This window comes from Roseateles sp. SL47, from assembly GCF_026625885.1.
GTDB lineage: Bacteria > Pseudomonadota > Gammaproteobacteria > Burkholderiales > Burkholderiaceae_C > Roseateles.
Genome location: NZ_CP113068.1, coordinates 2,055,184 through 2,169,623 on the forward strand (window position 1 = coordinate 2,055,184; position 114,440 = coordinate 2,169,623).

General features: G+C 65.6%; 103 protein-coding genes, 1 tRNA gene and 1 pseudogene (2 of these 105 only partly in view). 48 read left to right on the forward strand and 57 right to left on the reverse strand.

The features are described 5' to 3' along the window. Both groL and groES read right to left on the reverse strand, forming a co-directional pair. Positions 1-830 carry the 5' portion of a chaperonin GroEL gene (gene groL / locus OU995_RS08840; RefSeq protein WP_058936612.1) on the reverse strand. It extends 808 nt beyond the left edge of the window, so the window shows 830 of its 1,638 coding nt (coding positions 1-830); its start codon is at positions 828-830; its stop codon lies beyond the left edge, outside the window. A gap of 181 nt (positions 831-1,011) precedes the next feature. Beyond that, on the reverse strand, positions 1,012-1,302 hold the full coding sequence (groES, locus tag OU995_RS08845; protein WP_091720640.1) for a co-chaperone GroES: 291 nt from the start codon (positions 1,300-1,302) through the stop codon (positions 1,012-1,014). Positions 1,303-1,809: 507 nt separating this feature from the next. Here groES and OU995_RS08850 point away from each other — a divergent pair. Next, positions 1,810-2,028, forward strand: coding sequence for a hypothetical protein (locus OU995_RS08850; protein WP_267835157.1), 219 nt, complete (start codon positions 1,810-1,812; stop codon positions 2,026-2,028). Between the two features lie 50 nt (positions 2,029-2,078). On the opposite strand, the gene OU995_RS08855 is transcribed toward OU995_RS08850, so the two are convergent. The 7 genes from OU995_RS08855 to OU995_RS08885 form a co-directional block, all read right to left on the reverse strand. Then, positions 2,079-4,811, reverse strand: coding sequence for a hypothetical protein (locus OU995_RS08855; protein ID WP_267835158.1), 2,733 nt, complete (start codon positions 4,809-4,811; stop codon positions 2,079-2,081). A gap of 391 nt (positions 4,812-5,202) precedes the next feature. Then, positions 5,203-5,523: a hypothetical protein gene (locus OU995_RS08860; protein ID WP_267835159.1), complete on the reverse strand. Its 321-nt coding sequence runs from the start codon at positions 5,521-5,523 to the stop codon at positions 5,203-5,205. Positions 5,524-5,593: 70 nt separating this feature from the next. Next, a complete protein-coding gene (locus tag OU995_RS08865; protein WP_324288730.1) occupies positions 5,594-5,851 on the reverse strand; it encodes a 4Fe-4S dicluster domain-containing protein in 258 nt (85 codons plus the stop codon). Between the two features lie 148 nt (positions 5,852-5,999). Then, entirely contained in the window at positions 6,000-6,368 is a 369-nt protein-coding gene (locus OU995_RS08870; RefSeq protein ID WP_267835161.1) for a hypothetical protein, read from the reverse strand. Between the two features lie 2 nt (positions 6,369-6,370). Then, complete coding sequence (locus OU995_RS08875) at positions 6,371-6,559, reverse strand: hypothetical protein (RefSeq protein ID WP_267835162.1); 189 nt, start codon at positions 6,557-6,559, stop codon at positions 6,371-6,373. A 225-nt stretch (positions 6,560-6,784) separates the two neighbouring features. Then, positions 6,785-9,451 (reverse strand): YbcC family protein, encoded by a 2,667-nt coding sequence (locus OU995_RS08880; protein WP_267835163.1) that lies wholly within the window; start codon positions 9,449-9,451, stop codon positions 6,785-6,787. A 20-nt stretch (positions 9,452-9,471) separates the two neighbouring features. Further along, complete coding sequence (locus OU995_RS08885; RefSeq protein ID WP_267835164.1) at positions 9,472-11,067, reverse strand: NADH-quinone oxidoreductase subunit L; 1,596 nt, start codon at positions 11,065-11,067, stop codon at positions 9,472-9,474. A gap of 97 nt (positions 11,068-11,164) precedes the next feature. Between OU995_RS08885 and OU995_RS08890 the strand changes: the two genes are divergently transcribed. The 3 genes from OU995_RS08890 to OU995_RS08900 all read left to right on the forward strand — a co-directional run bounded on the left by OU995_RS08890 (position 11,165) and on the right by OU995_RS08900 (position 15,885). Further along, entirely contained in the window at positions 11,165-12,130 is a 966-nt protein-coding gene (locus tag OU995_RS08890; protein WP_267836217.1) for a LysR family transcriptional regulator, read from the forward strand. A 157-nt stretch (positions 12,131-12,287) separates the two neighbouring features. Continuing rightward, the gene (locus tag OU995_RS08895) at positions 12,288-14,567 is read left to right on the forward strand and encodes a TonB-dependent receptor (RefSeq protein WP_267835165.1); all 2,280 of its coding nucleotides are present in this window, start codon (positions 12,288-12,290) and stop codon (positions 14,565-14,567) included. A 19-nt stretch (positions 14,568-14,586) separates the two neighbouring features. Next, entirely contained in the window at positions 14,587-15,885 is a 1,299-nt protein-coding gene (locus OU995_RS08900) for a PepSY-associated TM helix domain-containing protein (protein WP_267835166.1), read from the forward strand. A gap of 24 nt (positions 15,886-15,909) precedes the next feature. Here the strand turns inward: OU995_RS08900 and OU995_RS08905 are convergent, their stop codons facing one another. Beyond that, a complete protein-coding gene (locus OU995_RS08905; RefSeq protein WP_267835167.1) occupies positions 15,910-16,329 on the reverse strand; it encodes a hypothetical protein in 420 nt (139 codons plus the stop codon). On the opposite strand from OU995_RS08905, the gene OU995_RS08910 reads away from it, so the two are divergent. Both OU995_RS08910 and OU995_RS08915 read left to right on the forward strand, forming a co-directional pair. Then, positions 16,328-16,786 carry a DUF421 domain-containing protein gene (locus OU995_RS08910; RefSeq protein ID WP_267835168.1) on the forward strand — a complete coding sequence of 153 codons (459 nt, stop codon included), beginning with the start codon at positions 16,328-16,330 and terminating at the stop codon, positions 16,784-16,786. The genes OU995_RS08905 and OU995_RS08910 overlap by 2 nt on opposite strands. Positions 16,787-17,169: 383 nt before the next feature. Next, positions 17,170-17,965 (forward strand): annotated as a pseudogene (locus tag OU995_RS08915) (manganese catalase family protein). A gap of 244 nt (positions 17,966-18,209) precedes the next feature. Here OU995_RS08915 and OU995_RS08920 read toward each other — a convergent pair. Further along, positions 18,210-19,175, reverse strand: coding sequence for a YihY/virulence factor BrkB family protein (locus OU995_RS08920; protein WP_267835169.1), 966 nt, complete (start codon positions 19,173-19,175; stop codon positions 18,210-18,212). 264 nt (positions 19,176-19,439) lie between these two features. Between OU995_RS08920 and OU995_RS08925 the strand changes: the two genes are divergently transcribed. Then, on the forward strand, positions 19,440-20,858 hold the full coding sequence (locus OU995_RS08925) for a chloride channel protein (protein ID WP_267835170.1): 1,419 nt from the start codon (positions 19,440-19,442) through the stop codon (positions 20,856-20,858). Positions 20,859-20,917: 59 nt separating this feature from the next. On the opposite strand, the gene OU995_RS08930 is transcribed toward OU995_RS08925, so the two are convergent. Further along, the gene (locus OU995_RS08930; RefSeq protein WP_267835171.1) at positions 20,918-21,856 is read right to left on the reverse strand and encodes a LysR family transcriptional regulator; all 939 of its coding nucleotides are present in this window, start codon (positions 21,854-21,856) and stop codon (positions 20,918-20,920) included. Between the two features lie 100 nt (positions 21,857-21,956). On the opposite strand from OU995_RS08930, the gene OU995_RS08935 reads away from it, so the two are divergent. The 4 genes from OU995_RS08935 to OU995_RS08950 all read left to right on the forward strand — a co-directional run bounded on the left by OU995_RS08935 (position 21,957) and on the right by OU995_RS08950 (position 28,193). Beyond that, entirely contained in the window at positions 21,957-23,087 is a 1,131-nt protein-coding gene (locus OU995_RS08935; RefSeq protein WP_267835172.1) for an NAD-dependent epimerase/dehydratase family protein, read from the forward strand. Between the two features lie 100 nt (positions 23,088-23,187). Then, the gene (gene dbpA / locus OU995_RS08940) at positions 23,188-24,528 is read left to right on the forward strand and encodes an ATP-dependent RNA helicase DbpA (protein ID WP_267836218.1); all 1,341 of its coding nucleotides are present in this window, start codon (positions 23,188-23,190) and stop codon (positions 24,526-24,528) included. Next, on the forward strand, positions 24,525-25,961 hold the full coding sequence (locus OU995_RS08945) for a DEAD/DEAH box helicase (RefSeq protein WP_267835173.1): 1,437 nt from the start codon (positions 24,525-24,527) through the stop codon (positions 25,959-25,961). The genes dbpA and OU995_RS08945 overlap by 4 nt, the downstream gene beginning before the upstream one ends. Before the next feature lie 114 nt (positions 25,962-26,075). Beyond that, a complete protein-coding gene (locus OU995_RS08950; protein WP_267835174.1) occupies positions 26,076-28,193 on the forward strand; it encodes an ATP-binding protein in 2,118 nt (705 codons plus the stop codon). Between the two features lie 19 nt (positions 28,194-28,212). Here OU995_RS08950 and OU995_RS08955 read toward each other — a convergent pair whose 3' ends face one another. From OU995_RS08955 to OU995_RS08980, 6 genes are all read right to left on the reverse strand, one after another. Next, complete coding sequence (locus OU995_RS08955) at positions 28,213-28,350, reverse strand: hypothetical protein (RefSeq protein ID WP_267835175.1); 138 nt, start codon at positions 28,348-28,350, stop codon at positions 28,213-28,215. A 142-nt stretch (positions 28,351-28,492) separates the two neighbouring features. After that, on the reverse strand, positions 28,493-29,638 hold the full coding sequence (locus tag OU995_RS08960; protein WP_267835176.1) for an AAA family ATPase: 1,146 nt from the start codon (positions 29,636-29,638) through the stop codon (positions 28,493-28,495). Positions 29,639-29,662: 24 nt separating this feature from the next. Then, positions 29,663-30,571, reverse strand: coding sequence for an RNA ligase family protein (locus OU995_RS08965; RefSeq protein ID WP_267835177.1), 909 nt, complete (start codon positions 30,569-30,571; stop codon positions 29,663-29,665). Positions 30,572-30,915: 344 nt separating this feature from the next. Further along, positions 30,916-31,794 (reverse strand): ChbG/HpnK family deacetylase, encoded by an 879-nt coding sequence (locus tag OU995_RS08970; protein WP_267835178.1) that lies wholly within the window; start codon positions 31,792-31,794, stop codon positions 30,916-30,918. Continuing rightward, a complete protein-coding gene (locus OU995_RS08975; protein ID WP_267835179.1) occupies positions 31,791-33,338 on the reverse strand; it encodes an ArnT family glycosyltransferase in 1,548 nt (515 codons plus the stop codon). The genes OU995_RS08970 and OU995_RS08975 overlap by 4 nt, the downstream gene beginning before the upstream one ends. Continuing rightward, positions 33,338-34,366 (reverse strand): glycosyltransferase family 2 protein, encoded by a 1,029-nt coding sequence (locus OU995_RS08980; protein ID WP_267836219.1) that lies wholly within the window; start codon positions 34,364-34,366, stop codon positions 33,338-33,340. Before OU995_RS08980 ends, OU995_RS08975 begins: the two co-directional genes overlap by 1 nt. Positions 34,367-34,618: 252 nt before the next feature. Here OU995_RS08980 and OU995_RS08985 point away from each other — a divergent pair, with 252 nt between their 5' ends. Next, positions 34,619-35,563, forward strand: coding sequence for a metallophosphoesterase (locus OU995_RS08985; protein ID WP_267835180.1), 945 nt, complete (start codon positions 34,619-34,621; stop codon positions 35,561-35,563). An 82-nt stretch (positions 35,564-35,645) separates the two neighbouring features. Here the strand turns inward: OU995_RS08985 and OU995_RS08990 are convergent, their stop codons facing one another. The 10 genes from OU995_RS08990 to OU995_RS09035 all read right to left on the reverse strand — a co-directional run bounded on the left by OU995_RS08990 (position 35,646) and on the right by OU995_RS09035 (position 44,445). After that, complete coding sequence (locus tag OU995_RS08990) at positions 35,646-36,227, reverse strand: TetR/AcrR family transcriptional regulator (protein ID WP_267836220.1); 582 nt, start codon at positions 36,225-36,227, stop codon at positions 35,646-35,648. 191 nt (positions 36,228-36,418) lie between these two features. Continuing rightward, positions 36,419-36,976 carry a DUF805 domain-containing protein gene (locus tag OU995_RS08995; protein WP_267835181.1) on the reverse strand — a complete coding sequence of 186 codons (558 nt, stop codon included), beginning with the start codon at positions 36,974-36,976 and terminating at the stop codon, positions 36,419-36,421. Between the two features lie 92 nt (positions 36,977-37,068). Continuing rightward, positions 37,069-38,439: a DUF58 domain-containing protein gene (locus OU995_RS09000; RefSeq protein WP_267835182.1), complete on the reverse strand. Its 1,371-nt coding sequence runs from the start codon at positions 38,437-38,439 to the stop codon at positions 37,069-37,071. Next, positions 38,439-39,419, reverse strand: coding sequence for an AAA family ATPase (locus tag OU995_RS09005; RefSeq protein ID WP_267835183.1), 981 nt, complete (start codon positions 39,417-39,419; stop codon positions 38,439-38,441). The genes OU995_RS09000 and OU995_RS09005 overlap by 1 nt, the downstream gene beginning before the upstream one ends. Further along, a complete protein-coding gene (locus OU995_RS09010; RefSeq protein WP_267835184.1) occupies positions 39,416-40,738 on the reverse strand; it encodes a DUF4350 domain-containing protein in 1,323 nt (440 codons plus the stop codon). Before OU995_RS09010 ends, OU995_RS09005 begins: the two co-directional genes overlap by 4 nt. Beyond that, entirely contained in the window at positions 40,735-41,814 is a 1,080-nt protein-coding gene (locus tag OU995_RS09015; RefSeq protein ID WP_267835185.1) for a DUF4129 domain-containing protein, read from the reverse strand. The genes OU995_RS09010 and OU995_RS09015 overlap by 4 nt, the downstream gene beginning before the upstream one ends. Beyond that, positions 41,801-42,547 (reverse strand): hypothetical protein, encoded by a 747-nt coding sequence (locus tag OU995_RS09020; protein WP_267835186.1) that lies wholly within the window; start codon positions 42,545-42,547, stop codon positions 41,801-41,803. Before OU995_RS09020 ends, OU995_RS09015 begins: the two co-directional genes overlap by 14 nt. Then, positions 42,537-43,505 carry a stage II sporulation protein M gene (locus OU995_RS09025; RefSeq protein WP_267835187.1) on the reverse strand — a complete coding sequence of 323 codons (969 nt, stop codon included), beginning with the start codon at positions 43,503-43,505 and terminating at the stop codon, positions 42,537-42,539. Before OU995_RS09025 ends, OU995_RS09020 begins: the two co-directional genes overlap by 11 nt. Continuing rightward, entirely contained in the window at positions 43,502-44,224 is a 723-nt protein-coding gene (locus OU995_RS09030) for an RDD family protein (RefSeq protein WP_267835188.1), read from the reverse strand. Before OU995_RS09030 ends, OU995_RS09025 begins: the two co-directional genes overlap by 4 nt. Positions 44,225-44,226: 2 nt before the next feature. After that, entirely contained in the window at positions 44,227-44,445 is a 219-nt protein-coding gene (locus OU995_RS09035; protein WP_267835189.1) for a hypothetical protein, read from the reverse strand. A 228-nt stretch (positions 44,446-44,673) separates the two neighbouring features. Here OU995_RS09035 and OU995_RS09040 point away from each other — a divergent pair, with 228 nt between their 5' ends. Then, entirely contained in the window at positions 44,674-45,492 is an 819-nt protein-coding gene (locus OU995_RS09040; protein WP_267835190.1) for a class II aldolase/adducin family protein, read from the forward strand. A 123-nt stretch (positions 45,493-45,615) separates the two neighbouring features. After that, entirely contained in the window at positions 45,616-45,807 is a 192-nt protein-coding gene (locus tag OU995_RS09045) for a 4-oxalocrotonate tautomerase (protein ID WP_267835191.1), read from the forward strand. Positions 45,808-45,975: 168 nt separating this feature from the next. Here OU995_RS09045 and katG read toward each other — a convergent pair whose 3' ends face one another. Further along, positions 45,976-48,165, reverse strand: a complete 2,190-nt coding sequence (gene katG, locus OU995_RS09050) for a catalase/peroxidase HPI (RefSeq protein WP_267835192.1) — start codon at positions 48,163-48,165, stop codon at positions 45,976-45,978. A gap of 419 nt (positions 48,166-48,584) precedes the next feature. Next, positions 48,585-50,156 carry a cation:proton antiporter gene (locus OU995_RS09055; RefSeq protein WP_267835193.1) on the reverse strand — a complete coding sequence of 524 codons (1,572 nt, stop codon included), beginning with the start codon at positions 50,154-50,156 and terminating at the stop codon, positions 48,585-48,587. Between the two features lie 298 nt (positions 50,157-50,454). Here OU995_RS09055 and OU995_RS09060 point away from each other — a divergent pair, with 298 nt between their 5' ends. Genes OU995_RS09060 through OU995_RS09070 form a run of 3 tightly spaced genes read left to right on the forward strand, consistent with a single transcriptional unit; the run spans position 50,455 to position 53,463 of the window. Continuing rightward, positions 50,455-51,831 (forward strand): reverse transcriptase family protein, encoded by a 1,377-nt coding sequence (locus tag OU995_RS09060; protein WP_267835194.1) that lies wholly within the window; start codon positions 50,455-50,457, stop codon positions 51,829-51,831. Between the two features lie 9 nt (positions 51,832-51,840). Then, a complete protein-coding gene (locus OU995_RS09065; protein WP_267835195.1) occupies positions 51,841-52,521 on the forward strand; it encodes a glutathione S-transferase family protein in 681 nt (226 codons plus the stop codon). Between the two features lie 21 nt (positions 52,522-52,542). After that, on the forward strand, positions 52,543-53,463 hold the full coding sequence (locus OU995_RS09070; protein ID WP_267835196.1) for a class I SAM-dependent methyltransferase: 921 nt from the start codon (positions 52,543-52,545) through the stop codon (positions 53,461-53,463). Here OU995_RS09070 and truD read toward each other — a convergent pair. Next, a complete protein-coding gene (gene truD, locus OU995_RS09075) occupies positions 53,456-54,478 on the reverse strand; it encodes a tRNA pseudouridine(13) synthase TruD (protein ID WP_267835197.1) in 1,023 nt (340 codons plus the stop codon). The two genes, OU995_RS09070 and truD, sit on opposite strands and share 8 nt — an antisense overlap. A 365-nt stretch (positions 54,479-54,843) precedes the next feature. Between truD and OU995_RS09080 the strand changes: the two genes are divergently transcribed. Beyond that, the gene (locus OU995_RS09080; RefSeq protein WP_267835198.1) at positions 54,844-55,479 is read left to right on the forward strand and encodes a hypothetical protein; all 636 of its coding nucleotides are present in this window, start codon (positions 54,844-54,846) and stop codon (positions 55,477-55,479) included. 8 nt (positions 55,480-55,487) lie between these two features. Next, a complete protein-coding gene (locus tag OU995_RS09085) occupies positions 55,488-56,129 on the forward strand; it encodes a hypothetical protein (protein WP_267835199.1) in 642 nt (213 codons plus the stop codon). Positions 56,130-56,225: 96 nt separating this feature from the next. Here OU995_RS09085 and OU995_RS09090 read toward each other — a convergent pair whose 3' ends face one another. From OU995_RS09090 to OU995_RS09100, 3 genes are all read right to left on the reverse strand, one after another. Beyond that, on the reverse strand, positions 56,226-58,088 hold the full coding sequence (locus OU995_RS09090; RefSeq protein WP_267835200.1) for a PAS domain-containing sensor histidine kinase: 1,863 nt from the start codon (positions 58,086-58,088) through the stop codon (positions 56,226-56,228). Between the two features lie 307 nt (positions 58,089-58,395). After that, complete coding sequence (locus OU995_RS09095) at positions 58,396-59,382, reverse strand: CsgG/HfaB family protein (protein ID WP_267835201.1); 987 nt, start codon at positions 59,380-59,382, stop codon at positions 58,396-58,398. 97 nt (positions 59,383-59,479) lie between these two features. Then, positions 59,480-59,872 carry a hypothetical protein gene (locus OU995_RS09100; protein ID WP_267835202.1) on the reverse strand — a complete coding sequence of 131 codons (393 nt, stop codon included), beginning with the start codon at positions 59,870-59,872 and terminating at the stop codon, positions 59,480-59,482. Positions 59,873-60,349: 477 nt separating this feature from the next. Here OU995_RS09100 and OU995_RS09105 point away from each other — a divergent pair, with 477 nt between their 5' ends. The 11 genes from OU995_RS09105 (at position 60,350) to OU995_RS09155 (ending at position 67,866) form a co-directional block, all read left to right on the forward strand. After that, complete coding sequence (locus tag OU995_RS09105; protein ID WP_267835203.1) at positions 60,350-61,453, forward strand: NADH:flavin oxidoreductase/NADH oxidase; 1,104 nt, start codon at positions 60,350-60,352, stop codon at positions 61,451-61,453. 211 nt (positions 61,454-61,664) lie between these two features. After that, complete coding sequence (locus OU995_RS09110; protein WP_267835204.1) at positions 61,665-61,883, forward strand: CopG family transcriptional regulator; 219 nt, start codon at positions 61,665-61,667, stop codon at positions 61,881-61,883. Beyond that, positions 61,883-62,383, forward strand: coding sequence for a PIN domain-containing protein (locus tag OU995_RS09115; RefSeq protein ID WP_267835205.1), 501 nt, complete (start codon positions 61,883-61,885; stop codon positions 62,381-62,383). Before OU995_RS09110 ends, OU995_RS09115 begins: the two co-directional genes overlap by 1 nt. After that, a complete protein-coding gene (gene hisC / locus OU995_RS09120) occupies positions 62,380-63,483 on the forward strand; it encodes a histidinol-phosphate transaminase (protein ID WP_267835206.1) in 1,104 nt (367 codons plus the stop codon). Before OU995_RS09115 ends, hisC begins: the two co-directional genes overlap by 4 nt. 57 nt (positions 63,484-63,540) lie before the next feature. Further along, complete coding sequence (gene hisB, locus OU995_RS09125) at positions 63,541-64,137, forward strand: imidazoleglycerol-phosphate dehydratase HisB (RefSeq protein WP_267835207.1); 597 nt, start codon at positions 63,541-63,543, stop codon at positions 64,135-64,137. Beyond that, positions 64,137-64,790: an imidazole glycerol phosphate synthase subunit HisH gene (gene hisH, locus OU995_RS09130; RefSeq protein WP_267835208.1), complete on the forward strand. Its 654-nt coding sequence runs from the start codon at positions 64,137-64,139 to the stop codon at positions 64,788-64,790. Before hisB ends, hisH begins: the two co-directional genes overlap by 1 nt. Positions 64,791-64,877: 87 nt before the next feature. Then, entirely contained in the window at positions 64,878-65,621 is a 744-nt protein-coding gene (gene hisA, locus OU995_RS09135; protein ID WP_267835209.1) for a 1-(5-phosphoribosyl)-5-[(5-phosphoribosylamino)methylideneamino]imidazole-4-carboxamide isomerase, read from the forward strand. A gap of 4 nt (positions 65,622-65,625) precedes the next feature. Then, positions 65,626-66,387 carry an imidazole glycerol phosphate synthase subunit HisF gene (gene hisF / locus OU995_RS09140; protein WP_267835210.1) on the forward strand — a complete coding sequence of 254 codons (762 nt, stop codon included), beginning with the start codon at positions 65,626-65,628 and terminating at the stop codon, positions 66,385-66,387. Continuing rightward, positions 66,384-67,004, forward strand: coding sequence for a 16S rRNA (guanine(966)-N(2))-methyltransferase RsmD (gene rsmD, locus OU995_RS09145; protein ID WP_267835211.1), 621 nt, complete (start codon positions 66,384-66,386; stop codon positions 67,002-67,004). Before hisF ends, rsmD begins: the two co-directional genes overlap by 4 nt. 81 nt (positions 67,005-67,085) lie before the next feature. Beyond that, a complete protein-coding gene (gene coaD / locus OU995_RS09150) occupies positions 67,086-67,595 on the forward strand; it encodes a pantetheine-phosphate adenylyltransferase (protein WP_267835212.1) in 510 nt (169 codons plus the stop codon). Positions 67,596-67,614: 19 nt separating this feature from the next. Next, positions 67,615-67,866, forward strand: coding sequence for a YfhL family 4Fe-4S dicluster ferredoxin (locus OU995_RS09155; protein ID WP_267835213.1), 252 nt, complete (start codon positions 67,615-67,617; stop codon positions 67,864-67,866). A gap of 151 nt (positions 67,867-68,017) precedes the next feature. Here OU995_RS09155 and OU995_RS09160 read toward each other — a convergent pair whose 3' ends face one another. The 3 genes from OU995_RS09160 to OU995_RS09170 form a co-directional block, all read right to left on the reverse strand. Then, complete coding sequence (locus tag OU995_RS09160) at positions 68,018-68,560, reverse strand: histidine phosphatase family protein (RefSeq protein WP_267835214.1); 543 nt, start codon at positions 68,558-68,560, stop codon at positions 68,018-68,020. Continuing rightward, positions 68,560-69,345 carry an adenosylcobinamide-GDP ribazoletransferase gene (locus tag OU995_RS09165; RefSeq protein WP_267835215.1) on the reverse strand — a complete coding sequence of 262 codons (786 nt, stop codon included), beginning with the start codon at positions 69,343-69,345 and terminating at the stop codon, positions 68,560-68,562. Before OU995_RS09165 ends, OU995_RS09160 begins: the two co-directional genes overlap by 1 nt. A 77-nt stretch (positions 69,346-69,422) precedes the next feature. Next, positions 69,423-70,400: a DUF3369 domain-containing protein gene (locus tag OU995_RS09170; protein WP_267835216.1), complete on the reverse strand. Its 978-nt coding sequence runs from the start codon at positions 70,398-70,400 to the stop codon at positions 69,423-69,425. 228 nt (positions 70,401-70,628) lie between these two features. On the opposite strand from OU995_RS09170, the gene OU995_RS09175 reads away from it, so the two are divergent. Both OU995_RS09175 and garD read left to right on the forward strand, forming a co-directional pair. After that, positions 70,629-71,963 carry an MFS transporter gene (locus tag OU995_RS09175; RefSeq protein WP_267835217.1) on the forward strand — a complete coding sequence of 445 codons (1,335 nt, stop codon included), beginning with the start codon at positions 70,629-70,631 and terminating at the stop codon, positions 71,961-71,963. Positions 71,964-72,131: 168 nt separating this feature from the next. Next, positions 72,132-73,700: a galactarate dehydratase gene (gene garD / locus OU995_RS09180; protein WP_267835218.1), complete on the forward strand. Its 1,569-nt coding sequence runs from the start codon at positions 72,132-72,134 to the stop codon at positions 73,698-73,700. Here the strand turns inward: garD and OU995_RS09185 are convergent. The 4 genes from OU995_RS09185 to OU995_RS09200 all read right to left on the reverse strand — a co-directional run bounded on the left by OU995_RS09185 (position 73,678) and on the right by OU995_RS09200 (position 76,459). Further along, the gene (locus OU995_RS09185; RefSeq protein ID WP_267835219.1) at positions 73,678-74,262 is read right to left on the reverse strand and encodes a DNA-3-methyladenine glycosylase; all 585 of its coding nucleotides are present in this window, start codon (positions 74,260-74,262) and stop codon (positions 73,678-73,680) included. The genes garD and OU995_RS09185 overlap by 23 nt on opposite strands. A gap of 701 nt (positions 74,263-74,963) precedes the next feature. Further along, a complete protein-coding gene (locus tag OU995_RS09190; protein ID WP_267835220.1) occupies positions 74,964-75,425 on the reverse strand; it encodes a type II toxin-antitoxin system VapC family toxin in 462 nt (153 codons plus the stop codon). An 8-nt stretch (positions 75,426-75,433) separates the two neighbouring features. Next, positions 75,434-76,207, reverse strand: a complete 774-nt coding sequence (locus tag OU995_RS09195; RefSeq protein ID WP_267835221.1) for a hypothetical protein — start codon at positions 76,205-76,207, stop codon at positions 75,434-75,436. Between the two features lie 175 nt (positions 76,208-76,382). Further along, positions 76,383-76,459: transfer RNA gene (locus tag OU995_RS09200), tRNA-Met, on the reverse strand. A gap of 88 nt (positions 76,460-76,547) precedes the next feature. Between OU995_RS09200 and ftsY the strand changes: the two genes are divergently transcribed. Then, positions 76,548-77,762, forward strand: a complete 1,215-nt coding sequence (ftsY, locus tag OU995_RS09205) for a signal recognition particle-docking protein FtsY (protein ID WP_267835222.1) — start codon at positions 76,548-76,550, stop codon at positions 77,760-77,762. A 217-nt stretch (positions 77,763-77,979) separates the two neighbouring features. Here the strand turns inward: ftsY and ffh are convergent, their stop codons facing one another. Next, a complete protein-coding gene (gene ffh, locus OU995_RS09210) occupies positions 77,980-79,386 on the reverse strand; it encodes a signal recognition particle protein (protein WP_267835223.1) in 1,407 nt (468 codons plus the stop codon). An 83-nt stretch (positions 79,387-79,469) separates the two neighbouring features. On the opposite strand from ffh, the gene OU995_RS09215 reads away from it, so the two are divergent. From OU995_RS09215 to OU995_RS09250, 8 genes are all read left to right on the forward strand, one after another. Beyond that, positions 79,470-80,270: a cytochrome C assembly family protein gene (locus OU995_RS09215; protein WP_267835224.1), complete on the forward strand. Its 801-nt coding sequence runs from the start codon at positions 79,470-79,472 to the stop codon at positions 80,268-80,270. Between the two features lie 13 nt (positions 80,271-80,283). Continuing rightward, positions 80,284-80,553, forward strand: coding sequence for a PP0621 family protein (locus OU995_RS09220; RefSeq protein ID WP_267835225.1), 270 nt, complete (start codon positions 80,284-80,286; stop codon positions 80,551-80,553). A gap of 18 nt (positions 80,554-80,571) precedes the next feature. Then, complete coding sequence (locus tag OU995_RS09225) at positions 80,572-82,266, forward strand: sensor histidine kinase (RefSeq protein ID WP_267835226.1); 1,695 nt, start codon at positions 80,572-80,574, stop codon at positions 82,264-82,266. Beyond that, on the forward strand, positions 82,256-83,929 hold the full coding sequence (locus OU995_RS09230; protein ID WP_267835227.1) for a sigma-54-dependent transcriptional regulator: 1,674 nt from the start codon (positions 82,256-82,258) through the stop codon (positions 83,927-83,929). Before OU995_RS09225 ends, OU995_RS09230 begins: the two co-directional genes overlap by 11 nt. A 566-nt stretch (positions 83,930-84,495) precedes the next feature. Further along, complete coding sequence (locus OU995_RS09235) at positions 84,496-87,432, forward strand: ribonucleoside-diphosphate reductase subunit alpha (RefSeq protein WP_267835228.1); 2,937 nt, start codon at positions 84,496-84,498, stop codon at positions 87,430-87,432. Between the two features lie 338 nt (positions 87,433-87,770). Next, positions 87,771-88,958 carry a ribonucleotide-diphosphate reductase subunit beta gene (locus OU995_RS09240; RefSeq protein WP_267836221.1) on the forward strand — a complete coding sequence of 396 codons (1,188 nt, stop codon included), beginning with the start codon at positions 87,771-87,773 and terminating at the stop codon, positions 88,956-88,958. A gap of 70 nt (positions 88,959-89,028) precedes the next feature. After that, complete coding sequence (locus OU995_RS09245) at positions 89,029-89,187, forward strand: hypothetical protein (protein WP_267835229.1); 159 nt, start codon at positions 89,029-89,031, stop codon at positions 89,185-89,187. A 1-nt stretch (position 89,188) separates the two neighbouring features. Further along, positions 89,189-89,839 carry a histone gene (locus OU995_RS09250; protein ID WP_267835230.1) on the forward strand — a complete coding sequence of 217 codons (651 nt, stop codon included), beginning with the start codon at positions 89,189-89,191 and terminating at the stop codon, positions 89,837-89,839. A 417-nt stretch (positions 89,840-90,256) separates the two neighbouring features. On the opposite strand, the gene OU995_RS09255 is transcribed toward OU995_RS09250, so the two are convergent. The 11 genes from OU995_RS09255 to OU995_RS09305 form a co-directional block, all read right to left on the reverse strand. After that, the gene (locus OU995_RS09255) at positions 90,257-92,098 is read right to left on the reverse strand and encodes a zinc-ribbon and DUF3426 domain-containing protein (protein ID WP_267835231.1); all 1,842 of its coding nucleotides are present in this window, start codon (positions 92,096-92,098) and stop codon (positions 90,257-90,259) included. Positions 92,099-92,225: 127 nt separating this feature from the next. Further along, positions 92,226-93,140 carry a 50S ribosomal protein L11 methyltransferase gene (gene prmA, locus OU995_RS09260; protein WP_420714840.1) on the reverse strand — a complete coding sequence of 305 codons (915 nt, stop codon included), beginning with the start codon at positions 93,138-93,140 and terminating at the stop codon, positions 92,226-92,228. A 116-nt stretch (positions 93,141-93,256) separates the two neighbouring features. Continuing rightward, positions 93,257-94,606 (reverse strand): acetyl-CoA carboxylase biotin carboxylase subunit, encoded by a 1,350-nt coding sequence (gene accC / locus OU995_RS09265; RefSeq protein ID WP_267835232.1) that lies wholly within the window; start codon positions 94,604-94,606, stop codon positions 93,257-93,259. Between the two features lie 9 nt (positions 94,607-94,615). After that, the gene (gene accB / locus OU995_RS09270) at positions 94,616-95,080 is read right to left on the reverse strand and encodes an acetyl-CoA carboxylase biotin carboxyl carrier protein (protein WP_267835233.1); all 465 of its coding nucleotides are present in this window, start codon (positions 95,078-95,080) and stop codon (positions 94,616-94,618) included. A 64-nt stretch (positions 95,081-95,144) separates the two neighbouring features. Further along, on the reverse strand, positions 95,145-95,582 hold the full coding sequence (gene aroQ / locus OU995_RS09275; protein WP_267835234.1) for a type II 3-dehydroquinate dehydratase: 438 nt from the start codon (positions 95,580-95,582) through the stop codon (positions 95,145-95,147). Between the two features lie 188 nt (positions 95,583-95,770). Continuing rightward, on the reverse strand, positions 95,771-96,346 hold the full coding sequence (locus OU995_RS09280) for a TlpA family protein disulfide reductase (RefSeq protein WP_267835235.1): 576 nt from the start codon (positions 96,344-96,346) through the stop codon (positions 95,771-95,773). Further along, positions 96,346-96,939, reverse strand: coding sequence for a hypothetical protein (locus OU995_RS09285; RefSeq protein WP_267835236.1), 594 nt, complete (start codon positions 96,937-96,939; stop codon positions 96,346-96,348). Before OU995_RS09285 ends, OU995_RS09280 begins: the two co-directional genes overlap by 1 nt. Then, positions 96,936-97,682, reverse strand: a complete 747-nt coding sequence (gene mtgA / locus OU995_RS09290) for a monofunctional biosynthetic peptidoglycan transglycosylase (protein WP_267835237.1) — start codon at positions 97,680-97,682, stop codon at positions 96,936-96,938. Before mtgA ends, OU995_RS09285 begins: the two co-directional genes overlap by 4 nt. Then, on the reverse strand, positions 97,679-98,575 hold the full coding sequence (gene aroE / locus OU995_RS09295) for a shikimate dehydrogenase (protein ID WP_267835238.1): 897 nt from the start codon (positions 98,573-98,575) through the stop codon (positions 97,679-97,681). Before aroE ends, mtgA begins: the two co-directional genes overlap by 4 nt. A 45-nt stretch (positions 98,576-98,620) precedes the next feature. Continuing rightward, positions 98,621-99,481: a TonB family protein gene (locus tag OU995_RS09300; RefSeq protein ID WP_267835239.1), complete on the reverse strand. Its 861-nt coding sequence runs from the start codon at positions 99,479-99,481 to the stop codon at positions 98,621-98,623. A 9-nt stretch (positions 99,482-99,490) separates the two neighbouring features. Beyond that, positions 99,491-101,533, reverse strand: coding sequence for a ribonuclease catalytic domain-containing protein (locus tag OU995_RS09305; RefSeq protein ID WP_267835240.1), 2,043 nt, complete (start codon positions 101,531-101,533; stop codon positions 99,491-99,493). Positions 101,534-101,789: 256 nt separating this feature from the next. On the opposite strand from OU995_RS09305, the gene lplT reads away from it, so the two are divergent. Then, the gene (lplT, locus tag OU995_RS09310) at positions 101,790-103,055 is read left to right on the forward strand and encodes a lysophospholipid transporter LplT (RefSeq protein ID WP_267835241.1); all 1,266 of its coding nucleotides are present in this window, start codon (positions 101,790-101,792) and stop codon (positions 103,053-103,055) included. A 10-nt stretch (positions 103,056-103,065) separates the two neighbouring features. Here lplT and OU995_RS09315 read toward each other — a convergent pair whose 3' ends face one another. Next, on the reverse strand, positions 103,066-104,304 hold the full coding sequence (locus OU995_RS09315; RefSeq protein WP_267835242.1) for a glycosyltransferase family 4 protein: 1,239 nt from the start codon (positions 104,302-104,304) through the stop codon (positions 103,066-103,068). A gap of 106 nt (positions 104,305-104,410) precedes the next feature. Between OU995_RS09315 and OU995_RS09320 the strand changes: the two genes are divergently transcribed. Both OU995_RS09320 and OU995_RS09325 read left to right on the forward strand, forming a co-directional pair. Next, complete coding sequence (locus OU995_RS09320; protein WP_324288731.1) at positions 104,411-105,142, forward strand: hypothetical protein; 732 nt, start codon at positions 104,411-104,413, stop codon at positions 105,140-105,142. 88 nt (positions 105,143-105,230) lie between these two features. Beyond that, positions 105,231-106,220, forward strand: coding sequence for an alpha/beta fold hydrolase (locus OU995_RS09325; protein WP_267835243.1), 990 nt, complete (start codon positions 105,231-105,233; stop codon positions 106,218-106,220). A gap of 33 nt (positions 106,221-106,253) precedes the next feature. Here the strand turns inward: OU995_RS09325 and OU995_RS09330 are convergent, their stop codons facing one another. Further along, the gene (locus OU995_RS09330) at positions 106,254-107,912 is read right to left on the reverse strand and encodes an aminotransferase class III-fold pyridoxal phosphate-dependent enzyme (RefSeq protein ID WP_267835244.1); all 1,659 of its coding nucleotides are present in this window, start codon (positions 107,910-107,912) and stop codon (positions 106,254-106,256) included. 72 nt (positions 107,913-107,984) lie between these two features. Between OU995_RS09330 and asd the strand changes: the two genes are divergently transcribed. Continuing rightward, the gene (gene asd, locus OU995_RS09335) at positions 107,985-108,872 is read left to right on the forward strand and encodes an archaetidylserine decarboxylase (protein ID WP_267835245.1); all 888 of its coding nucleotides are present in this window, start codon (positions 107,985-107,987) and stop codon (positions 108,870-108,872) included. Next, complete coding sequence (locus OU995_RS09340; protein ID WP_267835246.1) at positions 108,865-109,959, forward strand: transporter; 1,095 nt, start codon at positions 108,865-108,867, stop codon at positions 109,957-109,959. The genes asd and OU995_RS09340 overlap by 8 nt, the downstream gene beginning before the upstream one ends. A 187-nt stretch (positions 109,960-110,146) precedes the next feature. Here OU995_RS09340 and OU995_RS09345 read toward each other — a convergent pair whose 3' ends face one another. After that, the gene (locus OU995_RS09345) at positions 110,147-111,037 is read right to left on the reverse strand and encodes a LysR substrate-binding domain-containing protein (RefSeq protein ID WP_267835247.1); all 891 of its coding nucleotides are present in this window, start codon (positions 111,035-111,037) and stop codon (positions 110,147-110,149) included. A gap of 104 nt (positions 111,038-111,141) precedes the next feature. Between OU995_RS09345 and OU995_RS09350 the strand changes: the two genes are divergently transcribed. Continuing rightward, positions 111,142-112,029 carry an alpha/beta fold hydrolase gene (locus tag OU995_RS09350; protein ID WP_267835248.1) on the forward strand — a complete coding sequence of 296 codons (888 nt, stop codon included), beginning with the start codon at positions 111,142-111,144 and terminating at the stop codon, positions 112,027-112,029. 345 nt (positions 112,030-112,374) lie between these two features. Here the strand turns inward: OU995_RS09350 and OU995_RS09355 are convergent, their stop codons facing one another. Next, a complete protein-coding gene (locus tag OU995_RS09355) occupies positions 112,375-112,974 on the reverse strand; it encodes a YqiA/YcfP family alpha/beta fold hydrolase (RefSeq protein ID WP_267835249.1) in 600 nt (199 codons plus the stop codon). Between the two features lie 355 nt (positions 112,975-113,329). Here OU995_RS09355 and OU995_RS09360 point away from each other — a divergent pair, with 355 nt between their 5' ends. After that, positions 113,330-114,440 carry the 5' portion of a zinc-dependent metalloprotease gene (locus tag OU995_RS09360; protein WP_267835250.1) on the forward strand. The gene runs 1,634 nt beyond the window's last position, so 1,111 of the gene's 2,745 nt are visible here — the first part of the coding sequence; the start codon lies at positions 113,330-113,332; its stop codon lies beyond the right edge, outside the window.

The window sequence follows — 114,440 nt, forward strand, 5'->3', positions numbered from 1 at the left end:
TTGACGGCCACGACCTTCAGGATGCCGCGGATGGTGTTGACCACCAGGGTGGCCAGGGCTTCGCCGTCCACTTCCTCAGCAATGATCAGCAGCGGGCGGCCGGCCTTGGCGACGGCTTCCAGCGTCGGCAGCAGGTCACGGATGTTGCTGATCTTCTTGTCGTACAGCAGGACAAACGGGTTGTCCAGCAGTGCGGCTTGCTTTTCCGGGTTGTTGATGAAGTAGGGCGACAGGTAGCCGCGGTCGAATTGCATGCCTTCGACGACGTCCAGTTCGCTTTCCAGCGACTTGCCGTCTTCGACGGTGATCACGCCTTCCTTGCCGACCTTGTCCATCGCTTCAGCGATGATGCGGCCGACTTCGGAATCGCTGTTGGCGGAGATGGTGCCGACCTGAGCGATTTCCTTGGAGGTGGTGGTGGCCTTGGAGGCGGCCTTCAGCTGGGTCACCAGGGCGGCAACCGCCTTGTCGATGCCGCGCTTCAGGTCCATCGGGTTCATGCCGGCGGCCACGTACTTCATGCCTTCGCGCACGATGGCCTGGGCCAGCACGGTCGCGGTGGTGGTGCCGTCACCGGCGTTGTCCGAGGTCTTGGAAGCGACTTCCTTGACCATCTGGGCGCCCATGTTCTGCAGCTTGTCCTTCAGCTCGATTTCCTTGGCGACCGACACACCGTCCTTGGTGACGGTGGGGGCGCCGAAGGAGCGCTCCAGCACCACGTTACGGCCCTTGGGGCCCAGCGTGACCTTGACCGCGTTGGCCAGGATGTTCACGCCTTCAACCATGCGAGCGCGGGCTTCGCCGCCGAAGACAACGTCTTTTGCTGCCATGTGAGATTCTCCGAATTCAGTAGTAAGAGGTCCGCCACGCGGGGCAACGGTCCTGGTGGAGCCGTGGGCCGCAGGGCGTGCGGCGTGCTGGAGGGGCGGGGACCACACAATCTACCGAGGCCGGGGCCGGGGAGACTGGAGGGCCCAGCGACGTCAGCGCGCCGCCGTGTGGCCTGTGGATTTACTTGGCGATGACAGCGAAGAGGTCTTCTTCGCGCATGACCAGCAGTTCTTCGCCATCGACCTTGACGGTCTGGCCGCTGTACTTGCCAAACAGGACGCGGTCGCCAACGGCCACGTTCAGGGCGATGAATTCACCCTTGTCGTTGCGCTTGCCCGGGCCGACGGCCAAGACCTCACCCTGGTCGGGCTTCTCAGCGGCGTTGTCGGGGATGACGATGCCGGAGGCCGTCTTGGTTTCGTTCTCGAGGCGCTTGACGATCACGCGATCGTGCAGAGGACGCAGTTTCATCTGATCTCCTTGACTGTGTCGGACTTGATGGCAGGGCCAGCTACGAGAGGCCGGCCCGTCACAAGAAAGCTGTTAGCACTCGGCTTCCATGAGTGCTAGCAACAGGATTATAGGGATGGGTTGTGACGTTTCAAGGGGGAGGGTGATGTCCGGCCCACTTCGGCCTTGGCCGACCGAAGCAGAGATTCATGAGGCGGCGTCAGCAAAACCGTGATCCGTACGAAGAACGAACTTCCGTGTTTGAAAATATGAGCTGAAATCTCCTGCCGTACGTTGTTGGACCCTGCTTGGCCACCCTCGCGATGCGCGAGACATCACCCATAGACATTCGACCGAGGTTGATCACAAGCACGGTGTTGAGAATGAGCGGACATCAGGTCCGACGGGCCGACCGCCGATGCGGCATCATTTCGTCCGTGCGACTGCCCACGAGCAGCCCAACTCTCGCATCCAGGAGCTGCTGCCGCACCAGTGGCAAGCACCAGGAATAATTCAAGGTGACACGGCGTGAACCACTTGGACGACTTGATTGAGGATGGTGGCGAGGTCATGCTCGGCCGCGAAGACGACTTCCCCTGCGTGGCCGTTGCGACCGCCGACGATGTCGTGGCCATGCTGGTGCGCCGTGAGGGCGAGACGCTGACCGCGCTACTGCGTCGACTCAATCGCGCTGTCGGAAAGTACTTCGAAACCGGTGAAGTCGCCGACGAGGTCTACGACCTGTGACCAACATCGCGTGGAGCCTCAAGGTGGTCCGCCTGGACGCTCCCAGCGGGTCACAACTGAATGACCTTCTTGCCGCCGTTCCAATCGCCCACCGTCCAGTCGAGCGTGTACGACGACGACCCGGCATGAGCGCCAATACCGACGATGCAGACACCATTCTTGGTCACAATGAAAAACACGGTGCAGCCGTCGGCCTTGCCGTTCTTGCCATGGGAAATGTGGAAGACGGTGTGACCCTCATATTTGAAGTTGGTGCCGCCGCCACTGGTTTTTCCATTGTGGGCAATGATGCCGCGCGCGACCTGCGCTGCATTGCTGGCCGACATGCCGTGGGCCTCATGGTCAAGGATCCACGCCGTTAGCAAGATTTCATTGATGTCGCCAGTCCAGACACCGTCCTCTCCACCGGTCCTCTGACCTTCTGCCCTGTTGTGGATGATCTGCGCGAGCTCACGGGTCACCAGCGCGGTGATGTACTCCTTGATCTTCTGGACGGACGCGTCGGCGGCGCCGTAGTTGTACAGATGACTCAGCGGCTCTTTGACCTTGCTCAGCAATCGCACCAGAGACTCGTAATCGTCGCCATATCGCCCGCTGAAGAGCATTCGCTGAATCATGTCGATGTAGTACTTGATCGTGCGAATGGCTCTCTCGGCATTTGCCTTGCGTTGCAGCTCTTCTTTCTGCCTGGCCAAGCGCTCAAGCCGCAGTTCCTCCCGGCGACGTTCCTCCCAAGACCCTTGGTTGGGAAGTGCAACCTGGACTTCTGGCGGCTGCTCCGTCTTCGGTTCTTGTTCCTTCTCTAGCTGCTCCTCTGGCTCCTTCTCTTGTTGCTCTCCAGGCTGCCCTTCAGACTGCAACTGAGACTGCAACTGAGACTGCTGTTCCGGCTGCGGAACGATCAGGTCCAGGGGCTCAGACGGCCCAATGGTCAGATCATGCGGGGCTGATCCCTCCTTGTCTCCCTGCGGCTCCACCGGCGACAACGAGGTCGACGACGGCGGGGACAGATGCAGCACCTGGGTGTTAGCCTGTCCGTGGACCGCCTCATCGTCGCTGTTGGCCTTGGTGTGGCTGGATGATGGATCGTCGCCGCCGAGGCCAAACAGGCGAGCGATGGAACGCGAATCCTTGGGGTGCTCCGTCTCGGTGAGCGTGGTGGAGCCACCATCCCGAGGTTGGGCGCCATTCCCGCCGCCGCGAGAGGTGTCATGACCGAAACGGCCCGGATCCCTCTCCTCGGTGCGTGACGGCTTGGGTAGGAGGTCCTTGAGTCCCCGGATGTTGGAGGGCGCTTTGGGTGTTTCGACTGACTCTTGATCCTGCGTTGACGTCGCCCAATTGCTGGGTGGAAATATCGTGTAGCCGTCCCTGCGGATGATGCCTCTGCCGTCATCCGTCGTGGATAGGCTGGGGGCTGTATTCAAATGCCGACCCGGTGGCACCACCACCTGATACCCGTCGCGTCGAATCAGGCCACTCGAGGACGTGTGCGACGTGGACGGCGGTTGCAATTCGCGGTTGTGCGGCACGAAAACGGTGTAGCCGTCACGTCGAACGACGGGACCTGTGGTGGATCCTGATGTCTGGCTGCCACCGTTCACAAGTGTTTTTCCGGGCGGGACGAAGACCTGATATCCCTGCGGGGAGCTCGTACTCCCCCCCGGCGGAAGATCCGAGAGCGTTCTGATTCTTGAGGTGCTTGGGTAGGAGGTGCGCGGGGAGCTCCGCTTGCTGGGGGGGACGTCTAATTTTTGCGGTGTCCTTTCTGCTTGTTCGCCCTGGTTCGATTCTTTCAAGGATCGTCCCTCGGCAAAGAACGCGAGGAACTGCTCCGGATCCTCGCCATCCTCGGTGATGATGCCTTCGGTGCTGGCGAAGGGTATGAATTCGTTGTTGACCGTATTGGGCGATACACGAGGGGCTCGCCCATTTCCAATGGTGGTGGCGCGCCAATGTGCCGGGCCTTCGCCCTGTTCCACCGGCTCGATGATCTGTATATCGATGCCCAGCGTGGAACTCAACGCCGACAGCTCCAACTGCCCACCCCACATCTCTTGGGAAAATTCGACGGCATTGATGTAAGCGTCGACCAGTTGTCCATACAGCTGCTCGGCCTCATGCTCATCCAGCGGTTCGGATGAATTGCCCGTCTTTGACAGGATGGCGGAAATGATCTGCGGTGGGGCCCCGATCGGCTCGTTCCCGTTTCGAAGGGCTGCCGCTATCCCTTGAATCGCGGTGACGATGCGGCGCCGGAATTCCTCCTGATTCAAGGTCTGGGCAATGATGCTGCGCAACTGTTGCAGGTCGACACGGTTGGGATCGATCACGCCGCCCAGGGCCTTCTGAGCGATCGCCCGCCGGACCACCGGCGACTTCAGGCAGGCGCTGTACATGCAGGCGCCGTCACCGATGATTTTGATCCGGCGGTAGTACTCTCTGGGGCCCATGGTCACGTCCGAAGATCGGGACGACGGCACCAGCAGGTCGAAGTGATCCTGGCCATTGAAGAACAGGGTCAATTGCCGCGCAGGCTCTTCACGCTTGTCCTGATCATCTTCATCCTTTGACGGCTCTTTTTCTCCGGATGTCTCTCGCTGGACGGTGCCGCTGTAGAGCGCCTGCAGGGTCAAGGCCTGCGACATCACGCGCGCAGAGCCATTGACGGCGTCTTCAAAGGTCGGGGCTGGTGTGGCGGCTCGCCGTGGCGTCCGGGCGGCTGGATCGGATGCGGCAGGCTCACGCGTGTGTGTCACCGACCGGGCATCGAAGTTTTTCATGGGGCTGGACCGCAGTGCGATGAGGCGAAGGTAGTGCCAGTCCTGGGCCGTCGCTATCGGCGGGATGCTGAATTCGGAGCTTCAAAGTGCTGAGACCTTGGCGGGACATCAAAAAGCCCCTGATGCCTTCGCAATCAGGGGCTTGGCGGCCGGAACAAGTTCAACAGACACTTCGACTCTCACCCTCGGGGCCAACCCTGCTCGGCGCCCCTGGAAGCAGGCGCCATTGCAACCGCCTGTTGCGGCGTGCCTCGGGATCCGCCATATCGCTTCGGGTGGTGACGGTCCGTCGAGTTCACCAGAGGAAGGGGGCATTCGCACCCGTCGGTCGCCCGATCAGAGCGACGGCCTCAGGCACGCTCAGTTCTCGTGAACCACCCGAAGATGCCGACTAGGGGCAATGGTCCCTGATTCGATCCACACACCGACGCCGCCGCCCTGGTTCATCCATCCGGCAGGCGAAGCCGACGAACCCCCTCGCATCGTCGGGAGCATCCGGCGCCAGGTCGCTGGTGATGTCCACTTCAATCGAACCATGGCCGAAATCGATGGGCAGCCATGCCATGACGTTGCGGTCGGACAGTCGCTCTCCGGTCGGGTCCTGATACGAGGACGACGGCACCCGAAGCGCGAAGGCCGGTGAGCCCCGATACGACTCCGCGCGCAGCGTGGCACCCGACAGCTTGAAATCGCTCTGCTTGTTCGGCGCCAAGGCCCCGGCTGGAAACAACACGCTGGCGGCGATGCCGGTGATTTAGGCGCTCATCTTCTCTTTCCTGGCATCAGCGGTCTGAATCAGTCGGCAGCGCCTTCAGCAGATGGCGTTTGATCGCAACCTTGGACCAGCTGGCGTGGTCCGGATGCGCGGCTTCTTTCTGTCTGACTGGCTTTGCGTCTGCGGCCTGGCTGCGCAAGGCATTGATCGAAGCGAACACCGACTGATCCGGAGACAATTCGTTCAAGTGGACGATGGCGTCCACCGGACACTCTGGCACGCACATGGCGCATTCGATGCAGCCATTCGGATCGATGACCAGCATCCCGCCCGCATCCAAAAAGCATTCCATGGGGCAGACAGCGACGCAGTCCGTATACCTGCAGTGAATGCAGGGCTCGGTGACGACGTAAGTCATGGGACTCCCGGGGCCGATCCATGGCGGACTTCAGCGCCCTGCAAACACGTGCCCATCACGGCTGCGGGGTGCCGTGCCGAGCGGTGGCTTCGCTGCCGCCTGGCTGTGGCGCAGAAACCCCCGCCTGCGCGGGTTGGGGGGGCGAAAGATCACGCCTGATCTTCTCCACGACACGGCCATCCATCGCATGCGCCAGGTCCGGGAAGAGGTGCGGGAAGAGGCCCGGCATGACGTTCATCTCCCGCGCTCGTCGCTGGGCAGCGCCTTCAACGCAGGGTGAGGGCGCCATCACGGGGCCACGGTCCCCGTGCAGGCGATGGATGATCTGGGTTGCGTGACCACGCGCCGGCGGCAGGGCGAAGCGGCCGGCCGTCGAGAAGACCGGTTGTGCCTGCATCCGCGCCTCCTGGGGGCTTCTCGTCATTCTCACTTGCAGGTGAAGCTCTTGCGGCTGACTTCTTTCACATTGCCGGCACCGCAAGTGGCGCTGGCCTGTTCGCTCATCTTGGTGATCTCGACGGTGTCTGCACCGGGTGTGGGGGCGAAGACGCAGGCGCTGCAGAGCACGGTGGTGAGCAGGGCCAGCACGGTGGCGGGCATGATGCGAGTGGTCATGTCAGGGGTGTTCAAAGGTTTGAAGATGCGTGACTGTAGGCGCCTGCGATCCTGGCCAAGGCATCCGGGTGACGAATGCGCTTTTGGCAAGGATCAACTGCACGTTCCGCAGACAGACTGTACAGGCGCAGGTCCGCTGCGTCGGTCCGATCGCTCCCGCAAGCGCCTTGGCCGTGCAGTCATTTCCCGGGCCACTGCCCGCACCGGCTGGGTCATGCGCACCGCTCAGTCAGCGATGAAGGTCCACGCCCCGCGCAGATAACGCTGGAAGCGGCCGTCTGGGGCAAATCGCCACAGATGCAGCCACTCGTTGTTCACGAGCTGGTGGACCACCTGATGCTGTTGCACCACCCGCTCGATGGCGGTGCTCGGAGCATCGATCACCACCGTCAGTCGCAAAGCTTGGTGCCGCCACTGAATGCCGTCATGCAGGGACTGCCGCGCCAGACCGATGCGCAGATCACCCCCATTGCCCTCAAACACCCCGATCCGCCCGCCGACCACGTTGTGCAGCAGCTTGTTGCCGCTGCCCAGTCGCTGCGGGTCGCACGTGGAGGCGTGGTATTGCCAGTTGATCCAATGGGTGACGAGCATCGGCGCCGTCATCAGCAGTTCCAGCACGCTGCCATCCGCATCCTGACGGGCGTCGTAGTCATGCAGGAAGACGCGCCCATCCAGTCGGGCGCCGAGGCTGCGGCTGCGTGGGGCGATGACAAACGCGGCGTTGCCGGTGAGGCCCCATTCCGGTCGGAGTTGTGCCACGTCATTCGCACGTCGCCGCATCCGGTCCAGCAGGGCCGGGGCGGGCAGTGTGGGGTTGATGTCCAGGCTTGCGGCGCGCTCGCGCCGCACCTGATCACCGGCCTGCGCCAGCACCGGCTGCAGGCGTCCCCAGCGTTCGCGAGCGCGGGGCGGCAGCAGGTCCAGGTCGAAGCCTTCGATCTCGTCCGTGGTGGTGTTGTGAAGGGCGGCGACAAATGCCACCTCAGCAGGCAGCGGGACGCCGCGAGCGCGCAGACCGGCCTGCACGTCCGGATCATTGAGCAGCCGGGCCAAAGCGCGGGCGTTCACGTCGCCCGACTGTCCGCAGCAGGCCCCGCAGTCCAGCGCGGCCGACTGCGCATTGTTGGCGCTCTGGCTGCCATGGCCCACCAGCAGCACCAGCGGGGCCACTGGCCCGGCAGGCGGTCCCAGCGACATGGCCCGCAACACCCGGTGGGCCAGGCTCAGCTTGGTGTCCAGATCCAATCCGGACAGCGCTGGACGGCAGACCGGGCGGTACCGGGCTGCCAGCCCTTCGCCATCCAGCGACTGGCGCGTCCTGGAGGAGGGACGAAGCAGCCGCACCAGCCGCGTCAGATACGCGGGGCCGATGGCCTCCACCGATGAGAATGCGGCCGTCGGCCAGCGGGTGCCTGCCTTCCATTGATGGGTCCAGGCGAGGCGGTGCTGCCGCTGGCGCATGGCCGCAGACTGCAGGGGGTGGCCCGTCGGGCCGAAATCGGCCTCGCTGAAAGCGATCCGCTCCGTGACGTCGAGGGCAGGGGCCAGCAGGCCGGGCAACTGCGGGCGTTGAAGGTCAGTCCCCAGGGGCGTGTAGCGGATGGGCAGCCCGAAGAAACCCGCAAAGCCCAGCGTCTGCACGGCAGGCCAGGCGGACTCGATGGCGCGGCGCAGCGGTTCGCTGCGGACGTCGATGCAGAAGGCGGCCTGCACTTCAATGTGTGGAGCGGCCGAAGCTTGATCGTCCACGCCGGCAGTGGCGGGCGCCACAGACCGCAGCCGCCGGGCCAGTTCCCGCTGGTAGCCCGTCTCCAAGGCGCTCTGCCACACTTCATCCACCAGCAGCCTCGATTCCGCCTCCTTCAGCAGGTCCTGCGACCGCTCCCAGGCGACCTGCACGGCGGCGAAGGCCTGCTGCGCCGCCTGATCGTCGCGACATTCCAGAAGAATGGCGCCCCACGCCAGCCGGATGGCCAGCAGGTCCCGCAGGTGCTGGTCCTCGCGGCCCTGCAGCCGCGCGTCCCAAGCCAGATAAGCGCACCAGGAGGCCCAGCCATTCACCGTCAGCAGCACGGATTCCAGATAGTCCGCCCAGGCTTCCTCTGGCAGCCCCAGGCGCTGGAGTGCCCAACGTTCCGCCTGCGCGCGCGTGCTCGGCAGCACCTCGATGCCGCGAGCAATGTCCGGCAGGCCCATGAGCACCCCGATGCCGTGGTCGTGCGCGATGGTGTCCCGCCAGAAGGCATACAGCCCGCCGTCCCGCTGCGGCTGCCAATCGGCTTGATGGTCATCGAAATAGGCCGCGCAGGTCTGGCTCAGCTGATGCGTAATGGCTTGGCGCCAGGACAGGCGGGAGCGCCCTTGCGGGTCGTCATCCAGCATGTCGATCAGCAGCGGCAGACGCGGCAAGCGTTGGGGTTGGGCGAGGGCGTTGACCCAATCGGCAGGCGAAATGTGCAGGGACTGGGCATCGGTGTTGTGTGCGAGGGCCTGCTGGAGGTCGATCTCGGTGATGCGTCCTTGCTGCCAGGCCCGAAGCAGGGACTCCCGCGAGGGGAACACCTGGATGTCGCCCAGCACCGCCATGCGTGCGGCCACCTGGCGTACGGTGCGTCCGATGCGCTCCCAGTGCGGGTTGACGGCGATGGCACGGTCCAGTGGCCAGGCCGGGGCTATGGTGCGGCACGCCTGGGCGCAGGCGGCTTCCACACGGGTGTCGACAGCGGCCCAGTGACTGGGGCCTCGCTCGATCGTCGGGCCAATCGTCTGGACAACCGCCCCACCAAGCGCCCCACCAAGCTCCCCTTCCTGCGCAGGGGCCGGCGTTCCGGGAGTCCCTTCATCCACTGGTGATTCGATCGATGGCCCGGCTTGGGGGGTGGTGTTCATTTGGAGCTCCTGGAGGCGAATCATGGGGAGGCGACGCGGGTCCAGCGCGTCGGCCACCATTGCAGCGTGGCGCGGGTGACGTATTCGTCGATGTAGAAGCCGGCATAACTTCGGCGTCGCCAGCGGGCGAGCGTCTCAGCCGGCGACTGCATCATCACGAGACAGGCATAGAACAGGGCCATGCCCAGCAGTGCGAGTCCACCGGCGGCGGCATTCGGGGCGTCGTGGACACCCAGCGGCACCAGATGCCCCATGAGCGCGGCGGCACAGAGTGTGAGCACCATCGCAGCGCCGCTCAGCCCACCTCGAATCAGAGCGGGCATCCACGTACCGTCCCCGCGCTGCCCCGGGCCTGGCAGCCACAGCAACGGCGCCCATGCCAGTGCGAGCACGGCACACCACCACCAGGGCCAGGCAGGCGTTTGAAGCAAGGCCGACACCAGCCCCACCACCGCCGCGATCAATGCGCCCGACAGCACCGGGGCCACGACCATGCTCCCCAGCGACGGTGCTGCAGCACGATGCATCTCGCCCCGACGCGTCTCTTCCACCACGCGGGAGGCCATCAGGAAGGCATGTGCCTTGTAGAGGGAATGGCCCAGCAGATGCAGCAACGCGAGGGTGTAGAGCCCCAGGCCGCACTCCATCACCATGAACCCCATCTGCGCCACGGTGGACCAGGCCAGTCGCACCTTGATGCTGATGCGTGTCAGCATCACCAGGCCCGCCAGCACGGCGGTGGCCAGCCCACCGATCACCAGCAGCCAGCGCGCCAGCGGCGCGGCTTCCAGCAAGGGCGCAAACCGGATCAGCACGAAGCCCCCCAGGTTGACCACGCCTGCATGCAAAAGCGCGGAGACCGGCGTTGGCGCTTCCATCACCTGGATCAGCCAGCCATGCATCGGCAACACCGCCGTGCGCAGCAACACTGCCAGCACCAGGCACACAGCGCTGGCCTGGAGCGCCGTGGAGGCCGGTGTGGATGCCAGGTGTGCCCTGAGCAGCGACAGCGATCCCGAGCCCAGTTCGATCCAGCTGATCGAAGCCGCCGCGATGAGCAGCACATCGGCCAGGCGGTCGGCCACCTGCTTCTTGTGCGCCGCCAGCAGGGCAAAGGGGCGATCACCGTAAAAGCACAGCAGACGCTGCAGCACCAGACCCACCGCCGCCCAGGCCCCGATCAACACCAGCCAATGGTCGGCCAGCAGCAGCAGGTGAACGGCGGCCAGCACACCGCACAGGGCTGCTGCATAACGCGCCTGCCCGGCTTCACCTTGCAAATAGCGGGAGGAGAACACACCGATGGCCAGCCCCAGAAGCTGCACCAGCAGGGTGATCCAGGCGCCCGGCAGACTGAAGGCCACCAGCGGCACATGGCGTGCGGCGGCGGCAGGCATGGAGAGCTGCATGATCAGGCTGAGGGCAGCGCAGCCGGTCGCCACCGACGCCAGCCAGCGGAATCGTCGCCACACCGTCGCCGCTGCACGCATGGCGGCCGCTGAATCTGACGAGGCTGCGTGGGACTTCGCGGCGCCCATCGGCCCGGTGATCGCGGCCGCCATGAGCACGGCAGGCAGCAGCGCGCTGATGGCAAGCAAAAGGCTGGGGAAGGTCATCGGATCGCATCCATGTCGGAATGGGCGGCATGGTGCATGCATGAACACGTTCTGTAAAATTCAATGATCAGAATCAAATGATCTGAAAAACAGAATGATCGGTATCGAGCAGCTCAACTTCCGGCATCTCTTCTACTTCTGGCAGGTGGCCAAGACCGGGCATCTGACGCAGGTGGCGAATCAGTTGCATGTGTCCCAGTCCGCGCTGTCCAGCCAGATCCGCCAACTGGAGGACCGCCTCGGTGAGCCCTTGTTCGAGCGCAGCGGGCGCCGCCTGCTGCTGACGGACCAGGGCCAACTGGTGCTGGCCTATGCCGAAAACATCTTCGGCCTGGGGCGTGAACTGCTGGGCCGCATGCAAGGCCATGGTGAAGGCATGGAGCGGCTGCGGGTGGGCAGTGTGGCGACGCTGTCGCGCAACTATCTGGAGAACTGGATCCGGCCTCTGCTGACCGACCCGACGGTCACGCTCTCGCTGGAATCGGGCCAGTTGGGAGAGTTGATGGCGCGCTTGCTGGAACACCATCTCGATGTGGTGCTGGCGAATGAAGCGGTACCGGCCAGCCCTGACCGGCCGCTGCATTGCCGTTTCCTTGGCAGTCAGGCCATTTCGCTGGTGGGCGCGGCCACCGAATGGAGGGGCCGCTCGCTGCGCATGCCGGAAGACCTGGGTGGCATGGAGTTGGCCCTGCCAGGAGCCCGGCACACAGTGCGGGGGCAGTTCGATGCCTTGTGTGTGGCTGCGGGCGTGGCACCGCGCCTGCGCGCGGAAGTGGACGATATGGCCATGCTGCGGCTGGTGGCGCGTGACAGCGGCTGGCTGACGGTCCTGCCCGAGGTGGTGGTCCAGGATGAATTGCGGACCGGGGTGCTGGTCACGGTGGCGCGCTCCACCCAACTGCGGGAGAACTTCTACGCCATCACCACGCTGCACCGGCACCGCATGGAGCGGCTGGAGCGCCTGCTGGCACATGCGCCCATGCTGTCGGAGGGCGTCACCGCAGCCCCCAAGACGTCAGCCCGCAAGGGGCGTCCCCGAGCCCCAGGCGCAGAGGCGGCCTGAGACGGGCCCCGCCTCGCCGGCTGCGCTGCGGCCGCCCCCCTTGCCGATCTGTCCGCCATGCGCCTCTCCCACTTGGGAGAGGCAGGTGATGGCGCCTCACAACACCCTCTCCCTTAGACTCAATTGCGAATAGTTCCTATTGGTGAATTGGGTGTTCATGTCTCAGATTCGTGATTCTTGGGGCGCCTCCGGGGCGCTGCGTCCGGTGGTGTTGGGCGTGTGGGCCGTGCTTGGGGCCGCTCCGGCCTGGGCCGAAGTCGTGGCCCCGGCATCGGCCGCATCCGCCGCATCCGCCCCGAGCCCCGCAGGGACGCCAGAGGCGCCCCGTCCCCTTGCGCGCGTGTTGATCCAGGCCAGTGCCGACGCTTCGAAGGGCGGCCTGACCCGGTCGTTTGCCGGGGGACAGGTGGCGCGTGGGGGGCGGGTGGGATTGCTGGGCAATCAGGACGTCATGAACACACCGTTCAACACCACGTCCTACACCAGTGAATTGATCCAGAACACCCAGGCCCATAGCGTGGGTGACGTGCTTCTGAATGATCCTGGGATTCGTGTGGCGCGAGGCTTCGGAAATTTCCAGGAAAGTTATTTCATCCGTGGATTCATCCTCAATTCCGATAGCGTCGCCTACAACGGCCTTTACGGACTGCTCCCACGTCAATACATCTCTGCCGAGCTGTTTGAGCGGGTGGAAGTGCTGCGGGGCGCGTCGGCCTTTCTCAACGGCGCTACCCCCAACAGCGACGCGATTGGCGGCTCCATCAATCTGCTGCCCAAGCGGGCACCCGTCCAGGCCATCCAGCAATTGACGGTGGGCACGGCCAGTGGCGGACAAACGGTGCTGGCGGTGGATGTCGCCCGGCGTTTTGGACCTGACCAGTCCACCGGTGTCCGCATCAATGTCGCTTCCCGCGCCGGTGACACGGCGGTGGATCGGGAGTCGGTCAACCTGGGCATGGGTTCGATCGGACTGGACTGGCGGGGCCGTGACCTGCGGCTGTCGGCCGACGTCGGTTATCAGGACCACAAGCTCAAACGTACGCGCACCAATGTCACGCTGGGCGCCACGGTCACGGCGGTGCCCAAGGCACCGGACAGTGCGGCGAATTGGGCGCAGCCCTGGAGCTACTCGAATGAACGCGACTGGTTCGGCACGCTGCGTGGCGAAATGGACCTGGATCGCTGGCTGGGCCAGGGCTGGACGGCCTGGTGGGCCGTTGGTGCCCGGTCCAGCGACGAAGCCAATTCCCTCGCCAATCTCACCCTGACCAATGGCGCCACAGGAGCGGGAACCACCTCCCGTTTTGACAACACACGGGAGGACCGTGTCCGGACGGGCGAGGTGGGTCTGCGAGGACTGATTCAGACGGGGCCGGTTCGTCACGAACTCACCGCTGCCCTGAATGTGTTGCGCATCGACAAGCGCGCCGCGTATGGCGTGTCCACCACCAGTGCCAACCCCCGGCTGATTGCCACCGGTCTGTATGACCAGGGGACGGCCCCGCTGCCCGTGCTGATTTCGGTGAACAACCGCCTGGAAGATCCGGCCACCACCGGCATGAGCCGCCTGCGCAGCACGGCGATCGCGGACACGCTGGTGATGCTGGACAAAAGGCTTCGCCTGACCGTGGGGGTCCGGCACCAGTTCCTGGACCTGCGCACCTACGCCTACAACACCGGCGCACCTGCCGCGCCCTACGACCGCAGCCGGACCAGCCCCATGGGAGGGGTGCTGTTCAAGTGGAGCCCATCGGTTTCGGCCTATGCGAACTACATCGAAGCCCTGACACAGGGCGAAACCGCGCCCAGCACCGCGACGGCGGCCATCGGCAAGATGCTGGACCCCTACGTGTCCCGGCAGAAGGAGCTTGGATTCAAGTTCGAGCGGGATCGGCTGGGAGGGGCCTTGGCCTTTTTCACGACCGACAAGCCGCGGGGCGTCGTGACGGACACCAAGGACTTCGTGGCCCAGGGGCAGGATCGCCATCAAGGCGTTGAACTGACCGCGTTTGGTGAGCCGGTGCCCCACCTGAAGCTGCTGGGCGGCCTCACCTGGCTGGACGCCAGGCAGGACAGCACCGGCAGCGCGACGACGGACGGCAAGCGCGTCATCGGCGTGCCGCGTCACATGTTGAACCTGGGAGCGGAATGGGAGATTCCCGGACTGCAGGGCGTCTCCATGGACGCGCGAATCATCGCAACCAGCGGCGTGTATGCGAATGCCACCAACACGCTGGCGGTACCGGGCTGGTCGCGTCTCGATCTTGGCGCCCGTTATCAGTTCGAGGCCGCAGGCCATCTGGTCACGCTACGCGCGCGGGTGGACAACGTAGCGGATCGACGTTATTGGGCCTCGTCGGGGGGCTACCCTGGCAGCGGCTATCTGGTGCTCGGCACCCCGCGATCGTTCAGCCTGAACGCCTCGCTGGACTATTGATCACCCGAGTCGATCGACCATGACCAGCGCCCTTGCCCATACCCGGGCCACGCCGCGTGCCCGCGCCTTCTGGACGGCCGTTCATCGCATGGCCGGCTTGATCACGGCCTTGTTCCTGTTCATGGCGGGCCTGACGGGCGCCATCATTTCCTGGGACCATGAACTGGACGAATGGCTCAACCCGGACCTGTACCGGGTGGCGAGCCGAGCACCTTATCGCCCAGCGGCGGAGATGGCCTCAGCCATCCAGCGCTGGGATTCCCGCGTGGTGCCCACCTACTGGTCGCTGAGCTATGAGGAAGGCCACTCCGCCGTGTTCTTCGTGCGGGCGCTCAAGGACCCCACCACCGGCCGCGTGCCCACTCTGGACTACAACCAGGTCTTTGTGGATCCGGTGACGGCGAAGGTGTTGGGCCGACGGGATTCCCGCGCGGTATCGCTGTCCACGCGCAACCTCATGCCCTTCCTGAGGAAGCTGCACTACACCCTGCATGTGCCACCGTTCCGGGGCAGTGACCGCTGGGGCTACTGGATCATGGGGGGTGTTGCACTGATCTGGCTGTTGGACAGCATGGTGGGGCTGTATCTCACCCTGCCGGCCAGGCCCCGCACGCAGACGTTGACGCCGGGAGTGCGGCGCTTCATGGCCCGGTGGGCACCGGCCTGGAGGATCAAGGCAGGGGCCACCCGTTATCGGCTTCACTTTGATCTGCACCGCGCGGTCGGGCTTTGGATCTGGATCGTTCTCATCGTCCTGGCCTTCACTTCGTTTTCACTGAATCTGAGGCAGGAGGTGTTCTTCCCGATGCTGTCGTTGGTGTCCAAGACAACGCCTCGCCTTGAAAGCCATCTGCCAAAGGCGCCGTTGGGAACAGTGCTTGAAGCGCGGCACGGATTCGAGGCCGTGATGGACACCGCCCGGCAGGAAGCCGCACGCCGGGGCTGGACCACCCCGATGAGCGGCATCTTCTACAACGCCCGCTACGGCTTCTACAACGTGTCCTTCTTCGACCGAAGCGTGGGCGGCGATGCCAGCAACATGAGCCTGTCCAACCTCTACATCGACGGACGGGATCTGCGCGTGCTCACGGCCAATGAGCCTTGGGTGGGAACGGCCGCCGATGTGTTTGCCCAACTGCAGCTGCCGCTGCACTCCGGGCGGATATTCGGGACGGTCGGGCGTGTGGTGATGAGCGTTGTGGGGCTGCTGGTGGCCGGTCTGTCCGTCACCGGCCTGCTGATCTGGTGGCGCAAGCGTGGTGCCCGTCGCGGGGCGTCGCGTCAAAGGACCTCGCGCTTGCGGGCGGCATCCACCTGATGGACGCCTGGACGCTGCGCCGGCTCACCTAGGCGATGCGCTGGCGTGCAAGCGCTCCAGCAATTGTGAAAGATCGCCGGCATCCTCGATCGCTGAGGCGGCCGGTGCGGTCGATGACGTCCCACCGGCCGGATCGTTCGCCGCATGCTCCGGCGCTCCGGCATGACCCAGACGGCCGGTCCGCAGGGCCACGTCGTCCGGCCATTGGTGTTCAATCGACTGCACCGGCGCGCGGGCCAGCGCTTCGAGGTCCCGCATGACCTGCAGTGCCTGGACGATGTGCCGTCGCCGTAACAGCCGCTCAGCGTTGCCCGCCGTTTGCATCACCTCGTCCGCGCCCAAGATCCCCGCCATGGAGCTGAGGACCGCTTCGACAGGCGAATCGTGGATTCGGACGTCAGGCGATTCAGTACGCCAGGCACGAGCGTTGCTGAATGCCGGCATGTTCAGTCTTCAAGTGGCTTGGTGGGAGTTGCTGGCCCGTGCGGCCCTGATTTACTTCGCCCTGTTTCTGATGGTCCGTCTGTCGGGCAAGCGGACGGTGGGCCAGTTCACACCGTTCGACCTGCTGGTGGTCATGCTGTTGAGCGAGGCTGTCAGCAACGGCTTGAGCGGTGGGGATGATTCGGTGGTGGGTGCGTGGATTCTGGCTGCGACGCTGATCCTGATGAACGGCCTGCTCGGTTTCATCAGTTCCCGCAGCAAGCGATTGGAGCGCTTGCTGGATGGGGCGCCGGTGTTGATTGGCCGGGGAGGCCGGTGGTTTCCGGATGTGCTCCGCCGCCACCGGCTGGGGGAAGCTGATATTCAGCAGGCCCTGCGCGAGGCGGACTGCTCCCTGCGGGATATGAAGCTGGCCATTCTGGAGACCGACGGCAGCATCAGCATCCTCAAGCGATGAACAGGCCCTCCGCACTTGCCTGGTCAAGTGTGTGAGCGGTGCCGTATGAATTCCCATATCTCGGAATGGGTGGGTCGCGGACTCGGCGCGTGGGCGAGCCAGTCGAACTTCCCGGTCCCTGTTCCAGAACCCTGTGCTGAAACGCAGTCCCGCTGTGGATTCGAGCGCCTCCCATTCGTATGCACGAGGCAGGCAGGCACTCATCGAAGCGGACTCGCCTCGCAAAGGCAGGGCTCGCGGCGAATGGGGTGACCCTTTCAGCCACTGTGGTTTACCGCTTGCTGACGAAGAGGCATGGTCGTGTGCATCGACCAACGGCCATCTCGCATTGAGACCCAGACCCCAGCCCAGCCACCCCGCCAGCGATCAGCAAGGAGATCCCCATGTTTGCCCACAACAAGCGACTTCAATACACGGTCCGCGTTCGAGAATGCAATCCGGCATTGGCCAATCTGATGCTCGAACAATTCGGAGGCCCTCAGGGCGAACTGGCGGCGGCATGCCGTTATTTCACCCAGGCCCTGGCCGAGGACGATGCGGGCCGCAAGGACATGCTGCTGGACATTGCCACGGAAGAACTCAGCCATCTGGAGGTGATTGGCACCATCGTGGCGATGCTCAACAAGGGCGCCAAGGGCCAGTTGGCGGAAGCCAATGACGCGGAAGCAGACCTCTTCCTGTCTTTGCAGGGTGCCGGCAACGACTCCCATGTCACCCAGGTGCTCTACGGTGGAGGGCCGGCGCTGACCAACTCTGGCGGGCAGCTATGGAATGCCGGCTACATCGACAGCATCGGTGATCCGACGGCCGATCTGCGGTCCAACATCGCCGCCGAAGCCCGCGCCAAGATCGTCTATGAACGACTCATGGCGGTGACGGACGACCCGGGTGTCAAGGAAGCGCTGGGGTTTCTGATGACGCGCGAGATTGCCCATCAGAAGTCCATGGAATGACGACGCCGTATTCAGCTATGTGTCCGACCGCGAGCAGCAGTGCGCCGTGGATGGCGGGGATGGGCAGAGCTCGGTGGAACTGACCGATGCCCAGGACAGCGACGTGAGCGCCATGCGGAGCCGAACGGCCTCTGATCCGTTCAGCCAGCCGGTGACCGGTGTGGAGCTGGGCAGTGGCGCCACGCCTGTGGATGCCGTGAATGCGGCCATGGACAAGCAACCCTGATTCCCATCCCGCTGTCCACCCGTGGGCCCTGTGTCCATGGCAGAGGCACCTCAGACCCAAAATGAAGGAACACCCCATGACAGCCACCAACCCGATCCAGAGCCCGGACGCTCCGACGCCGGTGTCGAGCTCGTCCACTGTGGCCGACCCACCGCGGAGTGACGAGGCCAAGCGCATGGCCAAGCAGGCCCGCGACGCGATCGATAACAACCGGGAGGGCTTTCACCACAAGCCGCTGGACCTTTCACCGGTGGGCAAAGAGACGTTTGACGAGACGGCAGAGGGCGGGACCGAGCCCACGCATGTGCCCTCCACCGGATCGGACCGGCGGCCGTGATGCCTGGGTCTGCCGCTCCTGCATCACCCCGTTGACCTCGGCCCCATAGATCAAGGTGGTGGCGCTGATGTAGAGAAACACCAGCGTGGCCACCACGCCCGCAAAGCTGCCGTAGAGCAGCGCGAGCTTTCCCGCACTGCGCAGCGTGTAGGAGAGCGTGGCCGCGGCCCCCACCCAAAGCGCCGCACCCACCACCGCACCCGGCAGCACGGTGCTGATGCGCTGACGAATGTCTGGCAGCCACCCATACAACAGGGCATACAAGCCCACCAGCACCGCAAACGCCGTACCGTAACGAACACTGTTGCGCAGCCAGAGAGTGTCACGGCCCATGCCGGTGCTCTCCTCCAGCACCTGCCACACATACGGCATCACGATGACGGAGCTGAAGGTGGCCAGAATGCCGCCCCCCACCACCACGGTGAACAGGGTCACCTTGAGCCGGGCGCGCCAGAAAGGCAGTCCTCGTTCGATGCCGTAGGAGCGGTTGAGTGCGGTGCGGACGGCCTGCATGCCGGACGAGGCGGTCCACAGCGTGACAAACAGTCCGATCGCCAGCAGGGCCTGACTGCGTTGCGCCAGCACCTGATTGATCACCGGTTGCATGGCGCTGCGCACCAGGGGCGGGGCGTAGTCCACCACCCGTGTGACCAGCGCCGCTGCATCGCCAGGGGCGCCGATGAAGGCCGCGCCTGCGGACAGCAGCAACAGCAACGGAAACATCGCCAGCACCGTTGAAAACGCCATGCTGCCCGCCTGATTCGCGCTCTGGTGCAGCACATAGTTCCGCACGGCCAGAAGCAGCACACCCAGCACCGGAGTACGGAATGCTGTGGCCGACAGATGACGCAGGACCGTGGCAGTGGACGACATATGGGGAACCCCGGAGTGGATCCGGCAGGAGCAACCCGCATGCCGACCCTGTTGAATGACCCAGAGCGCTTGACGACGGCCACCGCCCGCGTGCGGCAGGAGCCCGGCGCTGCGACGGACCGCGCGATACTTGGCGGCATGGATCCGACAGCGCCCACACCTTCCGCAGAGCCGCCTTCTCCGCCACCGACGTCTACGGCATCAAGTTCGGTCGCGTCGTCTACCTCCCCCTCGTCTGCTGCTGCATCGACTTCGCGGCCTGTCATGACGCCCCCTCTTGATACGGCCTCTCCCTCGTCCCGACATGCCGAGGCGGAGCCCGACATCCTCGCCTCGATGCGGGAAGACCTGACCGATTGGCGGCAGTGGATGGCTCGCGCCGTGGTGCTGCTGTACGCCGTGTTGGCCGGTCTGGCGGTGGTGTTGTTCACCTGGGTGAGTGATGGGGCCATTGATGGGTTCGATCATCTGCGCCGCTGGTCCCCGTGGGCCCCGCTGGTCTGGACGCCGTGCTGCACCGCCTTGCTGGTGTGGCTCACGCGACGATTCGCGCCTGGAGCCGCAGGGTCCGGCATTCCGCAGGTGATGGCCGCGCTGGCCCCGCAGGTGACACCGGAACACCGAGGCCTGTTTGTGTCCCTGCGCCTGAGTGCCGAGAAACTGCTGCTCGTCTCCGGCGGCTTGCTGGGCGGGCTGGCCATTGGCCGGGAGGGGCCGTCGGTGCAGATTGCCGCCGGTGTGATGCAACACGCTCAGCGATGGCTGCCCCAGCGTTCACCGCTGCATCACGACGGGCTGCTGGTGGCCGGTGGTGCCGCTGGCATCGCGGCCGCCTTCAATGCCCCCTTGGCGGGTGTGATGTTCGCCATCGAGGAAATGACGCGCAAGATCGAGCAGCGCACCAGTGGCCTGCTGATTGCGGCCATCGTCCTGGCGGGGCTGGTGGCGGTGTCGGTCTTCGGCAACGCCAGCTACTTCGGCCGCCTGCGCGTGGAGCCTCTGACCTGGGCGCATCTGTGGCCAGGCCTGCTCACGGCCGTGGCCTGTGGCTTGATGGGTGGGGTGTTTTCCCGCTTGCTGCAGCGCAGCCTGCTGGGCGGTCAGGACCGTTTCAGCCGCTGGCGCGCGCGTTATCCGGTGCGTTTTGCCTTTGCCTGCGGCCTGGTCATTGCCGTGATGGGCTGGGTGAGCCACGGTGCTACCGACGGCAGCGGCTACAGCTACACCCGTCGTCTCGTGGAGGGCGAGCTGGACCTGCCGGTGCTCTATGTCACCTTGCGCATCGTGGCCACCTGGCTGGCGGTGTGGTCCGGTGTGCCGGGGGGCATCTTTGCGCCGTCGCTGGCCATTGGTGCGGGCATCGGCAGCGACATCGCCCAGCTGGCGGGGCCGGATCAAGGCGCGGCGGTGATGATTGCCATCGGCATGACGGCCTTTCTCGCCGCCGTGACCCAGGCGCCCATCACCGCGTTCATCATCGTCATGGAAATGGTGGATGGCCACGCCATGGTGCTGAGCCTCATGGCAGCGGCCCTGCTGGCCAGCCTGATGTCGCGCTGGATCAGCGTGCCCATCTATCACCGGCTGGCGCAGGCGCAGTTGCGCAGGTTGCCGGATCAGCCGGCCCCAACTCCCGGTGCCGCCGCCACCTCAGCCAGCAGTTCGGCCACCAACGCCTCATAGGTGCGCAGCGGATGGCCGATGTTGGCTGGCCAGCCCGAAGGTGAAGGCATTTGTGGGCTTCATGGCGTCGCGCCCAAGGCCTCTAGAGCGCCACCTGTGGCCCCTTCGCCCGCATGCCGGGCCAGGCCTTCCACCAATGCCTCAAACACCACCCGGCAGCGTGGGCTGCTGCGCAGGTCTTCATGCATGGTGATCCAGGTGTCCAACGGGATGCTGATCTGGGTCTCCAACACGCGACGCAGGGCCGGGTCACGGCGGGCGAGTGTGACCTGGCACAGACCCAGGCCAGCCCCGGCGCGGATCAGGGCCAGTTGCGCCAGGTCGCTGTCCGCCCGCAGCGCAAAGCGTTCCCGTTCCAGCACCGGGAAGCGCCGCGCCAGTTCCCGGATGTAGGGCACCGACTGGTCATAACCGATGAGGGTGTGGCGGCCGTCCGCCAGGTCCTCCAGGGACTGTGGCGTTCCGACGGTCTCCAGATACCGTTCGTGGGCATGCAGGCCCACCTCGATGCAGCCCACCCGCCGCGCAATCAGCGCCTCCTGCCGGGGTTGTGTCATGCGGATGGCCACGTCCGCCTCCCGGCGCAGCAGATCCTGGACGCGGTTGCTGATGACCAGTTCCACCACCAGGGCCGGATGCTGAGCCCTCAACTGCGTCAGCAGTGGCGGCAGCACCTCCACCCCCACCATCTCGCTGGCCGTCACTCTCACCACACCCCGCACGCCGTCTCCATGGCTGCGGGCGGCCCGTTCCATGGCGGCGGCCGTGCTGTCCATGGCCTCGGCAAACGGGCGCAGGGCCTGCGCCGCTTCGGTGGGCGCCAGGCCGGCCGGCGTGCGAATGAACAGCGCATGCCCGGTCTGCGCTTCCAGGGCGGTGACATGCCGCCCCACGGTGGGCTGGGTCAAATCCAGCACCCGTGCGGCTTTTGAGAGCGATCCCTCCCGAAGGACGGCCAGGAAGGAGCGATACCACTCCCATGCAATGGTGGAGGTCATACGTAAATGTATAGCCGCCTGTCGAAGTTCGGTAATTTTCAATCAAGAGCTGGCTCCGCAGAATCCGTTGCATCCCACCCCGACATCCAGGAGCAGCGCCATGAACACCGCCTTCAGCACTTCTTACACCCCTTATTCCGCTGTCACGGGCTCTTCTGCCCCCGCCCGCACCGTGCTGGTCCTCGGCGCCACCGGCGGCATCGGCGGCGCCGTGGCCCGTTCACTGCGCGATGCCGGTTGGACGGTGAAGGCGCTGCGCCGCGGCCTGGAGGTTCCGCAAGTCGTGCGGGACGGTATGCAGTGGCTGAACGGCGATGCCATGCAGCGGGACGATGTGATGGCCGCCGCGCAGGGATGCTCGGTGATCGTGCATGCGGTGAATCCCCCCGGGTACCGCCGCTGGAGCGAGCTGGTGCTGCCCATGCTGGACAACACCCTGGCCGCCGCGACCGAACAGCGGGCCACGGTGGTGCTGCCCGGCACCGTCTACAACTTCGGCCCGGACAGCCTGCCGCGTCCGCATGAGTTGTCGCCGCAACAGCCCGTCACCCGCAAAGGCGCCATCCGTGTGGAGATGGAGCGTCGCCTGCGCCAGGGAGTGGGGCAGGGCGCCTTCCGCGTCATTGTGTTGCGGGCCGGGGACTTTTTCGGTCCTGGCGCTGCCAACAACTGGTTCTCCCAGGGGCTGGTGACCGCCGGGCAGCCGGTGCGCAAGGTCCAGCAACCCGGGCGCAGCGGGGTGGGCCATCAATGGGCCTACCTGCCCGACGTGGCGGAGACGATGAAGCGGCTGATCGAGCGCCGCCAGGAGTGGCCGGCTTTTGCGCCTTTCCACTTCGAAGGCCACTGGGATGCGGATGGCCGGCAGATGGTGGACGCCATCCGCCGCGTGGTGCTGCGCCGCACGGGCGAGACGCCACGCATCGTGGCGTTTCCCTGGTGGGCGGTCACGCTGGGCTCGCCCCTGGTGCCGCTGTTCCGCGAACTGGCCGAGATGCGCTACCTGTGGCGCGTGCCGCTGCACATGAACAGCCACAGGCTCACCCAGGCCCTGGGCGCGCAAGGGGTGCCTCACACCGACTGGGACCTCGCGGTGGAGCGCACCTTGGTGGGCATCGGCTGTCTCCCCTCCGCTGCCGATGGCGCCCCTGCCGCAAATATCACCGCGAACGGCATGTCGCCGCCGGCCACGGCCCGGAAAGCCGCGACAATTGCGCATGACCCGCATTGAATCCTCCGGCCCTGTGGCGCCGGCACCGTCGTCCGCCGCAGCCTCCGCCCCTGCGGCGGACGACGCCTCCTCGTTTGCCCGACTGCCTCTGCCGCCTGCCATGCAGGCCACTCTGCAGCAGCTCGGGTATCTGACGATGACCCCCATCCAGGCGGCCAGCCTGCCCCTCTCGCTGGCCGGCCGTGACCTGATTGCCCAGGCCAAGACCGGCAGCGGCAAGACAGCCGCCTTCACCCTGCCGCTGCTCGCCAATCTGAATCCGCGTCGTTTTGCCGTGCAGGCGCTGGTGCTGTGCCCCACGCGTGAGCTGGCCGATCAGGTCACACAGGAGATTCGTCGCCTGGCGCGCGCCGAAGACAACATCAAGACACTCACCTTGTGCGGGGGCACTCCCATCCGCAATCAGCTCGCCAGCCTTTCCCATGGCGCCCACATCGTGGTGGGCACACCGGGCCGCATCCTGGACCACCTGTCGCGCGACACCTTGTCGCTGGAGGCGCTGAACACCTTGGTGCTGGACGAAGCCGACCGCATGCTGGACATGGGCTTCGCCGAAGATATCGCCCAGGTGGTGCAGGCCTGCCCCAAGGCGCGCCAGACCCTGCTGTTTTCTGCCACGTATCCGGACGGTGTGGCCTCACTGGCGGCGCGCTTCATGCGCGAGCCGCAGGAGGTCAAGCTCACTGAGCGGCATGCCGCCAGCAAGATTCGTCAACGCTTCTACGAGGTGGAGGAGGCGCAACGCCTGCATGCGGTGGGCTTGCTGCTGAATCACTTCCGTCCGTCCAGCACGCTGGCCTTCTGCAACACCAAGCAGCAGTGCCGGGATCTGGTGTCGGTGCTGCAGGCGCAAGGCATGGCCGCGCTGGAACTGCATGGCGACCTGGACCAGCGCGAGCGAGACCAGGTGCTGGTGCAATTTGCCCATCGCAGTTGCAGCGTGCTGGTGGCCACCGACGTTGCGGCTCGTGGCCTGGACATTGCGCAACTGGAAGCCGTGATCAACGTCGACATCACGCCCGACCCCGAAGTGCATGTGCATCGTGTGGGACGAACGGGGCGTGCGGATGAAGACGGTTGGGCCTTCAGCCTGGCCAGCATGGACGAGATGGGCCGCGTCGGCCGCATTGAGCAATTGCAGGGCACACCCAGCGTGTGGCATCCGCTGTCGGAGCTGACCGACCAGGGCGGTGGCCTGCCGCTGCAACCACCGATGGTGACGCTGCAGATCCTGGGGGGACGCAAGGAAAAGATCCGTCCGGGGGATGTGCTGGGTGCGCTGACCAAGGATCTGGGCCTGGAGGGCCACCTGATCGGCAAGATCAATGTGAATGAGTTTTCCACCTACGTGGCGGTGGACCGCAGCGTGGCGGACCAGGCCCTGCGCGGCCTGAATGCCGGCAAGGTGAAGGGACGTTCGGTGAAGGTGCGTCGTCTGTGAGCACCTTTGCTTCCCTGGGCCTGTCGCCCCGATTGCAGCAAGCTGCGCAAGAGCTCGGCTTTGACGAGCCCACCCCCATTCAAGCCGCAGCGCTGGGGCCGGCACTGGCCGGGCAGGACCTGCAGGCGAGCGCCGAAACCGGGTCCGGCAAGACGGCCGCCTATGCCTTCCCCTTGATGCAGCAGATCGATGCGGGGCCCCGTCCGGCCCTGCGTCGCACACGCGCGCTGGTGCTGGTGCCCACGCGGGAGCTGGCGGTGCAGGTGGGCGAATTGCTGCGCCAGCTGTCGCCCTACCTGGCCGAACCCGTGAAGGTGGCGGTGCTGTTCGGCGGCGTGTCGATCAACCCGCAGTTGATGGCGCTGCGCGGCGGCGCCGAGGTGGTGGTGGCCACGCCAGGCCGCCTGCTTGATGTGGTGGACCACAACGGCCTGAAACTCTCCGAGCTGAGCACCCTGGTGCTGGATGAGGCCGACCGCTTGCTGGATGGTGCATTCGCGGACGAAGTGCAGCGGGTGTTGTCGCTGCTGCCGGGTCGCCGCCAGACGCTGCTGTTCTCGGCCACCTTTGCCGAGACGGTTCAGCAGTGGGCCGATCAACTGCTGCGTCAGCCGGTCCGCATCGAGATTGCCCAGGCCCCGGTGGCCGAGGCCCGGATCGAGGAGCGCGCGATTCAGGTCGATGAGGCGCGCCGGACGCCGCTGCTGCGTCATCTGATCGAACAGGGCCAATGGTCACGCGTGCTGGTGTTTGTCGCCACCCGATATGCCTGCGACCATGTGGCGGACAAACTGCGCCGGGCCGGCATCGAAGCCGCCGCCTTCCATGGCGACGCCAGCCAGGGCGCACGGATGCGGACCTTGTCCGAGTTCAAGTCCGGCCGGCTCAAGGTGCTGGTGGCCACCGATCTGGGCGGGCGTGGCATCGACATCGCCCGGCTGCCGGTGGTGGTCAATTACGACCTTCCTCGCTCGGCGGTGGACTACGTGCACCGCATCGGCCGGACCGGCCGCGCGGGCGAAACCGGCTTGGCGGTCAGTTTCCTCGGCGAAAGTGCGGAATCGCACTTCCGCCTGATCGAAAAGCGGCAAGGGCGCCGGGTGCCGCGGGAGCAGGTGCAGGGCTTTGAGCCGACACAGGCCCCGGTTGCGGTGGTGGCGGACCCCCACGGCGGTGTCAAAGGGCGACGCCCCAGCAAGAAGGACAAGCTGAGAGCCGCTGCGGCGGGCCATACGGCGGCCCCTATGGCGGCGCATTCGGTGGCCCATTCGGTGGCCCATCCGGCGGGCCATCCGGCGGCCACGGCCGCGACGAGTGCCGCGATGGATGCCGCTACAACTGCTTCCACCCCTGCCGTGACCACTGCGGCCATCACAGCCACGGCCACGGCAGCAAGAGCGACGAACAAAAAGGCCGATCCGGGCGCCCAGTGAACACGGGGCGGCTCGCGGCACCGAGCCTAGAGACTCTTCCCGTGGCGGGCTTCACGATCGGGCTGCGATACTGCATCGCAGCCCCTCCTTACCGTCCACTGCCCGCCCACCCCAATGACCGACGACGCACGCCTATCGCCCGCGCTGCCCCAGGCGCCGTCGTTTCCCGCAGGCAGCCCGCTGGCCCATGCGCTCCTGCGCCAGACGGACTGGGCGTCCACGCCGCTGGGCCCCCCGGGCCAATGGCCCCAGCCGCTCACCAGCGCCGTCGCGATGGTGATGGACTCGGTCCTGCCCATGTGGCTCGCCTGGGGGCCTGAGCTGACGATGGTCTACAACGAGGCCTATGTCGAGATGCTGGGGGGCAAGCATCCTGCTGCCATGGGGGCCCCGCTGGAGAAGGTCTGGTCCGAGGTGTGGCCGGAGGTGAGCGACCTGATCACAAGCGCCTTGAATGGGCGTGCGGTGTACTGCGAAGACCTCCCGCTGATGGCCAACCGCAAGGGGCAGGAGGAGCCGGCCTGGTTCACTTTCTCCTACACCCCGCTGCGCGACGAAGCGGGTGAGATCCAGGGCCTGATCTGCACCGTATGGGAGACCACCCAGAAGGTGCTTCAACTGCGGCGCCTGGACGACAGCGAGCGACAGTTCCAGACGCTGTTTGAGCGCATCGACGAAGGTTTCTGTGTCATCGAGTTCATCGATGGCCCCCACGGCCCGCTGAGCGACTATGTCCATGTGCTGGCCAATCCCGCTTATGCCGCCAATGCCGGTATTCCCAATGTGGTCGGCCAGAAGGTACGGGACATGGTGCCGGCCGAGGCCGAAGGCTGGGTGGAGATCTATCGCAATGTGCTGCTCACCGGCGTGCCGGTGCGGTTTGAACGTGAGCTGGAGCGCACCGGTCGTTATCTGGAACTGGCGGCCTTCAGGGTGGAACCGGTGGAGCGCAAGCAGGTGGCGGTGCTGTTCCAGGACGTGACCCAGCGCCACCGGTCCGAGCGGGCACTGCGCGAGTTGAACGACACGCTCGAGCGCCGCGTGCAGGAAGAACTGGAACATCGCATGCGGACCGAAGAGGCGCTGCGCCAGTCCCAGAAGATGGAAGCGGTCGGCCAATTGACCGGCGGCATTGCCCATGACTTCAACAACATGCTGGCCGTGGTGGTCAGCTCGCTGGACCTGCTGGCGCGCAAATACCTGAAGGACGACGCGCTGGCCATGCGCTATGTCGATTCCGCCCGCAACGCCACGCGGCGTGCGGCGCAGCTGACCCAGCGCCTGCTGGCGTTCTCGCGCCAGCAACCGCTACGGCCCGAGGCGCTGAATGCCAACCGGCTGGTGGCGGGCATGTCCGACCTGCTGCGCCATTCGATGGGCGGCGCCATCGAGCTGGAAACGGTCCTGGGTGGTGGGCTGTGGCGCACCCATGCCGACCCCAACCAGTTGGAAAACGCGATTCTCAACCTCTCGGTCAATGCGCGCGATGCAATGCCCGACGGTGGCCGTCTGACCATTGAAACGGCCAATGCCCATCTGGACGAACGGTATGCCTCGGAGCAGGTCGGCGTCTCCCCCGGTCAATACGTGATGGTGGCGGTGAGCGACACCGGCAGTGGCATGACCCAGGAAGTGATGAGCCGCGCCTTTGATCCTTTCTTCACCACCAAGGAGGTCGGGCGCGGCACGGGTCTGGGGCTGAGCCAGGTTTATGGTTTCGTCAAGCAGTCCGGGGGCCATGTGCGGATCTATTCCGAGCTGGCGCAAGGGACCACGGTGAAGATCTACCTGCCACGGCTGTTGAATGCGCCGGAGGACGACCCGGTGCCCACCGCCTCCATGCCGATGCCGCTGAGCGACGGCCAGGAAACGATTCTGGTGGTGGAGGATGAAGAGTCGGTGCGCCGCTCGTCGGTGGAGGCCTTGAGCGAACTGGGTTACCGCGTGCTGGAAGCCAATGGAGGCGAGTTGGCGCTGAAGCTGATTGATGCCCACCCGGACATCGCGCTGGTGTTTGCCGACGTGGTGATGCCGGGCATGAACGGCCGCAAGCTGGCGGATGAGGTGCGCAAGCGCCGACCGGCGCTGAAGGTGCTGTTCACGACGGGCTATACCCGCAACGCCGTGGTGCACAACGGCGTGCTGGACGCCGGTGTGGAACTGCTGGGCAAGCCCTTCACCCTGGACGAACTCGCGGCCCGCGTGCGGGCCGTGCTGGACAAGCCGGAATGACGGATCGGGCCGTCTAGGTTCAGTTGGACTCCTTGAGGCCCTGGGCCTGGTCGGCAGGGCCGGGGGCAGTCTTGCGCTGCGCCTTCTCCTGCTTTTTCTTCTGCTTGGCGAGCTCGCGCTGGCGTTTCTCGTACTGATAGTTGGGTTTGGTGGCCATCGCGGTGTCCTCCGTGAGTGTGGGGTGTGCGTGGGGTGCCACTGCTGACCCATAGTAGCCTACGACGCGGCTCCCACCTAGGGCGCGCCGCAAAACAGCAGCACCTTGCACAGGTGAAACGAGCGGGCGAGAGCCGTATCGGTCAAACTCCCACGAGATCGTGCAGCTGATGCGCCTCCGTGGGGGCAGGCACTTCCCATTTGCGCAGCATCCCCAGCAGCGTCTTGTTTGAGAGCGACGTGTCTCGACGATGGTTGCGGCTCAGCAGTTCCTCGCGGGGGCGCTCCAGGTAAACAATCTCCACTTCCGCCTGATAGGCATACAGCAGGTCCAGCGTCCGGTCGCGCATGGACTGGCTCAGGTGGGTGGCGTTCCAGACAAAGGGCGTGTGGGCCCGCAGCAAGGCTTTGGCCTTGTCCACCGCGGCATGGGCCACCATGCCCTCGTTCTGGCCATGGCGCAGGCCCAGTTCGGCCCGTGCATCATCAAAGGACACCACTGGCCAGCCGCGACGGTGCGCGGCCACCCAGGTGTCCTTGCCAGAGGCGGGCAGACCACACATCACCGTGACCTTCGCCCCCGGCTCCTGGAAGAGTGGGTAGTCCGGATGCACATCGGCGCCACGGAAATAGCTGACGCGGGTGTGTGCATCGGCAAATGCCCGGGGCTGACCATAGCAGCCATCCTCCCGCGCAAGTTCCCGGAACAACTCGATGTTGTCCAGCACCCGGGCCTGGTCCTCGCAGAGGCGGCCGCGCATGTCGGCCTCCGCCAGAGCGGCCAGCAAGGGAATGCTCAAGGCGCACGAGAGCCGCCGCACCACCCACTCCGGCGGACGTCCGCTGCGCAGGTCGGCCATCACGAAGAAGGGCAACTGGTGCGCCGCGATCATTCGGCACACGGCCTCCCGCTGGTCAAACGGCATGCCGCTCTCCCACAACAGGCCGCGTGCATCCACCGCACCCATGCGGGAATGGCCGGGCTGGCCGATGGCGCCCGTCACCGGGTCGATCACCGTGGTGGCGTGTTTGGAGACGTCGTGCAGCAAAGCGGCGAAAAAAAGTGTCTGCCTGTCCGTGAGCGAGGCGGTCTGGTAATCCGGCAGCGTCAGCAGGGCCTCCACCACCATCCGGGTATGGGTCCACACATCGCCTTCACCGTGATGGCGAGGGTCCTGCGGGGTGGTTTGTGCCAGCTTCAGCACCGGGAAGGCATCGAGGCAGGCCAGGTAGTCGGGCGATTGCCCGGCGGCGGGCACCAGGGCCTGCAGTTGTTTCCATGTCCACATGGGGTTCTCCTTGAAGCCCACCGCTCAGCTGCGATGGGCCTTGTTGGGGGGAAGACCCCGAACGGCTGACTTCAGCGCCTCCAGCGAGGTCAGCGTGACCAGACCGAGGTCGCGCCAGTTCAGCGTCGGCACTTCATGAAAGACATCGACACCGGCGGCCAGCTGATTCGGCAACAGGGGCCGCTGGGTGTGATGGTCTCCCGCCTCCAGGATCGTCTGGGTGAAAGACGGCCTCACCAGCTTGTAGCGGGCCCGCACCTGATGGGCGTCTTCCACCTTCAGATAAAGGCCCTCGGATTGATCCGCCTTGTCGGTCTGCTGCCAGGCCAGCGGCAGTGCCAGGCCTTCGCGCCGCACCGCGTCTTCAAAGGCAGGACGCCACTGTGCAGACTTCGCCAGCGACGGACGCACCAGCGACCACAGCCACTGCGGCTGCGTTGGCATCGGCCCCTCATACAACACCGGCACCGACAGGATCGGCGACCCGGCCAGCAGCGCATGCCGACGAGGCGTGGAGAGGAACACCCCCTCATGGCGGTCGTACACATCGAACTCATGCAACCAATGCGGCAGCCGGTCATACCAGATGCTGTGCTTGGCATAGAGCCATTCCCCATACATCACATAGCGGTCTTCCAGCCGTTCCAGCAGCCGCGCCTCATGGGCGGCTGCAAACACCTTGAAGAGATTGAACTGGCGTTCGCCCAACCCACCGGACAGATAGTGCCCGCGAGATTGCAGCAGCAGATCGCCGCCTTCTGAAAAGGAGAGACCGGCATTGGCGCCATCGAGTTTTTCCTCGATGACGACATGGCAGTCGGCCAGCGCGGCCAGCGGCGTCTGGTCGTGGGCCGAGTCATCGGCTTGCAGGCGACTGCCCGCGAGGTGCGCGGTGCGGGGATACCGCAACAGCGGCAAGGAGTGCAGATTCATCGTCGTTGCATGCCGCATTCTTGGCGCAGGCATGCCCATTCCGGAGAAAGGAACCGACGAACGTGAAACGGCGCGGACAGGTCACCACCGCAGGTGATGCACACCAGCGGTGAAGTCGCGGGAGAGGGAAGCGGGAGATTCGGGCTCCGTCGGCTTCATGGCAAGCGTCCGGAGAGCAGGAACCCGTGCCGCAGCCTTCATGGGCGCAGACGGCGCCGACACGATGGCTGCCAGAGAGGGCAGTCGTCGGCTGTTAGCGAGTGACGGACATGCGGGGCACGGTGGGCTCCAGATGAGACAGAGGTTGGAAAGGCCGCGATTCTTTCACTGCGCGGCGGGCGCCGTCAATGCCCCAGAAGCAAGGCCGGCGCTGTGTCCCACAAGGGTGGGGGCCGTTTCAGGGTCCGGCTCATGGGCGCCAGTTGCAACGTGTGGTGGGAGAGCCAGGCGTCCAACTCACCGGCCGACCAGACCAGGAATTCCTGGCAACGGGCTGCAGCAATGGCATCGCCGGGCACCAGGGCGGTGGCGGGATGGCACATCAGCAGATCACCGTCCCGGGCGGCGGCGAGCCAGCCTTGCAGATGCCTTTGGTAATCGGTGGTATTGCCCCGGAAGTCGTAGACGCCCAGCAGCCGTCGGTTGAACGCAAAGTCCAGGGCCGCCGCGTCGCGCTCCAGCCCGCGTCGGCCCAGGGTGTTGATGACCCAGGGCTTGAACCCCCGGCCCCCATGGCGGGTGGACCGCAACCAGGGGTGGTGGGCCGGATAACGGTCTGCCAGCACCGTGAGCAAGGCATCCCGCACACCAGGGAACTGATGCACATGCTGGTGGCCGTCCACAAAGGCCGGCATGCGGCCCAGGGTCTGTTCGAAGGCGTCGAGTTGCGCATGCACCTCACGATGCAGTGCCGGGACCCGACGGGGCCCGTGCAGCAGCCACCATCCCAGGCCCTTCGCCGGCACGGTCAGCGGATATTCGGTGAGGTCCAGGTGCAGCCCCACGTCGATGTCGGTGGCGTCCAGTCGGCTCAGGTCCGTGGCGCCCGCCTGCCAGGCCGGTGCGCCCACCATGGCGCTGGTGGCATGCAGGCGGCCTTGGGCCGCCAGTCGCAGCACGGCTTCGTTCACCGCCGGATGCAGGCCGAAATCGTCGGCACAGACACACAGGCGAGGCAGGACCCGTGTCACCAGCGCTTCGATCATGGTGGCGGCGGCGTTCATCCTGCGATGGGGCAGTGGAGCTGCGCCGGGGTGATGCGCCACAGGGACAGGCCGCGCCGGGTGGACACCGGCACGATGGGGGCCAGCCAGGGATGGGCCGGCACATCGCGGGTGGAGGCCACCACCCAGGACACCGGCGCCTTGCACAGGGCTTGTGTCACGGCGGCTTCGTCAATCAGATGCGGGGTGCGGCCACCCGCCGCAAAGTACCGGGTCTCGGCCAGTTCCTTGCGCCAGTTGTCTCGGTCCATGAGGTCGGATCGGTTCCAGTCGCTCTGCACCCAGACCGGCGATTCCAGGCCTGCATAAAGCGGCAGGTCGTAGTCGAACCGGTTGAGCATGTACACCGGTTCGCCGCTGTGGCGCAGCTGGCGCAGCTCCAGCGCCAGCGCGCGCGTGCTGCGCAGGGGCGATACGGTGAGGGTCACCACGGCCGCCACACTCACACCGGCCGACAGCAACAGGCTCGCCCAGGCCCACATCCGCATGCGACGCGGCGCCGGTTGCAGCCGGTGCCAGGCCAGTGCCACCAGCGCCGCCAACGGTGGCACGGCGGGCAGGATGTAGCCCACCAGCTTCGACTGCGGCAGCGAGAAGAACACCACCACCACCACCAGCCACACCACCATCAGTGCCGTGATGCCGTCCGGGTCGCTGCCTTCGCCCTGGCGGGTACCGAGATGGCCCAGGACCAGCCACGGAAGGGCCGGCAGAGAGGCCACCAGCAGCACCGCCGGGAAGAACCAGAACGGCATGGCATTGTTGAAGCCGCCGCCGGAGAAGCGTTCGAAGTGCTGCACCACAAAAAAGAAGTGCAGGAACTCCGGGAAGCGCATCTGCATGACGAGGTACCAGGGGGCGGCGACCGCAGCCATCAGCAGCAGGCCCGGGGGCCAGAACAGGATGGGCAGATCACGCCAACGACGCCGCCAGCCCAGCCAGATCACCACGATCAAGCCCGGCAGCACCAAGCCGATCAGCCCTTTGGCCAGCATGCCCACCCCGGCCATGCCATGGGCGGCCAGCAACAGGCCCCGCCAGGGCTGGCCCTGTGCGCGGCGCAGCAGCGCATCGGCCGCCAGGCAGACCGTGGCGGTGACACAGCCCGCCACCAGCATGTCCAGATTGGCGTACTGGCTCCCGAGAAAGGTCAGCGGCATGACCAGCAGCACCAGCCAGGCGACCTTCGCCACGCCCGGCGCCGCCCAGTGGCGCAGCAGCATCCACAACGACATCGCCGCCAGCCAACCGCCAGACAGTGCTGCGGCGCGGGCGGCCAGCGCGGTCGGACCCAGCAGGCGCATCGCCGCTTCGGTGATCCAGTAGAAGAGCGGGGGCTTGTGGAAGAAGGGCTCGCCGTTGAGCGTGGGCACCAGCCAGTGACCGCTGCGCAGCGCTTCCCAGGCCACACCGGCATAGCGGCCCTCGTCGGGCAGCTCCAGCGGCCGCAGCCCGGCGCTCCAGGCCAGCCAGATCCCGGCCAACAGGGCCACCCGGACCCATTCCCGGCGGGTGAGCGCCGGCATGTTGATCGCTGCGCGCATCAATGCCCCTGTGCCGCGACGGCGGGCTGCACCTGCGACGAACCGACGGTGGCCGAGAGCCCGTGCCCCCACTGGTCCTTCACCAGGTAAAGCGGACGGCCCTTCACTTCTTCAAAGATGCGCCCCACGTATTCACCGACGATGCCCAGTGACACCAGTTGCAGCCCGCAGAACAGCATCAGGCTGACCACGATGGTGGTCCAGCCGCTGACCTTGTGACCGTACAGCAGGTACATGGCCGTCAGGTAGGCCCCATACAGCAGGGCGGGCAGGGCCAGCAGCATCCCGCAGGCGCTGACCGCGCGCAGGGGCCAGTTGGTGAACGCAGTGAGCCCATCGAGCGCGAGCTGTGCCAGGCGCAACGGACGGAACTTGCTCTGCCCATGGGCGCGAGCGGCCGGTTGATAGGGGAGCGCCAGGGTGTTGAAACCGACCCAGGCATACAGGCCCTTCATGAAGCGATTGCGCTCCGGCAGGGCCAACAGCGCATCCACCACGCGGCGGTCCATCAAGCGGAAGTCGCCGGCATCGGCGGGCACTTCAAAACGAGCGCCGCGGTTGAGCAGGCCGTAGAACAGCCGGCTGCCCCAGCGTTTGAAGCCCGGTTCGTCCTGGCGGGACGTGCGGACCGCATAGACCATGTCGGCCCCATGGCGCCATGCATCCAGGAATTGGGGAATCAGGGCGGGGTCGTGCTGCAGATCCGCGTCCATCATCATCACCACATCGCCGCGGGCCTGGACCAGCCCGGCGCTGAGCGCGGCCTCCTTGCCGAAATTGCGGGACAGCTGCAACACCTTCAGCCCGCTCAGGCGCGGCAGCGCGGCCAGCTGGCGCAAGACGGCGGCGCTGTCGTCGCGGCTGCCGTCGTCCACCACCAGGATCTCCCAGGCGCTCGCCTGCATGCGCAGCACGTCGCTCAGACGCGGCAGCAGCTCACGCAGGCTCTCCGCTTCATTGAAGCTGGGCACGATGCAGGAGACGGTCGGCAGGCACTCGCGCCCCGGCGCGTGCATCACCGGGGCCATTGCAGCCGCCCCTGCAACCGAAGACAGGAAGGAGCCGCTGAGCGCATCGGACGGACGGAAGTGGCCCGGGGGCAGAAAGGTGTCCATGCCGCGATGGTGGCCACCGAAGCTGAAACGGCACTGAAGAAAGCTGTCGCGGAGCTGTCACGTGGCTTGCAGGGCCCTGCGGTGCCCGAGCGAGGGAAGGGCGCGCTGCAGAGGGATGAAGCAGGGGTGATAACCTGCCAGCAGCGCCATACAGGTGGGTCCGTTTTGTCTTCCTTGCAGTCCTCTTCTCCCGTTCTTGCCAAGCTCTGGCGTTGGCTGCGTCGGCTACTGAAGCTGATGCTCACCCTGGTGCTGACCCTCGTCGTCTTGGTCGCTCTGCTGGCGGTCTGGTCGGTGCTGGTCGAACCCCGATGGGTCGCGAAACGCACCTTTGACGTGCCCGTGCCCGGGTGGCAGGGACCGGCGGGGCTGAAGGTGGTGGTGGCGTCGGACTGGCACATCGCCCAGCAGGCGAGGCATGTGATGACCGTGCAGCGCGCCGCCGCCATCGTGCGGGACATCAATGCCACCGAGCCGGATGTCGTGTTGTTGCCGGGAGACTTCATTTTTGGCCGCGGGGAGGACGGCACCACCGCCGGGCAGATTGCCTCGGTGCTGGGCCAGCTCAAGGCCCGCCATGGCGTTTATGCGGTGCTGGGCAACCACGACTGGTGGACCAACGGCCCGAAGTTGACGGAGGCGCTGCAAGCGGCGGGGGTGCGGGTGCTGCACAACGAGTCGGTCCGGTTGCCAGGCACGTCGGTGTGGGTGGTGGGCATCGGGGACCGGACGACCGGCCATAGTGACCCGGCCGGGGCCCTTCGCGGCCTGCCCGCGAATGCACAGACCCTCACCTTCATGCATGACCCTGCCAGTGCCCGGCTGTTGCCCAGAGGCAGGGGCTTGACGGTGGCTGCTCACACCCATGGGGGCCAGGTCTGGTTGCCGGGCTATGGTTCCATCGTGGCACCGCACGGATGGCCACGCCGGCAGACGCATGGCTGGGTGCGCATCGGCCGTCGTGAGGTCTACATCACCAGCGGGCTGGGCGTGAGCATTTATCCGGTGCGCTTCAACATGCGGCCGGAGTGGGTGATGTTCACCCTCAAGCCGGCTGTGCGACCGGAGCAGACGGCCGGGTCCGGGGCGGCTGGCGCGGGCGGCGGCTGAAGACCTGGTGCCCCTCGCCGGTCACCGCTCGCCATTCGCCATTCGCCATTCGCCGGTCACCGGCTCAGGCTCAGGCTCAGGCTCAGGCGCCAGTCATGCTCTTGTCACCCAGCCACTTCAGATGGCGCAGGGCCGCATCACCGGACTCCGCGAATTGGGCCTGGACGATGGCGCCATCCACCGCCAGGGCCAATGCCGCAGCTTGGCGCTTGCGCTGGGGGCCGGCCGGAAAGAGGCGGGCAATCGCCTCCGCCATGTCGGCCTTGTGCTGGCGGGTGATCTCCAGCGCTTCGGGCAGGGCGGCGCCGATTTCGCTCACGCCATTGAGGAACGCACAGCCACGAAACCCCTCCGAGCTGAACCACTCCCGCAAGGACTCCACCAGTGCGATCATCCCCTGCCCACCGTGGCGGGCGAGGGCGTCGGTGAACCACGCCATCCAGCGCTCATGCCGCAGCGTCAGGTAGTGAACGATCAGTTCGTTCTTGCTGGGAAAGTGCCGGTAGAAGGTGACCTTGGTGACGCGCGCTTCGGCAATCACGCGGTCGATCCCGGTGGCGCGAATGCCGTCCCGATAAAACAGATCGTGGGCCGTGTGCAGGATGCGGTCCCGGGCGGGCAAGGTCTCCAGCACGGCAGGGTCCGCCGCCAGGCCGGACAGCATCACCAAGGGGGCCACAGGCACGGATGTGGGAGAAGCAGAGGTCATGGTCTGCATTGTAGACAAGTCTGTCCACAAGCGGTGCCTTCATGGACATGCCCTGGCCCTGACCCCGGTCACCCAGGACTCTGCCGTGCAGCGGGTGCGGGCGCTGTCAGCCCCGAGCCAAGGCCCGGGGCGGCCCTGAAAGTGACTTAAAGCTGGCTGGACGACTGCGTCGCGCCCGCACGCATCTTCGCAGCCTGATAGGCCGGCAGCGCGATCGCAGCCACGATGCCAATGATGAAGATGAAGGGCAGGATCAGGCCCAGGACCTTCACGCCCAGCGTGTTGGGCGGCGGCGGGGGGCCGAAGTTGTTGCTGCCCTTGGTGCCGGGTACGAGGAAGAAGGCGAAGTTGGCGAGCGGGATGAACATGCCAAGGCTCCACCATCCGCTCAGGTTGGCGTCATGGCAGCGCTTGATGGCGCAGATGAATGCAAACCAGATGATGAATGGATAGGCCACGATCGAGACCAGGGTGCCGAGCAACCCCAGAGCGCCGCCGCCCAGGGCGCCCAGCAGCCCCATGACCAGACCCAGCACGAACATGATGATCAGCGAAGAGCCGGTGGAATAAGCCAGGTAACGCAGCCGGCCGATACGGCCCTTGGTCGAGAAATACTTCAGCTCGGAGTAACCGGCGCTCTCTGGCGAGACGTCTGAAACTGCCGCCGTGGGCGGCGCGTATTGATTCAATGTGGGTTCGATCATGAAAGTTCCCTCCTCCGACAATTAAATGCCGTCTCCAGTCTGAGCAGAGACGGCGCTCCAAAAACTCTGCAAGGCCGAAGCCTCCGTCCGGCTTACAGCAAGCCCGACCGCTTGACCTGGTGATAGCGGTTCACCAGTGTGGCCGCCAACGCCTGGGGTTCAACATCCACCGACAGTCGATCCCGGTCCACCACCCGCGCGAAAGCATCCTGGCGGGCCTGTGACAGCAGATGCGCGCTGGCCACCGCCACGGCATCGTCCGTCGAATGAATCGGCTGCTCCGCAATCGTGCTCAGGGCCGTCTCGCGCAGGCTGGCCAGCAGCACCAGATGGCGCCGCCGCAGCAGCCGCAGCGCGGGCTGCAATTCAGGCGAATCTTCATCCCGGAAATTGGTCAGCACAATGATCAGCGAGCGCCGCCGCAGCCGACGCGCCATGTCCTCGGCCGCCGCCAGGTAGTCCGAATGGTGGCCCCCCGGCTGCAGGTCGTGCATCTGGTTCATCAGCGCATTGAGTGTGCCCATGCCCTTGCGGGGCGCGCAGTCACGGCGCTCCTGGGGGGCGCAACCGAAGGTCATGGCACCCACTTCATCACCTTCGCTCAGCGCCACATAGGCCAGCAGCATCATCGCGTCCAGGGCGTCATCGAAATGGCTGCTGCCGCGAAGGCCCTGCGATTGATCGTCGGCCCGCATGCGCCGGCCACAGTCCAGCAGGAACATGACGCATTGGTCACGCTCGTCCTGATACTCCCGCACCACCGGCTTGCGGTGCCGCAGGGAGGCTTTCACATCCAGGTGCCGCAGTGGGTCTCCACGCCGGTATTCCGCCAGTTGACGGAAGTCGGTGCCTTGACCGCGCTGTACGAAATTCTTGATCCCGATCTGGGCCAGACGCCGGTCACCCGACAGCCAGGCATAACGGGCCAGCGCGGCGAAGTTGGGATAGACGCGCAGGCTGCGCGCTTCGCCCACCGTCTGGCGGACCTCAAAAACGCCAGCCCGGGTGCGCCACAGCAGTTGGCTGCGGCCCAATGTCACCATGCCCCGCTGCCGCGCCTTCACCCGGAATCGCAATGGCGTGCGGGTGTGGGCCGCCAGGCTCAGCGACATCGGCATGCCCTCAAAATCGAACAGCGGGTCGAGGTCATCAAAGATCTGGAGCTGCCAGGCCAGCGGCCCATCATTCACCAGATCCAGGCGCAGTTCGGTCGATGCGCCGATGGCAAAGGCAGCCGGCAGCGCTCGCTGCACGGAGACACCCGCCGTGCGCCACAGACGCAGACTGCGCCACAGGTCCACAGCGGCCACCACGGTCAGCACCACCAGCAGGCCCATGCCCACGGGCGCCACGACGGCCAGGGGCGCGCCCGCGGCCAGCGCTGCGGTGAAGGCCAACGCCAGGCCGATCAGCACCCGGAGTGTGGCCCGGGTGGGCAGGACGATGCGGCGCACGGTGCTCATCAGAGGCGAGGTGCCTCCACGCTGTCCAGCGCGGCCTGCAGCAGGTCATCCAGGTCACGCCCCTCGATCTGGGCATCCGGCGACATCGTCACGCGATGGCGCAGCACGGCCAGGGCCTGTCGGGCCACATCGTCCGGGGTGATGAAGTCACGTCCATTGATCAGGGCGACGGCACGTGCGGCACGGATCAGCGCCACGCTGGCCCGTGGGCCGGCGCCGAATTCAATGCCGGGCCACTGGCGGGTGACGCGCACCACACGCACCGCGTAGTCGATGACCTTGGCATCGGCGTGCACCAACCCGGCCAGGCGTTGCAGTTCCTGCACCTGGACGTCGTCCAGCACCGGTTGCACGGCTTCCAGCGGCAGTTCGTGGCCGGCCCGGCCGGTGGTCACCAGTTGCACCACGGCGGCTTCTTCCTCATGCGTCGGATACCCGATCAGGATCTTGAGCAGGAAGCGGTCCAGCTGCGCCTCCGGCAGCGGATAGGTGCCTTCGGTGTCCACCGGGTTCTGGGTGGCCATCACCATGAAGGGGCGAGGCAGCGCCAGGGTCTGGCCTTCCAGCGTGGCCTGGAATTCCTGCATCACTTCCAGCAGCGCACTTTGCGTCTTGGCGGGCGCACGGTTGATTTCGTCGGCCAGCAGCAGGTTGGTGAACACCGGGCCTTTGCGCACCCGCAGACGCCCGAGACCGGCGCCGGTGTCGTCCAGCACGCTATGGCCGATGACGTCGGCGGGCATCAGGTCCGGCGTGAACTGCAGACGCGAATATTGCAGCCGCACCGCCTGGGCCAAGGCGCGCGCCAGCAGCGTCTTGCCCAGACCGGGCACACCTTCCACCAGCACATGGCCGGATGCGACCACCGCCACCAGCAGTTGCTCCACGACCGGCGTCTGGCCCACCACGGCCTTGCTGATTTCCTGACGCAGGCCATGCAGCCATTGAGTGGCGAGCTTGAGCTCTTCGGGCTTGATCATTGGGGATGTCTTTCGTCTTGGGTTTTCTGGAGACGGCGCCGTGCGGTTTCGAGCACGTGCAGCCGGGACGGCAGTTCAGCGCGGGTGCAGAAGCGGGCAGACAGCGCCGAGGCCAGATCGGCCTCCGCCACACCGGTGGCTTCGGCAATGCGGCGCACCCGTTCCGGCACCGGCAACCGGGCGTAATGAGCCAGGCGCCTGGCAGCGGTGTCTTCCAGTGCGCGCTGCTGCGCGACCATCAAGGCTTCACTGCCGTGGCGATGGAGGTAGTGGCCCAGGCCGCGCACCTGCTCGCCAATCGAGCGGCGCAGGCGGGGCGAGACGGCCAGGGCCGGGCCGAAGCGCACGGCCTTGCGCCACAAGGCTGCCATCAGGGCCAGCGCCGCCAGCACCACCGCGATCCAGCCGCGATGCCACAGCCAGGGCGCCAGGGACTCGCGCTTTTCGTTCAGATAGAACCAGACGGTGGTGCCGGGGGCTGCTTGCAGGCTGGCCACCAGCAGCACCGAGTTGTCGCATTCCAACGGGGTCTCACGCATCAAGGCACTGTTGCTGACGTTGAGGGCGGTGACCGTGCCCTGGCCCACCGCGACGCGGAGGGCTTGCGCACCGTTGCCCTGCATCACCCGCCAGATCGGCCTGGCGTCCGGGCGCTGCTTGAGCCGCAGATTGGCGCTGAACAGGTGGCAGTCCTTCAGTCCGACCGCACTGGGCTGCCAGGGCTGGTCTTCCTGGGCTGCGCCGGAAGCGGCTGGCGCGACGGGGGGGACGGGCGACGCGGGGGCTTCCATGGCGTCGCTGTCCTCGTCCTCTTCGTCGTCCCCATCTTCTTCGCTCGGGGCCTCGCCCTGGTCCTGAGTGCCGCGACGTGACGGCTGCGACGCAGCGGGGGCCTGTGGCGTGGGTGCCGCTGCGGCCGGCCGGAAGCTCTTCTCGTTGACGAAGTGCGTGTCGATCGGCACCCAGTCGTCCAGATCGGTGTCGTGCCAGGAGGTGCCAGTCAGCAGCACCAGATGCCCGCCTTGCTTCACCCATGCATGCAGTTGCTCCGCACGTTCGGGCATCAGGTTCCAGTCGTCCGACATCAACACCAATCGGGCCTGCGGCGGCGGCAGGGCCTCGAGGGTGTCGCGGTGCTCCGCCTGCACGCCCAGCTTGCGCAGCAACTGCTCCATGGCATAGACGGGATTGGTCCGGGCCTCGCCTTGTGGCGGTTTGTAGATCGGGCGCTCATCCCAGACCGTGTTGGCAGAGATCCACCAGGCGCCCAGGCCCAGCAACACCAGGCCCAGCGCCCACAACCAGCGGCCGCGTGTCATGGCGTGGCTCCTTGGGTCAGGCGCTCGTCAAAATGGACACACAGCGCCTCAAAATCGTCGCTGGCGACTTCGCGCTGGGCATAAGCCACGATCTGCCAGCCGCTGATGAGTTGCGACAGGTAGCGATGGGAGGCAGGCGACAGGCGCGGTTGGGCCAGGGCCAGGCAGTCGCTTTCCGTGCTGGCGGCACGGATGGGCACACCATGCACATGCACCAGGCGGGAGAGCGCCCCGCGATACAGCAGCGATAACGCCGCGCGCGGCTGGCCTTGTTGCCACAGCGCGCGTGCCGCTGCGCCGATGTCCTCCGGCAGGCTCTCGGGGCGGATGTCGAGGCTGCCGACATGGGTGGGGGCCACAGCCGCCACGAGGGTGCCGGTGCGTTGCAGTTGCACCCAGTCGCGCAGGCGCAGGAAGATCCAGATCAGCATTCCGGCGCCAAGCAGCCAGATGGCAATGCGCAAGCCGGTGGAGAGGCCTTTGATCAGCTCGATCCACCACCCGGCCATCGACGTGTCGGTTTTCTTGTCCTCTTTTTTGTCGGTGTCCTTGAAGCGCAGGTAGCGCACCTTGTCCGTGCCACCGAGCAGCGGGTCTGCGGCCACCGCCGAGGCCGCCGCGTGTACGGCGGTGATGTCCAAGGCGGGTGCGGAGGCAGCAGCGGGTGTCTGGCCGTCGCTGTCCGGCGCGGCGCGGTCCGTGATGTTCAGCGCCTCATGGCGAGGCAAGCGGCACGTAGCCCCATCCGCGGGGATGGTCTTTGAGGAGGAGGTGGTGGTGGTCGTCGACGTTTCGTTGTGGGATGCGGCAGGCTCCGGTGCGGCGATGTCCGGTGTGGCACCGTCCGCTTCGGCCGCCAGCGCTGGCACCGGTCCGCTCAGCAGGGCCAGCCCCACCATCAGCCCCACCATCAGCGCGCCCATCAACGCGCCCATCAACGCGCCCACCGACGCGCTTGCCAACGCCTTCACCGACACCTTCACCGAAGCACTCTGCGGCCCCAAGGCCGCCGACCTGATCCCGCTGCGCCCCCCGCTCATCACGCAGGGGCTCAGCCGCTCTTCACGCAAACGCACGGCGGAACTCCTGCTCAATATCCCAGGCTTCCAGCACCACGCGCCGGTTCAGGTACATGGCGAAACCTGCCGCCACATAAAAGGGCTCCAGGAACAGCACCACCAGCATGTAGGCGCTCGACATCAGCAGATCCAGGCCGATGCCGCCGCCTTGCGGCGAAGCGTTGCTCATGAGCCATTGGAAGACGTCGGATCGGCGCTCTTCGGGCGCCAGCCACCAGACCAGGCCCAGCAAGGAGTACATGAACACGGCTTCTGCATGCACAAACGCGGTCTGCATCGCAGTGGCAGCGCCTCGGTTGTCGTTCAACAGCAGGGTCGCGCGCTTGCGCCGATGGGCCCCGGTCTGCCCTTCGAGTTGTTCAATCGGCTGGGTGTAGGCGCGCCACGGCGAGAACCGGCGCCACAGGAGCGTGCGCAGGAACTGGCCGCCCCACACCTGTCGACGCGCACGCCAGACGTCACTCCACCGGGTGGCTTCGCCAAAGACCGCGCGCGACATCACGAACAGCAAGGTGCGGTCCAGCCAGGGTTTGAGCCAGAACACGAGCAGCATCGGCAGCCAGGAGGCCACTTCCACCATGCACAGCGACAGGACCGCCACCGCCAGGAAGACCGGTGTGTAGCAGCGCCAGATCGACCGGGCTTGCCCGCGCACCAGCGCCAGCCCCAGGTCGCAGGCTTCACTCATGCTGCGGGGCCGCAGCATCAGGGCCAGGCCTTCAACCCGCATGGCGCTTCTCCCGGCCCATCAGGCCCAGCCACAGCAGCACCAGCAGCCAGCACAGGCCGGCCACCACGAATTTCACCCAGGGCTCCACCCAGGCCGCCGACGACCAGAAGGCTTCAAACCCCGCCGCCACCAGCAGCAGGAAAAAGGCCGCATAAATCACCGGCACGGATTCCCGGGCGGCGGCCTTGAGGGCCTCCAGTCGGGTGCGGCGCCCGGGCGCCAGCCAGCCCAGCCCCATGCGCAGGCCGGCGGCGCCGGAGAGCACGATGCCGGTCAGCTCAAAGGCCGAATGGGTGGCCACAAAGGGCCAGAAGTTGTGACCCAGGCCCGCGCGCTGCAGATGGCCCGCCACCACGCCGATCTGCAGGCCATTGAAGACCAGCACAAAGGCGCTGCCCACTCCGGCCAGGATGCCGGCGCCAAAGCAGCGCAGGCCGATGCCGATGTTGTTGAAGATGTAGTAGCCGAACATCTGCCAGTCGTCACCGGCCTCACGCACACGGCCGATGGAGGCGCGGCCGTCCCCATACATGTTCTCGTAGGTGCGCAACTGGGCGGCATCCTGCACACGCAGGGCGAAATCCGGCGTCAGCCAGGACAAGAGGAAGCAGGCCACCAGCGGCACGGTGAACAGGGCGAAGGCGATCAGCAGATACCGCCGCTGGTGACGCACCGCCTGCGGCAGCGTCACCCGCAGCAGCCGGCCCAGCGCGTTCAGGCCGAAGTCCTGGCGGCGGTAGATGAGCTGATGGGCATCCTGTGCCAGGGTTTCCAGCCGCGCCACCACATGGACCGGATACGCGCGGGACTGCGCCAGCGCCAGGTGCTCGCACACGCGGCGGTAGCGGGCGGCCAGCAGCGCACCGTCCACCGGTTTGCCGGCCTGGGCGACGGTCAACTGCTCGGCAAATGCGGTCCACATGCCGCTGTATTCCGCCTCGAAACGGATCGGAGTCATGAACGTTTTCCCATCAGCCACTGTGCCACGCCCAGCAGGCGCTCGGACGGGCTGCGGCGCGGCTCTTCCGGCGCCTGCGGCGGCAGCACCTGCGTCGCCAGCATCGCCAGTTCGTCGAACCGCTGCGGGGTCAGCCGTCTGGCACGGCCGGCCCAGGACCGGATGGCTGCCTGCTCCTGCTGGTTGAGGGGGCGGACCGGCGCCAGGCTGGGGGCTTCGGGCGGCTGGTCATGCAGGACCACCGGCTTGGCATACACCACCAGCGTGCCGGCGGCGAGATCGCCCAGGCGCTTGCATTCGCGGTTCAGCAGCAGGGTGATGATGCCGAAGGTGTAGCCCAGCGGCAGGAAGTCCGCCGCGCGCAGCAGATTGCGGGTGACCGACGCAGCCGGTGTGACGGGCAGGCCGGTGTCCATCACCACGCGCAGGCCCAGCGCCCGTTTGCCAGGCGTGGCACCGGAGCGGGTCAGCTCAAAGGCGATGGGGTAGATCCACTCAACGGCAAACATGCCGATCAGGAACAGGCCCGAGCCCATGCGGCCCATCATCGACAGGAGCAATGCGAGCCCCGCGTTGATCAGGATCCGGAACAGCAGGTCGAGCAGGAAGGCCATGGTCCGCGACACCAGGCCCGCTGGCCGCAGTGACAGGACAATTCCTTCAGGCGTTTCGACTTGCGCCAGCGTGTCAATGCGCTCGGCGGGAATGGCAGACGACACGCTCAGAGCTTGATGACCTTGGTGTCGGCGATGCTGTCATGCAGACACTGGCGCGAAGCACGAAAGATCAGCAGCCACACCAGCCCGTAGGCGATCAGCCCATCGATCACGGCGGCGCCCAGGCGAATCAGCCGGCCCGCCAATTGGACGGTGTCGACAGGTGCAATATCTTGCACATGCGCTTCTGGCGGCGCGAAGCGTTGGTCCACGGTTCCCGACATGGAGACTCCCTCAATTCTTGTTCAGGCCATTCTGTCAGCGAAATCAGTGGCCGGCCATGGGGGACGCCCCCCAAATGGCTCACCACTCCGGGGGATTGAGTGGCGCCAGTTGCCGCGCTTTGACTTCGGTTCGTGATGAATGTCACAAATGGGCGTGGTCCCGAGGGCCGACACCGGGGTGCTTGGCGCTCTTGCACAATAGCGGCTCCTTGATGTCGAGCTGGTCTCATGTCGTTGTTGCCCCCCTCTGGGACGTCCCCCGGTGCATCCCCGTCCCACGTCGCGCACACGTCCCCCGCCTCGCCCGCCCCACGCGCGCGCACCGAGGCCGAGGTCCGTGTGGACCTGGCGGCGGCCTACCGGCTGGCCGCCCTGGCCGGCTGGGATGACACGGTCTACACCCATCTCTCGGCCGCCGTGCCGGGTGAGCCCGGCCTCTACCTCATCAATGAATTCGGTCTGGGCTTTGACGAGGTCTGTGCCTCCAACCTGGTGAAGGTGGACCTGCACGGGCGCGTGGTGGACGGCACGGGCCGTCGGGTGAATCCCAGTGGGTTCGCCATCCATGGCGCCGTGCATGCCGCCCGATCCGATGTGGAATGCGTCATCCATCTGCATGCACCCTGGGGCGTGGCCTTGTCGATGCTGCCCGGGGGCCTGCAGCCCACGTCGCAGTGGGCCATGCGGCTTCACCAGCGGCTGGGCCGTCATGCCTATGAAGGGCTGGCGCTGGGCGCGGCGGAACAGCAGCGGCTGGTGGACAACCTCGGCACCCTGGACGGGCTGATTCTGGAGAATCACGGCACCCTGACCGTCGGGCGATCGGTTGCGGAGGCCTACCTGCTGATGCACATCCTGGAGCGTGCCGCGCAGGCGCAATTGCGCGCGATGGCCGCATCGGGCGGGCGTCTGCTGTCAGCCACCCACGCACTGGCCAGCCTCACCCACCGTCAATGGGTGGGGGATGGGTCGGAATGGGAGGGTGATGTGGAATGGCCGGCGCTGCTCCGGCGGGTGGACCGTCGTTCACCGGGCTTCCGGGATTGATGGCACACGCCACCGGCGTACATCGACCGAGTCCAGCCCGCCCTCATCGACCGACTTCAAGCGTTCTCAATCTTTCTTTCTCAACCCGTCTCAACCCTTCTCTTCAACTCAAAAGGATTCCCCATGCCCACCCTGCGCGTCGAACTCTTTGAAGGTCGCACCCCGGAACAAAAGGCCGAACTGGCCAAGGAACTGACCGCCGCCTGCGTGCGTGTGCTGGGCGGCAGCCCGGACGGGGTGGATGTGGTGTTCTTTGATGTGGCCCGTCAGAACTGGGCCACCGGCGGGGTGCTCTGGAGCGAGAAGCAGAAGTAAAAAAGGGTGGGCTCCATCGAGTCCACCCTGGTGTGTCTCCGCCGGGCTCGGCGGCCGTGGCGACGATCTGGCCACGGTGACGATCTGGCCTTGGCGGGGTGCACACCTTGGTGACCTTCCCACGTCAGTAAAGATCACCCCTCGGTGGAGATCACCCTCCGGTGAAGATCAGCTCCGGCTCTTGAGGTCGAAGCGGTCCAGGTTCATCACCTTGGTCCACGCCGCCACGAAGTCGCTGACGAACTGCGCTTCACCGTCGCTGGAGGCATAGACCTCCGACAAGGCCCGCAATTGGGCATTGGACCCGAACACCAGGTCCGCCAGTGTTGCGGTCCAGCGCAGTTCCTGCGTCTTGCGGTCGCGACCTTCAAACACACCGGGCTGCGTGTCCGACTTCTGCCATGCGGTGCGCATGTCCAGCAGATGGATGAAGAAGTCCGGCGTCAACTGGCCCGGCCGCTTGGTGAAAACACCCAGTGGCGATTGGGCGTAGTTGGCCCCCAGCACCCGCAGCCCGCCCACCAGCACCGTCATCTCCGGTGCCGTCAGCGTCAGCAACGCGGCGCGGTCGATCAGCGCGGTGGCCGCACTGGGTTCCGGACCGACGCGGAAGTAATTGCGGAAGCCATCGGCGGCTGGCTCCAGCACCTTGAAGGAGTGGACGTCCGTCTGCTCCAGCAGCGCATCCATGCGGCCCGGTGTGAACGGCACGGTGACCCGGTGGCCGGCGCGCTGTGCCGCGTCTTCCACAGCGGCGGAGCCGCCCAGCACGATCAGGTCGGCCAGCGAGATCTTCTTGCCGCCGGACTGCGCCGCATTGAACTGATGCTGGATCTCGGTGAGCCTGGCCAGCACCTTCGCCACCTCGGCGGGTTCATTCACGTCCCAGTCCTTCTGAGGCGCGAAGCGGATGCGCGCGCCATTGGCGCCGCCGCGCAGGTCGGTGCCCCGGAAGGTGGAGGCGGAGGCCCAGGCTGTCTTGATAAGCTGCTGCGGCGTCAGGCCGGAGGCCAGCACGGTGGTCTTCAGGGCGGCAATGTCGGCCTCATTCACCAGCGGATGGTCCACCGGAGGGATCGGGTCCTGCCACAGCAGGTCTTCCTTCGGCACCATCGACCCGAGGTAGCGCAGCTTCGGGCCCATGTCGCGGTGGGTCAGCTTGAACCAGGCGCGGGCAAAGGCATCCGCAAACAGGGCGGGATCGGCCATGAAGCGCCGAGAGATCTTTTCATAGACCGGGTCCACCCGCAGGGCCATGTCGGCCGTCGTCATCATGGGCGCATGGCGCTTGCCGGGAATGTGCGCATCCGGCACCGCATCGGCGGCCGCGCCGTTCTTGGGCCGCCATTGATGCGCACCGGCCGGGCTCCTGGTCAGTTCCCATTCATGACCGAACAGCGTCTCGAAGTAGCTGTTGTCCCACTTCGTCGGGGTCGGCGTCCAGGCGCCTTCTATGCCGCTGGTGATGGTGTGCGCGCCAATGCCGCTTTCATACTTGCTCTTCCAGCCCAGGCCCAGCTCTTCGATGTTGGCGCCTTCGGGTTCGGCGCCGACATGGTGAGCCTCGCCCGCGCCGTGGGCCTTGCCAAAGGTGTGCCCTCCCGCCGTGAGTGCCACAGTCTCTTCATCATCCATCGCCATGCGGGCGAAGGTCTCGCGGATGTCGCGGGCAGAGCCGGCGGGGTCCGGTGTGCCGTTGGGGCCTTCCGGATTCACATAGATCAGGCCCATCTGCACGGCAGCCAATGGGTTGGCCAGTTCGCGGTCGCCGCTGTAGCGCTCGTCGCCGAGCCAGGTGGATTCCGGCCCCCAGTCGATCGGCTGCGGTTCCCAGATGTCTTCACGGCCGCCGCCAAAACCGAAGGTCTTGAAGCCCATGGACTCGAGGGCCACATTGCCCGCCAGGATCATCAGATCGGCCCAGGAGAGCTTGCGGCCATATTTTTGCTTGATCGGCCACAGCAGGCGACGGGCCTTGTCCAGGTTGCCGTTGTCCGGCCAGCTGTTCAGCGGTGCAAAACGCTGCTCGCCGGAGCGCGCGCCCCCGCGACCATCAAAGATGCGGTAGGTGCCGGCCGAATGCCAGGCCATGCGGATGAAGAAGGGGCCATAGTGCCCGTAGTCGGCGGGCCACCAGTCCTGTGAATCCGTCATCAACGCATGAAGGTCCTGGACCACGGCCTGCAAATCCAGGCTCAGGAACTCCTTGCGGTAGTCGAAATCTTCCACCATGGGGTCGGACAGCTCCGAATGCTGGTGCAGCAGCGCCAGGTTGAGCTGGTCGGGCCACCAGTTGGCGTTGGTGCTGGCCTGTTTGGGCTTTTGATGGGCAACGGGACACTTGGTTTCAGCAGTCATCTGGCTTCTCCTCGGTAGGGGGCGGGATGGAGGTTCAGGGGGCGATCCGGGTGATCGCCGCCAGCTTCCCGCGCGTCGGTGACACATCAGTGATGCAGGGCGCCACAAAGGTTATTACGGCCTTCGACCCTTTTGGAAACAACAGATTTAATGACGCTGATAGTCTGCGTCTGGGGCCGAAAACCCGACGTTTAAACAGGGTGAGACCATGGAACAGAATGGCCGTCTCCAGAGGCCCTGGCCTCTGGACAGGCCTTGAACGGCAGGCCTTGAACGGCGGCCCTTGAACGGCAGACCTTGAAGGCTTGACCTTGAATCGCGGCCCTCGAATGGCGGCCGTTGAGTGGCAGCTCTTGAGTAGCCCTTGAATGGCAGCCCTTGAATGGCAGCCCTTCAATGCCTGACCTTGAATGGCTGACTCAGGGGGACCTGTCTTCCACGCCGCCGCCAGCGGACAGCTCGGCCCAGTCCAGCTCTTGCACCAGCACCCGATAGGCGTGGTCGCCGATGATGTCCTGCTCCCGCAGTTCAACGGCCTTGGTACGCGCCACCGCAATCGCCTGGCGCCGCAGCGGCCCGCCGGGCACTTCTTCCAGCGGCTCGGTGACATTGTGGTTGGCATTCATGTCCACCACCGCCTGATATTCCTTGCGCAGCAGGGCCGCCGGGAAGGAGTGGTCTTGCTCGATCGACGCCAGCAGCGCCTGATAAATCTGGATGCGGCCGTTGCGCACCTCCTGACCCACCGGGTCGTTGTCTTCCATGCGCAGCCAGCGGATCAGGGGCTTGAGCGTGAAGCCCTGCAACACCAGGGTCCCGAACACCACCGCGAAGGCACTCAGCAGGATCAGGTCGCGGTAGGGGAAGGGCTGGCCGTTGGGCAGGTGCTCGGGCACGGCAAAGGCTGCGGCCAGGGTCACGATGCCCCGCATGCCCGCCCAGGACAGCACAATGCCCCCGGCCCAGGCCGGATGTGTGCGGGCCGTTTCGGCCAGGCCGCTGTGGCGGGCGGTGAAGGCACTGTAGGTCATCACCCAGGCAAATCGGGCCACCACGGTCACGGCCAGCACCACCGTCGCAAAGATGACGGCCTCCTGATGCGTGCCGGAGGCGCCCAGCCGTTGCCAGATCGGTCGCAGTTGCAGGCCGATCAGCACGAAGGCGAAGGCATTGAGCACAAACACCACGGTGTCCCACACTGCAAAGATCGGTACGCGCAGCCGGGCCGGAATCTGTGAACCGCCGCCGCGCGCACTGGTCATGGCAAAGGCCACCACCGTGAGAATGCCGGACAGCCCCAGCTTCTCGGCCACCACCCACACGCCAAAGGTGCTGCAGAACTGGATGATCAGGGCCGTGGGCGCATGTTCGCTGTGTCGGGTGAGCGGCCTCAGCACATAGGCAATGAAAATGCCCGCCGCCACGCTCCCGAACAGGGTCAGCAGGAGGATGGGGGCGAGTTTGTCCGGCCCCAACGGGCCGGTCATCATCACCATCAGCGCCAACCGGTAGATCAGCAGGGCACTGGCGTCATTCAGAAGGCCTTCACCTTCCAGGATGTTGAGCACCTTGTGGGGCAGGGGCATCTGACGCATGACGGCGGTGGCAGCGGCGGCGTCGGGCGGCGCCACGATGGCCCCCAGGGCCACGGCCACCGCCCAGGGCATGTCCGGGATCAGCCAGCGGCTGACCATCGCCACACCCACCACGGTGGTGCCCACGGCGGCCAGTACCAGCCCGGCGACGGGGCGCCAATTGGCCTTGAGGTCGCGTTGTGATGCGTCGTAGGCGGTGTCCATCAGCACGGGGGCGACAAACAGCGTGAGGGCCAGCGCCGGGTCCAGGGTCCAGGTGGGGCTTCCCGGCCAGAACGCCAGCGCCATGCCCCCCAGCGCCAGCAAGGCCGGATAGGGCGCACCGATCCGCCGCGCCAGCATGGCCAGCAGCGCGGCGCCCAGCAACAGCGCAATGATCCATTCGAAGGTGTGCATGCCCGAGGTGTGTCGCGGCCTGGGAGGCCGGGAGGTCATGGCGGCCGTGTTGGGGCGGACAGGGCAAGCCGAGTGCCGGGGCTCACGAAAGTTTGGCCATAATCGCCGCGACTCCCGCCCGCCAAGCATGTCGGAGGCCCAGGCTTCCGGGCCCCGGGGCATCCCCGGGGCATCTGTCACAGCAATACACACGGCGCGTCTTCCCAACTGCGCTGCCGCGCAGGGCGGACAACGCGGGACCGGCCGGTTGGTGGGATGGGAGTCTCCTTCAACCTCGCTTGTGGAGCACGCTCGGCCCATGTCGTCTGCGGTACCGCTGACCTACTCCCGCTGGATCGCCCTGGCGCTGGCCCGCGCGCTGCAAGCCGACGACCACACCCCCAATGGCCGTGAAACCCATGCGCTGCTGGGCCGGGGATGCGCCTGCCTCGGGCCGGAACATCGGCCTTGGCTGCAAGGCTTGTGCGGGGTGCTGGCGAAGATGCCGGAGCCGGTCTGGCGGCATCTGACGCCTCAGGCCCTGGCGAGTCATCTCCAGACGCTGCCCGAGTTCTGGGCCGGGTTCGATCGCTCCCGGCCGCCGGTGCAGGTGCGCCAGCTGCTGCTGAGGCCGTCCCGGATGACAGCGCGCCCCTTTGCGCTGGAGGCCGCGCCGCTGCCGGAGTGGCACACCCTGGCGGATGCAGCCGAGGGGCTGGGCGTGGATCTGCCCATGCTGGACGTGCTGGCGGGGCCGGCGCAGCGCTACCGCGAGGCCACCGCCACGCCGCAGCGGCCGCATGTGCGGGCCACGCATCATTACCGTTCGCTGCTGGTGGGCAAGCGCCGGGGCGGGCTGCGCTTGATCGAGGCGCCGATGCCGGCGTTGAAGGCCGTGCAGCGGCGTCTGCTGGACGTGTTGCTGTCCAAGGTGCCGGTGCATGAAGCGGCCCACGGCTTTGTGCCAGGGCGCAACGTGGCCAGCCATGCGCGTGAGCACGCCGGGCGGCACTGGGTGTTCCGCTTTGACATGCAGGACTTCTTTCCCAGCATCGGACGCGCCCGCATCCAGGCTGTGTTCCGAACCTTGGGATATGCGGACAGCGTGGCGGACCATCTCGCGACCCTCTGCACCGTGCGCACGCCGCGCGCGGTGCGGGAACGTTTGGCGGAGGCGGGTGAACTCAGCTTCATGAGCGCCAAGCGCCTGGCGTCGCCCCACCTGCCCCAGGGCGCACCCACATCGCCCCATCTGGCCAATCTCTGCGTGTTCAGCCTGGACCTGCGCCTGGAGGGCCTGGCCTGGCGCTTTGGTGCGCGTTATTCGCGTTATGCCGACGATCTCGTGTTTTCCGGCACCCGGGCGCAGCCCCTGGACCCTGGGGTGTTCCATGCGTGGGTGCGAGAGATTGTCGAAGATGAGGGCTTCCGTTTACGTGTGGATAAAACCCGCCTGATGCGCACAGGCGGACGCCAGACCGTCACGGGTGTCGTCGTGAATGAGACACCCAATCTGTCCCGTCCGGACTACGATCGCCTGCGCGCCGAACTGCATCGCCTCGGTCGCCAGGACCGCGTGGACCCGCGTCTGCGTGACGTGCTGCTGGGCCGTCTGGCCTGGGCGCAGCAGTTTGTCGTGCCCAGCCGAATGGCCAAGCTGCAACGCCTGTTCAATGCCATTCCTTTCGTTCAATAGACTGCGCGCATGATCACTGTTCACCACCTCAATAATTCCCGATCCCAACGGGTGCTGTGGCTGCTTGAAGAACTGGGCCTGCCCTATGAGATCAAGCATTACCAGCGCGACCCGCAGACCATGCTGGCGCCACCCGAATTGCGCCAGGTGCATCCGCTGGGCAAGTCCCCCGTGATCACGGATGGAGACCTGGTGATTGCCGAATCCGGCGCCATTCTGGAATATTTGGTGGACCGTTATGGCGAAGGCCGCTTCAAGCCGGCGCCGGGCACACCGGACGCACTGCGCTACCGCTACTGGATGCATTACGCCGAAGGCTCGGCCATGCCGCCGCTGCTGCTGAAGCTGGTGTTCGACCGCATCGAATCGGGCCCGGTCCCGTTCTTCATCAAACCGATTGCCAAGGCGATTGCTGGCAAGGCGAAGACGTCGTTTGTGCTGCCGCAAATCACCAGCCACATGAACTATCTTGAGGCGGAGCTGGGCAAGAGCCCGTGGTTTGCCGGCCAGGACTTCACCGCCGCCGATGTGCAGATGAGCTTCCCTCTGGAGGCAGCCGCCGCACGCGGCGGTGCAGTGGCCCGGCAACCTCGCATCACGGATTTTCTGCAGCGGATCCACGCCCGGCCCGCCTACCAGCGGGCGCTGAAGAAGGGCGGCCCGTACGCGCTGCTGGGCGCGTCCGAGTGAGGGCTGGGTCTCGTCTCCGTCATGCAAGCCCTGCTCGATCACATCGCCTCCCTGCGCCAACCGACCGAGGCGGCGCGCCTGTTTCACGGCCGCGGTGGCCGCTTCCCCGGGCACGAGCAGTGGGCGCTGGATGCGTTCCCACCGGTCTTGTTGCTGACGAGTTTTGCGCCCGTGTCGGAGGAGGCGCTTGTGACCGTCGGCCAGGCGCTGGAGAAGCGCTGGGCGGAGATTGCGCCCGGTGAGCCGTTGAACTGGGTGTTCCAGCAGCGCGACGAATTCCGTCCCTCCAACCGCCTGATGGCGGGCAGCGTGCCGGACACGCATGTGGTGCAGGAGGACGGCCTGCAGTTCGGCGTGCATCTGCTGCAAGGGCAGAACCACGGCTTCTTTCTGGACATGGCCGAAGGCCGGCGCTGGGTGCGCCGTTGGGCGCAGGCGCATCCGGGCGGCAAGGTGCTGAATCTGTTTGCCTACACCTGCGCGTTTTCGGTGGTGGCCCTGCAGGCAGGCGCCAGCGAGGTGGTGAATGTGGACATGGCCTCCGGCGCGTTGTCCATCGGGCGGCGCAATCACCAGCTCAATGGCGTCCAGGCCGGCGCGCAGTTCCTGGCTCATGACATCTTCAATTCCTGGGCCAAGATTCGACGTGCGGGCCCTTACGAGCTGGTGATCATGGACCCGCCGAGCTTCCAGAAGGGAAGTTTTGTGGCGACCAAGGATTACGCCCGGCTGGCCCGGCGCCTGCCGGAACTGGTGGCGCCGGGGGGGCATGCGCTGGTGTGCCTGAACACGCCGAAGCTGGACACCGCGTTCCTGCGTGAGGTGGTGAGCGCCGAGGCGCCGGGATTCGAGACGGTGGAGCGGCTGCCGAATCCGGCGTCGTTTGAAGACGCGGATCCGGAGCGGGCGTTGAAGGTGCTGGTGGTGAGGCGCATCAGCTGACGCTGGTGCCGGGCTCCTGCTCTTGCTCGGCCTGTCGGTCCGGCTCGGTGGTGCGAAGAATCTCGTTCAGCACCGATGTGGCGTAGTTCCCGGCGGGCAAGGCGAAGCTGACCACCAACTGATCGGCTTGGGGCCATTCCCAGGTCAGGTCCGCCGGGCTCGCCACCAGGGCGCGACGTTCCTGATCCAGACCGGCGTGTTCCATGCCATCGCACAAGGCGGCGTGTTGCGCCGCCACGCCGTTCTCCAGCGCCTGCGCTTCTTCGGTGGTGCTCACGCGGCCCCGTCCCCAGAGCGGCCCGGTGGGCCGGCCGGCCTCGTCCAGGACGTCGCCGGGCAAGGTCTTGCCCCAAAGCCCCTGTTGAATGCGCAAGGCCACCACTTCATTGAAGACAAACGAGCGCACCGCCGACAGATAGATGCCCTTCTTCTTGGGGTTGCGGACGCGGATCTCGCGGGCCAGCATGGCGCGGCCCTGCTCGACATTGCCGCCGTCGTGGCCAAAACGCTGGGCCCCGAAGTAGTTGGGAACGCCATGGGCCGCGATGGCCTTTAGATTGGCCTCCATGGCTGGGCGGTCACCGGTCACGTCGCGCAGCACGATGCGGAATCGATTGCCCTGCAGGTCACCCGGGCGCAGCTTCTTGACGTGGCGGCTTTGGCTCAGCACCTTGAACTCCGGATGCTGAAGCTGGGTCAGGTCGGGCGTGTCGCCCTTGGGCAGATAGATGCTGAACCACTGGCGGGTGATGGCATACCGATCCTTGAGGCCGGCATAGCCGACATCCCGTTCTTGCACCCCAGCGGCTTCGGCCAGTTGCTGGGCGACGAAGGCGGTGTTGGCACCGTTCTTTTCGACGTCCAGCCAGAGGTGTTCGCCCTCACCGGACGGCAACTGCAAGGGCAGTTCCGTCACGACGAAATCCTCGTTGAGGTGTTTCAGGGTGGCGCTGGCGCCAGTGACCGGGTAGGCGTTGGGCCACTGCGGCAAGGTCGTGTATTGAAGGTCAGTCATGAGTGGTCTGAAGTCACCCCCTGTGGTGGAAGACAGGCGGGCTGACCGATCAGAGGTGTAGTCCAGAGAGGGCGAAAAAGGGGGGGGCGCAAAAAGTGAGCGCAAACAGTGAGCGCAAAAAAGTGAGCGCAAACAGTGAGCGCAAACAGTGAGCGCAAACAGTGAGCGCAAACAGTGAGCATCAGCGAGGGGCGTCCACAAGTGGCTCCCGGGGGCATTGTCCCCCCATGCGCAGGGCCCTGGCCGTGCGAGGCATGCTCAAATCCCGGAAAGGTCTGCCCGGCCCGCAGGACCGCATGACTTTGGTGAATGGATTTTGCCCCCGGCTCGTGTACAACGGGCGGATTCCCTGATGAGAGCAGTCCATGGCTGACAACGACATCCATCCCAACGCACCCGCTGGCGGGGGCGGGCCGGGCGCCTTCAAGACCGCGGCCCCCGCCGGTATGAACGGCAGCGCGGAAAAATGGGCCCGTCCGGGCCCCCTCGGTGTGGAGGCCGCACCGGCCGAGACCTTGAAGATCAACGGCCTGATCGCTGCCGGTGGGCCTCTTTCCGCCCAGACCATCAGCGCCGTGAACAAGGCCGCCGACAAGACGCCGGCCCAATGGAAGCGCTTTGTGGCCTATGCGGACGTGGTCAAGGTGGGCGGCTCGCTGGCCTGGCGTGCCAACAATCCCGGCAACCTGCGCGATGCCGGCACCAAGATCGCCACCGTGACCGGCGCCATCGGCAAGTTCGCCGTGTTTGCCACCCTGGCCGACGGCCATGCGGCCCAGCGCGCCCTCTACCTGAACAAGTATGGCGACATGCTGGTCAAGGACGCCATCAACAAGCTGACACCGCCCAATGAGAACAACACCACGAAATATCTGGAAGAGTTGACCAAGGATGGTGTGGACATCAACAAGGACGTGAAATCGCAGATCGACACCCTGATGAAGGCTGTGGAGGCCAACGAGGGCCTGATTGCTGGCATTGAAGTGAAGAGGGTTCCGTGAAACAGTGGATGTTGCTGTCTCTTCTGCCGATGGCCCTGGCCGCCCACGCAGCGCAGGATGTCGAGATCGGTTGCCAGCGCCTGCGGATTGCACTGGCGCCTGCGCTGGATGCGCAGGTGGTGGAGCGGGACTGGGGCAGTGGCGAGCCGCATCAGGGGCCCAATGCCACACTGGAACTGGTGGGGTGCAATGGCAAGGTCTTGTCGCAGCTCCCGCTGGCAGCGCCGCTGGCCCGGCTGGATCCCCAACCCGTGCGCGGCGCACCGCGCCCCACGTATCTCGTTTCTGCCGACCTCACCGCCGAGGCCGGCAGTTACAACGGCCCCCTGACGTCTGCCGTCGAGGTCGTGTCCGACCATCTTCAGGTGGCCGAGGCCAAGCCCGCGAAGGGCAAACCCGTGCCGATTCAGCTGGGGCTGACCGGCAAGTCTGCCTGGCAGCGGGTGCAGGGCCGGTCGGGCGAGAGTTTGCTGGCGGTTCGCAGCCAACGCGAGGCGGGGGAGTTCAAGACGACCTACGCCCGTTATCACGTCGTGGGCAAAGCCTGGGTCGTGAGCTCACGCACCCGGCCCGGCCTCTGGGAGTCCGACGGAGACTTCCCCGCCGAGACCGAGTTCCCCGGACCGAGGGCGGGCCGGAACGGTCGGTAGGCCCGGCATCCAGGGGCGCCGAACCTCCTCCCCAGGCCTATGAGCGCCCGGGCCGGCGCGATGCGGTCCTTCGCCCTCAGCACGCGGTTGGTGGCCTCACAACATCGCCAGTCCGGTATCGCCAAATCGGCTTTCCGGAAATCCCTGCGCCGCCAGCGCCGTCAGCTCCGCCAGTTCCTCATAAGACCGGGCCTTCTGCAGCACTGCCATCCGCCCCAGCGTCGCCGCTGCGGCTTCCAGTTCTTCCGAGACAAACCCGGTGGTCACCACGATCGGCAGTTCCGGGCTGATGGCCCGCACCGCCACCGCCAACTCGGCGCCGTTCATGTTGGGCATGTTGAAATCGGTGACCAGCACCTGGAACCTGTGGGGCGAGGCCTGCAGCAGCGCCAGGAATTCCTCCGGCGACGCAAAAGCGGACACCACAAAACCAGCCTTCAGCAGCAGTTGCTCCACCATCATCAGCACGATGGGGTCGTCATCCACATAGGCCACGGTTTCCCCGTGCCCGGGGCGCATGGCCTGATGCAGGGCTTCCACCTTCACCGGCCCCTGGGATTCCACCACCGGCAGATAGACCATGAAGCAGGTGCCCACGCCTTCAGTCGAGCGCACGTCGATGGCCCCACTATGGACATTCACGATGCCGTGCAGCATGTGCAGCCCCAGCCCGGTCCCCTGGCCTCGCGGCTTGGTGGTGAAGAAGGGTTCGAACAGCCGCGCCTTGACGGTTTCGGACATGCCGGCGCCATCGTCCTCCACGCACAGTTCCGCATATTGCGTCGGCGCCAGCTGCCCGATGGTGCACACCCGTGGCGTATGCACCGTGACGCAGCGCAAACGAATCAGAATGGTGCCTTGACTGCCGTCCATGGCCTGCCAGGCGTTGGTGCACAGGTTCATCACCAGTTGCTGCATCTCCGACGGGCTGACCGTGGCCACGCAGGATTCATCGCCCAGATCCAGCTTCAGCCGCACCGACGGGGGCAGGGTGGCCTTGAGCAGGTCCACGGCTTCCCGCACCAGCGGTTGCAGTGGCTGGCGGCTGAACTCCTCACCGCCCCCGCGGGCAAATGCCAGGATGCGCTCCACCAGCTCCCGTGCCCGTGAGCCGGCCCGGCGGATCTGGTCCATGTGCCCGCGCAGGGCCGAGCCGGTGGGGGCATCGTCGGCGACCATGCCCGCATGGCCCAGGATGGCCGCCAGGATGTTGTTGAAGTCATGCGCGATGCCGCCGGCCAGCGTGCCCAGGCTCTCCATGCGCTGTGCGCGCAGCAGCTTGTCTTCCAACTGCTGGCGGGCGGCTTCATCGGCCTTGCGGGTGGTGATGTCGATCAGCAGGACGATGGAGCCTTCGAGGCAGGGGAAGGAACGGAACTCGAACCATTTGTCCAGGCGCTCGATGTAGTCCTCAAACGCATAGGGTTTGCCGGCCAGCAGGGCCGGCCGGGCTTCGGTGTCCAGGCGCAGCAGGGAGCTGGCCGGGAAACACTCCTGATAGGGGCGCCCCAGCAGCGCATGGCGGGAACGCTGGGTGGCCAGCTCAAAGGCCGTATTGACGAACTCCACCATGCCGTCCTGGCGCAGCAGAATGAGCGCATCCGTCAGATGTTCCAGCGCTGCGAGCAGCTTGTCGCTGAGCGGTTGCTCATGCGTCAGCACTTGGCTGGAGACCGTCGCGGCCAGGTAGGCCTTCACCGTCTGGGTGGCGGTGTGGAAGGCCCTCATCTCATCCCGGGAGAGCAAGCGTGCCCGCACATCCATCACCCGCAGTTGCGCTGCTGCATGGTCCCATCGCACGTCGAGTGCAGCCAGCACTTCACTGGCCCTGCCTTGTCCTCGGGCCACCACCTGTCCGTCCCACACCAACTCGCAGGCCAGCGCGCCGCAAGCCTGAGCCACGCTGTCCAGCAGCGCCGTGAGAACGCGTGGGTCGCCTGGAACGACGCGCGCAAGCATGTGGCCCCTTTCGCGGAGGTCGATGAGTGGACGATGTGTCACCGATGTACGCTGTAGAGCAAGAGGCGGGCCTGCATGCGTGAATCGGGGACAGGGGTTGCCCGCAGGCGAGTGGCCCAGGACATGGATATTGTCGCCATCGCGCTTTGGAAGCGAAGGTCAGACTCGTAAGCGAGCGTGACGGCGGCGCGCCTTTCAGGCACCCCCGGCGCGGTGTCCGGGGGGGAGGACGAGCGACGTCGGTCGGCTTGTCCTCAGCGCTCAGCGCCGGACTTCGGGTGCCGGCGTCTTGGGCTCTCAGGCGACCTTACTTGGTCGTGGCCGGCGGCGTGGTGGTGGTGGTGGTGTTGTTGGTCTTGGTGCCACTCGTGCTCGGCTTGGCCGCAGCTTTCTTCGCGGCCGGCTTGGTGGCCGCTGCCGGTTTGGCCGCCGTCGCCGCTGCTGCATCCACCTCCTTGGACGCGGCGGTGGAGCCGCCCTGCACGCCCAGGCGTCCGCCGGTGCCCAGGCCGCCCTTGACCTGCTGGGCCTTGTAGTTGCGCAGCGCTTTGACCATCTGATTGAAGGAGTCCGCAAAGGCCGCCGTCACCACCTTGCCAGCTGGTGTCTTGGCATAGGCCCCACCGCCCACGGCGGTATTGCTGAACAGGCCACCGCCCAGCACGCCGAAGTCGAAGTTCTTGGCCGTGCCTTCGGCAGCGGAAATCTGCACGCCGGAGCGGTTGTCCACCAGCAGCAGGGTGGTGGAGGCTTCGTTCTGGTTCACGCTGCCCGCCACGGCGGTGATCAGGCCGATCGCGCCGGTCCCGATGCCGGCACCGCCGCCGCCGGTCTTGCCGGAGAACTGCACTTCCGGCGTCAGGGTGTAGTCGGCCGCCACGATCTGACCCTGGCCGAAGTTGCTGCCGGCACGGGTTTCGCCGGACTGCATCAGCGCGCGCTCACGCTCCATGTTGGCAAAGGCCTTGCCGCGTTCCACCACCACAAAGCAATTGCTCTGCTGCACCATCAGGCGGATGACCGGCAGCGTCGAGCCCAGCTGGCGCTCACGCATCTGCGACCACCACGGCGCGGCCGGGTCTTCATACAGGGCCAGCGTGCCCAGGGATTCGTCGCAGTGCTCCAGCTGGGAGTTCTGGTTTTCAGCGGTCGAGCCGCCAGCGGCACCCGACACCGTGCCCTTGTTCTCGCCCATGGTGGGGGCGGTCGCGAGGCAGCCGGCCAGCAGCAGCGGAGACAACAACAACGCGGGCTTCAGCACCGACCGGGCCAGGGGGGCAAGGACTGCGGACATGGGATTCCTCCAGAAGGGTTCTCAGGGATCAGGCGAGAGGCGGCGCAGCCGGGCCAGAGCCCGCTACGCCAGGGTGAACAATGGGGTGAGGGGGGGCTCAGGGGGCCGGCGTTGCAGGGGCAATGCCGTAATAGCCGCCCACCGGCTGGCCATGCGGATTGCCGATCCAGATGCTGGTGCCGAAGATGTCGGCGCAGCCACCCCAGGCGACTTCCGTGCCCTTGGGCTCCTTGTTGCCCGTCTGGGCATAGAGCGTGACCGTGCTGTCGGACGGCCCGATCGTGTAGCAGACACGGGCCCACACCGGACGCGGCGCCTCGGACAACACGGAGGCCGCCGATTCAGTGATTCCGTCCGACGCCTTGACCACCCATTTCGTGCCGCGGCTGGGGCCCGGGTTGTAGGTGAAGACATAAGGCACCTGCGCCAGAACGCCGCAGGACACGACCGTCAACACGGTCGCCATCCATCCACGAAGGGTGATCCACATGCTGTTCTTGCCCGAATTGCTTTTAGTTGCAAAGAAGTTTAGGTAGGCATGACAGAAAAGAATTAGGACGAAGGTCATACTGCCGGCGCGTCGAGCCCTGGGTTGTGGTGCCGCCACGACGGCCTCACGCCGCACTTGTGTGATTCACACCGTACGGTAGGCTCATGTTGTACGGGTCCATCAGCGGGGACGGCATGGCCCAGCCGGGGTGAGCAGGCGTCGCCGTGGCCAGCCGTCGCCAGCCGTGGCCAGGCGAGCCCAGCAGCTCCGAGCATTTCCCAGTATTTCCCAGCAGTTCCCAGCAGTTCCCAGCAGTTGGCTCAGAGGGGGCAAAGCCGGCGGGCCTCGGGGTGTGTCCGCCATCCGCCATCCGCCATCCGCCCGGTGCCGAGATGTTTGACTTGCAAGCGCCGGCAGCGACCCCAGATGCCGCTTCTGGCCTGTTGACCACATCACCACCCCGATCCTGGGAGTTCCATGTCTAGCCTGTTTTCCCCTTTCACCCTGAAGAGCGTCACCCTGCGCAACCGCATCGCGGTGCCGCCGATGTGCCAATACAGCGCCGAAGACGGCCTGATCAACGACTGGCATCGCGCCCACTACGCCGGGCTGGCGCGCGGCGGCTCGGGCCTGGTCATCGTCGAAGCCACCGGCGTGCTGCCGGAAGGGCGCATCACCCCGGGCTGCCTGGGCATCTGGAGCGATGAGCATGCCCGCGGGCTGGCCGAGATTGCGGCGTCCATCAAGTCGGCTGGTGCCGTGGCGGGTCTCCAGATTGCACATGCCGGCCGCAAGGCCAGCGCCAACCGGCCCTGGGAGGGCGACGACCACATTCCCGCCGGAGACCCGCGCGCCTGGACGCCGCTGGCGCCGTCGGCGGTGGCCTATGGCAAGCATCTGCCGCGTGTGCCGCAGGAAATGACGGTGGACGACATCGTCCGCGTCCGCGACGCCTTTGTGGCGGCGGCCCGCCGTGCCCGCGACGCGGGCTTCCAATGGCTGGAGCTGCACTTTGCGCACGGCTACCTGGCGCAGAGCTTCTTCTCGGTACATGCCAATCAGCGCACCGATGCCTACGGCGGCAGTGCCGCCAATCGGGGCCGTTTCCTGCTGGAGACGCTCAAGGCGGTGCGCCAGGTCTGGCCGGAATCCCTGCCGCTGACGGCTCGTTTTGGTGTGATCGAATTCGACGGTCGGGATGAGGAGACGCTGGCGGAAGCCATCGGCCTGACCCGTCAGATGCGTGACGAGGGCCTGGACCTCTTGAATGTGAGCGTCGGTTTTTCCACGCCGGACGCGCAGATCCCCTGGGGGCCCGCGTTCCTGGGACCGATTGCGGAACGAGTGCGGCGCGAGGCCGGGATTCCGGTCGCGTCGTCCTGGGGCATCGACACCCCGGAGCTGGCCGAGCATGCCGTGGCCTCCGGGCAGATGGATCTGGTGATGGTGGGCCGTGCGCAACTGGCCAATCCGCACTGGCCGTATCACGTGGCGCAGAAACTGCATCAGCAGCGTCCGTCGTGGGTCCTGCCCGCGCCGTATGCACACTGGCTGGAGCGTTATCAGACGGCTTCCAGCTGAGCCCACCATCACTCGCAACAAAGCCGCCCTCGGGCGGCTTTGTGCTTTGTCAGTGCACCAACGAGGCCAATGGCGCCAAGGTCTGCGGGCGGCGGCGGCGCCATGCCGCAGGCCACCAGAGATCGTCCATCCGCCGCTGTCACCAGCATCCCTGCTGGCTTTGTGGTCACACGAAGTTCGTGTTCCACGAAGTTCGTGTAGTATTTGACCCATGAAGAATGTGACCGTGACCATGGAAGACAGCGTCGCCGAATGGGCGAGGCTGGAAGCCGCACGGCGCAACACCAGCGTTTCCCGTCTGGTGGGCGAGTTGCTGGCGGAGAAGATGCGGTCGGACGACGCCTATGAGCGCGCCCTGCAGGACTGGCTGCACCGCGAACGCACCTGGGCTTCCGAAGGCGGGGACTATCCCGGCCGGGAGCTGCCGTGATGACCACACTGAAGACCGATCTGCCGGTGATCGAACTGGTGAGCCCGGTGTTTGTGGACACCTCGGTGCTGATCCAGAGCGAAGACGGCGCCTTCCCCGAACGCCGGGAACGGGTCATGCGCTGGCTGCGGGTGCTCTGGCAGCAGCGGCTGGGCCGGGTGTCCAGCCAGGTGCTCAACGAGTTCTACCGCACCATCACCAGCCGCATCCAGCCGCCCATGCCCAATGGCGACGCCCGCGCCGAGGTGCGGCGTTACCAGCGCTGGTCCCCGTGGGCCATCGACCATGCCACGGTGGAATCCGCCTGGTCCCTGGAAAGCCGCTTCAACCTGCCTTATGCCGATGCGCTGATCGTTGCAGCGGCCAAGGTGCAAGGCTGTGAGCTGCTGCTGAGCCTGACGCTGCCGCATCAGCAATTGCTGGACAGCGTCACCATCCTCAACCCGCTGCTGGCCGTCCCCAAGGACACCGCCGCCTCCTCTTCCGAGCGTTCTGCATGAGTGCCTTCCTGCCCCGAGCCCTTGAGCAACTGCGTGACGACGTACGCGCCCTGCATGCCTATCAGGTGCACAGCGCGGCGGGTCTGCTCAAGCTGGATGCGATGGAGAACCCCTACCGCCTGCCGGAATCGCTTCAGCAGGCGCTGGGCGAGCGCCTGGGGCGGGTGGCCATCAACCGTTACCCCGGCGAACGTACCGCCGATCTGGCCCAGGCACTGGCGGCTCATGCCGGCATGCCGGCCGGCAAGGGCCTGATGCTGGGCAACGGGTCGGATGAGCTGATTTCGTTGTTGTCCCTGGCGGTGGCCCGTCCTGGCGCCACGGTGATGGCCCCGGTGCCTGGGTTTGTCATGTATGAACTGTCGGCCCGCTACCTGGGCCTGAAGTTTGTCGGCGTGCCGCTCACCGAGCAGTTCGAGCTGGATGAGGCCGCCATGCTGGCGGCCATGCAGGAGCATCAGCCGGCCCTGCTGTACCTGGCCTACCCCAACAACCCCACCGCCAATCTCTGGGATGCAGAGGTCATCGAGCGCCTGGCCCAGGCCGCGCCGGGCTTGGTGATCCTCGACGAGGCCTATCAGCCCTTTGCCTCGCGAGATGCCATGCATCTGCTGGAGAAGTACGACCACGTGATGGTCATGCGCACCATGAGCAAGTTCGGCCTGGCCGGCGTGCGCATCGGTTATTTGATGGGGCACGCCGAGTTGGTGCATCACGTCGACAAGCTGCGCCCCCCCTACAACATCAGTGTGCTGAATGCCGAAGCCGGTCTGTTCGCGCTGGAGCATGCGGCGGTGTATGAACAACAGGCCGCCGACCTGCGGGCCGAGCGGGACCGGCTGCTGGCCGAGCTTCAGGGCCTGCCCGGGGTCCAGGTCTTCCCCAGTGAGGGGAACATGATCCTGGTCCGAGTGCCGGATGCCCTTGCCGTCCATGCGGGCCTGAAGGCACGGGGTGTGCTGATCAAGAATGTCTCCGGCATGCATCCGCTGCTGGCCCGTTGTGTCCGGCTGACCGTGGGAACACCGCAGGAGAACCACACCCTGCTTGCTGCCTTGCGCAGCACGCTGGCGGACCTGCCCGTTTCTGTGGCACCCTGAGCACTTCCACTGCTCCTTCTTCACTGTTTCTCTGCACGACCTCGCCCTGGAAGCAACATGAGCGCCGAACGCATCGCTGAAGTCCGCCGCGACACCAAGGAAACCCAGATTCGCGTCCGCGTGAACCTGGATGGAACGGGCCAGGCCCACCTGTCCACCGGCATTGGTTTCTTCGACCACATGCTGGACCAGATTGCCCGTCACGGCCTGATCGACCTGGACATCGATGCCAAGGGCGACCTGCACATCGACGGCCACCACACCGTGGAAGACGTCGGCATCACCCTGGGCATGGCGGTGGCGCAGGCCATCGGCGACAAAAAGGGCATCACCCGTTACGGCCACAGCTATGTGCCGCTGGATGAAGCCCTGTCGCGGGTGGTGGTGGACTTTTCCGGGCGCCCCGGCCTGGCGATGGACGTGACATTCACTGCAGGCGCCATCGGCGCCTTCGACACCCAGCTCACCTATGAGTTCTTCCAGGGCTTCGTGAATCACGCCCTGGTCTCGCTGCATGTGGACAACCTCAAGGGCCACAACGCACACCACCAGTGTGAAACCATCTTCAAGGCCTTTGGCCGCGCCCTGCGCATGGCCATGACGCCGGACCCCCGCTCGGCGGGAGTGATCCCCTCCACCAAGGGGACGCTGTAATGGCTGGCTCCCGGACCGTTGCCGTGGTGGACTACGGCATGGGCAACCTGCGCTCGGTCTCCCAGGCGGTGCAGCATGCCGCTGAAGGGCAGGGGGTGGCGGTGATCATCACCGCCCGCCCGGAAGAGGTGATGGCCGCTGAACGGGTGGTGCTGCCCGGCCAGGGCGCCATGCGCGACTGCATGCGCGAGCTGCACGACTCCGGCCTGAAGGAGGCGGTGCTGCACGCCGCTGCCAACAAGCCGCTGATGGGCGTGTGCGTGGGCATGCAGATGCTGCTGGACCACAGCGAAGAGCAGGACACCCCGGGCCTGGGCCTGATTCCCGGCCGTGTGCACCGCTTCCAGCTGGAAGGGCAGCTGCAGCCAGACGGCAGCCGTTACAAGGTGCCCCAGATGGGCTGGAACCGCGTGCACCAGATGCGAGCGCATCCGGTCTGGGGCGACGTGCCCGACAACAGCTGGTTCTATTTCGTGCACAGTTTTTATGCCCGCACCGACGCGCAAGAGCACAGCGTCGGCGAAAGCGAGTACGGCTTGCGCTTTACCTGCGCCGTGGCGCGGGATAACATTTTTGCCACCCAATTCCATCCCGAGAAAAGTGCCGCGTTCGGGCTCTCGCTCTATCGCAACTTCCTGCACTGGAAGCCTTGATCCATTGATCTCTGCCCTGCATGGGTCAATCCTGCGCTTTTCTCAGTCCTCCCACCCCTTTCCTCCACCTCCCACCCGCATTCGGCCATGCTGCTGATTCCCGCGATTGACCTGAAAGACGGCAAGTGCGTCCGCCTCAAACAAGGCGATATGAACGACTCCACCACCTTCGGCGAAGACCCCGCCGAGATGGCGCGACGCTGGCTGAATGCCGGTGCCCGCCGTCTGCACCTGGTGGATCTCAACGGCGCCTTTGCTGGCAAGCCGGTGAACGAAGGCGCCATCAAGGCGATTCTTCGGGAGGTCGGCGACGAGATTCCCGTCCAGCTCGGCGGAGGCATCCGCGACCTGGACACCATCGAGCGTTATCTGGACGACGGCTTGTCCTACGTCATCATCGGGACGGCGGCGGTCAAGAACCCCGGCTTCCTGAAAGATGCAGCCTCGGCCTTTGGCGGCCACATCATCGTGGGCCTGGACGCCAAGGACGGCAAGGTGGCCACGGATGGCTGGAGCAAACTCACCGGCCATGAAGTGGTGGACCTCGCCCGAAAGTTCGAGGACTACGGCATCGAAGGCGTCATCTACACCGACATCGGCCGCGACGGCATGCTCACCGGCATCAACATCGAGGCCACGGTGCGTCTGGCCCAGGCCCTCAGTATCCCGGTCATCGCCTCGGGCGGCCTGTCCAACCTGGCGGACATCGAAGCGCTGTGCGCCGTTGAATCCGAAGGGGTGCAGGGCGTGATCTGCGGGCGAGCCATTTACACCGGCGATCTCGACTTCGCCACGGCCCAGACCCGGGCCGACGAACTCAACGGGGACTGAGCACTTGCTGGCCAAACGCATCATCCCCTGCCTGGACGTCACCGGCGGCCGGGTCGTCAAGGGCGTCAATTTCGTGGAACTGCGGGATGCGGGCGATCCAGTGGAGATCGCCGCAAGGTACAACGAGCAGGGCGCCGACGAACTGACCTTTCTCGACATCACCGCCACCAGCGACGGGCGCGATCTCATCCTGCCCATCATTGAATCGGTGGCGTCGCAGGTCTTCATTCCGCTCACCGTCGGTGGCGGGGTGCGGTCGGTGGCGGATGTGCGGCGGCTGCTCAATGCCGGTGCGGACAAGGTCAGCTTCAATTCGGCGGCCGTGGCCGAGCCGGACCTCATCCGCGCCGCGTCCGACAAATACGGCGCGCAGGCCATTGTGGTGGCCATCGATGCCAAGCGCCGGGCCGATGGCACCGGCTGGGACGTCTACACCCATGGTGGGCGCAAGAACACCGGCCTGGATGCGGTGGAATGGGCGGTGCGCATGGCGTCGCTGGGCGCGGGCGAAATCCTGCTGACCAGCATGGACCGTGACGGCACCCGCAGCGGCTTTGACCTTGCGCTGACCCGTGCCGTGGCGGATGCGGTGTCGGTGCCGGTGATTGCGTCAGGCGGGGTCGGTTCACTGCAGGACCTGGCGGACGGCATTACCGGCGGCGGTGCGGACGCCGTGCTGGCGGCCAGCATCTTTCACTATGGCGAGCACACCGTGGGAGAGGCCAAGGCCTTGATGGCCAGCCGGGGCATTCCGGTTCGTCTATGAGCGGCAGGGACGCCAAAAGCCGCGCTGCTGCGCCGCGGCCCACGTCGGGCCTTGTGCGTGGTCCCAGCGAAGTGCGCATCGTTGGTGGGCTGTGGAAACGCTCCAAACTGCCGGTGGCGGACCGGCCCGGGCTGCGGCCCACGCCGGACCGGGTGCGAGAGACGCTGTTCAACTGGCTGGGGCAGGACCTCAGCGGCTGGCGCGTGCTGGATGCCTTTGCCGGCAGCGGTGCGCTGGGCTTTGAAGCGGCCTCGCGGGGGGCTGCCCAGGTCACGCTGCTGGAAAAAGACCCCGGCCTGGCCGCGCAACTGAGGGCCAACCTCAAACGCCTGGACAAGGACAACCGTGTCCCGATGAAGATCGAAGCGACCGACGCGCTGGGCTGGATGGCCCGCAGCGCGCCAGCGTCCTTCGACCTGGTGTTTCTGGACCCTCCCTTCGCGCAGGACCTGTTCCAACCCGCGCTGCGTGCCGCTGCCAGCCTGGTCGGCCCGCAGGGATTGATCTACCTGGAGGCGCCCGCCGCCATGGATCCGCCTGAAGAACTCGGGCTGTCCCTATGGCGGGAAGGGCGTGCAGGGGCGGTGCACTACCGCTTGTTCCAGCGCAACGGATAATCGGGGTCCGCCGGCGGCGCGGGCTCCTTGGGGGAGCCTGCGGTCGTCCCGTCGATTCGAGTTGACGCCTGGAGCGCGCCCTTGACCTCCCAAACCCTGCTGACTGCCGTCTACCCCGGCACCTTCGACCCTCTGACGCTGGGCCATGAAGACCTGGTGCGCCGGGCCAGCCGCCTGTTCGAGCGGCTGATCCTGGCCGTGGCGGCGGGGCACCACAAGCGCACCATGTTCAGTATTGAAGAGCGGCTGGACATGGCGCGGCAGCTGGTGGCGCCCTATCCCAATGTGGAAGTCCTCGCCTTTGAGGGGCTGCTGCGCAACTTCGTGTTGGAGAAGGGCGGCAAGGTGGTGGTGCGGGGGCTGCGAGCAGTCTCTGACTTCGAATACGAATTCCAGATGGCGGGCATGAACCGCCAGTTGATGCCGGATGTGGAAACGGTGTTCCTGACCCCGTCCGATCACTATCAATTCATCTCGTCCACCTTTGTGCGGGAGATCGCCACCCTGGGCGGCGATGTGAGCAAATTTGTGTCGCCGCTGGTGCGTGAGCGCCTGGATGAACGCCTGGCCCGCGCGGCTGGCCAGGCATGAGGCGCCAGGAGAATCAGACATGGCCTTGATGATCACGGATGAATGCATCAACTGCGACGTGTGCGAGCCGGAGTGCCCCAACAACGCCATCTCGATGGGCGAGGAGTACTACCAGATCGACCCGGGCAAGTGCACTGAATGCGTCGGCCACTTCGAGGAGCCGCAGTGCGTGATGCTGTGCCCGGTCGCCTGCATCCCGGTGAACCCGGCGCATGTGGAGACGCGGGAAACGCTGATGCAGAAGTATTTGCGGCTGACGGCGACCGCTTGAAGCCTGCGGAGGCGTTTGATCCCTGTGAGGGCGGTGGCGTGGCCAACCCCCTGCCTCCCTGACGCCCTGACGCCCTGACTCCCTGACCCCCTGATGCCCGGCAGGCACCCGCCCCACCGGCGGTCCAAGGCCGCGCCTTGCAGTCCCGGCTTCAGCTTGTCCCGGGCGTTAGACACCACCGCTCGCCGTACGCAGGCGGTGTCGGCCACTGATCCGCTATCGGGGTCTGTCCCGGATGCTCATCGGCCCATCGGCGGGCCAGCATCCAACCGCCGTGACTGACCACCATGGGGCCCGGCGAGCAGGTCGCCACCCGCTTCAACAAGTCTTCCAGGCTTTCACCGCCGCCAGGGCGGGCCGTGGCGAAGTCCTGCACCCACGCGTCGATCTCTGCTTTGGGGATGTCTGCCCAGGGCTGGCCGTCCCAACGGCCGAAGTCCAGTTCACTCAGGGCTGCATCCACATGATGGTGCCAACCCCATTGCCGCAGCCACCGGCCCACATCGGCACATCGACGCAAGGGTGAGGTCCAGACTTCATGCGGCAGGCGATGCCGACGTGCATGGGCCTGGATGCGGCGGGCCAATCGCTTGGACCGCCGTGCTGGCACCGATAGGTCGCATCCCGCGCCGACACACAGCCCCTTCGCCCCGACCGGTTTGGGATGACGCCAGACGCTGATGGCGCCATTCATCAAAACACGGCTCCGAGGCCCAGAAAGGCCAGCAGCGCTCCGACTTCCACCACTTGCTGCGTGGCACCGAGGTTGTCGCCGGTGTAGCCGCCCAGGCGGCGCTCCAGCATGGACTGCATGTAGAGCGTCAGTCCGGTACCGGTGACGATGGCGCCCAGCAGCAGCGGAATGTCGTCCGGCAACAGCCAGGCCCAGACGCCACTGGCCAACACCACCAGGCCCAGCGACACCACCAGCTCGGTGCGCCGGATCTGGGTGGCCAGCGGCTTGGCCTTGGCATGTGCCACATCACCCGCGTAGGGCAGCGCATGCATCAGCCACACCGGTGCCGCCCGCGAGGCCAGATGGCCCCAGACCAGGGCCCAGAGGGCCAACGACGGGTCGGTGTCCGCCAGGCCCAGCAGCGTGGCGGCCTTCAGACCCAGCATGAGGAACAGGCCCAGGGCCCCATAACTCCCCAACCGGGAGTCCTTCATGATCTCCAGCGCCCGCTCCCGGCTGACCGCACCGCCCAGGCCATCACAGGTATCTGCCAGGCCGTCTTCATGAAAGCCGCCCGTGAGCCAGATGCTGGCGCCCATCGCCAACACGACGGCCACCGTGGCCGGAAACACCAGCAGGGCGACCCACAGCACCGCTGCGGACCACACCCCCACCGCCGCGCCCACCAGGGGGAAATAGCGCGCGGATTGGTTCAGCCACTCAGGCTGGAAGCCGACCCAACGCGGCACCGGCACACGGGTGAAGAACTGCAGGGCGATCAGGAACAGACGGAATTGATGCATGGTGCCGGCCGTCCGAGCGGCCGCAGGGAAGACGCAACGGCGGGCATGATACGGCGGGCCCTGCGGGGATGCAGGGGTCAGGCTGGCCCATGCCCCTGCATCTGTGCCGCCAGCAGCCGCTCGTAGGCGATGGCCACGTTGGCACAGAAGATCTGCAGCAGTTCCTGTCCATCCGCATCGATGGGCTGTGCAAAGCGCATATACAGCAGGCTTTCGTTGCCGCTGTGCGTCCGGTAGTAGCCCACAAAGCACTCGCCATCCAGCCGGCTCTGCCGTGTCTGAAGCACTTGCTCCAGGGCCTCTCGCACGTCCAGCGGCAAGTCCCGCACGGCGGACTCGTCCAGCAGGCCCTGGAATTGCGCCGTTGCAGCCAGCACGCGGTAGGCTCCTTCGCCATGTGAAGCCGCGTAGGCGGCCATGCGGCTGGCACACAAGCCCTCGGCCTCATGGCCCAGCAGATGGGCCAATTGCGCCAGCAGTGCAGACGCCAGATGCCGCAGGTTGCCCGCGTCATGAATCTGCGTGATGGCTTCTATGGAGCGCCGCAGCCCCTGGCGCGCCAGTTCCAGCGTGACGATGTCCCGATACGAGCGCAGCGCAGAATAAAAGACCGTGATCAGCTTGCGCTTGGTCAGCTCGGTCTTTTCCTTGTAATCGTTGATGTCATAGGACTTGATCACGTCCTCTTCCGGCGCCTGGCCCGGCTGCCCGGTCCGCAGCACGATGCGCACATGCCGGTTGCCGATGTCCTCACGGATGAAGCGGGCCAGGTCCAGCCCGGCATGCTCCGACTCCATCACCACATCCAGCAGCACCAGGGCCACGTCATGCCGGCTTTGCAGCAGGTCGCGCGCTTCGCTGGCGGTATAGGCATTCAGGAATTGCAGACGGCGGCCCGCGAACTCGAAGTCATCCATCACCAGCTGCGTGACCTGGTGGACGGCGGGATCGTCGTCCACGATCATGACCACCCAGGGCGCCAGGGCGCGCTGCCGCCGGGCGTCGCCGGGACCTTCCTCGGGAAGTTCGTCGGCGAACACGAGTTCGGTGTTCATGGGGGCTCCCTGCAGCAGACGCTTGTTGCGTCAAATTTGTAAGTGCTGATTATGCGGACACCCTGCCAGTTTCAGAAGCGAACTTGATTGTCCTCGGCTCCTCCGGCGAAGCGCGGGCTCATGGTTTACCCGGCTCGTCGTTGACGTTGAAGTTGGTACCGGTATCATCATTTCATGGTAACGGTACCAGCCGACGGAAGATCGGCAGACCAGACCCCAGGAGACAACATGCAGATTTCGCTTTCCGCAGCGGCGGGCGCCACGGGCACTCGCACGCGTTTTGGTGTCCTCGCGATGCTTTTCATCGTGACGGTGCTCAACTATGCGGACCGGGCCACCGTGGGTGTGGCCGGGCCGGTCCTTTCCAAGGAACTGGGCATCAGTGCCGTGCAGATGGGGTTCATCTTCTCGGCCTTCAGCTGGTCCTACGTCGCCGGGCAGCTGCCGGGCGGATGGCTGCTGGACCGTTTCGGTGCCAAGAAGGTCTATGCCTGGAGCATCCTGCTGTGGTCGGTGTTCACGATGCTGCAGGGCGCCGTGCATTACCTCGGTGTGGCCACGGCCGTGATTGCGCTGTTTGCACTGCGTTTCATGGTGGGCCTGGCCGAATCGCCTTCATTCCCGGCCAATGGACGCATGGTGGCCGCCTGGTTCCCGGTAGCGGAACGCGGCACGGCATCGGCCATCTTCAATTCGGCGCAGTACTTCGCCACCGTCTTGTTTGCGCCGATCATGGCCTGGATCGTCCATGCCATGGGCTGGCAGGACGTCTTCTACTTCATGGGCGCCTTGGGCATTGTGTTGTCGGTGGTCTGGCTCAGGACCATGCACAACAGCCCGCAGGAGCACCCCGGCATCAGCGACGCCGAGCGCCAGCACATTGAAGCGGGCGGTGCGCTGCTGGCGGGGCAGGACGCCAAAGCATCCAAGACCTCGGGCCCCAAACTGGCCTATCTCAAGCAGTTGCTCTCCAACCGAATGCTGCTGGGCGTCTATATCGCGCAGTACTGCGTGAATACGCTCACCTATTTCTTCCTGACCTGGTTCCCGGTCTACCTCGTAAAGGAACGCGGCATGACGGTGCTGAACGCCGGCATGGTGGCCGCTGTTCCCGCCATCTGCGGATTTGCCGGGGGCGTGCTGGGCGGCGTGGTGTCGGACTGGCTGCTGCGTCGTGGCCATTCGGTGACGTTTGCCCGCAAGGTGCCCATCGTGATCGGCATGCTGCTCTCCACCTCGATGATTGCCTGCAACTATGTGGATGTGCAGTGGGTGGTGGTGGCCATCATGGCGCTGGCCTTCTTCGGCAAGGGGCTGGGGGCGCTGGGCTGGGCGGTGGTGTCGGACACCTCGCCGAAGGAGATTGCCGGGCTCAGTGGGGCCATGTTCAACACCTTCGGCAACATTGCCGGCATCACCACGCCCATCGTGATTGGCTACATCGTGCAGGAAACGCATTCGTTCAATGGCGCCCTGGTGTTTGTCGGCGCACATGCCGTCATTGCCGTGGTGAGTTATTTGCTGGTGGTCGGTGAGATCAAGCGTGTGCAGCTCAAGGGTTGACGCAGTCGCCCAACTGCCTGCGCCAAGGCTTTCGCAAATGTCTGCGTCATTGCCTGCTTTCTTGCCTGCTCATCGAGTTTTTTCTAGCGACAGCCGCCCCGTCCGAACCGTCACCGCCTTCATGCGGTGGCCCGACTCTCACCGGGGCGTGCCATCAGGACCGCGATCATGAATACAGCCATTGCCACGTCTGCGCTGACCATCCAGATTCACGAGGCAGACAATGTCGCCATCGTGGCCAATGATGGCGGCTTGCCTGCCGGCACGGTGCTGCCCGGCGGGCTGGTGCTGAAAGACAAGGTGCCGCAAGGCCACAAGGTGGCGCTGGTGGACCTGCCGGCCGACGCGCCCGTGATTCGCTACAACGTGCCCATCGGTTTTGCCGCCGAGCCGATCGAAGCCGGGCGCTGGGTGCATGAGCGGCTGCTGCGCATGCCGGAAGCGCGTGAGCTGGAGGGGCTGCCCAAGGCCACGGTGCAGGCCCCCGCGATGCCGCCGCTGGAGGGCTACACCTTTGAGGGTTATCGCAATGCGGATGGCTCGGTCGGCACCCGCAACATCCTCGCCATTACCACCACGGTGCAATGTGTGGCCGGTGTGGTGGAGTTTGCCGTCAAGCGCATCAAGGCGGAGATGCTGCCGCTGTATCCGCATGTGGATGATGTGGTGGGCCTGGAGCATACCTATGGCTGCGGCGTGGCGATTGATGCTCCGGACGCCATCATTCCCATCCGCACGCTGCGTCACATCAGCATGAATCCCAACTTCGGTGGGGAGGTGATGGTGGTGAGCCTGGGCTGCGAGAAGCTGCAGCCGGAGCGGTTGATGCCACCCGGCGTGATTCCGATCAGCGATCAGCGGGAGGAACATGCGGGCCTGGATGTGGTGTGCCTGCAGGACAACGAGCATGTGGGCTTCATGTCCATGGTGGAGTCCATCATGAAGACGGCCCGCAGGCATCTGGAGCGCTTGAATGCACGCCGGCGTGAAACGGTGCCGGCCTCCGAACTGGTGGTGGGTGTGCAGTGCGGGGGGAGTGATGCTTTCTCCGGCGTGACCGCCAACCCGGCGGTGGGATTCTGTGCGGACCTGCTGGTGCGAGCGGGCGCCACGGTGATGTTCAGCGAGAACACCGAGGTGCGGGACGGCATTGCGCAACTGACGTCGCGCGCCAGCACGCCGGAAGTGGCGGATGCAATGATCCGGGAGATGGCCTGGTATGACGCCTACCTGAAGCGTGGCAGCGTGGACCGCAGTGCCAACACCACGCCGGGCAACAAGAAGGGCGGGCTCTCCAACATCGTCGAAAAGGCGATGGGATCGATTGTGAAAAGCGGTAGTGCGTCCATCAGCGGCGTGTTGTCTCCCGGCGAGCGGCTCAATGGCCAACGGGGCCTGATCTACGCAGCGACGCCGGCCAGCGATTTCATCTGCGGCACTCTGCAATTGGCGGCCGGCATGAACCTGCATGTGTTCACCACCGGGCGTGGCACGCCTTATGGGTTGGCGGAATGCCCGGTCATCAAGGTGGCCACCCGGACCGACCTGGCGCGCCGCTGGCATGACCTGATGGATGTGAATGCCGGGCTGATTGCCGATGGCGAGAAGACGATTGCGGAGCTGGGCTGGGAAATGTTCCAGCTGATGCTGGATGTGGCCAGCGGGCGGCGGACATGGGCGGAGCGGCACCAACTGCACAACGCGCTGGTGCTGTTCAATCCGGCGCCGGTGACGTGAGCTTGGGGCCGCGGAACGGGCGGCTGACATAACGCGACCCTGCCAGGCCAAACCGCCAGGGGGTGTCCATGGCCTTGGAGATGCCGATGCGCACGTCCGTGAGGACGTTTGTGGGCGCCGTGGCTGGATGAAGTTCAAACGGCGGCTGGCTGACGGGGCATCCGTCATGCTCATGGGTGATGCCCAAGGCCTGGGTCACCCGGCCGGGGCCGGCGCAGAGCACGCGTTCATCCTGGACTTGCCGGCGCTGGCGCATCAGGTCCAGCCCTTGGGTGGGCTGGAGGGCGCGGATCAGGACCGCGGCGCCGTGGCCCGCTTCGCGGCAGACGAGGTTGAAGCACCAGTGAATGCCGTAGGACCGATAGACGTAGACGTGTCCCGGCGGGCCGAACATCGACTGATTGCGGGGGCGTGGGCCGCCGAAGCTGTGAGAGGCTGGATCGTCACGGTCATAGGCCTCTGTTTCGACGATGAGGCCACCAACACCGTCGACGAGGAGCAGCGCGCCGATCAGGTCATGTGCGAGCTGAGGGGCGTCGGTGTTGAAGTCGATGGTGGGCATGAAATGGGGAGTCGAGGGCCGCGCAGGAGTTGTTAATGCGCGCCTGGCGATTGGGAGCACGGGCAATGTTCAAGCCCGTTGTGCGGAGCCGTGCGGGGCTGCTCTAGAGAAGCGGTGAAACGTGTCAATGCGTCCGCTGCGAGCTTCGGAGGATAGGAAACGACCTGAACCTCGAACAGTCCGCTGAGCGCAGCAATGAAGGGCGAGAACAGTTGCCCGGTGCCGTCCATGCCTGGAAGCAGTACGACGCGAAGCATGGGGGAAGGGGGCGGATGCATGGGTGGAGCGGCTGCTTGAAAGGTGTGACCAGGAGCGCGATGGTGACGGCGCATCCGCTGCCGAGGTCCGAGTTGATGGTCGCACAAGATGGCGCCAGCCATACTGGAGCCCGTGCCGCCAGATTTGACGAGGGGCGCATCTCGGGCAGCGAGGGGCGGGCAGCTCGGCACCGCATAGAGGCTTGGTGGCAACGGAATGCCGATCGCGACGATGACGAAACGTGGTCGGCGCTGGATGGCATGCAAACCTGGATCGGGCGGCGGCGTCTGGACTCGCTCTACCTGGGTCACGGCAGCCTTGCAATGACGATGCGTTATGCCCCCCTCGCGTCTCATCACCTGCAGGAGGTGACCAGGCTGAGCCCGTGGGCACCTGCACCTATGGAGTCCGCCCGAGCCCCTAAAATCGCTCAGCGCAGGGCTCTACTCAATACCCATCTGACCGCCGTTGAACCAAGCAACGTCGAAACCGTCCTTCAGCAGCACGGCTTTGAGCGGTGGTAACGGGACCGCTTGAACTCGTTCAACGTACTTGACCAACGTGTTCCGATCCTCAGTGAGGATGTGGCTGATTTCTTCAAAATCGCACTGTGCAATCAGCTTGAAATCATCCTTGACGCGCACTCGATCATCACCTTGATCCCGGGGATGTTGTGCAATGAGATCGCCGCATCGTTCGGCGTGGTCAATGTTGAACGGAAGTACGATCAGGTTGCGCAGCGGCAAAGACGTGTAGGGCTGCTTGACGTGGAACTCGGACGCCACCACCGTTGATAGAAACATCGGAACCTGGCGAGCGACGCACTCCCGAAAGTAGAGCTGAGCTGTCTGGTGATGAGGCCTTGTCGGATCGGCAAATGTGATCAGAAAGCTCGTGTCAAGCAACACACTATTCAATGTCGCCCCCCACGCAACTCATCGACCCAGGCGGACGCACTCTGAACATCCTTCCAGGCGCTTTGTCCTTCCAAGGTCATCTTGGCAATCGCTGCTTCGTCGACGTCCGTAGCGTACTCAACGAACTCCAATAGCTTCGCATTGCGCAGCTCTCTTGTCTTTACGTTGTACTCGGCCCTCACCCGCAGCATCGCAGACTTGTACAGTCGGTTGACCTTGTCGGCGCGAAGCAGTTCCTTGTCTGTCTCAATGGTCAGCCTTTTGCCATTCGGCAACTTGACGTGAGCATTGGGCTTCTTGCTTCCGCCAACCTCTTGGATTTCCCCACGGATGTAGCGCTCCACTACCACCCAGTGGTCCGCCTCCTCGGTTCGGAAGTCAGTTCGCGAACTGATGATCAGAGGACGGCTCAAGAACGGTGCCGAAATCTTGTAGGCGAGTCCTGGGGAGCTTCGAGCCGCCTTCTGCCAACGCTCGATGACTGCTCTGCGCTTGTGATCAACGAAGCGCATCAGCTCGTTGTCTTCTAGTGCCCTCAGGTCACCGAAGAGCTTCGGAGCGTTGTCCAGCGGAAAAGTCTGGAGAGCAAACGACCCGTGCTTGATCTGAACATCAAGATTGCGCGCGTCGATTTCCTTTCCGTCACCTTGAAGGAACTCCTTGACCTCCTCGGCGAAGCGCACGAGGTCGCCCAGGCGAACCCGGTCAGGGCTCGTCTCGAAGCCGGCTGACTTGTCGTCCAGTGCGAGGGTGATACGCTGCCCATCCATGGTGGGTTGATTCTACGGGTGAGGGTGTCGCCCTAGGTCGGCATCTTCACCAAGGCAGCAATCCATGTAGGGGGTCTGCGACGGCTGTTGACACGTCGTTGACAGCAGCCAAAGAAAAAGCCCGCACTGGGCGGGCTTTTTGGTACCTAAGTGCATAGTGCACCAGGCGAAAATTTGGTGGCGCTTCAGGGATTCGAACCCCGGACCTGCGGATTATGATTCCGTCGCTCTAACCGGCTGAGCTAAAGCGCCTTGCGAAGAACGCGACTATAGCAAGGTTTTCTACGACAATGCAAGCCCCGCCGAAAAAAGGCGATCAAAACGGCGAGCAGTCCCTTTCATGTTTAGCTTCATCAAGAAAAAACTGGGCTTCGGTTCCGACCCCACACCCGCGTCGCCGCCTGCGGCGACCCCGGCACCGGAACCCACTCCAGCGCCCGCGCCCGCTTCGCCCTTGAGCCCATCGGCCGCCCCCACGCCAGCCCCCCAATCTGCGCCATCACCAGCCGCCACGCCGCCAGCGCCCGCATTCGAGCTGCGCGATCAGCCGGCGCGTGTCCCACCCACAACACCTGCCCCCACGCCCGCCGCGATCCGGACGCAGGCCGCGGAGGTGGCTGCCACGTCATCGCCCGCGCCAGCCACTGAAGCCGCTCCTCGCAAGAGCTGGATGGACAAGCTCCGCCAAGGTCTGCGAAAGACCGGTTCGAGCATCGCCCAGGTCTTCACCGGCACGCAGATCGACGACGCGCTGTACGAAGAGCTGGAGGCCGCCCTGCTGATGGCCGACGCGGGCGTCAAGGCCACCGAGTTCCTGCTTCAGGACCTCAAGCGCCGGGTCAAGGAATCCAAGGCCACCGACCCCGCTGCGGTCCGCCTGCTGCTGGTGGACGCGCTCACCGAACTGCTCCAGCCTTTGCAGCGCCAGTTGGTCATCGGCGAGCACAGCCCCACCGTGATGATGGTGGTCGGGGTGAACGGCGCCGGCAAGACGACCAGCATTGGCAAGCTCACCCGCCATCTCGCGGACGCAGAAGCCAATGTCCTGCTCGCCGCTGCCGACACCTTCCGCGCTGCGGCCCGCGAGCAGTTGTCCGTCTGGGCTGACCGCAATCGTGTGCAGATTGTCAGCCAGGAAGGGGGCGACCCGTCCGCCGTCACCTTCGACGCCGTGGTCGCCGGCCGTTCTCGCGGCGCCGATGTGGTGATCGCGGACACCGCCGGCCGCCTGCCCACGCAGCTCCACTTGATGGAAGAGCTGAAGAAGATCAAACGGGTGATCAACAAGGCGCAGGAAGGTGCGCCGCACGAGGTGCTGCTGGTGGTGGACGGCAACACCGGCCAGAACGCGCTGACGCAGGTGAAGGCTTTTGACGAGGCCCTGGGCCTCACCGCGTTGATCGTCACCAAGCTCGACGGCACCGCCAAGGGTGGGGTGCTGGCCGCCATCGCGCGTGAGCGGCCCGTGCCGGTGTATTTCATCGGCGTGGGCGAGAAGCTGGAAGACCTCCAGACCTTTGACGCACGGGAATTTGCACAGGCGCTGCTGGAATAAGCGCAGGTGCAGGTCTGCGGCCGGTGGTCACAGTCCTGCGCCGTGGTCAGCATGAAAGAAGGGCTCCCTCGGGAGCCCTTCTTTCATTGGGGATGTCTGGCCATCACGCAATGATCTGGCCATCACGCAATGATCTGGCCATCACGCAATGATCTGGCCATCACGCAATGATCTGGCCATCACGCAATGATCTGGCCATCAAGCAATGATCCGACGATCAGAACGGCAGACCGCCACCCCCTCCGCCGCCCATCATGCCTTTCATGCCCTTCATGCCGCCCAGCTTCTTCATCATCTTCATCAGGCCGCCGCCCTTCATCTTCTTCATCATCCCCTGCATCTGGTCAAACTGATTCAGCAGGCGGTTGACTTCCTGAATCTGCACACCAGCACCGGCGGCAATCCGGCGCTTGCGGCTGGCCTTGGACTTGCCGTCCATCAGCAGCGAGGGCTGGCGGCGCTCCTTGGCGGTCATCGCGTTGAGGATGCCCTCCATGCGCTTCATATCGCGTTCGGCCTTGTCCATGTCGGCGGCGCCGGCCTTGGCGGTCATCTGGGTGGGCAGCTTGTCCATCAAGCCCGACAGCCCCCCCATCTTTTTCATCTGGGAGATCTGGGCCAGGAAGTCGTTCAGGTCAAAGCCGTCGCCGGACTTGAGCTTCTCGGCCAGCTTCTGCGCCGCCTCGACATCCACACCCTTCTGGACTTCTTCCACCAGGGCCACGATGTCGCCCATGCCCAGCACACGGCCGGCATGACGGTCGGCATCGAAGACCTCCAGCCCGTCGATCTTTTCGGAGACACCCGCAAACTTGATGGGCGCACCGGTGATCTGGCGGACCGACAGCGCCGCACCGCCGCGGGAGTCACCATCCAGCTTGGTCAGCACAATGCCGGTCAGCGGCAGTGCTTCACGGAAGGCCTTGGCGGTGTTCACCGCATCCTGACCCTGCATGGCGTCCACCACAAACAGGGTCTCCACCGGCTTGAGCGTGGCATGCAGGTCACGGATCTCGGCCATCAACGCTTCGTCGATGGCCAGACGGCCGGCCGTGTCCACCAGCAACACATCAAAGAAGTGGCGGCGGGCATGGTCCAGCGCGGCCAGGGCGATGTCATGCGGTTTCTGGTCCGGCGCCGACGGGAACCATTCGGCCCCGGCCTGCCCGGTGACGGTCTTCAACTGTTCGATGGCGGCAGGGCGGTACACGTCCGCCGACACCGTCAGCACCTTTTTCTTGCGCTTTTCGATCAGGTGCTTGGCCAGCTTGGCGGTGGTGGTGGTCTTGCCCGCCCCCTGCAGGCCGGCCATCAGGATGATGGCGGGCGGCTGGGCCGCCAGGTTGATGTCCGCAATGCCCTCGCCCATGGTGGCGGCCAGTTCCTTGTGGACGATGCCCACCAGCGCCTGGCCAGGGGAGAGCGAGCCCACCACCTCGGCGCCGAGGGCCTTTTCCTTGACGCGGGCGATGAAGTCGCGAACGACAGGCAGGGCCACGTCCGCCTCCAGGAGCGCCATTCGCACCTCCCGCAACATGTCTTGCACGTTGTCTTCGGTGATGCGGGCCTGCCCGCGCATCGTCTTGACGAGGCGACTCAGGCGGTCGGTGAGAGTGGATGCCATTGTTCAAACGCCAGCGGGAAAGCGGCGTGTCTCATTACACTTTGAGGATGATTTTATCGTTCGGATCAGAACAGCCCGCCGGCATGCTGCTGACAGTGCTCAGCATCACCGGTGTTTTGGCTTATGCGCTGGCCGCCGTTTGGGCCACCCGTCGCCCCTCTACCTGGCGCATCGTACTGGCTCTGGCCTGGTGCTTGCACCTGGCGGCGCTGGTCACGGATATTGCCGGCATCGGCGCGCCCGCCCCGGAAGGCGCCCTGGTGCATGCCGCCCGGTTCGGCTTTGCTCCGTCGCTGTCCATGACGCTCTGGCTGGTCCTGGGGGTGTATCTGGTGGAAAGCCGGTTCCTCCCCTTGCCCTCCGCCCAGCGTCTGCTCAGCGTGCTGGGGCTGCTGGTGATGTTGCTGGCCTGGCTGTTCCCCGGCGAATATCGCCCCCAGGCCGGTTCCGCTCTGGCGCCCCTGCATTGGGCGATGGGCCTGGCGTCCTACGGCCTGTGCGGCGTGGCGGTGATGCATGCGGTGATGCTCAACCGGGCCGAGCGGCAAATGCGCGCCCAGAAAGGGCAGGGCGGCCCGATGCTCGCCACGCCGCTGCTCCGCCTGGAACGGCTCACCTTCCAGTTTGTGGGCGCGGGGGTGGTGGTGCTGTCCCTGGCCCTGCTGCTGGGATGGGCCTTCAGCCCCATCTGGCGCTGGGACCACAAAACCCTTTTTGCGGTGATGGGCTGGATGGTGCTGACCGGCCTGCTGACCGGACGGCGCGTGTTTGGATGGCGCGGGCGCCGGGCCACGCGGTGGCTGTATTTCGGTGCGGGGCTGCTGCTGTTGTCCTATGCGGGTTCCCGCTTCGTGCTGGAAGTGATCCTGCAACGCACCTGGTGATCGGACGCCTGTGATGAAACTGCTGTTCTGGGTGCTGGTCCTGGCGCTGTTCTTCTTTGTGCTGGGCTTCAAGCGCGGGCGGCCGGACCGTTCCACGGCCCCACCCGCCCCATCACCGTCGCAGCGGCCAGTGGCCGCCCCTGCGGCCGAGCCGCCGCCGGAAGACATGGTGTCGTGCGCCGAATGCGGGACCCATCTGCCCATCAGCGAATCGCTGCCCGGCCGCGGAGGTCACTTCTGCTGCGCGGACCATCGCGTCCGTTTCGAGGCTCGGTTGGGCTGAGCCCCGGCGCACACCGACATGCCGTTTTCCGACACCACCTCGCGCGCCGCCGGCATCAGCACCATCCAGCGCCTCTACCGCGCCTTCATGGGGGCGCGTGCAACCTTGAGCCTGGCCCTGCTGGCCACCCAGTCGCTGGCCAGCCTGATGGGCGCACGTCCCAACAGCTGGGCTGCCTGGCTGTCGCTGGTGTATGGGGTGCAGGCGGTGCTGGCCTGGATCCTGCCCCGCTGGTTTGGTGGCGGCAGCTGGCCACCGACCCCCGACCGCCAATCGCTGAGCTGGCGGCAGATCGTCCTGAGCATCGGCGTGGACCTGGTGCTTTTCAGCCTGCTGCAATGGCTGGACCCGGGGGGGCTCAGTTACGGCGCGCTACTGTTCATGCCGGTGCTGATGGCGGGCGCGCTGTTGCCCCGCCTGCCGGCGCTGGCCTGTGCCGCCTTGGCCAGCCTTCAGTTGCTGGCCGTGGCCGTCTGGGCCGTGATGCTCGGGCTGGACGGGGGGCTTCGCATCAGCCAGGGCGGCTTGTTCGGCGTCGGTCTGTTTGTGGTGTCCTTGCTGGCGAACGAACTGGCCAGCCGCCTGGCGCGCGAAGAACGTGCCGCGCGGGGCAGCCTGGAATATGCCCGGCAGCAGGCCGATCTCAATCGCCTGGTGATTGAAGAAATGGATGAGGGCGTGCTGGTGGCGGACCGTCGTGGCCTGGTGCGCACCGCCAACCCCGCCGCCCGTGCGCTGCTGGCGGAAGGCGCCACGCTGCGCCCCGGCCCCTTCCGCCTGGACACCACACCCACCTGGGCACCTTTGCTGCGTGCGCTCACCCAGGCCTACAGCGAACACAGCTGGCCCGATGCGGGCCGCGATGTGCTGCTGGACTTCGGCGGCGGGTTGCAGCGCTCCTTGCATGTCCGCATGCGCTTCACGCTGCGGCCGCTGGATGGTGATGACCTGTGTGTGCTGTTCATCGAGGACAACCGCCATCTCGAAGCCCGCAACCGCCAGGAGAAACTGGCGGCGATGGGGCGTGTGTCGGCCGGCATCGCGCATGAAATCCGCAATCCGCTCACCGCCATTGCCCAGGCCAACGCGCTGCTGGAAGAAGACTGCGCCGGCCAGCCGCGTCTGGAGCAACTGACCCGCATGGTGGCCAGCAATGTGGAGCGGCTCAAACGCATCGTGGATGACGTCATGGAAGTCGCACCGGGCATCACCTCCGCCTCACAGATGCTGTTGCTGGCACCGCTGGTGCGTGAATATTGCGCGGACTGGGCCGCCACGCAGCGTCTGCCCAAGGACGACAGCAGCCCGTTGCGGATCGACATCGCCCCGGAAGATGCAGCGGTGAGTTTCGACCCCGAGCATCTGCGCCGCATCCTCATCAACCTGCTGGACAACGGCCTGCGCCATGCGCGGCCGGCCCCGGCGGCGGTGCGGGTGGAAGTGGCGGCCGAGGGCCCGGAATGGATCCGACTGTCGGTCCTGAGCGACGCCGACCCCATCCCCGCCGAGGTAGAACGACACTTGTTCGAACCATTCTTTTCAACCCGAAGCCGGGGAACCGGCCTGGGCCTGTACATTTGCCGGGAACTCTGCGAGCGTTATGGCGGGCGGATCGACTATCACCGCCTGGATGCCCAGCACATGAACGAATTCCGCCTGCTGCTGCCGCGCCTCGCCTCCTCTCCTGTCCAAGAAACTGTTCATGAGCGCTGATTCCCGACTGCTGGTGGTCGATGACGAACCCGACCTGCGCACCCTCTATGAGATGACGCTGCTGCGTGAGGGCTTCGCGCTGGACAGCGCCGGCACCGTGGAAGATGCGCTGGCCCATCTGGAGGCCCGCCGCTACGACGCGGTCATCACCGACATGCGCCTGCCTGACGGCACCGGCCTGGATGTGTTGCGCTGGCTGGAGCAGCGCGGCCGCAGCGAGCGCGCCATCGTCATCACCGCTTACGGCTCGCCGGAAAATGCGGTGGAAGCCTTGAAGGCCGGCGCCTACGACTATCTGACCAAACCCGTGGACCTGCGCCAGTTCCGCATGGTGGTGGCTTCCGCGCTGGGCCGTGTGCCGCGGCCGGAATCTTCCGCCTCGACCCTGGCCGCACGGGCTCCGCAAGCGGCCAGCCCAGCCCCGGTGGCGGGCGCTGGCATCGCACCCAGCGCACCGTCGGCAGCTGCGCCCACCATGTTTGGCGGCCGGTCGCTATCGCCGGGCCCGGTGTCACCCCCCTCCGCGTCGGACAACGACGCCCCCACCGTCACGCCCATGGGGGCGGCCATGGTGGAAGCTTCGCGCAAGGCGGCGGTGCCGCGCGGGCGGGTGGCCGCTGCCGGTCCGGTGTCGGCGCTGGAGCGTTTGGTGGGTGATTCCGCCGCCATGCGCCAGGTGCGGGAACTGATCGAGAAGGTGGCGCGCAGCATGGCGCCGGTGCTGCTCAATGGTGAGTCCGGCACCGGCAAGGAACTGGTGGCTCGCGCCATCCATGATGTGAGCGCCCGCCGCCCGCAGCCCTTCATCGCGGTGAACTGCGGTGCCATTCCCGAGCAGCTGCTGGAAGCGGAATTCTTCGGCTACCGCAAGGGCGCCTTCACGGGCGCCACTGAAGACCGCGAAGGCTTCTTCCAGGCGGCCCAGGGCGGCACGCTGTTCCTCGACGAAATCGGCGACCTGCCGCTGGCCATGCAGTCCAAGCTGCTGCGGGCCTTGCAGGAACGCTCGGTGAGGCCCGTGGGCGCAGTGGCGGAAATGCCGGTCAATGTCCGTCTGCTCAGTGCCACCCACAAGGACCTGGCGGCCGAAGTGCTGGGCGGCCGCTTCCGGCAGGATTTGTATTACCGCCTGAACGTCATCCAGATCCGTGTGCCGCCGCTGCGCGAGCGCATGGAAGATTTGGCCCCGATCAGCGCACGAGTGCTGGAGCGCATCGCCACCGACGCGGGCGTGGACGCGGTTCCGCAACTGACCGCGCAGGCCCTGGCGGTCCTGGGTCGTTACAGCTTCCCGGGCAACGTGCGCGAGCTGGAGAACCTGCTGCACCGGGCACTCGCCCTCTCCGGCGGTGATGGCATCGACGTGGCGGACCTCGGCCTGCCCGACACACTGCTTGAAGCCGAAGAAGTGCCGGACCTTGTGGTGGACGCGGCCGACGCGGTGCAAGGCGTCCCCTTGCCGGCCGAAGCGATCGGCCAGGCGCCGCTGCCTTCGGATCTGGCCGCCTATCTCGACGAGGTGGAAAAGCGACTGCTGCTGCGCGCGCTGGAGCAGTACCGCAACAACCGGACGGCTGCGGGCGCGAGCCTGGGCTTGTCGCTGCGGCAGATGCGGTACCGCATGGCCCGGTTGGGCATCTCGCTCGGCGGCGACGAAAGCTGATGCTTGTGCGGCAGGCGGGCGCCTCTCTCTGACCGCATACCGCCCGCCTGTTGTTACTGCGGGAAGGCCCTACATGGGGCTTGTCCTGATCAGTTGTGACAAGGCTGCAGTGTCGCCGGATAGCCCCATCGAATCAGCCCCGCGCCAAGCCTTGTTTTGATGCGTGTTTGCGGCCATTTCGGCGCTGCAGGCCGCGCCAATCCTGGGGCTCCGACATCGATCACCGAATCCATCGGCGATGTGCGGGGACAGGGCTTTTAAGCCTCATCATGCCCAGGTCGATGGAACTCCTTTGACGCTATCGGTAGTTGCTTGAAGGTGGGCGACACCCTAGATATAGTGTCCAGCATGCTATCCTGCTGACTTCGCAAAACCGCGATGAACGCCTCCTCCACCGTCTTGTTGATGCCCCCGCGCTGCACGCGCGCTGGCCTTGCAGCGGTGTCGGGATACGGGGCGGGACACCACATCAAACATCACCCCAAAACTTGAGACGTCGGCCCGGTCGGGTTGCCCGGGCACGGCGTTGCTTTTTGTTTTTTCGAACCAGAACAGACGAGGATCCCATGCAGACAGTCGCCGTCACACCGACCGCCGAAGCGGGCCTGGCGCAGACTCCCCGCGAGTCCGCCCCGATCGCCGCCGGCAGCTACCAGGCTTACCAGATCATTCGCCGCAACGGTGCGGTGGTGCACTTTGAGCCGAGCAAGGTGGCGGTGGCCATGATGAAGGCCTTCCTGGCGGTGCACGGCACCAGCGGTGCGGCTTCGGCCAGCGTGCGCGAGACCGTGGATGCCCTGACCGAAGCCGTGGTGCGTGCGCTGGTGCGCTCGCGTCCGGGCGGCGGCACCTTCCATATTGAAGACGTGCAGGACCATGTGGAACTGGCGCTGATGCGCGGTGGGCACCATGAGGTGGCCCGTGCTTATGTGCTGTACCGCGAACGTCGTTCGCTGGAGCGCAAGCATCAGAGCGAAGTACAGCAGGCCGCTGTGCTGGAGTCCGGCATCAGCGTGACCGAAAACGGCGCCCGCGTGCCGCTCGACCTGAACAAGCTGTCGGCCCTGATCGTGTCCAGCTGTGAAGGTCTGGGCGACGACGTCAAGCCCGAGCCGATCCTGGCCGAGACCAAGCGCAACCTGTACGACGGCGTCCCGATGGACGAAGTGCACAAGGCCGCCATCCTGGCCGCCCGCACGCTGATCGAAAAGGATCCCGGCTACACCCGCGCCACCGCCCGTCTGCTGCTGCATACGATCCGCAAGGAAATCCTGGGCGAGGAAGTGACGCAGGCCGAAATGGCCAGCCGTTACGCTGACTATTTCCCGAGCTTCATCAAGAAGGGCGTGCAGGCCGAACTGCTGGACGAGCGTCTGCAGCAATACGACCTGGCCAGGCTGGGCGCCGCCCTGAAGGCCGAGCGCGACTTCCAGTTCGACTACCTGGGCCTGCAGACCCTGTTCGACCGCTACTTCCTGCATGTGGACGGCACCCGCATCGAAATGCCGCAGGCCTTCTTCATGCGCGTGGCCATGGGCCTGGCGCTGAACGAGATCGACCGCGAAGCCCGCGCCATCGAGTTCTATGAAGTGCTGTCGAGCTTCGACTTCATGTCCAGCACCCCGACGCTGTTCAATTCCGGCACCCGGCGTTCGCAGCTGTCCAGCTGCTACCTGACCACGGTGGCCGACGACCTGGACGGCATCTACGAAGCGTTGAAGGAAAACGCGCTGCTGTCGAAGTTCGCCGGTGGCCTGGGTAACGACTGGACGCCGGTGCGTGCGCTGGGTTCCCACATCAAGGGCACCAACGGCAAGAGCCAGGGCGTGGTTCCTTTCCTGAAGGTAGTCAACGACACCGCCGTTGCGGTGAACCAGGGCGGCAAGCGCAAGGGCGCTGTCTGCGCCTATCTGGAAACGTGGCACCTGGACATCGAAGAGTTCCTGGAACTGCGCAAGAACACCGGTGACGACCGTCGTCGTACCCACGACATGAACACGGCGAACTGGATTCCCGACCTGTTCATGAAGCGTGTGATTGAAGGCGGCGACTGGACCCTGTTCAGCCCTTCCACCTGCCCGGACCTGCACGACCTGTTCGGCCAGGCCTTCGAAACGGCCTATGTCGCCTACGAGGCCAAGGCCGACCGTGGCGAGATCAAGCTCTTCAAGCGCATGCAGGCCCGTGACCTGTGGCGCAAGATGCTGACGATGCTGTTCGAAACCGGCCATCCCTGGATCACGTTCAAGGACGCCTGCAACGTGCGCTCGCCGCAGCAGCATGTGGGCGTGGTGCACTCGTCCAACCTCTGCACCGAGATCACGCTGAACACCAACGACAACGAAATCGCGGTGTGCAACCTGGGTTCGGTCAACCTGGCGCAGCATCTGAAGGACGGCGAGATCGACCAGGTCAAGCTGAAGAAGACGGTGTCTACCGCCATGCGGATGCTGGACAACGTCATCGACATCAACTACTACGCCGTCAAGAAGGCACGGGATTCCAACCTGCGTCACCGTCCGGTGGGTCTGGGCATCATGGGCTTCCAGGATGCGCTGTATCAGCTGCGCGTGCCCTACGCCTCGCAAGCGGCGGTGGAATTTGCCGACCGTTCGATGGAAGCCGTCTGCTACCACGCCTACTGGGCGTCCACCGACCTGGCTGCCGAGCGGGGCCGCTACAGCAGCTACCGTGGTTCGCTGTGGGACCGCGGCATCCTGCCGATCGACTCGCTGAACCTGCTGGCCGAAGCCCGAGGCGGTTATGTGGATGTGGACCGTTCCGCCACCCTGGACTGGGACAGCCTGCGCGCCAAGATCGCCCGTGACGGCATGCGCAACAGCAATTGCGTGGCCATCGCTCCGACCGCGACCATCTCCAACATCATCGGTGTGGACGCGTCGATCGAGCCTTGCTTCGGCAACCTGTCGGTCAAGTCCAACCTGTCCGGCGAGTTCACCGTGGTGAATGAGTGCCTGGTCCGCGACCTGAAGAAGCTGGGCCTGTGGGACGACGTGATGGTCATGGACCTGAAGCACTTCGACGGTTCCCTGCGCCGCATTGACCGCGTGCCGGATGAGCTCAAGCAGCTCTACGCCACCGCTTTTGAAGTTGACACGGTCTGGCTGGTGGAGGCCGCTGCGCGTCGCCAGAAGTGGATCGACCAGGCGCAGAGCCTGAACATCTACATGGCCGGCGCATCGGGCAAGCGTCTGGACGAGACCTACAAGCTGGCCTGGCAGCGTGGCCTCAAGACGACCTATTACCTGCGCACCATGGGCGCCACACACGCCGAGAAGAGCACGGTGCAAAACGCCGGCCAGCTCAACTCGGTGAGCAGCTCGGTGGGTGGCCTGCATGCGGCGCCGGTCGCTGCTGCGATGGCACCGGTGGCGGTGGCCGCTGTCGAGACCTCGGTCTCGCCGCTGATCGACACCAACACACCGGCCACCGACGTCAAGTTCTGCGCGATTGACGACCCGGGTTGCGAAGCCTGCCAGTAAGCAGTTGTTGAAGGCCTGACAAGTTCAGCAAGGCTGCCGCGAGATGCATGAATCATCTGCGGCAAGCCTTGCCGAAAAACCGGGCCGACGCTCGCGATGCGAGTGTTCATCGATGTTCTCGGCCGTTGTCTGTTTGACGGGAAGCTTCCGAAAGCATCGATGAGCACTTGATGGCAGATCGCCGATCTGCCTTTTCACCGCCATTTCAACGGTGTCTGCGCGCCTCCTCGGAAGCGAAATGCGATGCGGACCAGCAACAGGGAAGTGGCGCTGAAGTCAAGAAGTCCTTTGTGTTTGAACACAACACTCCGATAATCCGCGACGATAGGAAGACCACCATGTTGGTTTGGGAAGAAGACCGTAAACCTTCGAGCAGCGCGCCGGCCTCCGGTGCATCGATTCACGCAGCGACCATGAGCACCATGGACGCCGCGCGTCAGTCCGTCGCTTCGAATGTTCCTTCGAGCGCCGGTACTGCAGCATCGACTGACAGCACCCAGGCCAGCACCCGACGTGTCAACGTCGCGGACAAACGCATCATCAATGGCCAGACCGACGTCAACCAGCTTGTGCCGTTCAAGTACAAGTGGGCGTGGGAGAAGTACCTGGCCACCTGCGCCAATCACTGGATGCCGCAGGAAGTGAACATGTCCCGCGACATCGCCCTCTGGAAAGACCCCAACGGTCTGACCGAGGACGAGCGGCGCATCATCAAGCGCAACCTCGGTTTCTTCGTGACTGCGGATTCGCTGGCGGCCAACAACATCGTGCTGGGCACCTATCGCCACATCACCGCTCCTGAAGCTCGCCAGTTCCTGCTGCGCCAGGCGTTTGAGGAAGCCATCCACACCCACGCGTATCAGTACATCGTGGAGTCGCTGGGCCTGGATGAGAGCGAGATCTTCAACGCCTATCACGAGGTGAAGTCGATCCGCGACAAGGATGAGTTCCTCATCCCTTTCATCGACGCGATCATGGATCCCAACTTCGTCACCGGCACGCTGGAGGCGGACCAGACCTTGCTGAAGTCGCTGATCGTGTTTGCCTGCCTGATGGAAGGCCTGTTCTTCTACGTCGGCTTCACGCAGATTCTGGCGCTGGGCCGCCAGAACAAGATGACCGGCGCCGCCGAGCAGTATCAATACATCCTGCGCGACGAATCCATGCACTGCAACTTCGGCATTGATCTGATCAATCAGATCAAGCTGGAGAATCCGCACCTGTGGACCCCCGAGTTCCGTGCCGACATCAAGCAACTGTTTGAGGAGGCCGTGGAGCTGGAATATCGCTACGCCGAAGACACCATGCCGCGCGGCGTGCTGGGTCTGAATGCAGCGATGTTCAAGGGCTACCTGCGCTATATCGCGAACCGTCGCGCGACTCAAATCGGCCTGGAGGCGCTCTTCCCGAATGAAGAGAACCCCTTCCCGTGGATGAGCGAGATGATCGACTTGAAGAAGGAGCGCAACTTCTTCGAGACCCGCGTGATCGAATACCAATCGGGTGGTGCTCTGTCCTGGGACTGATGAAGTCCAAGGCCGGAGCAACCCCTGAACTGTTGACTGTTTGACTGTAGAAAAGAGATCAAGATTGGCGATGCAATTCACCGACCGACATAGAAGCGGCGGCCTTGCATCGCACCCTGATTCATTGCACCGTGGCGAACTCCCTCGACTCATGGGCAATGAATACCTGCACTGGCAACAACCGGTTGTTGACGGGCAGGGCTATTTCCACTTGATCAAGGAGAACTGAAATGGCAACTGCGAAGAAGGCCGCTCCGGCCAAGAAGGCCGCCCCGGCAAAGAAGGCTGCGGCGAAGAAGGCAGCTCCGGCTGCAAAGAAGGCCGCTCCGGCGAAGAAGGCAGCTCCGGCTGCTAAGAAGGCCGCTCCGGCCAAGAAGGCAGCTCCGGCCGCCAAGAAGGCCGCTCCGGCCAAGAAGGCAGCTGCAGCGAAGAAGGCTGCTCCGGCGAAGAAGGCTGCTGCTGCCAAGAAGGCTGCTCCGGCTGCGAAGAAGGTTGTGGCCAAGAAGGCTGCACCGGCCAAGAAGGCCGCTGCTCCCAAGAAGGCTGCTCCTGCCAAGAAGGCTGCCGCTCCTGCGAAGAAGGCCTCCGCTGCCAAGAAGCCGCCGATCAAGGCTGTTGCCAAGGCTGCCAAGCCGGCCGCTAAGCCTGCTGCGAAGCCGGCTGCCAAGAAGGCCACCGCTGCCAAGCCCGCTGCCAAGGCTTCCAAGCCTGCTGCGAAGCCGGCCGCCAAGAAGGCCTCTGCCAAGAAGGCTGCTGCCAAGCCTGCCGCTGCCCCTGCGCCTGCTGCCGCTGCGAAGCCCGCCGCTGCTCCTGCGCCTGCCGCAAAGACCGCGCTGAGCCCGCAAGCCGCTTGGCCGTTCCCGACGGGCAACAAGCCCTGAGCGACCTGCGCTAAATGAAACCCGGCCTTTGATATAAGGCCGGGTTTTTTTTGCCCCCGGTTTGGCTGGCCTAGGGCCAGCCAAACACGCCCCCCAAGGGGGCTGGGCCGACCTTGGGGCGGCCCGGCGGTCAGCCCCCTCACTCAGTGTGCAGCCCCGCTTGAACGGCGCTTCGCGCGTTCGGCGCGACAGTGTGCCTACAGGAGCGGTGAAGTGATGATTTTGGGGACGGCCCGGCGGTCGGCCTCCTCACTGAGTGTGCAGCCCCGCTTGAACGGCGCTTCGCGCGTTCGGCGCGACAGTGTGCCTACAGGAGCGGTGAAGTGATGATTTTGGGGACGGCCCGGCGGTCGGCCTCCTCACTGAGTGTGCAGCCCCGCTTGAACGACGCTTCGCGTGTTCGGCGCGAAGGCGCCGTCAGGGGTAGAACAGTTCGACGGTGTAGCCGCTGATCTTGGTGTTGCCGCTGTCGAAGACGACTTGCAGTTGTTGGTCTCCGCCAGCAGTGAAGGTCGATGAGGTGGCACGCAATTCCTCGGGGGAAAGCATGCGGCGCACAACGAGTTGGCCGGAGGCATCCGTCAGGCTGAGGTCCAACCAGGGTTGGGCTACGTCCCAGTTGCTGCGGTTGCGCAGACTCAGCGACAGGCGGTAGTGGTTGCCTTCACCCGCCGGATTGAGGCTGCTGCTCTCCACACTCAACGCCTCAATGTGCTGCCAAGGCTTCAGCTCTTGCCCCATGGCCGTGGTCATCTTCAACAGCATCGGACGAGCCACCGGATATTGCGCCGCAATGGCCTCGCGCCCTTGCCAGACGACCTGGCCCCCCACACCCACCAGCAAACCAAGCGCCGCAGTGCCCAGCGTCGCCCGGACCCACGGACGGTGCCAGCGCTGCGCCGATTCAGCCTTGCGCACAAAGCTCGGCATCGCCGCTGCATCCGCAGCCGCCTGCCGCTCCTTGATGCGCGCCTCCGCCTTGGCAGCCTTCTCCGCCGCCTTCCTCGTCTCCAGCGCCAGCTTCTCGGCCTCTTTGGCCGCTCGCGCCGCTTCCTTTTCCGCGTCCCGCGCTTCCTTCTCAGCGTCCTTGGCCGCCTTCTCCGCCGCTTTCTCAGCCGCCTTCTCCGCCGCCTTGGCATCCAGCTTGGCCCGTCGCGCCGTTTCCGCCGCAGCTTTCTCCGCCGCCTTGCGCTCCGCACGCGACAACGGCACTTCACCCGCCGTGGACGGCATCAGCGACGGTTCGCCCGGATCGATCGGCGTATGCACCGGCACCCGCGGATCCAGCGACGGCTCTTGAGACTTCAATTGCGCCGCCGTGGCCGGACTCAGCGCCAACAGCACATCCGGACGATCATCATCCGTCACCGGCGGCGGCAGCTCGTCTTCCTCAAACCGCATGCCTTTCGGTTCGGGTAGATGCGATCGGGGATCCGCCGTCGGCGCCGCCGACAGGAACGGCTCCACTCGCTCTTCGCCATACGACGATTCCAGCGAAGACCCTGGCCCCTGCGCCTGCGAGGACGAAACGCCCGTACGGCTGCGAGGACGGCTGTAATGCCGCGGTGAGGGCAGCAGCGAATCCTCATCGTCATCACCAAAGTCGCCCGGCAGCGGGCGCGACGGCGCAAAGGGATTCAGTTCGTTGTCGTCATTGGCCAACCAGCCACTGTCGCGCGGCGGTTCGATCGGCGCCGGCGGAACTCGGCGGGGTAGGTCGTCAAAGGCCGCTGCCATCGATCGACTGGGAACTGTCGTGGGTGCCTCCGGCCCCTGAGTCGGCGCCGAATTGGGACCCGGACGGGTCGCGTATCCCTGAGCCACCGCATCCATCGGCGCTTGCGGCCGCCCAGACGGCGGCGGCTGATAGGCCGGAGCGGGCGGCTGAGAAGTGGGCGGATAGGGTGCTGGATAGGGCGCTGGATGGGGCGCTTGATAGGGGGGCTGCTGAGAGGGCTGCTGATACGGCGGCTGATAAGGCGCCTGAACCGGTGCCTGAACCGGGGCCTGCATAGGCGACTGCACGGGCGGCGACGGCAACGCCGCCTGGCGTGTTGCCTGGCGGGTTGCCGGCGGCGGGGCCGAGGCCTGCGGGGGCCAGGGCGGCGGGCTGTCCCGCTCCAGATCAAACAGCTGCTCGCGAGCGTCAAACACCTCCGCGCAGCGGCCACAACGCACCCAGCCTTCCGACACACGCAACTGGTCCTGCACCACCCGGAAGATGGTGCCGCAGGTCGTGCAGCGGGTCGCGAGATTCATGGCCGGAATGATGCCAGAAACAGGGTCAGTCCTTGACGCTCGTCTCCGGGCCAAGGCCGTCTGACAAGGCCCTGGAGACGATTTGATGCAATTCGTTCAGGCCGTTAAGAGGCCTTCCACACACTCGTCAGACACGCCGGGCCGTCATCAGGATCCAGCCGTCTTCCCGGTCCGCCACTTCCAGGGCGACATGCGGTGCGTAGGCCGCCTTCAGTTCGTCAGCCTGTCGCTCCAGAATGCCGGCCAGCACCAGGTGGGCACCCGGTGCCAGATGCTGGCACAGCAGCGGCGCCAGCAGCTTCAGCGGTGTGGCCAGGATGTTGGCCAGCACCACCGGATATTCGCCCTTGGCCGCATCCGGCAGCGCCGCATGGATGCTCACCTTGTTCTCCTGTGCGTTCTGCAGCGAGGCCTGCACCGCCGCCGGGTCAATGTCCACCGCATCAATGCCGCGTGCGCCAAACAAGCCGGTGGCAATGGCCAAGATGCCGGAGCCGCATCCATAGTCCAGCACCCGGTCCCAGCCGGCCGCTTCGTCCCCATGGCCTGCAATCCAGCGCAGGCACATCCGAGTGGTCGGATGCGAACCGGTTCCGAAGGCCAGGCCCGGGTCCAGTCGCATCACCTGACGGGCCTGGGCGGGCGCTTCATGCCAGGAGGGCACGATCCAGAAGGTGGGGGTGATTTCCACCGGCGCAAACTGCGATTGGGTCAGACGCACCCAGTCCTGCTCTTCCACCGCCTGGATGGTTTGCACGTGGACGTCACTCGCCCAGTCCTGCGCCAGCAGCAGGGTGGCCGCTTCCATGGCCTGGGCCTCGGTCTCGAACAAGGCCTTCACCACCGAACGGTCCCAACCGGCCTTGGGGGCCGGCATGCCCGGTTCCCCAAAGAGGGCGTTTTCGATGGGGGTGTCCGCGTCGGCATCTTCCACCGACACGGCCAGGGACTCGATCTCCATCAGCGCGTCGCTGACGGTTTCTACGTCCTCTTCGCGGCAGATCAGGATCAGTTCGTGCAACTTGGCGTCGCTCGTGCTCATGGTGGCTCCAGAAAGCGTGAAGCCCCCAAGGCGGCCACATCGGGCCAGCGCTTGAGGGCGGGGACGCCCGCAGGCGTCGATCAACAGTGACAGGGGTTCGTCAGAACTTCAGCGCATCAGCGCTTGTGCTGGCTCATCCACGATTCTAGATAGTGGATGTCGGTGCCGCCTTCGATGAACTTGGCATCGGCCATCAGCTCGCGGTGCAGCGGGATGTTGGTCTGGATGCCTTCGACCACCGTTTCCGACAGCGCAATCCGCATGCGAGCCAGGGCCTGCTCGCGGGTGTCGCCGTGCACGATGATCTTGCCGATCATCGAGTCGTAGTTGGGCGGCACGAAGTAGTTGGTGTAGGCATGGGAATCCACCCGAACGCCAGGACCACCCGGCGGATGCCACATCGTGATGCGGCCGGGCGACGGGATGAACTTCACCGGGTCTTCGGCATTGATGCGGCATTCGATGGAATGGCCGCGCATCGTGATGTTGCGCTGGGTGAAGGGCAGCTTTTCACCCGCAGCGATGCGGATCTGCATCTGCACGATGTCGATGCCGGTCACCAGTTCCGTCACCGGATGCTCCACCTGCACGCGGGTGTTCATCTCGATGAAGTAGAACTCGCCGTTTTCATACAGGAATTCAAAGGTGCCCGCGCCGCGGTAACCCATCTTCTTGCAGGCGGCCGCGCAGCGGTCACCCACCCGTTCGATCAGGCGGCGGGGAATGCCGGGCGCCGGTGCTTCCTCGATGATCTTCTGATGGCGGCGCTGCATGGAGCAGTCACGCTCACCCAGCCAGACGGCATTCTTGTGGCCGTCGGCCAGCACCTGGATTTCCACGTGACGCGGATGTTCCAGGAACTTCTCCATGTAGACCTGCGGATTGCCGAAGGCGGCACCGGCTTCGGCCTTGGTCATCTGCACGGCATTGACCAGGGCAGCTTCGGTATGCACCACGCGCATGCCGCGACCACCACCGCCGCCAGCGGCCTTGATGATGACCGGGTAGCCGATCGTGCGGGCAATGCGCACAACTTCCTTGGGATCGTCCGGCAACGCGCCTTCGGAACCGGGCACACACGGCACACCGGCCTTGATCATGGACTGCTTGGCCGACACCTTGTCGCCCATCGTCCGGATGTTCTCCGGGGTCGGGCCGATGAAGGTGAAACCGCTGCGTTCGACGCGTTCGGCGAAGTCGGCGTTTTCGCTCAGGAAGCCATAACCCGGGTGGATAGCTTCGGCGTCGGTGACCTCGGCCGTGGCGATGATGGCCGGCATGCTGAGGTAGCTCTGCGCGGACGGGGCCGGGCCGATGCACACCGCTTCATCGGCGAGCTTGACGTATTTCGCGTCTCGGTCCGCCTCGGAGTAGACCACCACCGACTTCACGCCCAGTTCGCGGCAGGCGCGCTGGATGCGAAGGGCGATTTCTCCCCGGTTGGCGATCAGGATCTTCTTGAACATGCCAACGCCTTATTCAATGACGATCAGCGGCTGGCCGAATTCCACCGGCTGGCCGTTTTCGGCCAGCACCTTGACGATGGTGCCGGACTTGTCGGCTTCGATCTCGTTCATGATCTTCATCGCCTCGATGATGCAGATGGCATCACCTTCCTTGACCTGCTGGCCCACTTCCACGAAGGGCTTGGCATTGGGGCTGGACGCGCGATAGAACGTGCCCACCATGGGCGACTTCACCAGATGGCCCGCCTCGGCCGCAGGCGCGGCGGCCACTGGCGCGGGGGCTGCAGCGCCGGCAGCGGCTGGCTGGGCGGCGACCATCGGCTGAGCCGCCTGCATCACCGGCATGGCCGCCACGAGGGGCGCGCCATCGGACTTGACGATGCGCACCTTGCCATCGGCTTCGGTGATTTCAAGTTCAGAAATGTTCGACTCGGACACGAGGTCGATCAGGGTCTTGAGCTTGCGCAAATCCATAGGGTTTCTCCAACGGGGAAGGTTTGTATTCTGTCTATGCCCGACACGGGCCTGGCCGGCTGGGCTAGGCGCCGTGATGACTCAGCGCGTACTGCAGGGCCAATTGATAACCCATGGGGCCCAGGCCGCAGATCACGCCCACCGCAAGTTCCGACACATAACTGTGATGCCGGAAGGACTCCCTGCGGTGGATATTGGACAGGTGTACTTCAACAAAAGGCAGCGCCACTGCCGCCAGCGCATCGCGAATGGCAACGCTGGTGTGGGTGTAGGCCGCCGGATTGATGATGATGAAGCGCGTTCCGTCGCGCCCGGCCGCCTGGATGCGGTCTACCAGGGCTCCCTCATGGTTGCTCTGGAAGGTTTCAAGCTGCACGCCGGCTTCATGCGCCTTTTGACGTAGATCATCGTCGATCTGCGTCAAAGTGTGAGCGCCATACACCCCGGGCTCCCGGGTGCCGAGAAGGTTGAGGTTGGGGCCGTGAACAACAAGAATCTGCATCTGCGACCGGTCCTGACTCATTAGAGCGAAGACACTAGAAGCGTAAAAGGGTGGACTTTACGCCTTTTGTCCCCAGATCCAGGCAGCTTCACAAAAATAAATGGCTTGACCCTCGGTTGGCACTTGGCTAGGGAATGCTGCGTGCCCAGGCCTCTCCTGTTGGCGATTGACAAAGCGCCGCCTGCGCGTCAGACCGACGTGGAAGCGACCATCTGCCGCAATTCATCCAGATGAGTGGCGCCGAGTTTGCGCCAGATCGGCTCACCTTTTGCGCCGAAAGCCACCGTAAAAGGCAGGCCCCCTTTGGTGTTGCCCAATTGGCGGGACAAGTCGGTGCCGGTGAGCCCAGCCAGCGCCACGGGAAAGCGAAGCGGGAGTTTGGCCAGGAACCCGCGGACCGGGGTGGGGGCATCGACCGCCAGCCCCAGCACCTGCCAGCCCTTGGCGGCGAATTCCTCATGGAACTGATTGATTTCCGGAAGTTCCTTGACGCAGGGGGCGCACCAGGTGGCCCAGAAATTCAGTAGCAGCGGCTTGCCGCGCAGTTGTTGGGCGGGCAGGAAAGGCTGCTGATCCAGGGTGTCGAAGCTGGCATTCCAGAAGGCTGCTGCCGCTTCGGAGAGCGGGGCAGCGGACACCGTGGGCGGTGTTGTGCCGCCACCGGCTTCACGCTCATGCCGCAGGGCGAGCATCACACCGCCCGCGCCGGCCGCCACCGCCGCGCCGCCCATGGCGGTCAGCCCCAGGAGCTTTCTTCTCTGCATCAGGCGTCATCCTTCATCAATTGTCGGAGTGCGGACAGGTCACCGCGCTCGGTCCGGCCGCGCGAGTCCGGCTTGAGGGCGCCGCGCTGGTCGTTGTAATCCAGAATGGTCAGCGCCAGCGTGACCCGCTCATTCAAGGCACGGCAGGGGACGTCCAGGATGAGTTGATCCACCGCGTCGCCGCGGCTGTTGCGCGCCTGGCCGACGTCATAGTCCACGCCCTGATTCAACAGCGCAATCTCCGCCGACTTGCTGTCGTCGCAGTAGAGCTGCAAATGGATGTTGGACAAGCGGGTGGCCGTGCCACGCCAGACCGCTCCGGTGAGATGGGGGCGGAATTCGGCCAACCGCTCCATCCACACCGCAGCGACTTCACGCAGGGCGGCGAGTTCGGCGGGTTGGGTGTCTGAGCAGAAGATCGACAGATATTCCCGAACCTGATCTTCCAGTTCATCGTTGTCCGGCAGCGGCGTGCGGGGCGGCAAGCCCAGCGTGCGCAAAGCGCGTGTTTTGGCAGGACCATAGTCCAGCCCCTCTTCCACGACCAGCCGGGCTGCCGTTGCAGCGATCTCGGCACTGAGTTCGGAACTCATGGCAACTCCACGGCACCCATACGAGCCTCAATAGTGCCTGCACGGCTGAGCAAGTAGGGCGAGCGGGGGCGTTTTTCGAAGCGTTTGGGTGCGGGCAGCATCACGGCCAGGTTGGCCGCCTGCGGGGGGCTGAGCCGGGAGGCGTCCACCTGGAAGTAACGCCGTGCGGCCGCCTGGGCGCCAAACACGCCTTCGCCCCATTCCACATGATTCAGATACAGCTCCAGGATGCGCTGCTTGCTCAGCACCGCTTCCAGCATGTAGGTGAGGACAAACTCCTGTGCTTTGCGCGCCAGGGTGCGCTCCGAACTCAGGAACAGGTTCTTGGCCAGCTGCTGGGTGATGGTGGACCCCCCCACGATCTTGGCCACCGGCGGCGGCTTGGACGGCGCGGTCACCGCCAGCCGGGCCGCGCGTTTTTCTGCGCGGGCCTGTTCCTTCTGGTTGCGCTCCCAGGCTTTTTCCATCGCTTCCCAGTCCACGCCCCCGTGTTCATTGAAGCCTGCGTCCTCGCTGGCAATGACGGCCCGCTTCAGGTTCACGCTGATGTCTTCACCGTCCATCCAGCGCTGCGCCCAGGAGACCGACCCCTTCTCTCGCAGCAGGCGCAGGATTTCGGTGCGCTGGAAGCTGGTGGATTCCGGCGGGAGCACCGCCATCAGGGCAATGCGGGCAGCAAAGAAGATTTGCAGGCAGAGCATGCTGACGATCAGCATCAGCACGAGTCGCAGCAGTTGTTTCACGACGCGGCCTCCACCTGACGGCGCAGGTCGGCCAGCACCGGCGCACTGTCCGGACGCACGCCGCGCCACAGCACAAAGGACTCCACCGCCTGTTCCACCAGCATGCCCAGCCCGTCACGCAGGCAGGCCGAATCGCCGCCCTGGCCCCGGGCCCAGCCCAGGAAGCCAGCGGCGGACGGGCCATACATCATGTCTACCGCTACGCCGCCAGGGGCCAGCACCGGGCGGCCTGGGTCCGGCAGCGGAAGCCCGGCGCCGCTGAGGGAACTGCTGGTGCCGTTGATCAACACGTCAAAGAGCCCGTCGGTCGAGTCCAGCCCGGCCGCCTGCAGTCGAACCCGATGTTCATCTGCAAAAGCCTGATGGCTGCGCTGGAGCGCCACGGCCTTGTCGGGGCTGCGGTTCACGATATGGATCTCGGCAGGGCGTGCGCTGATCAAGCTGCCCAGCACCCCGGCCGAGGCACCACCCGCGCCGATCAGCAGCACGCGCCGTCCAGCCAGCGGGCGAGCCGCATTGCGCTCGATATCGGCCACCAGGCCGGCGCCGTCGGTGTTGTCGCCCAACCAGCCCTCGGCGTCGAAACGCAGCACATTGACCGCGCCGGCCAGTTGCGCCCGGGGTGTGAGCCGGCGGGCCAGGCGGGCCGCTTCGAACTTGAACGGCACGGTGACGTTGCAGCCCCGGCCGCCGGCAGCAGCAAAGGCCCTCAGCGTGGCCTCAAAACCATCCAGCGGACACAGCAGGCGCTCATAGCTCAGCACCTGGCCGGTCTGAAGCGCAAAGGCGGCGTGGATGGCCGGCGAGCGGCTGTGCGCCACCGGATTGCCGGCCACGGCATATCGATCAACCGCTTCAGTGGCGGAGGAGGGGGAGTGGGGCTCGGAGCTCATGTCAGCGGAACGAGAGTCTCGGGATCCGGTCGGTGCCGGGTGTCATCAGGACGGGTTGCCCGTCATCGTGGCTTCCAGCCCTTCATCCCGTGTGAAGCGGAAACGGGAGGTGATGACCAGCACTTCCGCGCCCTTGCGCATGGCCGGCGTGAAGCCGCCAAACGGGCCACTGGCCTGCACGATGGCCACCGCCCGGCGGTCCAGCACCCGGTTGCCGGAGCTTTGCACGATGTCCGTTTCCACCACGCGGCCCCGGAAGTCCACATGGATGTTCATCGTCAGCTCGCCATAGAGCTTGCGGCCTTGATAGGTGGGGAAGTCGCGGGTGCCCCGGGCTTCGATGCGGCGGCGCAGCGTGTCGTAATACTGGGCATACACCACCTCGCGGGTGGCAGGGCTGAGGTAGCGCTTCTTCGGTCGCGCATTCTCATCATTCACCCGCTTCTCGATCTCCGCCAGCAACTGCACCAGCTGGCGGCGGCGCTCTTCCTGCTGCTGCGCCTGCGGCGTGCCCTTGTCCCGTTGGGGGTCCGGGGTCGGCAGCAGGGCGAGTTCGCGGCGGATCTGGGTGAGCAGCTGTTCCTGCGTCTGCTGCAACTGCTGGATCTGGCTGTGCTGCACCTCGATGCTGTCACCGGTCTCCACCTTGGGGGAGGGCGGCAGCGGCGAGGTGGCCCGCACCTTGGCATCGGTGTCACCACCGCCCGCCAGGTTGGCCTGGGCCAGGGCCTGGGCCTGCGACGGCGCTTCATGCCCCCGCGCGTTGACCAGAATGACTTCCAGCGGTGTGTCCTGGAACAGCCGGTCCAGCTGTTCCGGGGGAATCACCCTGACTGCCGTGATCAGGATCACATGGAACCCGATCGAGGCGATCAGCGCCGTCTGCAGGTAGCTGAGCTTGGGCATGGGATGAAATCAGGAAGCGCCCGGGGGCGCCGTTTCCGAGGACGCGGCCGGCGCATCCTCCGCATTCACGTCGATGGCCAGGGTGAGCACGCCGCTGGGTTCTTCGTCCTCTTCCGCGTCTGCAGCGTCATCCGCCGTCGCCACCGCATCCAGGCGTTCCACCAGGCTGGCATGCACATCCAGCGTCAGCTCATCCAGTCCGGTGATGCGCACCTTCACATGGCTGTGACGGGGCAGGCTTTCGCAACCCAGGGCGCGGAACACCAGCGGGAGATCGTCCGCACGGACCAGGCCTTCCTTCATCACCGCCGCCGTCAGCTCGGTGATGCCCTGCTGCTTCAGAAAACGCAGGGTCCAGTAGCGTTCGATGCCCGACTGGAAGCCGTTGTAGGCGCTGTAGGCGGCATCGAAGCCGGAGATGATGGAGAAAAGCTGGGCGTCCTTGGGCTTGAACGGCGCCACCAGGGCGGCCGTGCGGCCATGGCGGGCGCAGGCAATGATCTGCCACTGGTTCACCAGGTCCACATACCGGCGCAGCGGCGAAGTGGCCCAGGTGTATTGGCTGACGCCCATGCCGGCATGGGGGGCCGGCTTGGTGCCCATGCGCACCTTGATGCCGGGCGCCAGGCTGGCCTGGCTGCGGTAGATGCCGGGCACACCGCATTCGGCCAGAAAAGCACCCCAACTGCTGTTGGCCAGGATCATGGCTTCGGCCACGATGAGATCCAGCGCCGCACCGCGCTGGCGCACGCCGATGCTGACCTGCTCGGTGCCTTCCGGCTCATGGTCGCCGTTGCCTTCCAGGCGGAAGTTGTAGTCGGGCCGGTTGAAGGTCTCTGGCTTGCCGCGCACCACTTCGCGCTTGGCCTTCAGGTCCTTGGCCAAACGGTAGGCAAAGGCCAGCTCCGGGGCGAAATCGTAGTCGGCCGGTTCGGCGCCGGTCAGCGTGGCGTCGGTGATGACCTTGTCCAGCTTGTCGTGGCGCAGGTTGGCCGCAATCGGCACCCGCTCCAGGCGGGTTTCGCGGGCGGTGATCTCCAGCGTGGCCTCGTCCATCGTGAGGTAGATGCTGACGGCCGGGCAGTCGCGTCCTTCGATCAGGGTGTAGGTTTGCACCACCTCGTCGGGCAGCATGGTCAGCTTCCAGCCCGGCATGTAGACGGTGCTGAAGCGGTCCCGCGCCACCTTGTCCACCGGGGAGTCCGGCTGGATGGCCAGGCCGGGGGCGGCAATATGCACCCCGAACACCACCGAGCCGGTGCCCAGCCCCTGGACCGACAGCGCATCGTCGATTTCGGTGGTGGCCGAATCGTCGATGGAGAAGGCGCGTACCGACGCCAGCGGCAGTTCGTCCTTGATGGCCGGCGCCGACAGGGCCGGGAAGGCCGTCCCTTTGGGGAAGTGCTCGAACAGGAAGCGCTTCCAGTGGAATTGATAGGGGCTGGTGATGGCGCCCGCGTCTTTGAGCAGGTCCAGCGGCGCCTTCTGGCTGCGGCGGGCCGCTTCCACCAGGGCTTTGTATTCCGGGCCGTTCTTGTCCGGGCGGAAGAGAATGCGGTAGATCTGCTCGGTGATGGGGGCTGGGCAGCGACCTTCTGCCAGTTCACCGGCCCATTCTTCGATCTGGGCGGCAATCTGCTTCTTGCGCTCGATGCCCAGCAGCGCCGCCTTGACGATGTCCGCCGGCGCCTTCTTGAATTGACCCTTGCCCATGCGCCGGAAGTAATGCGGCGCTTCAAACAGCCGGAACAGCGCGCCGGCCTGCTGGCTGATCGAGGCCTTGGCGTCGAAATAGTCCCGTGCAAGGTCGGCAAAACCGAACTCGTTCTCCGGAGCAAATTCCCAGGCCAGGTCCAGGTCGATCTCCTGGGCAAGCCGCTGCCCGTCCGCCATCAGCTCAGCCGGGGACGGCTTGTCGAACTTCAGCAGGACGTTGGCGGATTTCACTTTGACGCGCTTACCCGAATCCAGTTCGATCTGCATCGAGGATTCGGCTTCGGACATCACGCGGCCGGCGAGGAATTTTCCGGCGTCTTCGAACAGGGCAAACATAGCGGTGGCATTGTCGCTGATCGGCGCGACGCCCGAGCGGCGGGTAGAGCGGGCTCGGTGTCAATTCGTTCCGGTCGTGGAGTCATGGTTGACTTTCCGACCTGTGGCCGGATGGCCCGGCAGACCCCCTTTGTTGTCAATTTGTTGTCAACGTGCTGTCAACGCCCTGTCAAGGCAGCGTCACCGGGGGCTTTCACACTCCGGCGGCACCTGGGTCTGTATCCCTTCACTTTGAGCGGCCTCGTCCGCCGCGCCGATGCCTCATCGCTTCTATACGCTCATCGCCGCCCAGTTCTTTTCTGCGCTGGCGGACAACGCCCTGCTGATTGTGGGCATTGCCCTGCTGCGGGAGATGGGGCAGCCGGTGTGGTGGGCGCCCCTGCTCAAACTCTGTTTCACCCTGGCCTATGTGCTGCTGGCGCCGGCGGTGGGGCTGCTGGCCGACGCGGTGCCCAAGGTCGCCTTGATGACCTGGATGAATGGGCTCAAGGCCCTGGGCGTCGGCGCCATGGTGCTGGGGCTGGACCCGCTGGCGGCGTTTGCCGTGGTGGGGGTGGCGGCCTCCTGTTATGCACCGGCCAAATACGGGCTGATCACTGAAATCGTCCCACCCGGGCGTCTGGTGGCGGCCAATGGGTGGATCGAGGTGTCGGTGGTGTGCTCGGTGCTGCTGGGCACGCTGGTGGGGGGGCTGCTGGTCAGCCCTTGGTGGATGAGCGTGGCGGCCGGGTGGCCGCTGCGCAGTCCGCTGATGGGGTCGCTGCTGGCGCTGCTGAGCTTGTATGCCACGGCTGCGGTGCTGCAATGGCGGGTGCCGGAGAGTGGAGCGGTGTATGCCCGTTCACCCCGGCAGCCGGTGGCCATTCTGAAAGACTTTCTGGCGTCCAACGCCATGCTGTGGCGCGATCGTCTGGGCGGTCGGCTGTCGCTGTCGATGACGACGCTGTTCTGGGGCGCAGGCGCCACGCTGCAACTGGCGGTGCTGCAATGGGCGCAGGATGTGCTGGGCTTGCGGCTGAACCAGGGCGCCTATCTGCAAGCCACCGTGGCCATTGGGGTGGTGGCGGGGGCCGGGCTGGCGGGCCGCTGGATCAGCTTGCATCACGCAATCCGGGTACTGCCGCTGGGTCTCCTGCTCGGGCTGCTGATGCTGGCCACCCCCTGGGTGCGCTCACTGGAATGGGCCCTGCCGGCGATGGTGCTGGTGGGGGCGGTGGGAGGGGCGATGGTGGTGCCGATGAATGCGCTGCTGCAACACCGGGGTGTGCAACTGCTCAGCGCGGGCCGCTCGATTGCGGTGCAGGGCTTCAATGAGAATCTGAGCATCCTCCTGATGCTGGGGCTCTACACGAGCCTTCAGGCGTGGGGCGTCCCGCTGGTGTGGCTGATGAGCGGGCTGGGTGTGTTTGTCAGCCTGACGGTCGTCACCTTGATGCTTCGCCGCCGAGGGCGGCAAGTGCCGCCGTCAGAACGAGAACGACCAGTAGCAACAGGCAGCAGTGGCGTTCTGCCGGAGCGTTGAGTGCAAGGGCTCACGCCCGCACCGGCGGCGCCAGCAAACCGGCGCTGGCCCGCAGCGCAACGCTGGTTCCGTCAATGGCCGCCGCATACACCTGCTCGATCCCTTGCACGATGCCGTCCCAGCCCATCGATTCGGCGCCCTCCCGGGCTGCGGCACGCATCGCCGTGAGGCGCTGGCGGTCTTCCAGCAACCCCAGCAGCCGCTCTGAAAACATGTCAGCCCCGCTGCCCAACGGCACCGTCGCGCCATTCACACCGTGACGCACCAGCAGCGCCGCCGCTGCGTAGTGATAGGCCAGTACTGGCAACCCGCTGGCCAAGGCTTCCGGCGTGACGTTGCCATAGGTCTCGGTCACGCTCGGGAACACAAACACATCGCCGCTGGCGTAGTGGGCGGCCAAATCCTCGCCATGGCGCATGCCGGCAAAGATGGCCTCCGGCAGTTGCTGCTGCAGTTCGGCCCGGGCAGGGCCATCCCCCACCAGCACCAGCCGGGCGCGGGGATGGTGGCGCCGCACCGTCGGCCACAGGTCCACCAGCAATTGAAGATTCTTTTCTGCCGCCAACCGGCCCACATGCAGCAGCACCGGGTCCTGCGGGGCCACGCCCCATTGCTCCCGCAAGGCTTCGCTGCGGCGGGCAGGGTCGAACAGCTGGGTGTCCACCCCGCGCGCAATCACGCTCACATGCCGGAAGCCCTGCGCCATCAGCTCCCCCGCCAGCGTGGCGTTGGGCACCATGGTGCTGTGGCAGCGGTTGTGGAACTTGCGCAGATAGGCCAGCAACGGCCGGCGCAACCAGCCAATGCCGTAATGCTGGGCATACGCATGGAAATTGGTGCGGAACTCCGACACCACCGGCAGCTTGAGCTGACGCGCTGCCTGCAGTGCCGACCATCCCATCGGCCCTTCCGTCGCGATGTGCACCACATCCGGCCGACGGTTGGCCCACAGCTGCACCAGCGTGCGCTTGGACACCACGCCCATGCGCAAATGCGGATAACGCGGCACCGGCAGGCCCCGCATCAGGACCTCGTCCGAGCGGGGCCCGGCGGCATCACTGGCGGCCTGGCGGGGGCGCAGCAGTTGCACCGCATGATCGCGGTCCTGCAGGCCCTTCACCACGCAGGCAATGCTGCGGGCCACCCCGTTGACTTCAGGCGGATAGGTTTCCGTCACCACGGCCACGCGGAAGTACCGTTGGCGTGTGGGTAGCTCGTCCACCTCGAGTTCGATCGGCGCGCTTGTCATGCCGGAATGATGGTCGCCGTTCGCAACAGTTGTGTGACGCTGCGGGTCGTCACGCGCCTGAAACAGCGGCGCGACACAGTCGCCACGTCGCCGTCGCACTGGCGCCATGAAACTGCCACGTCTCTGCCATGCCGCAGCGACACCGGGCCGTCGGGTGCGTGCGGCATTCCTGATCATTTATCTGGACGAGGGCCGCATGAAGGACTTTCTGGACCTGCTCAATGAACAGCGCTGGGACGACCACCGCTACTACCATCACTGCCGCATCAACCAGTCGCTGCACCTGTTGAGCGCCTGCTGCTTTGTGGTGGCTTACGGCCTGCTGTTGGTGGATCCGGCCTGGGCCGCCTTGCTGGCCTGGGGGGTGTCCATGACCAGCCGTCAGGCGGGCCACTTCTTCTTCGAGCCCAAAGGCTTTGATGAGGTGAACCAGGCCACCCATGAGCACAAGGAAGCCATCAAGATTGGCTACAACCTGCGTCGCAAGATCGTGCTGATGGCGCTGTGGGCAGCCTCGCCGGTGGCCTTGTGGCTGCAGCCCGGCCTCTGGGGCCTGTTCGCCCCGGCCACCAGCTTTGTGGAGTACCTCCACCAGCTTGGCCTGATCTGGTTCTGGCTGGGCGTGGGGGGGCTGGTGTTCCGCGTGCTGCAACTGGCGGTCACCCGCGACCTGCGCACCGGTTTGGCCTGGGCCACCAAGATCATCACCGACCCCTTCCACGACATTCAGCTCTACCATCGCGCTCCGTTGCATCTGTTGCGCGGTGAGCGCATGGATCCCATGCATCACGTGCTGATGGAACGGCAGAATGCGGGGCACGGCGAGCAGGCTGCCTGAGGGCCGCGGCTGACCCCTTGTCGGGTCAGCCCACCGGAACCTCACGGGACGGCTCGCCGGATGTCCGTCCCTGTCCGGAGGTTCCTGCATGTCCCTGCCGCCCTGGCGCCGCTGGCTGGCGCCTGTCCTGTCCCTGCGGGCCTGGTCCCCCGCGCTGCTTGCTTTGCTGCTCGCAGGCTGCAGCGCCATGCCCAATACCGGCACCCAGCGCCTGGTGGGCGGGCCGGTGGTCTACACCTATGTCGGGCAGGGCAAGCCGGTGGTGGTGCTGCAGTCCAGCATCGGCGACGGACGCGACCCCTGGATTCCGGTGCTGAGCGAACTGCGCAGCCGCTATTCGGTGTTTGCTTACGACCGCCCTGGCTACGGCGACAGCTCCGCGACGCCGCCCACCCCTCGCAACCCCTGCGGCATTGCCACCGAATTGCATGACCTGCTGCATGCTTCCGGCGTGCAGCCGCCCTATCTGCTGGTGGGGCATTCGATGGGCGGGCTCTATCAATACGCCTTCTCGCGTTTGTATCCCGATGAGGTGGCCGGCCTGGTGCTGGTGGATGCGGTGCATCCGATGCACACGCGCCGCATGCAGGTGGAAGTGCCGCTGATGGCCAACATGCTGGAGAGCATGAGCCGGCGAGTGTTCCGGGGCATCCTGCAGGTGGAATACAACATGCAGACCGACTGTGTGGATGCCCTGCTCGCCAAACGGCGCCCGGATGTGCCGGTGCGGGTGCTGACGCGAACCGTCTACACGCAGGAAGAAACCATCAGCGGTTTCGAAGCCATGGTGCATGGGCTGGAGCCGAACTGGCTGCCCCTGACCGGTGGCAAACGCATCGAGCCGGTGGAGGGCGCCGGGCACTACATCCAGCGGGACCATCCGGAGGCCGTGGTGGCGGCCGTGGATGGCGTGGTGAAGGAAATGGCGGAGCGCAAGGCGGCGGCTGCCACTGCAGCGGCTACAGTCGCGGCCTCAGCGGCCTCAGCGGCCTCAGCGGCCTCAGCCGCCACCGCGCCCCCGGCTTCCCCGGCCAGTGCTCCCGCAACGGCCGCGTCTTCACCCGTGCAGACGCATTGAGACCAGCGCGCTGGTGAGCGCCGGTCCCCGCGATCAGCGCGCCAGCCCCAGCGTCTCCAGCAGCAGGCGGCGCTTGATCGCCTTGTTGGTCAGATCCGCCGGGCCGGTCCACCAGCCCCCGTCTCGCATGGCCTGAGCCGCCGCCAGGATGCGCCGCTGCACCTCATCGAAGTCCTCCTCGCTGAAATCGGTGCTGAAGATCATGCGGCCGGTGCCCACCCAGCTCAGGGCCAGCCCCTGGGCCCGCATGAAGTACTGCAGCATCCAGTTGTAGCGGGAGGGTTGCAGGTAGTAGAGCGTCCAGACGGACGACATGTTGGCCGCCCGCAGCGGCAGGTCGGCCGCTTCCAGCGCCGCATTCAGCCGGGCGCGTCGCTGATCCTGAAGCTCGTCCTGCTCACGCAGCGTCCGCTGCCACGCCGGATCTTCCAAGGCATCCAGGAAGACCGACATCGCACCCATCACATAGGGATGTGTATTGAACGTGCCTCGGGCAAAGCAGATGTCCGCCGGGCGCTGCTCCCGGTAGCGCTTCATCCAGGCGGCCTTGCCGCAGACCACGCCCACCGGCAGGCCGCCGCCCAGGGTCTTGCCGTAGGTGACCAGATCGGCCTGTACGCCGAAATAGGCCTGCGCCCCGCCCAAGCCGAGGCGGAAACCCATGAAGACTTCATCGAAGATCAGTGCAATGCCGCGTTCGGTGCAGACCTGCCGCAGTTCCTTCAGCCAGGCGGCATAGGCCTCCCGGTCATAGGCGGCGCGCCGTGAACTGTCCACCAGCGAGCCGTCCCCCGGTGCTGGCTTGTTGGGATGCAGCGCCTGCAGCGGGTTGACCAGCACGCAGGCGATGTCCCGCCGTGTGCGCAGCACCTGCAGGCTGCGGGCATGCAGGTCCCGCAGGGTGTAGGTGCGTTCGGCCGGCAAAGGGTTGCCCGGCCCCGGTTGAGCCTCGTCCCACCAGCCGTGATAAGCACCGCAGAAGCGCACCAGATGCGTGCGGCCGGTGTGGTAGCGGGCCAGACGCACCGCCTGCATCACCGCTTCGGTCCCGGACATGTGAAAGGACAACTGCTCCATGCCGGACAGCGCCAGCAGCCGCTGCACATTGCTTTCCACCAGCGGGTGGTACACCCCCAGCACCGGGCCGAGTTCCGCCACCCGGGCGCTGCCTTCAGCAATGCAGCGCTGGTAGAACGGGTAGCCGAACAGGTTGACGCCATAGCTGCCCGCCAGATCAATGAACCGTTGGCCGTCCAGGTCGGTCAGCCAGTGGCCGTCGCTGCGGGCCATCACTGCGCCCAGGGGCAGGGCCGTCTGCACCACCGGGCTGAAGGGCGGCGGCACGCGGTAGCTGCTGGTGAACTGGAGATCCGGCAGGCCCGGCTTCAGGGCCTGGGTGGCCGCCACGCTGCGGGCATGCCGTTCCCGCAGCGTCAGCGACAAGGCGTCGAAGCTGGCCCGGCGGCGGGCAGCCATCTCCAGCGGCGCATCGTCCGCCTGGAAAAAGCGGTCGTCACCAAAACGTTGTGACGGCATCCACCGCGCCAGGCGCACCGCCATCCGCGAATGCCCGGCGAGCGACGGATGTTTGGCGCGCGACAGCTGGAGCCGGCGCCAGCCCTTGGGCGCGAGCGCAAGGGCGGCGGTCAGCAGGCCGGCGGCTGCTAAAGCGGAGAGAAAATCAGGATTCATGGCAATGGCCTTTAAGTGCTGTCTTGTCACACAGGATTGGCACAGTGGCGAGATGTACCGGATGCGATTGACATGTCTATGAAACTGGCGAGTTGGCGAGATCGTCTGACCCAACAGGAACAACTGAATTTCCTCCTGACCAATCGGGTGCCGCGCCTGGCGCTGACCCGTTTCATGGGCTGGTACAGCCGGATCAACAGCCCGTGGCTGACGCGGTGTTCGGTCGCCATCTGGCGCTTGTTCACCGATCTGGACCTGAGCGAGGCGGAACCGCGGCAGTACCGCAGCCTGCGGGAGGTCTTCACCCGGCGGTTGCGGCCGGGCATGCGGCCGGTGGAGGCCGACCCGTCGCTGCTGGTGAGCCCCTGTGATGCGGTGGTGGGCGCCTTGGGCACGGTCGAGCGCGGCATGGCCCTGCAGGCCAAGGGCATGGCCTACGGCATCCAGGAACTGTTCGGGGACGCGCAGCGCGCGGCGCCTTATTTGAATGGGCGCTACCTGACGCTGCGGCTGACCTCCTCCATGTACCACCGCTTCCATGCACCGGCCGACCTCACCATCGAGCGGGTCACGCACATCGCGGGCGACACCTGGAATGTGAATCCGATTGCGCTGAAACGGGTGGAGCGCCTGTTCTGTCGGAATGTGCGGGCGGCCATCGAAGCGCGTCTGCCGGACGGCACACCGATCGCGCTGGTGCCCGTGGCGGCGATTCTGGTGGCCAGCCTGCGCCTGCATGCACTGGACCTCACTTTGCGGCCGGACCATCCCGGTCCGCACTGCTTCGACTGTCGCCATTCGCATACACGTGGCGAGGAAATGGGCTGGTTTGAGCAGGGGTCGACGATCATCGTGTTCCTGCCCCCCGGCATCGAATGGCTGCCGGGCCTGGCCACCGGCCAGACACTGCGCATGGGGCAGGCGATAGCGCGCCTCCCTGGAACTTCTGCTGATGGCTGAACCTGTGTCTGAATCGCTCTCCGAGGTCCCCGCCGGCTCCAGGCCCTCCGTGGACAGGAACCCGGTGTCCATGACGCCGCAGGTGTCGTCCTATGGGTCCGACCAGCATGGTCTCATTTGCGGATTCTGGATTCACCCGGAGCGCCCCACCGAGGCGCTGCCGACGCTGAGCGAGGCCCAGGCATGGCTGGATCAGCCCGAGGGCGGCTTTGTCTGGCTGCATTTGAATCTGAGCCATGCCGGCGCCATGCCCTGGCTGGCCCGCCATGCGGTGCTGGCCGACAGCTTCATGGAAGCGCAGCAGGCGGGTTCACGCTCGTCTCGCATCGAACGGGACGGCGAGCAGCTGTTTGCGGTGTTGAACGACGTCACCTTCGACTTCGCTTTCGATGTGGAAGATGTGTCCACCTTGTGGATGCAGGTCAGCGAGCATCTGGTGCTGAGCGCGCGGCGCTCGCCGCTGCGGTCGGTGGACCGGTTGCGCATGGCGGTGAAGCGCGGGGACCGACCTCAATCCACGCTGGGGCTGCTGGACCACCTGCTGCGGGACCAGGCAGATGAATTGCAGCGCATCGTTCGCCAGGCCACCGAACGGGTGGACGACATCGAAGACGCGCTGTTGGCCGGCCGTCGCCCCGGCACGGACAACGAAGTGGCGCAGTTGCGGCGGCTGATGGTGCGCCTGCAACGTCTGTTGGCACCGGAACCCAGTGCGTTGCTGCGGATGCTGTCCAACCCGCCGGCTTGGGTGGCGGAAGCGGACAAACAGCAGCTGCAGCAGGCCAGCGAGGAATTCGCGCTGGTGCTGCGCGACATCCAGGCGCTGCAGGAACGCATCCGTGCCGTGCAGGATGAAACGGCCGCCCGGGTGGCCCAGGAAAACAACCGCACGCTGTATCTGCTGACCATGGTCACGGTGCTGGCCTTGCCGATCAATCTGGTGTCGGGCCTGTTCGGGATGAATGTCGGCGGCCTTCCGTTCCTCGACCATCCCCACGGCTTTGTGGTGGTGGTCAGCCTGATCGTGATCCTGACGGTGCTGGTCACAGCCTTGCTGGTGTGGGCCATTCGTCGGCCGAGGGGCTGATCACACGCATTGCGCTGAGGCCACTTTGCGGCGGCAGTGAACGCCTGGAGATCGCCGCAGCCGCATTCGCGCAGATCAAGCACTGATTGCCGCTTGAACGTCAGCTTGTTGAACCTCCGGGTTTTTCTGCGGGCAGTCGGGGCGGCTGCGCGGTCCAAGCATGCAGCTTCACCGTCGATCAGTCCCGTCACCCGCGATGGCCAAGACGGCTCTGACCGGCCCGCCGGGCTGCATCGATGAGCGCCGCACTGACCGGGCTGTGTTTGCCCGGGAAGGCGTAGAAGCGCGCCGCAGGCAATGCGGGTAGGCCGTCTTCGCGATTGAGCACACGCAAGCCTTCGCTGCGCTGGCTGTCGGCGATGACGGTGACGGCAAAACCCGCTCGCGCCGCCGACAAGCAACCAGCCATGCTGCTGCTTTCAAAGACAATGTGCCAGGCTCGATCCGTTTTACCCAGCGCCGTGACCGCCGATTCGCGATAGACGCATGGCTCGGGAAAGACCGCCAGCGGCAGCGGTTCGTCGACCGTCAGCCATTGGTCTGCGGCAAACACCCACACCAGCGGCTCTTCCCATAACAAGGTGCCACTGGCCTCGGCTCGGCTGCATTGTTTGCCAAAGACCAGATCCAGGCGGCCACGCTCCTGTTGGCGCAATAGATCGGCGGTGATGCCGACCTTCAGCTCGATCTTGGCCTCGGGATGCCATTGCCGGAAGCGTTGCAGCACCTGGGGCAGCCAGGTAGCGGCAAAGTCTTCCGAGGCGCCGATACGCAGCCGTCCGCGCAAGGGTGCGCCCCGCAGCTTGGCGCGAGCTGCGCGTTCCAGATCAAGGATGTTGCGAGCGTAGGCGTACAAGGTCTCGCCAGCCTGCGTCAGTTCCAGGCGGCGCGTGGTACGCGCCAACAGGCTGGCGCCGGTGGTCTGTTCGAGCCGCCGAATGTGTCCGCTGACGGCCGATGGTGTCAGCGCCAGCCGTTCCGCCGCTGTGGCGAAGCTGCCGCTGTCCACGATTTCAAGAAAGGTGCGCAATAGCAACGTGTCCAGCGGTGGGCCGTCTGCGATGGGGGAGTCGTCCATTCGAACATTCAACGCAAAAAATCATTAATTGCGAGGGATTATTCTTAAATCGAAGGGTGTCGTCCAGCTACGCTGAATCTCTTTCATGACACGAGACAGCCCCGATGAACCGTTACCGTTTTGCCGCAACCCAACGGCTCGACATCGCTTATCTGGAATGGAACCCGCAGGGAAGCCGAACAGCTGTCCTGCTGCATGGCTGGCCGGACAGTCCCGAGTGCTGGAAGGCCGTGGCGCCCCTCCTCGTGGATGCCGGCTACCGCGTGGTGGCGCCGGCGTTGCGGGGCTTTGCGCCGACGCAGTTTCGCGATGCCGCCACGCCCCGCAGTGGACAGTTGGCGGCCTTGGGCCGTGATCTGCTGGATTTCATTGACGTGCTCGGACTGGTGCGGCCCATGCTGATGGGCCATGACTGGGGCGCTCGGGCCGCCGCCAACGCCTGCGGCCTGCGCGATGGCGTGGCGTCGCACCTGGTGATGCTGTCAGTGGGTTACGGGACCAACGACCCGAACCAGCCGCTGGCGCTGCAGCAAGCGCGAAACTACTGGTATCACTGGTACATGGCCACACCCCGTGGCGCCCAGGTGGTGCGCCACGAGCGCGAAGACTTCGCGCGAATGATGTGGGACACCTGGGCCCCGGCGGGTTGGTATGCGCAGGCTGACTTCGATGAGGCCGCACCGGCCTTCCAGGGGGAGGACTGGGCTGAAATCGTGCTGCACTCCTATCGTCACCGCTGGGGCTTCGCCGAGGGCGACCCGGCTTATGCCCAGGACGAGGCACGCCTGCACCCGGCGCCAGTGCTGTCGGTACAGACGCTGGTGTTGCATGGCAGCGCCGACACCTGCAACCACCCCGACAGTTCCAAGGGGCGCGAGCCACTCTTCAAGGCAAGATACGAGCGGCAGGTGCTCCATGGTGTTGGCCATTTTCCGCAGCGCGAAGCGCCCCAGGCCGTCGCCGAAGCCATCCTGCGTTTCTGCCTGAAGTAAGCAGCAAGCGTCTTGAACGCGCAGCCAAATATCGAGCCTTCTGCGTCCTGGAGAGGGGGCAAAGAAGGGCTCCTGGCTCGTGAAGGCGTGATCCGCCTCTCCCCCCAGTGCCACCGCCAGCATGGGCGCGGGTGGCGTCGGTTTGCTGGCGAGAACCCGTGCTCGGAATCGACCGAGGTCGCATTCCAGGCAGTCGGTGGCTGCGTCCTGCATCCCGATGGCTCGGGTGTGCCTGCTCGCCGCATCTGCTCATGAATTGTGCTGACGAGGGCCATGAGTCCCCGACAGGGAGACGCGCCGCAATAAAGTCGAGCGGCTGCTCCGACGTCTCAAGGGCTATCGCCGTCACATGCCGAGAAACGCGGTGATGGCCGGGAGATGGTCGTCGAAATCCGACAGGGCATGGTCGCCGCCTTCGAGCACCCGGAGGTGGCTGCCGGGATAACGGCCCACCATCTCCTCCCAGCGCAACACTTCATCGCCTTTGGCGATCACCGCCATCAGCCGGTCTGGGTGGGTGAGCGGCCCGACGGTGAGCGCCTGAAGTTCGCCCACAAATTCCGGTCGGAAGAAGAAACGCGCTTCCGGGTTCTGCCAGCAGGTCTGCTCGCCGATGTAGGCGGCCAGGTCGCGGGCAGGGTCCACGGCGGGATTGATCAGTGCCGTCCGTGCGCCGGTGTGCTGCGACAGATACGTGGCATAAAAGCCGCCGAGAGAACTGCCCATGATGGCCATGGTGTCACGCGGCCAGTCCTGCACCAGCGAGCGGGCCAGCGCCATGGCGTCCTGCGGCGAGGGCGGCAATTGCGGGCAGCACAGCACCAGATCCGGCCGGTGGTCGGCTGCCCAGCGCATCATGCGTTGCGCCTTGGCGGAGTGCGGGGATGAACGGAACCCATGCAAATACAGCAGATGGGTGCGGCGGACAGGCGCGGACGTACTCATGCCCTGCAGTGTAGGGGGGCGCCCTGAGTCACTTCCGTCATGGGGGTGGAGCTGCGGTATCGTGCACGCCATGGCGACCTGGCCGGAGATGTTCGCCCATCTGCGAAGTCCCGGCTGCGACGTCCCGGCTGAGATCTGTTGGCTGAGATCTACTGGCTGAGATCTACTGGCTGAGATTTGCTGGCTGAGATTTGCTGGCTTTTGCGAATTGACGGCTGGGGCGGCGCGCCGCAGAGTGCCCGGCTGTCCGGTCCGCAGCGTGCGTCGACAGTTCAGGTCCGTTGTTCCACCTGCTTGCGCCGGTCGCTGCCGCCACCCGACGCTGCACATTTTTACTATCTCCACGATCCGCCTTATGACCACTTCGGATTCGATCAAGCTGTCCGCCATTGCCGTGGCGTCATTGTTGCTGTGTGCCTGCGCGACGCCGCCTGCCGGTAGTGGCGCGGCGGCTTCCGCCCCGGCATCGCCGGCATCAGCGGCGACAGCCCCTGCGGCTGCGGCCTCCGGTGCCCCAGGCTCGCCGGGGGCCAGCGCACCGATGACGGCAGCCCGACCGCCAGCCGACCCGACCGCCCCCAAGCCCTTCGCCGAAGTGTCCCGTGACGCCAAGCGCCAGGACGGCCTGTTCCCGATCCTGCGCAGGGACGAAAAGGTGTGGCTGGAGATTCCCCGTTCGATGCTGAACAAGCCTTTCCTGTTCACCATCAACATCTCCAACTCCATTGGCGAACGCGGTTTCTATGCCAGCCAGATGGGCCCGGACGTGATGGCCGAGTGGCGACGTGTGGGCAACACCATCCAGTTGGTGGCGCTGAACACCCGCTTCCGGGCGGAAGGCGGCGGCAAGCGCGCGGTCGAAGAGGCGTTTTCTCCCAGCCTGCTGGCGGCGGGGCCGGTGGCCAGCGCCGACCATCCGGAGCGCAAATCCTTCCTGGTGGATGCCGGCCTGCTGCTGACGGACATCCCGGGCATGAGCACTCGCATGGAGATGGCCTTCCGCCTGCCCTATTCGGTGGACCGCAGCAATTCCTACTTCGAGACCACCCGGGCGGACGAGACGCTCAGCACGCTGAGCGCCCGCGTGCACTACTTCACCCCGCGCATCCCGGCGCCGCCCCTGGTGGCGCCGCCGGTCCCGGTGCCGCCGCCGCCGATGGTGACGCCGGACCCGCGCTCGATGTTCATGGGTTTTGTCTACAACTTCCGCGCGCTGCCGGAAGCGGCCATGCCCACCCGGCGTGCCGACGGTCGCCTGGGCCATTTCAGCGAGTCCTTCACCGACCTGAGCGACGACAGCAGGGCCAACCCGCGGGTGCATTACATCAACCGCTGGCGCCTGGAGAAGAAGGATCCGTCCGCCGCACTGTCGGAACCGGTGCAGCCGATCGTCTACTGGATGGACAAGAACATTCCGCCGAAGTACCGGCCGGCGGTGGAGGCGGGCATCCTGGAATGGAACAAGG

Coding starts and splice junctions, on each gene's coding strand:
- groES (WP_091720640.1), bottom strand. CDS start 1,302: ATGAAACTGCGTCCTCTGCACGATCGCGTGATCGTCAAGCGCCTCGAG.
- OU995_RS08855 (WP_267835158.1), bottom strand. CDS start 4,811: ATGAAAAACTTCGATGCCCGGTCGGTGACACACACGCGTGAGCCTGCC.
- OU995_RS08865 (WP_324288730.1), bottom strand. CDS start 5,851: ATGCTGGTCATCGATCCGAATGGCTGCATCGAATGCGCCATGTGCGTG.
- OU995_RS08870 (WP_267835161.1), bottom strand. CDS start 6,368: ATGACGAGAAGCCCCCAGGAGGCGCGGATGCAGGCACAACCGGTCTTC.
- OU995_RS08875 (WP_267835162.1), bottom strand. CDS start 6,559: ATGACCACTCGCATCATGCCCGCCACCGTGCTGGCCCTGCTCACCACC.
- OU995_RS08880 (WP_267835163.1), bottom strand. CDS start 9,451: ATGAACACCACCCCCCAAGCCGGGCCATCGATCGAATCACCAGTGGAT.
- OU995_RS08885 (WP_267835164.1), bottom strand. CDS start 11,067: ATGACCTTCCCCAGCCTTTTGCTTGCCATCAGCGCGCTGCTGCCTGCC.
- OU995_RS08895 (WP_267835165.1), top strand. CDS start 12,288: ATGTCTCAGATTCGTGATTCTTGGGGCGCCTCCGGGGCGCTGCGTCCG.
- OU995_RS08900 (WP_267835166.1), top strand. CDS start 14,587: ATGACCAGCGCCCTTGCCCATACCCGGGCCACGCCGCGTGCCCGCGCC.
- OU995_RS08910 (WP_267835168.1), top strand. CDS start 16,328: ATGTTCAGTCTTCAAGTGGCTTGGTGGGAGTTGCTGGCCCGTGCGGCC.
- OU995_RS08905 (WP_267835167.1), bottom strand. CDS start 16,329: ATGCCGGCATTCAGCAACGCTCGTGCCTGGCGTACTGAATCGCCTGAC.
- OU995_RS08920 (WP_267835169.1), bottom strand. CDS start 19,175: ATGTCGTCCACTGCCACGGTCCTGCGTCATCTGTCGGCCACAGCATTC.
- OU995_RS08925 (WP_267835170.1), top strand. CDS start 19,440: ATGACGCCCCCTCTTGATACGGCCTCTCCCTCGTCCCGACATGCCGAG.
- OU995_RS08930 (WP_267835171.1), bottom strand. CDS start 21,856: ATGACCTCCACCATTGCATGGGAGTGGTATCGCTCCTTCCTGGCCGTC.
- OU995_RS08935 (WP_267835172.1), top strand. CDS start 21,957: ATGAACACCGCCTTCAGCACTTCTTACACCCCTTATTCCGCTGTCACG.
- dbpA (WP_267836218.1), top strand. CDS start 23,188: ATGCAGGCCACTCTGCAGCAGCTCGGGTATCTGACGATGACCCCCATC.
- OU995_RS08950 (WP_267835174.1), top strand. CDS start 26,076: ATGACCGACGACGCACGCCTATCGCCCGCGCTGCCCCAGGCGCCGTCG.
- OU995_RS08955 (WP_267835175.1), bottom strand. CDS start 28,350: ATGGCCACCAAACCCAACTATCAGTACGAGAAACGCCAGCGCGAGCTC.
- OU995_RS08960 (WP_267835176.1), bottom strand. CDS start 29,638: ATGTGGACATGGAAACAACTGCAGGCCCTGGTGCCCGCCGCCGGGCAA.
- OU995_RS08965 (WP_267835177.1), bottom strand. CDS start 30,571: ATGAATCTGCACTCCTTGCCGCTGTTGCGGTATCCCCGCACCGCGCAC.
- OU995_RS08970 (WP_267835178.1), bottom strand. CDS start 31,794: ATGAACGCCGCCGCCACCATGATCGAAGCGCTGGTGACACGGGTCCTG.
- OU995_RS08975 (WP_267835179.1), bottom strand. CDS start 33,338: ATGCGCGCAGCGATCAACATGCCGGCGCTCACCCGCCGGGAATGGGTC.
- OU995_RS08980 (WP_267836219.1), bottom strand. CDS start 34,366: ATGGCCCCGGTGATGCACGCGCCGGGGCGCGAGTGCCTGCCGACCGTC.
- OU995_RS08990 (WP_267836220.1), bottom strand. CDS start 36,227: ATGCTGTCCGGCCTGGCGGCGGACCCTGCCGTGCTGGAGACCTTGCCC.
- OU995_RS08995 (WP_267835181.1), bottom strand. CDS start 36,976: ATGATCGAACCCACATTGAATCAATACGCGCCGCCCACGGCGGCAGTT.
- OU995_RS09000 (WP_267835182.1), bottom strand. CDS start 38,439: ATGAGCACCGTGCGCCGCATCGTCCTGCCCACCCGGGCCACACTCCGG.
- OU995_RS09005 (WP_267835183.1), bottom strand. CDS start 39,419: ATGATCAAGCCCGAAGAGCTCAAGCTCGCCACTCAATGGCTGCATGGC.
- OU995_RS09010 (WP_267835184.1), bottom strand. CDS start 40,738: ATGACACGCGGCCGCTGGTTGTGGGCGCTGGGCCTGGTGTTGCTGGGC.
- OU995_RS09020 (WP_267835186.1), bottom strand. CDS start 42,547: ATGCGGGTTGAAGGCCTGGCCCTGATGCTGCGGCCCCGCAGCATGAGT.
- OU995_RS09025 (WP_267835187.1), bottom strand. CDS start 43,505: ATGACTCCGATCCGTTTCGAGGCGGAATACAGCGGCATGTGGACCGCA.
- OU995_RS09035 (WP_267835189.1), bottom strand. CDS start 44,445: ATGTCGGGAACCGTGGACCAACGCTTCGCGCCGCCAGAAGCGCATGTG.
- OU995_RS09040 (WP_267835190.1), top strand. CDS start 44,674: ATGTCGTTGTTGCCCCCCTCTGGGACGTCCCCCGGTGCATCCCCGTCC.
- OU995_RS09045 (WP_267835191.1), top strand. CDS start 45,616: ATGCCCACCCTGCGCGTCGAACTCTTTGAAGGTCGCACCCCGGAACAA.
- katG (WP_267835192.1), bottom strand. CDS start 48,165: ATGACTGCTGAAACCAAGTGTCCCGTTGCCCATCAAAAGCCCAAACAG.
- OU995_RS09055 (WP_267835193.1), bottom strand. CDS start 50,156: ATGCACACCTTCGAATGGATCATTGCGCTGTTGCTGGGCGCCGCGCTG.
- OU995_RS09060 (WP_267835194.1), top strand. CDS start 50,455: ATGTCGTCTGCGGTACCGCTGACCTACTCCCGCTGGATCGCCCTGGCG.
- OU995_RS09065 (WP_267835195.1), top strand. CDS start 51,841: ATGATCACTGTTCACCACCTCAATAATTCCCGATCCCAACGGGTGCTG.
- OU995_RS09070 (WP_267835196.1), top strand. CDS start 52,543: ATGCAAGCCCTGCTCGATCACATCGCCTCCCTGCGCCAACCGACCGAG.
- truD (WP_267835197.1), bottom strand. CDS start 54,478: ATGACTGACCTTCAATACACGACCTTGCCGCAGTGGCCCAACGCCTAC.
- OU995_RS09080 (WP_267835198.1), top strand. CDS start 54,844: ATGGCTGACAACGACATCCATCCCAACGCACCCGCTGGCGGGGGCGGG.
- OU995_RS09085 (WP_267835199.1), top strand. CDS start 55,488: ATGTTGCTGTCTCTTCTGCCGATGGCCCTGGCCGCCCACGCAGCGCAG.
- OU995_RS09090 (WP_267835200.1), bottom strand. CDS start 58,088: ATGCTTGCGCGCGTCGTTCCAGGCGACCCACGCGTTCTCACGGCGCTG.
- OU995_RS09095 (WP_267835201.1), bottom strand. CDS start 59,382: ATGTCCGCAGTCCTTGCCCCCCTGGCCCGGTCGGTGCTGAAGCCCGCG.
- OU995_RS09100 (WP_267835202.1), bottom strand. CDS start 59,872: ATGTGGATCACCCTTCGTGGATGGATGGCGACCGTGTTGACGGTCGTG.
- OU995_RS09105 (WP_267835203.1), top strand. CDS start 60,350: ATGTCTAGCCTGTTTTCCCCTTTCACCCTGAAGAGCGTCACCCTGCGC.
- OU995_RS09110 (WP_267835204.1), top strand. CDS start 61,665: ATGAAGAATGTGACCGTGACCATGGAAGACAGCGTCGCCGAATGGGCG.
- OU995_RS09115 (WP_267835205.1), top strand. CDS start 61,883: ATGACCACACTGAAGACCGATCTGCCGGTGATCGAACTGGTGAGCCCG.
- hisC (WP_267835206.1), top strand. CDS start 62,380: ATGAGTGCCTTCCTGCCCCGAGCCCTTGAGCAACTGCGTGACGACGTA.
- hisB (WP_267835207.1), top strand. CDS start 63,541: ATGAGCGCCGAACGCATCGCTGAAGTCCGCCGCGACACCAAGGAAACC.
- hisH (WP_267835208.1), top strand. CDS start 64,137: ATGGCTGGCTCCCGGACCGTTGCCGTGGTGGACTACGGCATGGGCAAC.
- hisA (WP_267835209.1), top strand. CDS start 64,878: ATGCTGCTGATTCCCGCGATTGACCTGAAAGACGGCAAGTGCGTCCGC.
- rsmD (WP_267835211.1), top strand. CDS start 66,384: ATGAGCGGCAGGGACGCCAAAAGCCGCGCTGCTGCGCCGCGGCCCACG.
- OU995_RS09155 (WP_267835213.1), top strand. CDS start 67,615: ATGGCCTTGATGATCACGGATGAATGCATCAACTGCGACGTGTGCGAG.
- OU995_RS09160 (WP_267835214.1), bottom strand. CDS start 68,560: ATGAATGGCGCCATCAGCGTCTGGCGTCATCCCAAACCGGTCGGGGCG.
- OU995_RS09165 (WP_267835215.1), bottom strand. CDS start 69,345: ATGCATCAATTCCGTCTGTTCCTGATCGCCCTGCAGTTCTTCACCCGT.
- OU995_RS09170 (WP_267835216.1), bottom strand. CDS start 70,400: ATGAACACCGAACTCGTGTTCGCCGACGAACTTCCCGAGGAAGGTCCC.
- OU995_RS09175 (WP_267835217.1), top strand. CDS start 70,629: ATGCAGATTTCGCTTTCCGCAGCGGCGGGCGCCACGGGCACTCGCACG.
- garD (WP_267835218.1), top strand. CDS start 72,132: ATGAATACAGCCATTGCCACGTCTGCGCTGACCATCCAGATTCACGAG.
- OU995_RS09185 (WP_267835219.1), bottom strand. CDS start 74,262: ATGCCCACCATCGACTTCAACACCGACGCCCCTCAGCTCGCACATGAC.
- OU995_RS09195 (WP_267835221.1), bottom strand. CDS start 76,207: ATGGATGGGCAGCGTATCACCCTCGCACTGGACGACAAGTCAGCCGGC.
- ftsY (WP_267835222.1), top strand. CDS start 76,548: ATGTTTAGCTTCATCAAGAAAAAACTGGGCTTCGGTTCCGACCCCACA.
- ffh (WP_267835223.1), bottom strand. CDS start 79,386: ATGGCATCCACTCTCACCGACCGCCTGAGTCGCCTCGTCAAGACGATG.
- OU995_RS09215 (WP_267835224.1), top strand. CDS start 79,470: ATGCTGCTGACAGTGCTCAGCATCACCGGTGTTTTGGCTTATGCGCTG.
- OU995_RS09220 (WP_267835225.1), top strand. CDS start 80,284: ATGAAACTGCTGTTCTGGGTGCTGGTCCTGGCGCTGTTCTTCTTTGTG.
- OU995_RS09225 (WP_267835226.1), top strand. CDS start 80,572: ATGCCGTTTTCCGACACCACCTCGCGCGCCGCCGGCATCAGCACCATC.
- OU995_RS09230 (WP_267835227.1), top strand. CDS start 82,256: ATGAGCGCTGATTCCCGACTGCTGGTGGTCGATGACGAACCCGACCTG.
- OU995_RS09235 (WP_267835228.1), top strand. CDS start 84,496: ATGCAGACAGTCGCCGTCACACCGACCGCCGAAGCGGGCCTGGCGCAG.
- OU995_RS09240 (WP_267836221.1), top strand. CDS start 87,771: ATGTTGGTTTGGGAAGAAGACCGTAAACCTTCGAGCAGCGCGCCGGCC.
- OU995_RS09245 (WP_267835229.1), top strand. CDS start 89,029: ATGCAATTCACCGACCGACATAGAAGCGGCGGCCTTGCATCGCACCCT.
- OU995_RS09250 (WP_267835230.1), top strand. CDS start 89,189: ATGGCAACTGCGAAGAAGGCCGCTCCGGCCAAGAAGGCCGCCCCGGCA.
- OU995_RS09255 (WP_267835231.1), bottom strand. CDS start 92,098: ATGAATCTCGCGACCCGCTGCACGACCTGCGGCACCATCTTCCGGGTG.
- prmA (WP_420714840.1), bottom strand. CDS start 93,140: ATGAGCACGAGCGACGCCAAGTTGCACGAACTGATCCTGATCTGCCGC.
- accC (WP_267835232.1), bottom strand. CDS start 94,606: ATGTTCAAGAAGATCCTGATCGCCAACCGGGGAGAAATCGCCCTTCGC.
- accB (WP_267835233.1), bottom strand. CDS start 95,080: ATGGATTTGCGCAAGCTCAAGACCCTGATCGACCTCGTGTCCGAGTCG.
- aroQ (WP_267835234.1), bottom strand. CDS start 95,582: ATGCAGATTCTTGTTGTTCACGGCCCCAACCTCAACCTTCTCGGCACC.
- OU995_RS09280 (WP_267835235.1), bottom strand. CDS start 96,346: ATGCAGAGAAGAAAGCTCCTGGGGCTGACCGCCATGGGCGGCGCGGCG.
- OU995_RS09285 (WP_267835236.1), bottom strand. CDS start 96,939: ATGAGTTCCGAACTCAGTGCCGAGATCGCTGCAACGGCAGCCCGGCTG.
- aroE (WP_267835238.1), bottom strand. CDS start 98,575: ATGAGCTCCGAGCCCCACTCCCCCTCCTCCGCCACTGAAGCGGTTGAT.
- OU995_RS09300 (WP_267835239.1), bottom strand. CDS start 99,481: ATGCCCAAGCTCAGCTACCTGCAGACGGCGCTGATCGCCTCGATCGGG.
- OU995_RS09305 (WP_267835240.1), bottom strand. CDS start 101,533: ATGTTTGCCCTGTTCGAAGACGCCGGAAAATTCCTCGCCGGCCGCGTG.
- lplT (WP_267835241.1), top strand. CDS start 101,790: ATGCCTCATCGCTTCTATACGCTCATCGCCGCCCAGTTCTTTTCTGCG.
- OU995_RS09315 (WP_267835242.1), bottom strand. CDS start 104,304: ATGACAAGCGCGCCGATCGAACTCGAGGTGGACGAGCTACCCACACGC.
- OU995_RS09320 (WP_324288731.1), top strand. CDS start 104,411: ATGAAACTGCCACGTCTCTGCCATGCCGCAGCGACACCGGGCCGTCGG.
- OU995_RS09325 (WP_267835243.1), top strand. CDS start 105,231: ATGTCCCTGCCGCCCTGGCGCCGCTGGCTGGCGCCTGTCCTGTCCCTG.
- OU995_RS09330 (WP_267835244.1), bottom strand. CDS start 107,912: ATGAATCCTGATTTTCTCTCCGCTTTAGCAGCCGCCGGCCTGCTGACC.
- asd (WP_267835245.1), top strand. CDS start 107,985: ATGTCTATGAAACTGGCGAGTTGGCGAGATCGTCTGACCCAACAGGAA.
- OU995_RS09340 (WP_267835246.1), top strand. CDS start 108,865: ATGGCTGAACCTGTGTCTGAATCGCTCTCCGAGGTCCCCGCCGGCTCC.
- OU995_RS09345 (WP_267835247.1), bottom strand. CDS start 111,037: ATGGACGACTCCCCCATCGCAGACGGCCCACCGCTGGACACGTTGCTA.
- OU995_RS09350 (WP_267835248.1), top strand. CDS start 111,142: ATGAACCGTTACCGTTTTGCCGCAACCCAACGGCTCGACATCGCTTAT.
- OU995_RS09355 (WP_267835249.1), bottom strand. CDS start 112,974: ATGAGTACGTCCGCGCCTGTCCGCCGCACCCATCTGCTGTATTTGCAT.